Genomic DNA, 113122 nt, shown 5'->3' with positions numbered 1-113122 from the left:
GACAAGCGGTTCTACAAGATCCGCATGAAGATCCTCAACTCCGTGAACAACTCCCTTACGGACACGGTCACCGAGCTACAGGCCAAGGGCAAGGTCGACAAGGACGTCAACCCCGCCGCGATGGCCGGCTCTCTCGTCGCGATGCTCGCGGCGGTGGCCTCGCACCAGAGGGGCTTCCAGACCTGGGGTGTGAAACAGGCCGAACTGAAGCCGAACCTGGCCCTGTTGGTCCACCTGGGCGTGACCGGCAAGAAGCCGACGAAATAGCCGACGCGTCCCCTTACTCCAGGTTCCGCAGGCCCTGCCGGGCCCAAGTCCTGTCACGCAGGCGGTGGTTCACTCCGGTTCCGACCGGTGGACCACCGCCTGTCGCGCATCTCCGGTCGTGGGTACGGGGGTTCAGCGCCGTACGATCCGGAAGATCCGTATCTCCCGCTCGACCCGCGCCTGATAGGTCGCGTACGGCGGCCAGAACGCGAGCAGTGCCTTCCAGGCGGCGGCGCGTTCCTCACCGGCCAGCAGTTGGGCCCTGACCGGGATGTCCTCCCCTTTCCAGCTGACCTCGGCGTCGGGGTGGGCGAGGAGGTTGGCGGTCCAGGCGGGGTGGCCGGTACGGCCGAAGTTGGACCCGATGAGCAGCCAGCTCTCGCCTCCGTCGGCTTCCGGCATGCAGGCGAGCGGGGTGCGTCGGGGCAGGCCGCTCTTCGCCCCGCGCACGGTGAGCACGACGCCGGGCAGCAGCTGGGCGCTGAGCAGCACCTTGCCCCTGGTCAGGCGGTGGACGGCTCGGTCGAGGGCGGGGACGACGTGCGGGGCGATCCGAGCGAAGGCGGGGGCCGAGGAGATCCTCTGGACCGCCTTCACGACTCTTGCCGCTGTCACTGGCATCAGACCGCCACCTCTCCCGCGTCGGACTCGTCGAAGAGCCGTGCGGCTTCTGCCGCGTGCGCGCGGAGTCGGTGCGTCGGGCCGAACAGCAGCTCGTCGCCTGCGGCGCGCTTGAAGTACAGCTGGGCCTCGTGTTCCCAGGTGAAGCCGATGCCGCCGTGGAGTTGGATGCCCTCGGCGGCGGCGGTGCGGAGGGAGTCGATCGCCTGGGCGAGAGCGAGGGCGCCTACTCGCTCCCCCTCGCGGGCGGTTGCCCAGGCGGCGTAATAGGCGGCTGAGCGGGCTGCCTGGACCTGGACGTAGACGTCGGCGAGGCGGTGCTTCACGGCTTGGAAGGAGCCGATCGCTCGCCCGAACTGCTCGCGCTTCAGGGCGTGTTCGACAGTCAGTTCCAGGATGCGGGCGGCTGCGCCGACTGCCTCTGCGGCGAGGACTGCGGCCGCCGTGTCTCCGACTCGGGCGAATGGCTCCGCCGGATGGGCAGTTCTTTTCCCGCGGGCCGGTGGGGGCTGGTCGCGCAGTTCCCCGCGCCCCTGAAGGGGCGCGTCTGCGTGGGCGCTCGGAGAGCCGGGGACGTCGGCCTCCTCCCCCAGCAACTCTGCTGCTACGTCCCGTAGTTCAAGGCGCCCTCGTGGCCTGGTGGGGTCCAGGGAGGTCTGGCGGGTGCGGACCAGGCCAGGGGCGTTGCCTTGGGCCAGGAAGAGGAGGGTTCGGGAGCGGGCGTAGCCGCCTGTGTGGGCCGGGATCAGGAGGAGGTCGGCGCTGTGGGCGTCCAGGACCTGGGTCACCTGGCCGTACAGGCGCCAGCCGTCCGGGCGTTGGGTTGCCTGGACGCCGCCCGCACGGCCGCCGCCCGCCCAGTCTCCGCGCGGCTCGCCGGTCAGGGAGAGGACCGTGGACAGGGCGGTGCCGGGGATCGCGAGGGCTGCGGTCAGGGTGCCGGAGGCCATGCGCGGGAGGAGGTCGGCGCGTTGGGCCTCGGTGCCCAGGGCGGTGATCAGGGGCGCTGTCAGTACGGCGGTCGCGAGGAGGGGAGAAGGGGCCAGGGCGCGACCCAACTCCTCCGCCGCCAAGGCCAGTTCCGTCGTCGTGGTGCCGTCGACGCCGCCGTGGGTCTCGGGCAGGGCCAGGCCGGGCAGGCCCAGGTGCTCGGCCAGGGCGGTCCACAGGGCGGGGTCGTACCCGGCCGGGGTGTCTACGGCGGCCCGTACGTCACCGGGTGAGCAGCGCTTGCGGAGCAGCTCGCGGAGGGTACGGCGGATGTGGTCCTGCTCGGGGGTGAAACGGGCGTCCATGACCAGTCCCCCTGGTTCGTTCTCCCGCATGCTTCCTGATGTCTGACGGTCCGTCATATTAGGGCGGACGCCCTCTGCCGCACAGAGCCAGAGCTGATATACCGTCAGATTCATGGTGACTCGATGGTGAGCCGGAAGGTCGCGATCGTCGGGGTGGCCCTGTCGGACTGCGGCCGGGTGGACGACGTAACCCCGTACGCACTGCACGCACAGGCGGCCCGGCGGGCGCTGGCGGACTCGGGGCTCGGCCGGGAGGTGGTGGACGGTTTCGCGTCCGCCGGGCTCGGCACGCTGGCCCCCGCCGAGGTCGCCGAATACCTTGGCCTGCGCCCCACTTGGGTGGATTCCACTTCCGTCGGCGGTTCGACCTGGGAGGTCATGGCGGCGCACGCGGCGGACGCGATAGCCGCCGGTCACGCCAACGCCGTGCTGCTGGTGTACGGGTCGACGGCCCGCGCGGATGTGAAAGCCGGCCGACGGACGGGGAACCTCTCCTTCGGTGCGCGCGGGCCCTTGCAGTTCGAGGTCCCGTACGGCCACACGCTGATCGCCAAGTACGCGATGGCCGCCCGCCGCCATATGCACCAATACGGCACGACCATCGAGCAGTTGGCGTCGGTCGCGGTCCAGGCGAGGGCCAACGCGGCGCTGAACCCGGAGGCGATGTTCCGGACGCCGATCACGGTCGACGAGGTGCTCGACGGCCCGATGATCGCGGACCCCTTCACCAAGCTGCACTGCTGTCTGCGCTCCGACGGGGGCGCGGCGGTGCTGCTGGTGGCGGAGGAGTATGTGCGGGACTGCCGTACGCGGCCGGTGTGGGTCCTCGGCACCGGCGAGCACGTCTCGCACGTCAGCATGTCGGAGTGGGACGACTTCACGGTGTCCCCGGCTGCGGTGAGCGGGCGGATCGCCTTCGAGCGGGCGGGAGTTGGGCCCGAGGAGATGGACTTCGCGGAGATCTATGACGCGTTCACCTATATGACGCTGGTGACGCTGGAGGATCTCGGGTTCTGCGGGAAGGGCGAGGGCGGCCCGTTCGTCGAGGCCGCGAAGGGGCGGCTGAAGGTGGCGGGCGGTGAGCTGCCGGTCAACACGGACGGGGGCGGACTGTCGGCCCAACACCCGGGAATGCGGGGGCTGTTCCTGCTCGTGGAGGCCGTACGCCAGTTGCGGGGGGACGTGGGCGAGACGCGGCAAGTACGCGCCGGGGACGGACAGTTGCCGCGCCTCGCGGTGGCGTCCGGGACGGGCGGATGGTTCTGCTCGTCGGGGACGGTGGTGCTGGCAGCCGACTAGTCGGCTGCCGCCTGTCAGACGAACGCGCGCCAGTCCGCGTGGAGTCGGTCGGAGAGGCGGATGGTGATGAACTCGTCGTTGTCCGCCTTGCCCGCCGTACGGCCGGACGAGAAGGGGAAGTTGTTGTCGTTCAGGACGGCGAGGGTGCGGTCGTCGAGCAGGACGACGTCCTCGATCGTCTGGAACGGGAAGGTGAACGTCTCGTCGAAGCCGCCGAGCTTCTTCGGGTTCGCGATGTCCATCAGGTCGGCGACGAGCGTCTTGTCCATCAGGCCGTCGCCGTTGCGGTCCCGGTTGTCGGCGAGGTAGATCCGCTTGAACTTGGCGGTGGCGCCCTGGCCGCCGTCCCGCTCGATGATCAGGAAGCGGTGCTGGTCGACGGCGATGGCGTCGCCGATCGCGTTGGCCGGCGATTCCAGGCGGTAGGTCCAGTGCGTGCCGGTGTACTCCCGCTTCCGCAGATCGAACTCGTTGAGGCGCAGGTCACCGGGGGTGTCGCCGGTGACGGTGCCTTCGAGGAGCGGGTAGAGGTGCCGTCCGTCGACACCCCGGACCATGCCCTCGAAGCCCTTGCTGCCGCCGAGGGTGGGCGTCTCGCCGTTCAGGTAGGGGTTCTCGGGGGCCTTGACGCCCGCCAGCGAGACGGGCGCGTCGAGCAGTCGCCCCTTCTTGTCGAAGTGCAGCAGGAACGGCCCGAACTCGTCGCCGAGCCAGTACGTGCCGTCGTACGCCTTCACGATCGACTCGACGTCGAAGTCGGCGCCGGTGAGGATCCGGTCGGCGCGGGTGAGGGCGAACGGGACGCGGTGGTACGGGTCGCTGAGGTTGAAGCCGCCGAGGACGGTGACCTTCCCGGTGCGGGTGTCCGGCTTGACGTGGTGGACGCGCAGCAGGAAGTCGGCGCTGTTCGCCTTTCCGCCGTAGCCGTTGTCGGACAGCACGTCGTACGTGCCGTCGTGCCGGTTGACGATGCCGCTGAAGCCCTGGACGGGCTGGGCCGCGAAGGGGGCGGCGATGCCGTTGAACGGGCCCGCGCCGATGGCGGACCCGGACGGCTCGCTGTTCGGGACGAAGGTCTCGGCGGGGAGGGAGGCGAAGCCGGTGAGGGTGGCCTGGCCGTACGTCGCGGGCGTTCTCGCGCCCTCGGCGGAGGCGGGCGCCGCGAGCCCGGCGGTCAGCGCGGCGGCGCTGAGCATGATCAGAAGTCGTCTCATGGCCCGCACGGTAGGGACACCTGATGACGCGCGGCCCAACGGCAAGCGACGTTCCGGCCAGCTACGCGCTCAGGGGCGCAGTTCGGGGATCTCGTCCGTCGCCAGGACATCGGCGACGCGCCACAGCCCGATCCAGCTCTTCGGGGCGACCGACTCGTCGAGCAGTACGGCGTTGACCTGCGGGTCGGGGTCGTCGCAGGCGTCGGCGACGACGGTGACCCTGAGGCCGGTGTCGACCGCCCACCTGGTCGTGGACAGCACGGTCCCGGAGGTGGCGACACCCGCGACGACGATCCGCCCGACCCCGGCGGCATCCAGCCGTTCACGGAGATCGGTGGTGGCGAAGGCGCTGAAGCTGGTCTTGGTCAGCACGGTCTCGCCCTCGGCGGGGGCCAGAAGCGGGTGGATCTGCTCCTGCATGCCCTGCGGGACGACGTAGAAGACGGGCAGTCCGGCCGTACGGGCGGCGGCGAGGGCGCGTGCGGCGCGCTCGGCGACGGAGGGGTCGTGACTGAAGTTGTCGACGATGTACGTGACGTAGTCGAGGGCGAGGAACGCGGTGCCGGTGGCGGGGGTGGCCATGGGGTTCTCCTTGCTGGCGGGAACGGGGCTAAAATCGGAGAGCACGCCCCGGTTAGCTGCCCACACCGTACCGGAGACCTCGCCCCGCTTAAAGGGCGTACGAGAATTCACGACGAGGGAGACCCGTAGATGCCGCCAGAGAACCGGCCCCTGCGTGCCGACGCCCGCCGCAACCGGGACCGGCTGCTGGAGGTGGCACGGGAGGCGTTCGCGGCCGAGGGGCTCTCGGTCTCACTGGACGAGATCGCGCGCCGGGCGGGCGTAGGGCCGGGCACGCTGTACCGCCACTTCCCCACGAAGGAGGGCCTGTTCGAGGCGGTGGTCCATGAGCGGCTCGACCCGCTCCTCGCCGAGGCCAAGGCCCTGCGCGACGCGGACGACCCGGGCGCGGCACTCTTCACGGTCCTGGACCGGCTGGTGACGGACGCGGTGACGAAGGCGGATCTGATCGACGCGATCGCCCACGCGGGCGCCGAGGTCCAGGCAACGGTCGACGCGACCTCAGCCGACCTCCACCGCACACTCGGCCACCTGCTGACCCGAGCCCAGTCGGCAGGCACGATCCGCACCGACATCACCATCACGGACCTGATGGCCCTCGTTTCGGGCATCCTGCTGGCCCTACGCCACCGGGCGAACGCGGGCGCGAACCCGAGACTGGCACTGGCGGTCCTGTGCGACGGACTACGGGCGGGGGCGTGACCGGGTCCGACGACGGTGGCGGGGGTTCACCAGTGCTCTTGATGGGGCCGCAGGCCCCCACAGGGGCGCGGGGAACTGCGCGACCAGCCACAACGCCGCCGCGGCCGGCCCCCGACAGAAGACCTACGAACAGGCCCCGCACAGCCCCCGGTAAGTCACCTCAACCTGAGACACGGTGAAGCCGAAGCGTTCCTCCGCCGGCAGGTCCGCCAAGGGATTCCCCGTGGGATGGACGTCCCGGATCATCCCGCAGTTGGAGCAGATCAGATGCTGATGAGGATGGTGCGCGTTCGGGTCGTACCGCTTCGCCCGCCCATCCGTGGCCACCTCTATGACCTCCCCCAGGGACACCAATTCCCCCAGGGTGTTGTAGACGGTCGCCCGAGAAATCTCGGGCAACCGCTGAGCCGCACGCGCGTGCACCTCGTCAGCCGTCAGATGGACGTGCTCGCCGTCGAGGACCTCCGCAACGACACGCCGCTGGGAAGTCATCCGCCAGCCGCGTCCACGCAGTCGCTCCAGCAGGTCGCTCATATCGTTCACCTATTCAGGTTCGGTGGAATACACGGATTTTACCAGTGGACGTCCGGGTTCCGATAGGATATGGATTTGTCACACTTCTTGACTTGGACCTTGTCCATTGTAGGATCGCTTACGGCGATGGCCAAGGGAGCCAAGGGACAGGAAGAGACTCCAGTGCGGCACCAGTGCGGCAGGAGACAGCAGCGACGTGACGGCGTGTGTGACCTCCTCCACGTGCCCGACCGTCCCCCCACCCCCCAGTTCCTGAGCACGCAGTTCGTCAGCACCACCGAGATCTGCCCCGTCCGGAAGGATTCCCATGTCTGAGAACCATGACGCGATCGTCACCGACGCGAAAACCGAGGGCACGGGTGGCTGCCCGGTCGCGCACACCCGCGCCCCGCACCCGACCCAGGGCGGCGGCAACCGCCAGTGGTGGCCCGAGTCGCTCAACCTGAAGATCCTCGCGAAGAACCCGGCCGTCTCGAACCCGCTGGGCGAGGAGTTCGACTACGCCGCCGCCTTCCAGACCCTCGACCTCCCCGCCGTGAAGCAGGACATCGCGGCGGTGCTGACGGACTCCAAGGACTGGTGGCCGGCCGACTTCGGGCACTACGGCCCGTTCATGATCCGGATGGCCTGGCACAGCGCGGGCACCTACCGCATCAGCGACGGCCGCGGTGGCGGCGGCGCCGGTCAGCAGCGCTTCGCCCCCCTGAACAGCTGGCCGGACAACGGCAACCTCGACAAGGCCCGCCGTCTGCTGTGGCCGGTCAAGAAGAAGTACGGCCAGAACCTCTCCTGGGCCGACCTCATGATCCTCGCGGGCAACGTGGCCCTGGAGTCGATGGGCTTCGAGACCTTCGGCTTCGGCGGCGGCCGCGCGGACGTCTGGGAGCCCGACGAGGACGTGTACTGGGGTCCCGAGAAGGTCTGGCTCGACGACGAGCGCTACACCGGCGACCGTGAGCTGGAGGAGCCCCTCGGCGCCGTCCAGATGGGCCTCATCTACGTCAACCCCGAGGGCCCCAACGGCAACCCGGACCCGCTCGCCGCGGCCCGCGACATCCGCGAGACGTTCCGCCGTATGGCGATGAACGACGAGGAGACCGTCGCCCTCATCGCCGGTGGCCACACCTTCGGCAAGACCCACGGCGCGGGCCCGGCGGACGCCGTCGGCCCCGACCCCGAGGCCGCGCCGATCGAGCAGCAGGGCTTCGGCTGGAAGAGCACGTACGCCTCCGGCAAGGCCGGCGACGCGATCACCAGTGGCCTGGAGGTCACCTGGACCGCCACGCCGACCCAGTGGAGCAACGGGTTCTTCAAGAACCTCTTCGAGTACGAGTACGAGCTGACGCAGAGCCCGGCCGGAGCCAACCAGTGGGTGGCGAAGAACGCCGAGGCGATCATCCCCGATGCGCACGACGCGTCGAAGTCGAAGCTCCCGACGATGCTCACGACCGACCTGTCGCTGCGCTTCGACCCGGCGTACGCGGAGATCTCCCGTCGCTTCTACGAGAACCCGGACCAGTTCGCGGACGCCTTCGCCCGCGCCTGGTTCAAGCTGACCCACCGTGACCTGGGCCCGGTCGTCCGCTACCTCGGCCCCGAGGTCCCGTCCGAGACGCTGCTCTGGCAGGACCCGCTGCCCGAGGTCACGCACGAGCTGGTCGACGCCGCCGACATCTCCGCCCTCAAGGCGCAGATCCTCGCCACCGGCCTCACGGTCTCCCAGCTGGTCTCCGTCACCTGGGCCGCCACGTCCTCCTTCCGCGGCAGCGACAAGCGCGGCGGCGCCAACGGTGCCCGGATCCGCCTCCAGCCGCAGGCCGGCTGGGAGGTCAACCAGCCGGACGAGCTCGCCACGGTGCTGCGCGCCCTGGAAGGTGTCCAGGAGGCCTTCAACGCCGGCCAGTCCGGCGGCAAGCAGATCTCGATCGCCGACGTGATCGTCCTCGCGGGTGCCGCGGGCGTCGAGAAGGCGGCCAAGGACGCCGGCTTCGACATCGAGGTCCCCTTCACGCCGGGCCGCGCGGACGCGACGCAGGAGCAGACGGACGTCGAGTCCTTCGCCGCTCTGGAGCCGACCGCCGACGGGTTCCGCAACTACCTCGGCAAGGGCAACCGCCTACCCGCCGAGTACCTGCTGCTCGACAAGGCCAACCTGCTCAACCTGAGCGCCCCCGAGCTGACCGTCCTCGTCGGCGGCCTGCGCGTCCTCGGCGCGAACTACCAGGGCTCCTCCCACGGTGTCTTCACCGACACCCCCGGCAAGCTGACGAACGACTTCTTCGTCAACCTGCTGGAGCTGGGCACCGAGTGGACGGCCACGTCCGAGGACCAGAACACCTTCGAGGGCCGCGACGAGTCCGGCCAGGTCAAGTGGACCGGCACCCGTGCCGACCTGGTCTTCGGCTCCAACTCGGAGCTGCGCGCGGTCGCGGAGGTCTACGGCAGCGACGACGCCAAGGAGAAGTTCGTCAAGGACTTCGTCAAGGCGTGGGTCAAGGTCTCGAACGCGGACCGCTTCGACCTCGTCTGATCCACAGCACAGCCGAGTACTGACGTCCGGGTCGGCCCTCACGGGTCGGCCCGGACGTTTTTCGTGAATAGCCGATACTCGTCCCCATGTCACCGCGCCCGGAACCGGATCTTCCCGACCTCCACGACCTCCACGAGCTGCTCAGAACCCTGCGAGTGTGGTCCCCCGAGGTCACGACCCTGCCCGACTTCGACCCGTCGACGGCCCCCGCCGAACCCCTCCCCCTCTTCACCACCTGGTTCGCGGAGGCGGTGGCGGCCGGTCAGCCGGAGCCGCACACCATGTCCCTGGCGACATCGGACGCGGACGGCCTGCCCGACGTACGGACCGTGATGCTGCACGGCGCGGACGCCGACGGCTGGTCCTTCGCCTCGCACTCCGGGAGCGCCAAGGGCCGACAGCTGGCGGCACGCCCGTACGCGGCGCTCCACTTCTACTGGCCGACGCTGGGCCGCCAGATCCGGCTGCGGGGGCCCGTGGAGTCCGCCCCCTCCTCCGAAGCCCAGGCCGACCTGCACGCCCGCTCGACGGGAGCACTGGCCGCCGCGCTGACCGGCCGCCAGAGTGAAGTGCTGGGCTCGCTGGCCGAGTTGGCGAGTGTGTCGCAGGCCGCCTGGGAACGGGCACAGCGCGAACCGGACGCCCCCTCCCCGACCTGGACCCTGTACCGACTGCGCCCGGACGAGGCCGAGTTCTTCCAGGGCGAGGCCCAGCGACGGCACGTACGGCTCAAGTACCGCCGTACGGAGGCGAATTCGAAGACGGGTTGGCTCAGGGAGCTGCTGTGGCCGTAGGCAGGGCGGCTTCCGGGTCCTGGGCGATGCGCCCGTGCAGATGCACATCCCGGAACACGTCCTGCCGCCCCTCCTCGAACATCGCGCCCCGCAGGGTCCCCTCGTACCGGAATCCGCAGTGTTCGGCGACGCGGCAGGAGGCGTCGTGGCCGAGGGCGTGGCCGAGTTCCAGGCGGTTGAGGCCGAGGGTGTCGAAGGCCCAGCGGGTGCCGAGGGCGAGGGCACGGGTGGCGACGCGCCTGCCGCGGGCCTCGGGGAGGACCCAGTAGCCGACGCGGGCGAGGCGGATGAAGGGGTCGATGTCGTTGACGCCCAGGTGGCCGAGTATCGCGCCGCTGACGGCGTCCGTGACACAGAAGGACACCCGGGTGCCGTCGGCCGCGGTCCCGGAACGGGTGCCGAGGGAGTCCCGGGCGCTGTCGAGGTCGGTGACCGGCTTCATGGGGGTGTTCCAGCGCCTGAAGTCCGGGTCGGTCAGCCCGCGCAGCCACGCGTCGACGTCGGGGTCGGAGTCCGCGCGCCACTGCCGCAGCCGCAGTCCGTGACCGAGCAGTTCGGGAAACTCGGGGATGGAGCGGGTGAGGGACCACTCATGGATATGGGCCATCACCCTATTGAAGCCGCACGGCTGTACGACTCCCACCCCGGGGACGGAACACGGGCACCCCCTCCCGAAAAGCGACCTCCAGCCCCATCCCGACCCGCAACTCACCTCCGGTGGCGTCCACCACCTCGGTCATCATGCGGGGCCCCTCGTCGAGATCGACGACGGCGGCGACGTACGGCGTCCGCTCCCCGAAGGGCGGCAGATCATTGCGATGGACGACGGACCAGGTGTAGAGCGTGGCCAGCCCACTCGCACCCTCCCACCCCACGTCCTCGCTCCAGCAGAACGGGCAGAACTCCCGGGGGTAGTGATGCGCCCGCCCACACCCACCACACCGCCGCACGAGCAGCCGCCCGTCGGCAGCCGCGTCCCAGTAGATGCGCGTGAAGGCGTCGACGTCGGGGATGTCGTATCGGTCCGTGCTCGTGCCCACTGCGGCCCCCTGTACAACTGCCTTGATCTGACGGTACGTCAGGTCAAGTATGACGTCACCGCACTCACACAACCAGGCCCCCTACGCCACTCGACCCACCCACTCCTCCCGCAGTCGTGATCAATCCGCAACCAATTCCGAGCTTGACCGAGACCCAACAAGTGATCAGGTGAATACGCTCAGGCACATGACCGACTCCTCGACAGCGCCTTCGACCTCGACTTCTACGCCTCCCGTGTACGTCATCGGCGGCGGGCCCGGTGGTCTCGCCGTCGCGTACGCGCTGCGGGCCCAGGGGGTGCGGGCCGTGGTGCTGGAGCGGGGGGAGCGGGTCGGGACGTCCTGGCGGCGGCACTACGACCGGCTGCATCTGCACACCACCCGGCGGCTGTCCTCGCTGCCGGGCCTGCCGATGCCGCGTTCCTTCGGGCGATGGGTGTCGCGGGACGACGTCGTGCGCTACCTGGACAAGTACGCCGAGTACCACGAGCTGGAGGTCGTCACCGGCGTCGAGGTGTCCCGGGTCGAGCGGACCGCCGACGGCACCGGCTGGCTGCTGCACGCCACCGGCGGGCGCGAGCTGACCGGCAGCGCGGTCGTCATCGCCACCGGGACCAACCACACACCCCGGATTCCCGACTGGCCCGGGCGCGACGCCTACCGCGGCGAACTGCTGCACGCCGCCCAGTACCGCAACCCCGCGCCCTACGCCGGCCGCGACATCCTCGTCGTCGGCATCGGCAACACCGGCGCCGAGATCGCCGTCGACCTGATCGAGGGCGGGGCCTCCCGGGTGCGGCTGTCGGTCCGTACGGCTCCGCACATCGTGCGGCGGTCCACGGCCGGCTGGGCGGCCCAGTTCACGGGCATCCTCGTACGACGGCTGCCGGTACGCCTCGTAGACAAGCTCGCCGGCCCGATGGCCAAGGTGAGCGTCCCCGACCTGTCCGCCCACGGCCTGCCCCGCCCGGACACCGGCCTGTACTCGCGCGTCACCGCCGGCTCGATCCCGGTCCAGGACGTCGGCCTCATCGACGCCGTGCGCAAGGGGCGGGTCCAGATCGTCGCCGCGGTGGAGGGCTTCGAGGACGGCAAGGTCGTCCTCGCCGACGGCGAGCACCTCGAACCGGACGCCGTCATCGCCGCCACCGGTTACCTCCGCGGCCTGGAAGGCCTCGTCGGCCACCTCGACGTACTCGACACCCGCGGCAAGCCGGTCGTCCACGGCCCGCACTCCCCGAAGAACGCGCCAGGGCTCTTCTTCACCGGCTACACCAACCCCATCAGCGGCATGTTCCGGGAAATGGCGATCGACGCGGCACGCATCGCGAAGGCGGTGGCACGGCAGGCCGCCGTACGCGGCTGACCGAGCCCGGCCGCCCGCCTCACCGCCGGGGCCTTTCCACAGCTTCTGTGTGCACAGCGGTTCCTGACACAGTGTCAGTTCAGTAACCTGACACTGCGTCAGTTAATTGGCTGTCACACAGGAGCGGGCGGACCGATGCTTGGATCAACCCACGGCACCCTCACCACCGACTCCCGCCGGGCCCGGGTCATCGCCTGCGGCGAGCAGCCCTCGCCGGTCGTGCACGGCAGGCCCGCCGATGTCGACGATCTCGACGTCGGCGGCCGGCCGCTGTACGCCGGCGTGCCCGATCTCGACCGCTTCTTCCGGCCCGAGTCCCTGGCGGTGGTCGGTGCCTCGGACGCCGAGGGGCGGCCGAACACCGGTATCACCCGACAGTTGCTGGCGTGGGCCGAGCGGGTCGGTGCCCGGCTGCACCCGGTGCACCCGACCCGCGAGGCCGTCTTCGGCATACCCTGCTTCCCTTCCGTCGCCGACCTGCCCGAGCAGGTCGATCTCGCCGTGCTCCTGGTCGCCGATCCCCTTCCCGTGGTCGAGCAACTCGCCGAGGCCAAGGTGAAGTTCGCCGTCGCCTTCGCCTCGGGGTTCGCGGAGACGGGCGAGGCGGGCGCGGAGGCACAGGCCCGGCTGACAGCCGCCGTACGCCGCTCCGGTCTCCGGCTCCTCGGTCCGAACACCAACCTCAACGCCTTCGAGCACTTCCGCGAGGACCTCGACGGCCCGGCGATCGCCCTGATCACCCAGTCCGGCCACCAGGGCCGCCCCGTCTTCGCCCTCCAGGAACTCGGCATCCGCCTCTCGCACTGGGCCCCCACCGGCAACGAGGCCGATCTGGAGACCGCCGACTTCATCTCGTACTTCTCCGAACAGCCCGAGGTGGGCGCCATCGCCTGCTACGTCGAGGGCCTGAAGGACGGCCGCTCCTTTCTCCTGGCCGCCGACCGGGCCGCCCGGCGCGGAGTCCCGGTCGTCGCCGTCAAGGTGGGCCGCACCGAGACCGGCGCCCGCACCGCCGCCTCCCACACCGGCAAACTGACCGGCGCCGACACGGTGGTGGACGCGGCGATGCGGCAGTACGGAGTGATCCGCGTCGACGGACTCGACCAACTCCAGGACACGTCAGCCCTGTTGGCCCGCGCCCGCCGCCCGCTCGCCGACGGGGTCGCCGTCTATTCGATCTCTGGCGGCACGGGCGCGCACTTCGCGGACCTGGCGACCGAGGCGGGGCTGCACCTCCCGCAGCTGTCCACCGCCAAGCAGGCCGAACTCCACGAGTGGATACCCGACTACCTGAACGTGGCCAACCCCGTCGACAGCGGCGGGCATCCGGTCGGCGACTGGCGCGGCCGGAAGATCATCGACGCGATCCTCGCCGACCCCGAGGTGGGGGTCCTGGTCTGTCCGATCACCGGCCCCTTCCCCCCGATGAGCGACAAGCTCGCGCGCGACCTCGTGGAGGCGGCCGAGCAGACGGACAAGCTGGTGTGCGTGATCTGGGGGTCGCCGGTCGGCACGGAGTCGGCGTACCGCGAGACCCTGCTCGGCTCCTCCCGCGTGGCCACCTTCCGCACCTTCGCGAACTGTGTGACGGCGGTCCGGGCCCACCTCGACCACGCCCGCTTCACCGCCTCCTACCGCTCCCCCTTCGACGAGGCCCCGCGCACCCCGTCCCCGAGTTTCCGCAAGGCGCGGGCGCTGATGCGACCGGGCGAGACACTGAGCGAACACGCGGCCAAACTGCTCCTGCGCGCGTACGGAATCCGCGTACCGCGCGAGCAGTTGGTGACCAGCGCGGCGGCGGCCGTCCGGGCGGCGGGGCTGGTGGGCTACCCGGTGGTGATGAAGGCGTCGGGCGGCCAGATCGCCCACAAGACGGAACTCGGCCTGGTGAAGATCGGGCTGACCTCGGCCAGCCAGGTCCGCGACGCCTACCGCGAGCTGACCGACATCGCCCGCTACGAGGACGTGGCCCTGGACGGCGTACTCGTGTGCCAGATGGTCGAGCGGGGCGTCGAGATGGTCGTCGGCGTCACGCACGACGACCTGTTCGGCCCGACGGTGACGGTAGGACTCGGCGGTGTCCTCGTCGAGGTCCTGCGGGACACCGCCGTACGCGTGCCGCCCTTCGGCGAGGAGCAGGCGCGGGACATGCTGACCGAGCTGCGCGGGCGGGCCCTGCTGGACGGGGTCCGGGGGCGCCCCCCGGCCGACCTGGACGCGCTCGTCGAGGTCGTGATGCGGGTGCAGCGCATGGCCCTGGAACTCGGGGACGAGCTGGCGGAGCTGGACATCAACCCGCTGATGGTGCTGCCCAGGGGGCAGGGCGCGGTGGCGCTGGACGCGCTCGCGGTGTGCGGCCCGGGACCGGACGGGGACTCCGACCAGCCACTGCCCTAGCCACCGTAGAAAACGGAGCAGCACCCCCATGACTTCCTCCCCCGAAAAATCCGTTGAGCCCGTTGAGTCATTGGTACTGCACGCCACTGACAATCAGGTCTCGTGGATCACCCTCAACCGCCCCGAAACCCTCAACGCCATCACCCCTGACCAGCGAGAACGCCTGATCCAACTTTTCTCGGACGCCTCCGCCGACCCCACCGTACGAGCGGTCGTCCTCACGGGCACGGGCAGGGGTTTCTGCACGGGCGCGGACCTGCGAGGCGGGGGTCAGTCCACCGGCGAACGGATCGCAGGTGACGTGGCCCGGGTCATCCGCCAGGGCGCCCAGCGCCTGATCTCGGCGGTCCTGGACTGCGAGAAGCCGGTGATCGCGGCGGTGAACGGCACGGCGGCCGGCCTGGGCGCCCACCTGGCGCTCGCCTGCGACTTGGTTCTAGCCACCGAACAGGCCCGTTTCATAGAGGTGTTCGTACGCCGGGCCCTGGTCCCCGACGGCGGCGGCGCATACCTCCTCCCCCGCCTGATCGGCCCCCAGCGTGCGAAGGAGCTGATGTTCTTCGGCGACGCGCTGACCGCCCCGGACGCGGAACGTCTGGGCCTGGTCAACCGGGTCGTACCGGCGGAGGACCTCCACAAGACGGCCCGCGAATGGGCGGAACGCCTGGCCACGGGCCCGACCCGCACCCTCGCCCTCACCAAGCAGCTGATCAACGCCTCCCTCGACAGCGACCGCACGTCGGCCTTCGCCGCCGAGGCCACCGCCCAGGAGATCAACATGACGACGGCGGACGCGACGGAAGGCGTCGCAAGCTTCGTGGAACGCCGAACCCCTCGCTACAACGGCAGCTGACTCCCCTACAGGGCTTCACTTCTGACGATCCGTCAGTTCCAATGGAACGTATGTTGGGACAAGCGGGAATGGCGGCGGCTGCCGTCCGTTATCTCAGATCGGCCGGCGCACCCACGGTCGCGGCCCCCGTCGAAGCGCTGCCCCGGCCGAACTTACGGGCCGTCGGCGACGACGAGCGGGCGCCGGTCGCACCGGCCGAATTCCGGCGCGTACTGGGCAACTTCGCGACCGGCGTCACCGTCATCACCGCCCCGCCCGCCGAAGGCGAGACCGCCCCCGCCGGCTTCGCCTGCCAGTCCTTCGCCGCCCTCTCCCTCGACCCGCCCCTCGTCGTCTTCATGGTCGGCCGTACGTCGAGGACGTGGCCGCTGATCGCCCGCGCGGGCGTCTTCTGCGTCAACGTACTGGGCGCCGGGCAGGGCGAGTTGTGCCGCGGTTTCGCGCGGAGCGGCACGGACAAGTTCGCGGGCGTCGACCACGAGCCGACGCCCGTCTCCGGCTCCCCCCGCCTCGCGGGCGCCGCCGCCTGGGTCGACTGCACGATCCAGGCGGTGCATACGGGCGGCGATCACTTGATCGTCGTGGGGCGAGTGGAGTCGCTGGGGACGGGCGACGACGAGGACCCCCCGCTGCTGTTCCATCGCGGGCGGTTCACCCGACTCGAGGACGACCAGGACGCCCTCAGGCAGCCGCCAACCTCCACAGCGACGTGACTCCCGCGGCGCTGGCCGCGCGCAGGGGGTCGGTGCGGTTCCGCGCCCGGGTATGACACGGTCGGGTACCGATCCGGTCGACCATTCCGTGGGCAGGAAAACCCGGTCGCGGTCGATCAAGGACCCTGGAACCATTTCGCCATGAGCACGGAACCCGTCGACCAAGCGCGACGTCTCGCCCAGGGGCTCTTCCCCGATGCGCTCGCCGTGATCCTCGCCGGGTCGACGGCTGCCGGGCGGGCCACTCCCCGCAGTGACTTGGACATAGCGGTCCTCGTCGAGGACGGTGGCGAGACCTGTCGGGAGACGATTCGGTTCGAGGGACGTGTCGTGGAGCTCTTCGTCCACACCCGTGCCGGTCTCATGGAGCTCTTCGCGGCGGACGTCGCCGCACGTCGTGCGGTCCTGATGAGCATGTACGCCGCCGGGATCGTCCTGGTCGACACGAATGGTGAGGCCGAGCGTGCGCGTGCCCTGGCCGAAGCGAACCTCCGAAAGGGGCCGCCGGCACTGGAACCGGGGACGGTCGAGACGAAGCGGTACGGGCTGACGGACGCCCTGGACGATCTCGCTGACGCGGGAGACCGCATCGAGCGGCTGGCAGTGGCCGGGTTCGTTCTCGACACAGCGGCCGACCTGCTCTGCGACCACCACCACGCCTGGATCGGTCGCGGGAAGTGGTTGCCGCGACGCCTTCTGGAGGCAGACGCGGAGCGTGGGGCCGCCCTGCTGGAAGGGCACCTGCACCTGTGCGAGTCGGGAGACCCCGAGCGCCTGATCGACGCGGCCATGGAGATCCTCGACCTGGTCGGCGGGCCTCTCCGAGAGGGCTACCGCCGGACCTGGCATGGCGTCATTGAATCGGTTGCCGCTGCTCCCGGGCGTTGACGGGGTGTCACGGTCCCCCGCCGCCGGAATCCCTCAGGCCAAGGCCCCCACCACCCCGCCCACCGGCCGCCGCCGTATAACCAACGCCATCAACGCCGCAGCCGCACACAACGCCCCCGACGCATACCAGACAACGTCGTACGACCCGAAGACATCCCGCGCCATGCCACCCAGGAAGGCCACAAACGCCGCCCCCACCTGATGCGAAGCGAGCACCCAGCCGAAGACGATCGCGCTGTCGTCGCCGTAGTGCTCGCGGCACAGGGCGATCGTGGGCGGGACCGTGGCGACCCAGTCGAGGCCGTAGAAGACGATGAAGAAGATCATCGGCGGGTGGATCGAGGGTGCCAGCAGCATCGGGAGGAAGAGGAGCGAGACCCCTCGCAGCGCGTAGTACACCGCCAGCAGTCGACGCGGTTCGTAGCGGTCGGTGAACCAGCCGGAGGCTATCGTGCCGACCACGTCGAAGACCCCGATGACCGCCAGGAGCGAGGCGGCTGCCGTTATCGGCATGCCGTGGTCGTGGGCCGCCGGTACGAAGTGGGTCTGGATCAGGCCGTTCGTCGAGGCTCCGCAGATCGCGAAGGTGCCTGCCAGGAGCCAGAACGGGCCCGTGCGCATCGCCGAGAAGAGAACCTTCACCGTGCGGCGCGCCGCGCCTTGTACGGGGGCCGGCTTCGGTACGAACTCCCGCGCCCCGTACGGCTTCAGGCCCACGTCCGCCGGGTGGTCGCGCAGCAGCAGCCAGACGAAGGGGATGACCGTCAGGGCGGCCAGGGACACCGTGACCGCCGCCGGGCGCCAGTCGTACGTCTCGATGATCCACGACAGCAGCGGCAGGAAGATCAGCTGGCCCGAGGCAGAGGCGGCCGTGAGGATGCCCGTCACCAGGCCCCGGCGCTCCGTGAACCAGCGGTTGGTGACCGTCGCCGCGAAGGCCAGCGCCATCGAACCGCTGCCCAGGCCCACCAACAGGCCCCAGCACAGCATCAGTTGCCAGGCCGCCGTCATCCACACGGTCAGGCCCGAGCCCAGCGCGATGACCGCGAGGGCCACCGCCACGACCCGCCGGATGCCGAACCTGTCCATCAGCGCGGCGGCGAACGGCGCCGTCAGCCCGTACAGCGCCAGGTTGATGGAGACGGCGGCGCCGATCGTGCCGCGCGACCAGTCGAACTCGTCGTGCAACGGGTCGATGAGCAGGCCGGGCAGGGAACGGAAGGCGGCGGCACCGATGATCGTCACGAACGCCACGGCGGCGACGAACCACGCCCGGTGGATGCGGGGGCGAGGCCCCAGGCCCGGCTTCCGGAGATCACTGGCGGCAGCAGCGGTACCGGAGGCATCAGCAGTACCGGCGGCGTCGGATGTCTCTGTCGTCGTCACGCCGTCAAGCTTCCGACCTGCGAACTCCCCGAACGAGTGGCCGGAGAGACAGCATTCGCTAGGATCGGGCCATGGCCATCACCCCCACCCGTCCTCAAGCCTCCACCCGCCCACAAGGGCACGCGGACTTCCGCCCCCACCGCGTCGTAGTCCTCGCCCTCGACGGTCTGCTCCCCTTCGAGCTGGGCATCCCGCACCGCATCTTCGGCCGCCCCAAGGACGCCCGGGGCCGGCATCTGTACGAGGTCGTGACCTGCTCGATCCGCCCGCCGGGCCCGGTCGAGACCGACGCCGACTTCGCCATCCAGGTCGCCCACGGCCCGGAGGCCCTGGCCACCGCCGACACGGTGATCGTCCCGGCGTCATACCAGCTCGGCCCGGTCTTCGAGGAGGGCGTGCTGACCGACGAACTGGCCGCCGCCGTCGCCCACATCCGGCCCGGCACCCGGCTCGCCTCCATCTGCACCGGCGTGTACGTCCTCGCCGCCGCCGGACATCTCGACGGCCGCCCGGCCACCACGCACTGGGCCGACGCCGAGCACTTCCAGCGGACCTTCCCGAAGGTCGAGGTCGACGCGGACGTCCTGTTCATCGACGACGGCGACGTGCTGACCTCTGCCGGTGTCGCGGCGGGGCTCGACCTGTGCCTGCACATGGTGCGCCGCGACCACGGCGCCGCCGTCGCCAACGAGGTGGCCCGCCGTACGGTCGTACCGCCGCACCGGGACGGCGGGCAGGCCCAGTACATCCAACGCCCGGTACCGGCACCCCAGTTGGCGACCACGACCGGCGCCCGCGCCTGGGCCCTGGGCCGGCTCCACGAACCGCTCCAGCTGCGCGACATGGCCGAGCAGGAGTCGATGTCGGTACGGACGTTCACGCGCCGGTTCCGTGAGGAGGTCGGCGTCAGCCCCGGCCAGTGGCTCACCCAGCAGCGCGTGGAACGGGCCCGGCATCTCCTGGAGTCCACCGACCTGTCCGTCGACCAGGTGGCCCGGGACGCGGGCTTCGGCACGGCCCAGTCGATGCGGCAGCACCTACAGGCGATCCTCGGCGTCACGCCGACCGCGTATCGCCGTACCTTCCGGTCCGGGGGTACCTTCCCGTCCGGGGGCGTGGGGGCGGGCGGGAGCGACCGGATCGGCGCCATGCGCTGAGCCCGGCGCCGAGTCCCGCGCCGAACGGTCACCAGAACGTATCTCGCCCCACCATCCGACCCCCGTCAGCACCAGCGTCAGGGCCACGCCGGCCAGGACGGCCGTGGACGGTGCCGTCACCTGGAGCAGGGCGCCCGCGAGCGAACCCGCCGCCGCGTAACCCGCGCTGGCGGCCGCGTACATGACCGAGTAGCCCGCGGCCAGCGCACTGGCCGGAAGCACCTCGCGCAGGGACAGATTGCGGGTGACCAGCGCGCCCGACTGGAGCATGCCGCCCACGGCCAGCGCTACGGCGATCCCGGCCGTGTCCGGTATCAGCGCGGCGGCGGTCACACAGACCGACATGCCGCCGATCAGCACCACGCTTCGGGTCCGCAGCCGTCCCGGCCAGGCCCGGACGCCGTAGAGGAAGGCGCCCAGTCCCGCGCCCACCGCCAGTCCGGTCAGGATCGGGCCGGACCAGCCGACGCCGATGCCGCGCTGTTCGAGCAGCGCGGGCAGGACGAGTTCGGCCAGGCCGAGCAGGGTGAGCCCGGCCGCACCCGTGACGTACACCGGCCAGGCGGCGACCAGCAGCCCGAGCAGCGAAGGGCCCCTCCTCCCCGTCCCCTCCGTCCGGTGCTCGTCGGGTACCGCCCAGCCCGCCGGAAGCAGCCACAGGCCCACGATCGACGACGCCATCAGCGCGGCGGCGAGGAGCAGCGGGACGCGCGGCGCCACGCCCAGCGCGAGGCCGGTGACGGCGGCCGGGGAGACGGCCCATATACCGGAGTTCAGCATGGACTCGGTGGACAGTGCCTGCGTCACGGCACGCGCCGGGACCAGGGTCGTGAGCATCGCGCGCAGCCCGCCGGCGACCGCGGCCGGAGCCCCACCGGCCAGGAACGCGAACGCGGCGAGGGTCACGGGATGCGCCCCCGGCAGCACTCCGAGCCCCACGAATCCGGCGGTCCCGGCCGCGAGTGCCGCAGCCAGCTGAGGACGGGCCCGGTCGGGACGCAGCCGCAGGCCGACGACCGGAGCGCCGATCATCTCCCCGATCACGAACGCGGCGGCGAGCGCGGCGCCCAGGGCATAGCCACCCGGGCGTTCGCGCACCAGGAACACCAGGGCCAGCGGAGCCATGGCCACCGGCACCCGAGCACCCACGGAGGTGCAGGCCCAGATCAGGACCTGCTTCGAGGCGACGTCGCGATAGCTCATGGGCCGAAGGTAGAGGTCGGCACCGACAACGCCCCAGGGGTTTTCCGGCACCTGTGGACAACTCCTGGCATGCCCCACTCAAAGAGCGCTAGAAGGCACCCCTCGCCCCTCAGAACGTCAGCACCCCCCGAGCCACCCGCCCCGCCTCCGCGTCCCCCACCGCCTTCTCGAAGTCCTCGACCGGATACGTCTCGGTCACCAACTCGTCGAGCAGCAGCCGCCCTTCGCGGTACAGCTCGGCGTACAGCGCGATGTCCCGCTGGGGCCGCGAGGACCCGTACCGGCAGCCCAGGATCGACTTGTCCAGGTACATCGACGAGACGAGGAAGGACGCCTCGGCGGTGGCGGGCGGTACGCCGAGCAGCACCGCCTGACCGTGCCGGTCGAGCAGGTCGATGGCCTGCCGTACGAGTTCCACGCGCCCCACGCACTCGAACACATGGTCGGCACCCGGCGGCAGAACCTCCCGTACCCCCTCCGTGGACGTCAGGAAGTGGGTCGCGCCGAACCGCCGGGCCACCTCCTCCTTGGCCGGGTTCGCGTCCACAGCGACGATCCGCAGGGCCCCCGCGATCCGCGCCCCCTGAAGGACGTTCAGCCCGACCCCACCCGTACCGATCACCACCACACTGTCCCCGCGGTCCACCTTGGCCCGGTTGAGCACGGCACCCACCCCGGTCAGCACCCCACACCCGATGAGCGCGGCGGAGGACATGGGGATGTCCTTCGGGATGCGCACCGCCTGCACGGCCTTCACCACCGTCCGTTCCGCGAAGACCGAGTTGGACGCGAACTGGAACACCGGTCGCCCGCCCCGAGTGAACGGCCGCCCGGGGCGCCCGATCGCCTGCCGGCACATGGTCGGCCGCCCCCGGTCGCACTCCGCGCACGCACCGCAGTTGGCGAGCGTCGACAGGGCCACGTGGTCCCCGGGTACGACATGCGTGACACCGTCCCCGACGGCCTCCACCACCCCCGCGCCCTCGTGCCCGAGCACGACAGGAACAGGAAAGGGAATGGTCCCGTCGACGACGGAGAGGTCACTGTGACACAGCCCCGCGGCCGAGATGGCGACCAGCACCTCCCCCGCCCCCGGCTCCCGCACCTCCAGATCGTCGACGACCTGGACCTGCTTCCCGTCGAACAACACCCCGCGCATCAGCCAACCCCCTTGATTCCCTTGGCTTCCCTGGACTCCCTGGGCAGACCGAGCACGCGCTCGGCGATGATCGTGCGCTGGATCTGGTCGGAGCCGCCGTAGATGGTGTCGGCCCGGGAGAACATGAACAGGTGCTGCGCGGCGTCGAGTTCGTAGGGCGCCTCGGCCGACCACTCCACCGGCCCCACCCCCGCGGCCGCCCCCCGCACCAGCATCGCCAGCTCCCCCAGCCGCTGATGCCACCCGCCCCACAGCAGCTTGGCCACGCTCGCCGCGCCGCCGACATCCGCCGAACCCCCCAACGTCCGCAGGGCGTTCCACCGCATCACCCGCAACTCGGCCCACTGCCGCACGAGTCGCTCCCGTACGACGGGATCCGCCACCGCGCCGCTGTCGACGGCCGCCCGCACCACCCGCCCCAACTCCCCGGCGAACCCGATCTGTTGGGCCAACGTCGACACGCCACGCTCGAACCCGAGCAGACTCATCGCGACGCCCCAGCCGCCCCCCTCACCGCCGACGACATGCTCCGCCCGCGCATGCGCCCCGTCGAAGAAGACCTCGTTGAACTCACTGGTCCCGGTCATCTGCCGAATGGGACGGACCTCGATCCGCCCGGGCTGGTCCATGGGTACGAGCAGAAACGAGAGCCCGTGATGCCGCCTCGACCCCGCCTCCGTACGAGCGAGTACGAAGCACCAATCGGCCTCGTGGGCAAGGGAGGTCCAGATCTTCTGACCGCTGATCCGATACGTCCCGTCAGACGCACGCTCAGCCTTGGTACTCACCCCGGCAAGGTCGGACCCCGCCCCGGGCTCGCTGTACCCCTGACACCACAACTCCTCACCGGCGGCAACCGGCGGCAGAAACCGCGCCCGCTGCTCCTCGCTCCCATGCGCGAGCAACGTAGGCGCAAGCAGATTCTCCCCAATATGCCCGGACCGCACAGGCGCCCCAGACCGTGCATACTCCTCAGCCCAGACAACCTGCTGAGTCAGACAGAGACTGCGATTCCCGTACCCCTCCTCCCCCCAGGAGAGCCCGATCCACCCAGCTTTCCCCAACACCCGCTCCCAGGCCCGCCGATCACCGGCCCCCTCAACATGCGCACAGAGCCACCCCCGAGCTTCCCGACGGAACTCCTCATCAACGGCACTGAATCCAAACTCCACGAGGCTCCCCTCCAAACGCCGGACGCCGACACCCACCCAGGGGCGCGGGGAACTGCGCGATCAGCCACAACGCACCCGCACCCGCCAAACCACACGCACCCCCGAGCTACTGGGCGTTGGGCCGAGCCCCTTCCCGCGCGGCCCGCTCCATCTCCTCCAACCGCACAAGCATCGGCATCGGATCCACCCCCACAGACCCAGGCAAGAACTCCGCAACCTTCTCCGGCGTCCACCCACCAGAGGCATACACGGAACGCAACTCCCGCGGCTGCGCCCAAACCGCGATCTTCGGCCCCGCAACCGTGTACACCTGCCCAGTAATCCCCTGCTCCGCCGCACGATCGGACAGCAGATAAACCACCAACGCCGCCACATCCTCCGGCTCCCCGATCTCCGCCAACTCCATGGGGACATTCGCCGACATCCGCGTACGAGCAACAGGCGCAACCGCGTTCGCACTCACCCCGTACTTGTGCAAGCCAAGCGCAGCGCTCCGCACCAGCGAGATGATCCCGCCCTTCGCCGCGCTGTAGTTGGCCTGCGAAACCGACCCCTGATGGTTCCCACTGGTGAACCCGATCAGCGTCCCCGCCCGCTGCTTCCGCATCACCGCCGACGCCGCCCGGAACACCGTGAACGTGCCCTTCAGATGCGTGGCGACGACCGGATCCCACTCCTCCTCGGACATGTTGAACAGCATCCGCTCGCGCAGGATCCCGGCGACGCAGACCACACCGTCCAGTCGCCCGTACGACGAGACCGCCACGTCGACGACCCGCTGGCCGCCCGCCATCGTCGAGACATCGTCGGCCACCGCGACCGCCTCCCCGCCCGCCGCCTCGATCTCCTTGACGACGCCCTCGGCGATCTCGCTGGTCGGGGACGCGCCGTCCATCGACACCCCGTAGTCGTTGACGACGACCCGCGCACCCTCGGCCGCCGCACCCAACGCCACCGCCCGGCCGATTCCCCGCCCCGCGCCGGTCACGGCGATCACCTTGCCTGCCAAGAAGTTCCCCATGCCGGCCCCTTCCCGCGGTTTCTGACGGACCGTTAGATTTTATGGCCCGTCAGACATCCGGAGGCAAGCCCCGGGAGCGACCGGACTCCAGGAAGGAACCGGACTCATGTCATTGCCGGCCGAGTTCCACGCCATCGCCAAACGCGTGAACAACTGGGGGCGTTGGGGGGACGCCGACGAGATCGGCACCCTCAACCTCATCACCGACCAGGTCGTCCGCGAGGCCGCCGCCACCGTCCGCACGGGCCGACGCGTCCCGCTCGCCCTCCCCCTCCAGCAGGACGGCGTCCAGACCGGGGCGATTCCGGGCCGGCTGAACCCCGTACACGCGATGATCCAGATCAACCAGGAGCTGTTCGGGCCGCCGGGCTCCGGAACCGTCGCGACCAGCGACGACATCGTGACCCTGGGGCTCCAGGCGGGCACCCACTGGGACGCCCTGGCCCATGCCTCCCACTCCGGGAAGCTCTACAACGGGCGCCCGGCGAGCAGCATCACGGCCCATTCCGGCGCCGAGTTCGCCGGCGCCGACAAGGCACGGCACGTCGTCTCGCGCGGGGTGCTGCTGGACGTGGCCCGCGCGCGGGGCGTCGACCGGCTCGACGGGGGGCACGCGGTCACCCCGGAGGACCTGGAGGCGGCGGAGGAACTCGCCGGAACACGCGTACGAGCCGGTGACATCGTGCTCGTACGGACCGGGCAGATGCAGGTGTACCTGGCCGGGGACAAGCACGGGTACACGTACCCCTCGCCCGGGCTGTCGATCCGTACGCCGGAGTGGTTCCACGCACGGGACGTCGCGGCGGTCGCGAACGACACGCTGACCTTTGAGATATTTCCGCCGGAGTCGGAGGATCTCTGGATGCCCGTACACGCGCTCGACCTGGTGGAGATGGGGATGCCACAGGGCCAGAACTGGAATCTCGAAAAGTTGTCCACAGCCTGTGGACAAGAGAACCGCTATGAGTTCCTGCTGTCGGCGACCCCGGAACCCTTCACGGGCGCCACGGGCAGCCCCGTCGCGCCCGTGGCGATCCTCTAGCCCCCGCCGGCCGGCCGGCGGCGCGCCACTGCCCACCCCCAAGTACGGCATCGCGCGCCGCCACCCGCCTTCGGCGTTCCCACCCCACCCCCCTTGACCCTGAGGAGGCCGACGCCGAACCGCGATCCGCACTCGCCGAGGGCCCCCGTCACCGAAACCCTCGCCGTCCCCTCACGGCGAATCGCGCTGAACACAAGCGTGTTCAAGTGGTCACGTCACGTCAACACCCGTTCGGGGATTTATCGCTTACGCCCTTTTTGCGACAACCGCGCACAGGGGCACACCCCGGCGCACCGCACCACACCCGGCCGGAAAACCGGGCATTTCTGCACCCGTGCCCCGCCGAGCGCCGCATCAACAGGCCACAGACGCAGACGTCACACGGCTTCGTACGCCGCCATGCCCCCGTACGTGGAAGCAGTGACCGAAGTCGAAGCCGAAGCCCTGGTCGCGGCCGTGGCGGATGCCGTGGCCGAAGCCGTGGCCGCCACCGCGCTCCCACTCCCGCCTCCGTACGGCGCCGGAGGGGCCGGACATCGGTCCAGCTCGCACCAGATGCGCTTGCCGACACCCTCGGGACTCCACCCCCAGCGGTCGGCGAGCCCGTCGACCAGCTCCAGGCCGCGCCCGTTGGTCTCGTCGCCCTCGGCGTGCCGGGGCGCGGGCGGACAGGGGCTCAGGTCGGCGACCTCCAGCCGGACGAACCCGCCGGCCACCACCCCCTGCGCACCCGAGACGCTCTGCGCACCGGAGACACCCGGCGCGCCCTGGAACGACAGCCGCAGCACCGCCGGACACCCGGTGTGCACCACCGCGTTGGTGACCAGCTCGGAGACAAGGAGGATCAGCGTCTCGGCCAGCGGCTCGTCGTCCGCGACCCCGGACCCGGCAAGCCGTGACCGCGCCCATCTCCGGGCCCGCCCCACCTCCGCGGGGTCGGGCCGGATCTCCAGCTGCACTTGAAGCACCTGCACCGCTCACACCATCCGAACCGGCGGACACATCGCCCCGCGCCGCACGAGGGCCACGATCGTAGCCATTTTCTGCATGCCCAGAACAACGGTTGGGCCAACGGCCAGATCAGGGATCACGGAACGTGAGTCCCTTACGAGAAAGCATGGTTGACGTACAGTCACCCCAACAAGCGCTTCGGGCATATTCCAACGCGAAGGAGTACGCCTGCGGCATACTGTGCGACGCTCGTCACGGGAAGTCGAACAGGCGGGTACGAACCTCCGACCCGCCCCGCGAGCGGCGCGCACTGCCGGATCCGGGGCCGCCCCAGGGGCAACACCGTGCTGGCTCGACCTCGGAACCGCTCGCATCCCACAGAAGGTACCGGAGCGAACACACGACTCCGGGCCGTGACGAGTCCCGCGAAGGACACAACCCGGTATCGACGCTCAGTAACTACCGCACATTTTCATCACACTTCCATCACGCCACGATCCATGACATGAATCCGGCCACCGTCGACCGATCCCAGCTCCGGCCCGGGTTCCAGGTCCCGTCACGACACCTCGGCCAGTAACTCAGCGGCGAGCAACTCTTCACACTCCGTCACCGAACCGGGTCGCCGGGCCCGTACCCACGCCCGTTTCAGATACAGATGAACGTCCGATTCCCAGGTGAAGCCCATCCCTCCGTGTACCTGAAGGCAGTCGCGGGCCCCGCGTACGGCGGCTTCGTCGGCCAGCAGCCGGGCCGCCGCGATGTCCGCCGGGTCGACGGTGACGGCGGCCGCGTAGACCGCCGCCCGCGCCACCTCGACCCGCACCAGCATCCCGGCGCACAGATGCTGCACCGCCTGGAAGGCCCCGATCGGCCGCCCGAACTGCTCACGGGTCCGAGCATGTCGCACGGCCAGCTCGCACACCCGGGCGGCGGTACCGAGTTGCTCGGCGGCGGTGAGGAGAGAGGTCAGGAGTACGTCCGTACAGCCGCCCTCCGACGGGGAGTCCGGGTCGGCGGCGACCCGGTGCAGCGGCGTGAGCGGATCCACCGACCGCACGGGTACCGCCCCTCCGGCGTCCCCTTGTACGACGTCGGCCGCCGCCAGCCACTCCACCACCCCGCCCCCGTCGACGCCGGTCACCACCGTCTCCCCCGTCGCCGCGCCCGGCACGACGCCCGCCGCGAGATGGGTGGCGATCAGCGGCCCGGGCAGCAGTACGCGCCCCGCCTCCTCGAACACCAACACCGCCTCGGGCAGCCCGAGTCCGACCCCGCCCGCCGCCTCGGGCAACCGCAGCGAGAAGAACCCGACCGCCCCCAACTCCCGCCACAACTCCCGGTCGAGGTCAGGTGCAACCTCCCCCTCCATGGCCGCCCGGAGCCGCTCGCGCCCGAAGCGCCCCGACAGCAGCCCTCGTACGCCCTCCCGCAACGCCCGCTGGTCTTCGGTGAGTTGGAACCGCATGTGCGAGGTCACCGCCCTTTCGGCAGCCCGAGAACGCGTTCGGCAAGGATGTTGTGCTGGATCTGGGAGGTGCCGGCGGCGATGGTGTACGAGAGGGAGGACAACCGGTCGAGCACCCAGGGCCGTTCGAGATCCAGCGCCGACCAGTCCCCCAGGACCTCCGCCGCCGCCTCGTACAACTCCTGCCGGGCGTGCGAGTACCGCAGCTTGAACACCGACCCGCCGACCCCCGGCACCCCCTCGCTCGCCTCGCTGACGTTCCACTGCGTCAGCCGCCACAGCGCCCGGAACTCGGCGTTCAGCCGCCCGAGCCGCCGCCGCAGTACGGGGTCGTCCCAGCGCCCGTTCTCCCGTGCCGCCAGGGCGAGTTCACCCAGCACGCGACGGCAGGCGACCACTTCCCCCACGAACGCCGTACCGCGCTCGAAGGACAGCGTCACCATGGTCACGCGCCAGCCGTCGTTCTCCTCGCCGACCCGGTTGGCGACGGGCACCCGGACCTCGTCGAGGAAGACCTCGGCGAACTCGTCCGTCCCGGCGAGCGTGCGCAGCGGCCGTACGGTGATGCCCGGCGCGTCCATGGGCATGGCGAGCCAGGTGATCCCGCGGTGCTTCGGCGCGTCGGGGTCGGTCCGCACCAACAGCTCGCACCAGTCGGCGACTTCGGCGTGCGAGGTCCAGATCTTGGAGCCGCTCACCACGTACTCGTCGCCGTCGCGCCAAGCACGTGTGCGCAGCGCCGCGAGGTCCGAACCGGCGTCCGGCTCGCTGAACCCCTGGCACCAGACCTCCTCGCCGCGCAGCACGGCAGGCAGCCAGCGCGCCTTCTGCTCCTCGCTCCCCTCGGCGGCGACGGTCGGCCCGGCGTGCAGCAACCCGACGAAGTTGGCGCCCACATAGGGCGCGCCGGCCTTCTCGGTCTCCTCCAGGAAGATCATCCGTACGGCGGGGTCGGCGCCCCAGTGGACCTCGCCGTACCCGGCGTCGTACAGCGTCCGCTGCCAGCCGAGGTCGTACGCGCGCCGCCCGGGCCAGTCGTCGGGCGAGGGCTTCGCGGGGAGGGAGGGGAGCGCCTTGGCCAGCCACTCTCTCAACCGCGCCCGGAATTCCGCCTCTTGGGGAGTGTCGGAGAGGTCCACTACTTGTCCAGGTCGAGGCCGAGCATCCGGATGGCGTTGCCGCGCATCAGCTTGTAGACGGTCTTGTCGTCGAGGCCCTTCACATGGTCGAGGGCAACTTCCTTGGTGTGCGGGAACGTCGAGTCGACGTGCGGGTAGTCGGTCTCGAAGGTGGCGTTGTCCCGGCCGACGACGTCGATCGAGGCGACGCCGTGCTTGTCGCGGAAGAAGCAGCAGAAGATCTGCCGGTAGTAGTACGTCGACGGGGGTTCGGGGATGAGGTCCCGGACCCCGCCCCACGCGCGGTGCTCCTCCCACACGTCGTCGGCGCGCTCCAGGGCGTACGGGATCCAGCCCATCTGCCCTTCGCTGTACGCGAGTTTGAGCGCCGGGAACTTCACCAGCACACCGCTGAACAGGAAGTCCATCATCGACGCCATCGCGTTGTTGAAGCTCAGCGATGCCTGTACGGCGGGCGGGGCGTCCGGAGAGGCGGCGGGCATCTGGCTGCTGCTGCCGATGTGCATGTTGACGACCGTCCCGGTCTCCTCGCACACCGCGAAGAAGGGGTCCCAGTAGCCGGAGTGGATCGACGGCAGCCCGAGGTAGGTCGGGATCTCGGAGAACGTCACCGCCCGCACCCCGCGTTCGGCGTTGCGCCGGATCTCCGCGACCGCCAACTCGACGTCCCACAGCGGGATCAGGCACAACGGGATGAGCCGGCCGCCGCTGTCGCCGCACCACTCCTCGACCATCCAGTCGTTGTAGGCGCGCACGCAGGCGAGCGCGACCTCCTTGTCCTCGGCCTCGGCGAAGGTCTGCCCGCAGAAGCGGGGGAAGGTGGGGAAGCAGAGGGAGCCCTCGACGTGGTTGAGGTCCATGTCCGCCAGGCGGGCCTTCGGGTCCCAGCAGCCGCGTCGCATCTGCTCGCGCGTGATGCCGTCGAGGGTCATCTCGTCCCGGGAGAAGCCGACGGCCGCGATGATCCGCTTGTACGGGAAGAGCAGCCCCTCGTACTCCCACCAGTCGGTGATCTGGCCCTCGGGGTCGGTGGTGAACCTGTACTTGCCGCCCACGTAGGCGAGTTCACCGATTCCGGCGGTGAAGGGCTTCGGTCCCTTGTCGCGGTACTTGGCCGGCAGCCAGGTCTCGAAGAGGTGCGCGGGTTCGATCACGTGGTCGTCGACGCTGATGATGCGGGGCAGTTCGGTCATGGGTCCCCTCCGCCTGGCCGATGGGTGACTGTCTTGATCAGGTAACCGTCTTGATTATCTGACGGACCGTCAGTTCTATGCACCCCTAGAAGGTTAGTCCCGCGCCTATGGACCGACAAGGCGTGAAGCCCTACGCTCCCGGGCACGATCTGACTGTCCGTCAGCCACAGGGGGCACCCGTGAACGTCGACACCGGCACCGCGCACGCCCTGGGTTCGGCCCGCACCCTCTGGAGCCTCCTGGCCCGGCGTGCCGCCCTCACCCCGCACCGCCCGGTACTCCTCCAGGACGACCGCGTCCTGACCTTCGGGCAGCTCCACAACCGCGCCGAGCGGGTGGCGGCCGGGCTGTACGACATGGGCGTACGCCCCGGCACGGTCGTCGCCTGGCAACTGCCCACCCGCCTGGAGACGGCGATCCTGTCCTTCGCACTGGCCCGCCTGGGCGCCGTGCAGTCGCCGGTCATCCCCTTCTACCGGGACCGCGAAGTCGGCTTCGCGCTACGGGAGTCGAAGGCGGAGTTCTTCGCGGTACCGGGCGTGTGGCGGGGCTTCGACTACGGCGCGATGGCACGCCGACTGGGCGCCAAGGGCGTCTTCGAGGCGTACGACAGCCTCCCGGACGGCGACCCGCGCGGACTGACCGTCTTCCCGCCCGCCGACGGCACCTCCGTCCGCTGGATCTACTGGACCTCGGGCACGACCTCCGACCCCAAGGGCGTGCTCCACACGGACCGTTCACTCATCGCGGGCGGCTCGTGCCTCGCGCACGCACTGCGGCTCACGGCGTCCGACGTCGGCTCGATGGCCTTCCCGTACGCCCATATCGCGGGCCCCGACTACACGGTGATGCTGCTCCTGTACGGGTTCCCGGCCGTGATGTTCGAGCAGTTCGCCCTGCCGGACGCACTGGAGGGGTACCGCAGGCACGGGGTGACGGTGGCCGGCGGGTCCACGGCGTTCTACTCCATGTTCCTGGCCGAGCAGCGCAAGCAGCCCGGGGTTCCGGTGATCCCGTCCCTGCGGCTGCTCGCGGGCGGCGGGGCGCCGAAGCCGCCGGAGGTCTACCACTCCGTCGTACGCGAGATGGGCGTGCAGCTCACGCACGGGTACGGGATGACCGAGGTGCCGATGATCACCATGGGGGCGCCGGACGACACGGTCGAGAACCTGGCGACGACGGAGGGGCGTCCGCCGGAGGGGATGGAGATACGGGTGGTGGACGGGGAGGTGCGGCTGCGCGGGGAGGCCGTGTGCCAGGGGTACCTGGACCCCGCGCAGACCGCCGAGGCGTTCGACGCGGACGGTTTTCTGCGCACCGGTGACCTCGGATTCCTCACCGGGAGCGGGCACTTGGTCCTCACCGGGCGACTCAAGGACGTCATCATCCGCAAGGGCGAGAACATCTCGGCGAAGGAGATCGAGGATCTGCTGCACACGCATCCGGGGGTGGGTGACGTGGCGGTGATCGGCCTGCCGGACGCGGAGCGCGGGGAGTTGGTGTGCGCGGTCGTCGAACAGGCGGAACAGGCGGCGGAGGATGGGGAGTTGACGCTGGCCGCGCTGACCTCGTATCTGCGGTCGGAAGGGCTGTCCGTGCACAAGCTGCCGGAGCGGCTGGAGGTGGTGGACGCCCTTCCGCGCAACGAGACCCTGCGGAAGGTGCTCAAGTACAAGCTGCGTGAACGCTACGCGGAGCCCTCGTCGGCGCCCGTGTCCGAGTCGGGGACGGTGAAGTAGCGGGCGAACGCGTCGACGATCTCCGTCTCGGCGATCCGGCCGTCCGCGTCGGTGTCTAGGGTCGCTGCGGCCGTCGCGGCGATGTCCTCGGGCACGCCGAGCGCCCTGAGGACACGCACGGCGTCCCCGACGGTGGCCGCGCCGTCGCCGTCCAGGTCCGCGACGGCGAGGGCCGCGTGCAGGAAGGGGCGGGCGATCTCGGCGAACCGGCCGGGGTTGTCGCGCAGCCGCTTCACGGCGCCGTTCACGAACTCGTCGCGGGTGATCCGCTGGTCGCCGTCCCGGTCCGCTATCCCCGCCATGCCCTGCCAGAACGCCTCGGCACCGCCGTAGAGGGCCTGGCCCTTGTCGGACCGGGCGGGGGTGGCGAACTCGGCGAGCAGCGCCTTGGCCGCCACGTTGAAGTCCGCCCGGTCGATGTAGCCGTTGCCGTCCTGGTCGAAGGTGGCGAACCGGGCTGCGATCTTCCGCCCGTACTCGGAACTGACCATGTCTGTCGGGCCTGCCTTACGTCTGCGTTCTGCGGCTGCGTCCTGCAGTCGCGTCGAGAGTTTTTCCCGCACGGAGCGTACGACGCGCAGGTGACGTCCGGGACACGAAAACGACGCCTGTGCCAAGACTGGGGGAATTCCGCGACAACGGCGTCACGCGCGCGTGGGGCGCACGGGGGCAGGCCACGCGCGCGTGGGTCACATGTGCGTGGAGCCAGGTCACGCGTGCGTGGGTCACCTGTGTGTGGAGCCCGGTCACACGTGGGTGGGCGCGGAGAGCGGGGCCGCCGTCTCGTCGGCGGCCGTGGCGAGGTCCGCGTAGACGTCGAAGAGCCGGCGGACGCCCAGGGCGCCGAGGACCCGGTTGACGTGGTGGGCGTGGGCGCTGTCCGCGATGCCCTGCGCGGGCAGGATCAGGCGCAGTCGCCCCTGGCAGGACCGCAGCAGCCGACGGGTGGCGATGAGAACACCGACCCCGCTGGAGTCGCAGAAGACGACCTCGGAGAGGTCGAGGACGATACGGCGGCGGCCGTCGGCCACCGCCGCGTGCACCCGCTGGCGCAGCTCCGGCGAGGTGACCAGGTCCATCTCTCCGGACACCTGAAGCACGGTCCAGCCGCCGCGCTCGCCGTCGGTCACTTTGAACGCCACCATCACGCCTCTCGTTCAACTCGTCCGACTCGTCCGACTTCGTGCGACAGATTTGTGCGACAGAAACGGAAGCCTTTCCTACGCTTCCTGTCGACGCGGCTGCCCAGCAGCCGTGCCACCAAACACCGCACATCTACTCGGCCAAGATCGCAAGAGACTTGCAAGCGGTTTGCAAGGGGCTTGTTTCGGTCACGCACGATCCTGTTCGATCGAAAGAGGCGCTTATTACGTCAACGTCGGTCGATCTCCGTCGGTTCTCTACCATCCAGAGCTCCTCGGAGGGCGCACAATGCCGCAAAGCGGAGTGGGCTGTCGGAGGGGCCGACTACATTCGAGGAGAGGGTGGGCAACCGCCGGACCTGGACAGTGTTTGGGGGGTGAGGGGACCGCATGGCGAAGAGGGACACACCGCCCCGCTGGGACCGCAAGATGCAGCAGCGGCTCGCGCGCGGGGAGGCCGCCGCACTCGGTGAGCTGTACGACCGGTTCGCCTCGCTCGTGCACGGCCTCGCCCACCGTGTCCTGGCCGACGAACAGGCCGCCGACTGCATCACCCGCGAGGTCTTCGCCCACGTCTGGCAGCACCCCGACTCCTACGACCCCAAGCAGGGCCCCCTGCGTTCCTGGGTGGCCACCCTGACCCACCGCCTCGCGGTGCAGCGCCTGCGCCAGACGGAGACGGCCGCGCTGACCGACCCGGACTCCCCGGAGGCAGCAGGCGCCACCGGCTCGACGGGTTCCCTGGAGGAACTGGAACGCCGGGTCCGCCGGGCCTCCGTCGCCGCCCGCGCCGACTACATCGTCACGTCCATGCCGGCCCCGCTGCGCGCCGCCCTGGAGCTGGCGTACTTCGACCGCCGCGACTACCGCCAGACCGCCGTCGACCTGGGCGTCACGGAGGCCGAGGCCCGCCGCCGCCTCCGCCTGGGCCTCCAACTCCTGTCCACGGCCCACGACACCGGCACACCGGGGGCACCCCCCGAATACGGGGGTGCGGTGTGAGCCGCGCGGGTCACGAGGACGGGGACCGGGAGGGGTACGAGGGGCAGGGCCCCCAGGGCCCCGGCGGCGAGGACGGAAACGGCAGGGCGCCGGGCGCGGGCACCGGCCCGCCCCGCATACCGACGCCGCGTTCCTCGGTGGAGGACACAGGCCACCCCCTGCCTGTCGCACCCCCAGGACCCCCCGTACCTCTGATCCTGGAACACGACGTACTGAGGTCGCTGCTGGGGGCGTGGGCGCTGGCGGCGTGCGCGCCGGAGGAGACGTTGGCGGTGGAGGACCACCTCGGAGAGTGCGGAGCGTGCGCGGACGAGGCGAGGCGCCTGCGCGAGGCGGTCGAACTGCTGCAACGCCCGGAACCCCTCGACCTGGACCCGACCCTGCGCACCCGGGTCCTGGAGGGCTGCCTGGACCGACGCCCGCCACGCATCCCGGTCCCGGAGTGGGCGACTCCGTACGACGCGGAGACCGCCCGCCTGGACGCCCTGCTCCAGGACTTCGGCGACGCGGAGTGGCACGCGCCCGTGCGCCTGCGCTGGTTCGAGGGCGACGAGCAGACGACGCGCCGGACGACGGTCGCCGGTGTCATCGCGCATCTGCTGAGCGTGGACGGCCTGGTGGCGGTGGCACTGGGCCTGGACGACCCGGTGACCGGCAAGCAGGACGGGCCGGTCACCCCGACTCCGGCGGGCCGTACGGAGGCGTACTGGCGGGCGTCGTACTTCCCACCGACCCGTTCGGTACGGATGCCATGGCGGGAGCAGAGCCACGGAATCGTCCGGACGGTCTCCTTCGCGGGCGGCGGCGCGGGAAAGCTGCCGGTGCCGTACGGCGACTTCGAACTGCCGTTGCACGAGGCGATGCTGGACCGCGCCTTCGAGTGCTGGGTGCACGCGGGCGACATCGCGGAAGCGGTGGACTACCCCTACGACCCGCCGGCCCCCCGCCACCTCCACGGCATGATCGACCTGGCGGCACGCATGCTCCCGGAGGCCCTGGCGGCCCGCCGCCAGGCAGGCCTGGCGACCCCGAGCCGAACGACCCGCCACCTGGTACCGGCGGGCGAACCCGGCCGAAGCCTCCGCCTGGAGATCGAGGGCTCCGGCGGCGGCGAATGGCTGATCCCCCTGGACTCCCCGGCCGCCCTCCCCTCGGCGGCCCACGAGGTGGCCCATGTGGCCCTGGACGGCGTGGAGTTCTGCCAACTGGCAGCGGGCCACGTGTCCCCGGAGGAAGCGGCGGCGGGCCAGGACGGCGACAGGGAGGCGATCAGGGATGTGCTGTTCGCGGCGGCTTCGCTGAGCCGGATGTAGGCACGCCGGTGAGGTTCTCGTGGTGGTCACAGAGGGCGACGACAGAACGGGCGAGCCGCTTGACGCGCTCGAACTCGCCGCTCAGACCCGCACGTTCGATCTCGACGAGCCGACGCCGAGCCTCGCCGACCCCGGCCAGCGCCACGTTCGCCGACACGTCATCGCCGGACAGACACCCGGCGAGCTGCTCGACGCCAGGGATCAGCCGCCACAGGTCGCGGTGGAAGGCGTGCCCGGACTGCTGCACGGTCTCGTACCGCGGCAACTCCGTTTCGCCGAGAAACCGGACCGCCGCATCGCGCATCGCCACGGTCTGTTCGGGGTCAAGGATTTCGACCGGCCGCTTCACTGTCATACCGCCGAGCCCCCGTGCCGAAGCGCGTGCGCCAACCGCAGGGCCACGTCCGCGCGTACGCGCCCGAGTTCCACGAGGCCGAGGGCGGGCGAGGCCGCGTCGACACCAAGAGACGGGAGGACGATGCCGACCTGGTCGAGCGCCGCTCTCAGGGACTCCATGGCTGTGAAGGGATCGATGTCTTGCGAGCCGAGTGCTTTCACCATGAACAGGACGGTAGGGAAGCGGAGTTGACACACACCATGCGATGTTCTCGAATGTTCTCCGAACCTGGCCGAATGTTCTCACCTGGTCTCACTCAAAGGAGTGCACTCTGTAGATCGGCACAGCACACCTGGTGAAGCTGGTGGTGACAGCATCCACACCAAGAGGAGGCGGCCATGGCACGACGACTGCGCTTCAACGGCACGGACAGCAAGAACGGCGGATGCCCAGCCATTCACGAGGATCTCGGCTCCGGGCAGATCATCGTCCAGGGCGAGCCGCTCACCGACCCCGATGACCTCGCCCAGCTCCAGCACTTCGGCCCCACGGACACGGCGGTTGTCGTACCGCGGGAACTCCTCGTCAACCACGGCCCCAAGGAGATCGACCGAGTGGCCAAGCTGATCGACCTGGCCGAGTTCCGGCAGCTCTTCGAGACGTTCGAGCACACGGCCTGGCGCCTGGAGACCCGCCGGGGCTACGCATCGGACCGTGAGGATCCCACGTACGCCGAATTCGTCGAGACCGGCGGCATCACCCTCGACTACGACGACGAATGGTCACGCAACATCCGGACCCAGACCGAGGCCGGCAAGACCATCGGCCGCGTACGGATCGTCGACCAGCAGCCGACCACCGGCCAGCTCTTCCTGCTCACCGACGCACCGCGCAACGCGGCGGCCGGGGAGGATATGCGGTACCTATGGCGCAGTGATGCCGAAGCGCAGCGGCTTCCCGCCGAAGATTTCTGGATCTTCGACAGCCGATTGGTCGCCCTGCTCAACTTCGACGACGATGACGTCCTCCACGACGTGGAGGTGATCACGGAGCCTGCGGAGGTGCTCCGGTACTGCCAGGTCCGCGATGCCGCAAGGCATCACGCCGTGCCGCACAACCAGTTCGCGGCGCGGCTCGGCGCGAACGGATAGCGAGCGAGGCCGGTGAGCACAGACTTTCAGCAGGCCCGGGAAACCCTCGGAGTGCGCCTCCGGGAACTACGGCTCTCGGCACCTGGAGGTCGGCTCACCGGCACCGACCTCGCTCAGCGGCTCGGCTGGCCACACTCCAAGATCTACAAACTGGAGAACGGCCGACAGACCGCGACCTCCGAAGACCTGCGCGCCTGGGCCGAAGGGGTGGGCCAACCCAACGCCTTCGCCGAACTGGACGCGCGTCTCAAGGGCTTCGAGTCCCACATCCGCTCCTGGCGCCGCCAACTGGCCGCCGGACACCGTCCCGTACAGGACAGCTGGAACATCGAGGTCGAACGGTCGAGGACCATCCACGCCTGGGAGGAGGCCGTCATCCCCGGCCTGCTCCAGACAGCCGACTACGCACGCCACATGTTCCTGCGCTACTCGGACCTCCTGGGCTCGACGCGGGACACCGACGCGGCTGTCCGCGCGCGGATGAAGCGCCAGGAGTGGCTGTACGAGGGCGGCGGACGCAGGTTCCACGCCCTGGTGTGGGAAGCGGCTCTCCACGCCCTGATCTGCCCTCCGCCCGTCCTCGCCGCCCAACTCGACCGTCTCACGGGCCTGATCGGCATGGACACTGTCGAGCTGGGGATCATCCCGCTGAACGCCTCCCTCAAGATCCCCACGGCGAACGGCTTCTGGATCCTGGACGACAGACTCGTGATCGCCGAGGACTGGCACGCGGAACTGTGGCTGGACGACACCGACTCGGTCGCGACGTACCTGCGGGTCTGGAACACGCTGCGGGAGTCCGCGGTGTACGGGGCCGACGCCCACAACGTCATCAACCGGGCTCGGCGCGCACTGAACCTGCCTTGACGGCATCGTGGGCGCGGGGGGCACGGGCAGGCGTAAGGCCCCCTCTGCGACAGGTGTTGCGCAGAGGGGGCGGGCCTGATCCGGCGCTACTGGATGATCTCCAGGACGTCGAGGACGAGCAGAACGACAGACCCGGACATGGTCATGAGGGCGAGTGTCCGCCCGTACGACTTCAGCCGCACCTGCACCGACTCCCTTGTTGCACAGGGGCATTGGCGTTCATACACGCACTCCCGCCGCCAAGCCCGGCGTCGGACGATGACATGGACAGGTGCACACCAGATAGCGCAGCCCGGGAACGCCACTGTCACGAGGTTCGGCGTCCGGGCATTGCTCGTGGGTGCCGATGGTGCAACGCCCGGACACATACGGGGACTCCGGCGTCGGGGCAGCCCCACGGGCAGTGCTCATTCGGGCACTCCGTTCTCGGCGTTCGACTCGAACCGGAGAGGGCGGACGTCCCACATGCCGCCCCGTGCGTCCCGGTGATGCCCCTTGTGCCCCTCGTCCCGTACGTATGCCCCGGCTTCACTGAATGTCATAGCCCGGTAGAAGATCAGGGCTCGGACCCTCCCGCACCTGACGCCAGCCGTAAGTCCGGTCATCGGGACCTCACCCCGTCCAGCACGGAGTGAATGTCGCGGGTGTCGAAGCTGATGCGGAAGTCGGCGGCCAACACCGCGACGGCACGACGCCGCAACCGCACGGCTCGTTCGCGCGCCGTCCAATGGGGCCGCACGCTCGCGGTACGGGGCCTTGCGGAGGACCGAACGTAGATGTGCTCGGGCAAGTACGGCCGCGACAGTGCCGACGATGCTCCGTCGAGGGGCGCGCGGTCGGTGCTGTACGGAGAACGCGGGGTAACCAGACGCGCGACAAGGCGTCCTTGTTCCTTCACGTTCCCGCTGCTCATGACGGTTCGGCGTGGTTCAAGCGCCGCCTTGCGGCGCCTACCGGTGGCAGGCAGGGCCAAACACAGAACCAGCAGCGCTACTGGACACAAGGCCCGGTGCAGTGCGGCCGCGATACGGTTGCGCACGTCGTCAACCTCCAGAGGGTTGGTGGCCGTGCCCCGGGGTGTTCGCGCACCGCCGGGGTCTCTGTTTCGTTGCGCTCCCACAGTAGTGTGTGACGTACCTAGATGCATCACGATGTAGCTAGAGCTAATAATGTGGACACATGTACGACTGCCTAATGTCGAGTCATGAGTCTTGATCCGGAGTCTGGACGCCCTCTCTACGCACAGCTCGCAGACGTACTCGAAGCGAGGATCACGAGCGGTGAGTACGCACCCGACCGCATGATCCCCACGCCGGCACGGCTGGCCGAGGAGTACGGCATCGCACAGATGACCGCACGCCGCACGATGCGGGAGCTTCGGGAACGGGGGTTGATCTACACGGTCCCGGGCAAGGGGTCGTATGTGCTGCCCGCTGACTCGAAGAGCGGAGGGGAGGAAAGGGGTGAACGGGGCGGGGAGTAGCGGCAACGCTTTGACTCCCGCGTCCCGTAGTGGGCGTGATCAGCGCTCGCGCCAGGCTCTGTCACGAGCGCAGGTCACTCAGTCCGCAGATCTGGAATCGGCGTCGCTCCGCAGCCGATTGGAGGTCGGGTACGGAACAGACCGTCAGCCCAAGAGCACGATGACGCCCCTGACCACCATCGCCAGCACGGTGATCCCGAAGGCGACCGCCAAAAGGAATTCGAAGATTCCCGAGGTCTCGGTGATGCGCACCTCGTCCGTCGGCGCCCCCTCGCTGGTCTCGTCCTGGCCTGCCGCCGCCAGACGACGGCCCTCTTCCAGTATCTCGATCACCCTGCGGTGGCGGCCGAACGACGGCCAGCGACTGAACGCCTCGATGCGCACCCGTGAGCCGTTCCCCAGTTCCAGAGAGAGCTCGCCCGACCGGGGTTCCCAGTCGACGCCCGACACCATCCGCCAGGGGATCCGATACCGGTCGTACACATTGTGGATCACCAGGGTGGTGGCACTCACGGACACGGACGGCAGCATTTGAAGGCGTGCCGCCCAGATGAGCACCCACCACAGAGCGACGATTAGCAGGATCCCCGACACACTGGTTTCGGACTTCGGCCCCGTGGCAGCCGCGACGACCCCCGTCACGGGGATCGTCGCGGCAAGGAGACTGCCCATGACCCGACGGTCCCACCAGGGGGTGATGCGTTCCAGGTCCTTCGTCATTCCCTGCGTTCTCCCACGAGTTGAAGCTCATCACGGAAACCCGTGCATCAGTTCAAGAGTGCGGCGGCGCCCTTGACCACCAGCGCCACCAGGGTGACCCCGAAGACGAGCGTCATGACGATTTCGGTGATTCCCGAGGCCTCGGTGATGCGTACGTCATCCGCCGGCGCCCTGGCGCCGGTCTCACCCTGGTCTGTCGCCGCCAGACGACGACCTTCTTCCAGCGTCTCTATCACCTTCCGGTGACGGCCGAACGACGGCCAACGACTGAACGCCTCGACGCGCACCCGCTGACCGTTCGACAGGTCGAGAGAGAGCACGCCTTCCCGTGGTTCCCAGTCGATGCCCGTCAACAGCTGCCAGGGGATCTCGTAGGTGCGGTAGAGGTTACGGACCACCAGGGCGGAGGCGCTCACGGACGCGGACGGCACCATCTGCACGCGCGCGATCCAGATCATCAGGCACAGCAGGCTGACGATCAACGATACGTGCCACACGCTCAATTCGGACATCGCCCGGATGCCCGCGACGGCCGCCGACGTGACGGCCACGACACCGAGGCCTGCCAACACCTTGCGGTCCCACCAAGGGGTGATGCATTCCAGGTTCTTCGTCATTTCCTACAGTCTCCGCGAGTTGATCTCCTACTCCAGCCTTCTGCTCCCCCGCAGAAGCCTCGACGCCGCCGCCGATCCGCCACCGGAGGCCACAGCGGCCGGAACCGGCGAGGATGCCAGGATTGGGGTATCGGCCATTCCTGGTGCGGGCTCGTCGCCAGATGGCCGAAGCCCGCGGTGGCGGCAAGCACGTCGCGGAAACCGTGCATCAGTTCAGGAGCACGATGACGCCCCTGACCACCAACGCCAGCAGGATGATCCCGAAGGCGAGCCCCAGGACGAATTCGGTGATTCCCGAGGTCTCGGTGATGCCCACCTCGTCCACCGGCGAGCCCGCACCGGTCCCACCCCCGCCTGCCACCGCCAGACGACGGCCCTCTTCCAGTATCTCGATCACCTTCCGGTGGCGGCCGAACGACGGCCAACGACTGAACGCCTCGACCCGCACCCGCGAGCCGCTCGCCAGTTCCAGAGAAAGCTCGCCTGACCGGGGTTCCCAATCGATGCCCGACACCATCCGCCAGGGGATCCGATACCGGTCGTACACATTGTGGATCACCAGGGTGGTGGCACTCACGGACACGGACGGCAACAGGTGAATGCGTGCTGCCCAGATGAACACCAACCACAGAGCGACGACCACCAAGATCCCCGACACACTCGCTTCACGCATCGACCCGGCGGCGGTCGCAGCGATCCCCGTCACGGGGAGGACCGCGACGAGGAGACCGCCCATGACCCGACGGTCCCACCAGGGGGTGATGCGCTCCAGGTTCTTCGTCATTCCCTCATTCTCTCCTGCCGGTCGTTATCCTCGCGGGGACCTCAGGCGCCCGCGAGGAGAACGACCGGGCCCCTATGCGTCAGCCGCCGAACAGGCCGCTGACACCTCGCCAAGCGCTGCGTGCGCCGCTCGCGAACGCTCGCCCGGCCCGGCCGATACCGCTGCCGATCGTGGTGACGGCCTGCATGGCTTCGCCGCTGCGCGCCATCGGAATGAATCCGGCAGCGGTGGAGAGGAGAGCGTTACCGCAGCCCATACTGAACGTGTCGGCGATGCATGCGTCGAGTGCCAGAACCCCGCCGATGAGGACCGCTGCCAGACCCAGTATGCCCGCCGCGGGTGCGGCACCGACGACGAGGCACACTATGCCTGCGATGGTCGCGAGGTTGCCGACCGTGGACAGCACCTCGGCTGAGTCGTCGCTCAAGAAGGCATGGTCGTCCGCCTCTTCCTCCTCGATCTTGACGTTCTCGGCCTTGCTCATGCAGTCCTTCGCGCTACCACCCTGCAAGCACGCGTTGAAGAACGAGATCTGGGCCTTGGCCTGGTCGTCGGTCGCCGTTCTGAGCCACGTCTTGTACTGCGGTTCGGTGAGCCACCGCGTGCCCTGGTAGTTGAGGTCCTCGGTCATCCAGTCGTAGACGATCTTGGGCAGCTTCTTCGTCTTCGCCTTCCCGTTCGCGATCGATCCGTCGCCCACCTGGTTGCCCTTGGTGTGGTCCACCGTGCGGGTCTTCGGGTCGTAGCCCACATCCTGCTGCGTCTTCTTGTCGCAGTACTGAAGGTCGTACTGGCAGGAGTTGGGACGGGAGCCGATCTCGGTTCCGGCCGGGTCGGAGAAGGTGGCGGGGTTCTGGCCCGCGTAGCTGTAGCCGTTCAGGCTCTGTGGGATCTCTGCCTGGAGCACCGGGTCGACGCTGAGGAACTGGCCGATGACCGGGTCGTATTCACGTGCTCCTAGGTGGGTCAGACCTGTTCCGCTGTCGGTCGTCATGCCGAGGAAGCCCTTGTCGTCGGGCCAGGTTCCCGTGCCGCCGCTGCGGCTTTCGCCGAATACTGTGGTGTAGCGCTTGGTGAGGGTCTGCGTCGCGTCAGCTGTGATGGCCACGCTGTTCGTGCCCTGTTGATCCCCGGCGAGCCAGCACAGTTGCGCCGTACCGCTCTGGGTACTGCGCATCGCGACCGTGCTCTCGCCGATGCCGTAGTACCGGTCGGCCCACTTCTTGCCCGCCTTGAGGTGGACCTCGGTGGAGCCGAGGTACAGCACCGACTCCCCGGCCGCGTCGCGACGGATCAGCAGGTTTCCGTCCGCCCCGTAGACGTAGTCCGTGGTGCGCGGGGTGCCGCTCGGGTCCTCGGTCACCTTGGCCAGTCGGCCCTCGTCGTCCCAGGCGAGGGACTGCGTGGCCGAGCCGTCGGGCCGCTTGGTGGTGTTGCCGGCCGCGTCGTAGGCGTAGGTCGCGGTGGCGCCGGTGCAGGAACCGCTGGTGGTGGTCAGCAGGGTGTGCGGCTGGGTGGAGCCACCCTTGTAGCAGTAGTTGACCGTGGTGTCGGTGCCGTCGGTACGGTGCTTCTTCTCGGTCGCGCGCTGCCCGCCGTCGGTGTACGTGTAACTCGTCCAGTACGGGGCCGCGCCGGCCAGGGCCGCGGTGGTGGGCGTGGCGGAGCAGTCACCACCGGCGGGCGTCCAGACATCTGTGACTCGCTGGTAGCCGTCGTAGTCCAGGCACTGGTGGTCGGCCGCGCCGGTGCCGCCGAGGGTGGTGGTGTCGGAGATCTTGGTGACGTTGCCGGCCGTGTCGTACGAGTAGAAAAGGTTCAACGCGTCGTACGCGTGGGCCTGACCGCGCACCTCGGTGCGCAGCAGTCGTCCGGTGCCGTCCTCGTAGTCGTGGACGACGTCGACCTTCATCACCCCGGTGGCCTCCGAGACACCGAGGCGCTGGGTGGAGACCTGGGACAGGTCGGTGTACGTGGTGCCCAGCACGATGCCCTGGCCGCCGGCGGTGAGGGTGGTCGCGAGTCCCCGGTCGTTGTAGCCGTACTCGACCTTCTCCGCGGCGAGGCCGCCGGCCGCCGGTTGGTTGGTGTACTGCAGGGTGCCGTCGACGTTGTAGTAGCTGGAGAAGTCGAGCGTGTTCGAGGCCAGCGCCCCGGAGGTGACCAGGCCGTCGCCCTCGGGCAGCGTCAGCCGGGTGCCGGTGGCGTGGTACTGCTTGTCGTACGCGGTGACGCTCTGGGTGTACGCGGACCCGGTGGTGGTGGCGCCGCCCACGTACCGGGTGGAGGACGCCGGCTGGCCCTTGCCTCCGGTGACCGTGTCGTACTCGGAGTGGGTCAGCTTGTTGGCGTCCGTCTTCTGTGCGGTGAGTACCGAGGCGCTGGTGAGGTCCGCGTTCACGGCGGACTTCCAGGTGTCGGTGACACGGCCGAGCACGTCGTAGGCGGAGATCACGGCGCGGCCGGTGGCGTCCTTCGTCCAGGACACCTGGTCGAGCGCCGTGTAGCCGGTGACCGTGGTGCCCTTGTCCGGGTCGTTCGCCGCGATCTGACGGCCGTACAGGTCGTAGGTGTAGGACCAGGCTGCGCCGTCCGGGCCGGTGATCGTCTTGTTCTTCCCATCGGGCGTGAACGTGAACCGGGTGCCGGTGTGGGCCGCTCCGGCGGCGCCGCCGAACTCGGTGTCGGTGGGCGAAGTGCCCGCGTACTGGCGTTCCTCGACCGTGCGTCCCAGGGCGTCGGTGATGGTGCGCTTGGCGGAGCCGCCCGGGATGCCGGTCGTGGCGGTGGAGTCACCCGTGTAACTGTTGGTGGTCTGCCACTGCTGCACGCCGCCGGTGAGAAACGTGGTGGTGACGGGCCGGCCAGCCGCGTCGTAGCCGGTCTTCGTCAGGCGGGGTGCCTCGCCGTACTCGGCCTGCATGTACGTCCCCGACGGCGCGGCGGCGTCGTAGACGTCCGCGTAGGTCTCGTCAGCCAGTCCCCGACTGTCGTAGCGAGTGTCGGTGAGGATGCGTCCGCTGGTCGCTCCGGGCGTCTGGGTCTGGATGGTGCGGAGCATCGAGTCGTAGATCTTGTAGTTGGTGGCGTAGGTGTCGCCGTCCGCCTTGAGGGTGCCGGTCGACGTCCATGAGGGGGCGTCGTTGGTAACGGAGTAGCGGAAGACGTAACTGGCGCTCTGTTTGCCCGAGTTGCTGCGGTTGGGCAGCCACACGGAGGTGGTCCGGCCGAGCGCGTCGTAGGCGGACTCGGTGAGGTTGTTGTTGACGTCGTAGGTCTTGGTCGTCAGACCGCGCGTCGGGTCGAAGAAGATGTACGACTTCTGCGACTTGGCGTCGGTGGTCTGGGTGCGGGTCAGCGGTCCGGTCGTCGTCGGGGTGTAGGCGACGGTGGTGGCGTTGCCGCCCGCGTCGGTGGTGGTCAGGGAGCGGCCGAGCGCGTCGTAGGTGGTACGGCCGGTCGTCTGCCAGGACGCCGGGTTGCGCTCACCGCCGGTCGCGGTCGCGGGGTAGCCGCTGGGGCGGCCAGTCCAGGTTGCTTCGCCCTTGGTGGGTGTCTGGCCGACGCTCCACACGGTGGTCGTGGCGTTGTCGTAGAAGGTGGCCGAGTCGGACAGGACATCGCCCGCAGTGGCCGTCGTCGCCGGAAGAGACAGGTCGGTCTCCGCGACCGAGCAGGCCCGGCCCACGACCCGGGTCCGGGAGACCATGGAGTTGATGCCCAGGCTGTCGTTGCGGGCGTACCAGGTGCGGGTACAGGTCTCGTCGCCCGACTTCGCGGTGTCACCGGTGTCGTCGACCTTGGACACCATGCCGTAGTCGTCGTAGGTGCTGGCCGTGGAGCGACTGCGCCAGCTGCCAGAAGCCGTCAGGTAGGTGGACGTGGTGGACTTGTCGATGCCGACGTAGTAGCTCTCGGTGTCGGCGTACGACTTGTGTTGGGTGGCGGTCCGCTTCGCCCAGGGGTTGTTGACGGCCACGGTGATCGGTGTGGTGCCGTTGTAGGTGATCTGCTGGCGCAGGAGACCCGCGTACTGGTCGTTGTCCTTCTGCGCCGGCACGCTCAAGCCGGACACGGCAACACCGGAAACGCTTGCCGAGCGGCGGGTGTCCAGGTCGAGCGCGCCGTCGCTGCCCAGGAGCCGGTCCCCGTCCATGCCCTGGAGATAGACCGAGGTCACCTTGGACAGGTTGCCGCCGGTGCCCTTGGAGGAGGTGACGGTGCCGTAGCCGCGCCAGATGGACCAGGTCCGTTCCTCGGCCGGAGCCAGCGGCGAGTCGTTGTAGTGCCAGGCTGGGTCGGCGTAGGTGTAGCTGTTGACCACGTTCTCGTTGTGACCGGCCGGGTCGCTCGTGACGACGGCGAGCACCCGGTACTTGTGGAACCAGTCGACCGAGGCTTCTGATGCGCCGTTGATGTGCCAGTACTGGGGGTAGCAGGGCTTGGCGTTGTCGTCCTCGGCGGTGGGCATGTTGCTGCCGCGCGCGCACTCCGGGTCGGAGAACGTCACGTCGGTGATCGCGCCCGTCTCCGACGTGACCGTGCGGATGCGGGGCTTGGAGAGCGGCAGGATGTCGTCCGTCGCGTCCACCCGGTTGGGCCGCATGCTGTAGGTGAAGGTGATCGGGGGCAGGGCGAGGTCGGTCCCGGCCTCTCCGGTGCGCGTGATGCTCTTGAGCGTCAGCGTCTGGTCCGAGGTGTCACCGATGTCCCCGCCGTCGAGGTACTGCTGAGTCAGCGCCCAGGAGTCGACGGGGGTGAAGGCGCTGGTGCCCGCCGACCACGCGAAGGTGTTGACGCCGGTCAGCCGCTTGCGGGTGAAGAACGCCGGGCTGGTCGCGAGACAGTCCGCGCCGGAGGCGCAGATCGTGTCGAAGGGGACGTCCGGCCAGTTCTGCGAGGTGGAGTCCTTCAGCTCCGAACAGTCCGCGGCCGTGCAGCGCTCCGCGTACGTGAACTCGACCTTGGCGGAGGTGACCCCGGAGAACAGCGCGGCGGCCCGCTGCCCGTAGAGGATCTTGGTGAGGTAGCCGCCGCGGACGTAGTCGGTGGTCCCGGTGCTCGCGCCGTTCTTGCCGTAGTAGTTGGACTCCTTCGTGTACCAGTACGACATGGCGTTGTCGTGCAGGTCCTCGACGTAGTCGAGGTTCCATCGCCAGGCCTGAGTGACCGCACGGCCGGCGAAGGCGCTCCCCTGGTCGTAGCCGGGCTCGCCCGAGTCGTCGCCGAAGACCGGGGTGGTCCACACCGAGTTGGTGCGCTCGGTATCGGCGCCCGTCAGCTTGTTCAGGCCGAACACGTAGCGAGCACCGTCGCCCGTGGTGACGGTCCAGTACTCGCCGTTGTTGTCGCCGTTGTCGGCTCCGGTCGACAGGGTGACCGTGGAGGCGTCGTCGTTCTTGAGCCGCCACGCGCCGGTCGTGTCGTCCTTGACCAGTTCGGTCGCCTGGCCGTTGAGTACCAGGCTGGCGTTGTCGTACTTCCAGCACAGGTCGTTCTTGTCGGTCTGCCCGTCTTCGTCGCAGGACCCGTAGGAACGCTCGACGTAGGAGTTCGCGGACAGGTCGAAGCCCTCACCGGCCTGGCTGGTCTGGTTGTTCGTGGCCGCCGTCTGCCCGTCCACGGTGGCCGAGTTGTAACTCAGGGTCAGCGGCGGAGCGGCTCCCGGGGCCGGCGGGACATCCATCGGATACGACCAGCTGAACGCGCCCGAGGAGGCGCCTGCCTCCCAGGTCGCCGACGGGGACAACTGCGTCGCCTCGAAGGTGCCCGCGCCGGACGCGGATTCGCCGGACGCGGTCGCGGCCAGGGCCAGCACGGTCGGCGCCGCGTTTGCCAGTGCGACCGTGCCGGTCACGGACTGCCCGTCGATGTCGTTGCGGGACGCCACGGGTGTCGTCCTGCGGCACTCGGTCTTCTCCGGGGTGGTCAGGGCGCACTGCGGCAGGCTCACCAGGCCCAGCCGCCCCGACCAGCCGCCGCCGTACGCGGAGGCGAACCGGCCGTAGTCGACACTGACCTGGGCGGAGCCGCCCTGCTCTGCGCGCACGCTGAGCAGAACGCCCTTGATGCCCAGGCCGGTTGCCGCCTCGTGGCCGAGCACTTGCACGGAGGCGGTGCCCGACGCGGCCTTCTTCGCCGTCTTCGGCGCGGTCAGCGCTACGGGCAGTTCGCCGACGGATGTAGTGGCGTCGGCCGACCGGCCGATACCCAGGGTGTGGTTGGCCGGGCCGGGCCAGTCGACCCTCTGCTCGGCGCGGGCCCGCTGGGCCTGACGGTCGTTGGCCTTGCGCTGATTGGCGACCCGCTCGCGCTCGGCCTTGGCACCGGGTGTCGTCACCGCCTCGGGTTCGCTGGTGTCCCGTTGCCACAGCGCCGAGAGCGGCTTGGGTCTCTCGGCCGCCTGTGCGACGGTCAGCCCACCGCCGGTGAGGCTCAGGGCAACCCCGAGCGCCACCCCGGGTATGGCCCGTACCTGCCAACGGCACAGCCGTGACCTTCGTTTCCCGAACATTGAGAGATGACCCCCGTGAGAAGTGTGAGAGGGACCGCGTGAGACTGGAGCACGGAAAGCGTGGCGGTGTGGTGGCCGGCCCGGGCGTCATCCCGGGCCGGCCACCGGAGATCAGCCGATCATCGTGTCGACCTGATCGCCGTCCGCGGCGGCGCCGACCCAGATCCGGATGTCGTTGACCCTGCCGGGCAGGTAGTGACCCCAGGCCCCGGCGACGTACCCCTTGCCGACGGCAAGTTCGCCCGTGCCGGCCTGCGCCGTGTACACGGTCTCCACGTCGTTGCGCGTGGAGTCCAGGTAGAGACGGATGGTGCCGTCCTGCGCGTCGTACACCCCGGTCAGGCGGACCGCGCCGGTGACCGCGGCGCTGTCGGAAGTGACCGCGTCGAAGCTGCCGTCGCTGTTCAGACGGCCGAACTTCCAGTACCCGGCCGGGTCCTCGTGCAGGTTCCCGTCGTCGTCGAACCAGGTCTCGGTACCGGTCTGCTGGTACCAGAGACCCCAGGCCGAGCCGTCGGCGGTGCGCTGGCCGAGGACCTGGCCGACGTAGCCGGTTGCCTTGGTACTCAGAGCGGTCCGGTCGAGTTCGATCTCGGTTGTCACGGTGAAGGAACCAGTGTCGTCGACGACCGGTCCGGTCACGGTGGCCGCGTCGTTCGTGCCGTCAAGGACGATCGACTCACCGTCCAGCGCGGCGCCCCCGGACAGGGCGAGCGAACGGCCGTATCCGGTCAGGGTGTCGGTCAGTGCATTGCCGTTCCAGGCAGCCATGAGTTCGGTGGCGGTGCCGGTGCCGGTGGAATCCAGCAGCTTGGCCTCCTTGGCCACGTCCGACGGCTGCAGGGCCTCCTGGAAGACCGCAGCCTCGTCGATGCGGCCCTTCCAGTACTGCGTGTACGCGCCGTACTCATAGCTGGCCCGGCCGACCTGCAAGGCACTGTCGGGGGTCTGGATCTCTCCGCCGGCCGGCACGGCCACGGGGGCGCCCTGAACGCGGCCGTTGACGTACAGCTGGATGGTCGCGGCGTCGGCGTCGTAGACGGCAGCGAGGTGGGTCCACACCTTCAGGGGCACGCCCACGGCGGTCGAGTTCTTGGTGACGAAGTGCCGTCCCGTGTTGTCGGTCCAGTTGAAGCGGAACACCCACTGCTTGACGCCAGCCGAGTAGTAGAGGACAAAGCCCGAACTGTCGGTGCCTGTCTGCGACATGACGCCCCGGTAGACGCTGTCGTCCGTGAGGTTCGCCCAGGCGGAGACGGTGTACGAGGACTGCGTGTTGACCGCCGGTCCCGCAGTCGCGGCGTAGCCCGTCTGCCTCGTGGTGTCGGAGTTGTCGTTCAGCACCAGGGAACGGTCCTCCGAGCCGCGGCGGCCGAGCGCTGACCATCCCGCGCCGGTGTTGTAGAGGGTGGCCGGGTGCCGTGCTCCGTCAGTCGTCGCGGAGTCGGACGCGGTGGTCTCGCCGGAGTTGACCGGGCTGTCGTTGAAGTGCCACCTGGCCGAGGCGCCCTGGCTCTCGGCGACGTTGAACCGAATCGCGGTCGCCTCGCCCGACTGCCCCGTCCCGACGCTGTCCACCGCCCGCACGTACAGCACCTGGACGCCTGACAGCGCGGGCTTCACTGAACGCGTCACCGAACTCGTCCCCGACACCTTGGTCCACTTGGTGTCGGTGGCGAGTTTGTACTCGAACGCCACAATGTTGTTGTCAGCCGTGTTCTTGGTGAAGACGAACTGCCCGGCCTTCCCCGGCCCGCCGGTCGCGGCACCGCAGCCGTCACCCTCGTCCGGGCACACCTCGTACAGCGCGCCCGTCGGAGCAGTGATCGTGGGCGCCTTCGGCCGCGTCGAGTCGATCGTGAAGTAGCACCAGCCCTTGGTCTTCACAGTGCTGTTGCTCTCGATGTGGTTCGCACCGCTGTTGTAGTAGGAGCGCGAGAACACCGCCATCCTGTACGGGGTGTTCTGCTTCAAGGTGATCGGGGAATCCTCCGTAACCTTGGTTCCGTCAACGACGTAGCCGGGGGCGGGCGGCCGGACCGGCTCGGTCACCGCGTCCGGGCCCCAGGTTCCGTCGGACTGCTTCTCCTGCACATAGAAGTGGGCCCGCAGGTGCGCGTCGTACTCACCGCCCGATGCCGTCTGCACCACTCCGCCGAACTTCGGCTTCGGGTTCGACAGCCAGGCCGGGTCTGCCGAGTTCGTCTCGCACGAGGTGCCCACGGTCGGGCTCGTGGGCACACCCGGTAGTCCCACATAGGTGACATCGAGCACCGCGTCGTCGTCGAACCGCTTCCAGCCGTTGGGGTCGGACTCGTTGTACGCCTTCAACATCAAGGTCAACCGGGAGAAGCCGCCTTCCGCGAAGACCTTCACCGTGTGAGTGAGGTTCTCGTAGCTCTGGTCCGGGTCGTCCTTGAACTCGATCGGTGCATCCGGCTGGCTCGGTGTGCACGCCTCACCGCGACCGGCCGAGACCGTACGGTCGCCCAGGATGTCCCAGTTGCTGGTCGGACCGGGCCAATTCGTCGCCGACGAGATGTTCGGTGTCCGGACGAGCTGCACGGTCGTCTTCTCGCAGGACATCGAGAATCGCTCGGTCACCCGGAACGTGGCGCCCAGCACCCGCTTGCCGCGCAGCGCGGTCGGCGCGAACTCGAAATACATCCGCTGTCTGTAACCCGAGCCGCAGTAGTAGCCGATGCCGCCCGTCACGTACGTACCGCAGTAGCCGACGCCCTCACCGTCGTCACCGCCGGAGAAGTTGTAGAAGGTGTCGCCGTCCGACGACAGCAGCGTCCGCTCCGACCCGCCCCAGGAAACATCCGGGTCGATGTAGAGCGGGTACACGGTGTCCGCGCCGGTCAGCAGTTCGGCGTCCGGCACGACTGTGATCGAGTCGTTGTCCGCAGTGACCGGCAGGACGGCGGAAGCATCCCCGTCGCTGGGGCCTTCGGCCGGATCAGGAGTGAAATCACCGTCGTGAACAGGAGCGTCGTTCGCCGCGCCGGTCGAGTCCGAAGCGGTGAGCGACATCGTGGTAGTCCCGGATTCCGCCGCGTCACCGGCAGAGTCCCACTGACGCGCGGCAGGGGTACGGAACACCGCGTTGCCGTTCTCGTCAACTGCGTTGAGGCCCCCACCGACGCCGCCGCGCAGCGTCAGCCCTTGGGCCTCAACAGGAAAGTCCAGTTTCTCCAGCTCATCACTGGCCGCCGCTTCGGCCGTCTTGACCACCAGCACCTGGCGGTAGCCCTCAGTGGTCGCCGTCATCCTCAGATCCACCCCGGGCAGCACATCCGCGTACACCGCCGACGCACCGTCCAGCACCGGCTCGGGCAGTTCCCCCGGCCAGCCCACCTTCAACGACCGCTCTCCCTCGGCCACCGTCACCAGATCGGCACCGGCGCCTCCGGCGGAGAACGACACCTCCGCCACGGCCGCCTTCGGACCGATCGAGCCGTCGGCCCGCCGCTCCAGCGTCGCGTCCGGCTCGGCCCACGAGCCATCCGACTGTTCGACTCGCACCGGAACCGCGGACTGGCTCAGCGAAAAGGTCACGCCGTCCGGATTCGCGAACGTCGTCGCATACTCGGTGCGCTTCCCGAGGATTTCCACCCGCTCACCGGTATCGGCCGCCTCCTCGGCAGCTGCCCTGGCCTCCGAGGTGGCTTCTTCGGAGCCGATATCTGTGGAAGCCCCCGAGGACGAGTTCGCACTCGCCGCAGGAGCAACAGCAAAAGCGGCCGGCGCGGAGAGACCCGCGAGCACGGCCGCTGTCACAACAAGAGCAAACGACTTACGCATACGTCTTGCACGTACGCCGACGTGACGAAACGCCGCCTCCGACCCCACAACGCCCCCGCTTCACAAAACTGGACAGCAATTCACCGGCGATGCGTAACTTGACCACATATGGCCGGACTTGCAGCTTGTAGTGGATGCGTCAGATCACAACACGTGCCACCAGGGACACACAAGGCAAATAATAAGCCAAATACGATCAGGTGTTCGATTATTGAGGGCTGCCAGATCACCCCGTCGAACAACCCGGGCACCTCAGACCTGGTCACTCGAACCGGCAGTGGTTCCCATGCGTCGCCTCGACGCATCTGACGTCGAACTTCCTTTAGAAACCTGGGCAGTTGGATCACCAGGTACCGAGATCAGAAGCGCCCGGCGCCACACAGAGCGGTTTCGACGGGACTGGCCGGAAACCACTCACGCCCTGCGCGAACACCACCGTCCACCACCTGTCCAGAGGACACCGGGTCGCCTGGCCGGAACGCCCCCTCACACGTCGTACCCGTGGCCCCGAGACCGCTCCACCCCAGATATCACCGCCGCTCGCCGCCACGCGCTACCCGCGCGGCACAAGGCAGCCGCCGAGAGGATGCCGACTTTGACGGACAAGGGCTATCGGTACGGGCGTCGGTATCCGGGTCCCCGTCCGACGCCCCACGGACAAGTCCGAGCCAGCCCTGCACGCCGACACCCGCGCAACGAACTCCCTGATCAGAACCGTCCGCGCCCCGGGCGAACGCACCACCACCGAACTCGAACACCCCTGGCGCCCCCTGCACCACGTCACCCTCAGCCCGACGCGCACCGGCGCCATCACCCGCACCGCCCACGCCCTCAACAGACACGGGACGTGATCCTCGCTCAGAAGACGTCACCAACTGGCCCGTTCTTCCTACGGCCCGGCAGGTAAACCGGCTAACGCACCACCCGATGGCGGAGATACACAACCTTCGAGTTGAAGGTGCGGGTCTCGACCAGTTCGAGGTCCACCCTGCGCTCGTTCCGGGGAAAGAACGGAATGCCGCCGCCGATCAGGACCGGGTAGACGATGGTCCGGTACTCGTCGATCAGGCCTGCCGCGGACGCCTCTGCGGCGAGCGTCGCCCCGCCGATCGCGATCTCGCCCTCCCCCGGCTCGGCACGCAACCGCTCGATCTCCTCCGTGAGGCCGCCCGAGAGCAGGCGGGCGTTGCCCTGCACCTCCGACAGCGTGGTGGAGAACACCACCTTCGGGAGCGGGTTCCAGAGCGCGGCCCACTCCAGCTCGGCGTCGTCGAGCGAGCCGTTCTGGTCGGCGGTCTCCCAGTACAGCATCGTCTCGTACAGCCGTCGTCCCATCAGGTGGACGTCGACGTCTCGGATCTCGTCGATCCAGAAGCGGAAGACCTCCGGGGCGGGCACCGTCCAGTCGATGCCGCCATCCGGGTCGACGATGTAGCCGTCAAGGGAAACGCTCATCGAATAGGTCACGCTGCGCATCAGAAGTCCTCCTCGGTCAACGGGTTCGACAGTACGGCCGACTGTCGTTGACACAACCTCACCGGGCCGGATGCAGGGCAGGCCGGTAGACCAGCTCCTGGATGTGGCCGTCGAGCGTCCTGCTCTCGATCAGTTCGAGGTCGAAGTCGGCCGCGCCCTGGAAGATCGGGTCCAGCCCGGTCCGGCCGGTGATCACCGGGAACAGCGTCACCTGGACGCGGTCGACCAGACCTGCGGCCATCAGCGCCCGGTTCATCGACAGGCTGCCGTGCGAGCGCAACGGCACCTCGGATTCTTTCTTGAGCCGGGCTACGACGTCCACGGCGTCCCCCCTCACGACGGTCGCGTCCGGCCAGTCGAGGGGGGCTTGCAGCGTGGTCGACACCACCGTCGCCGGGAGGTTCACCATCCGGGTGACCCATGGATCACGTACCTCGGAATCCTCGGTGCTTGCCGCCAGCATCCCCGCGAACGCCCGGTACGTGTTGGCCCCGAAGACCATCCGCTGCTCCTCGCCGTACAGGGCGAGGCGGTGGTCGAGCAGCTCGGGGCCCTGCTTGCCCCAGTAGCCGGTCCAGTCGCCGCCGGCGGCGCCGAAGCCGTCGAGGCTGGAAAACACGTCGAAGGTGTAGGTCACGGTCACGATGCTCTCCTCAAGCGCGGTCGATCGCCTGTCGGAGATACAGACCGGCGGCCACGGCGGAACTCATCGCTCGCCGTCAGGCGAGTCTGATGCCGGCGATCACCGGAAGGTGGTCGCTGCCCGTGGCCGGCAGGGTGCGTACGTCGGTTACCGTCGCCGTACGCGCCAGTACGTGGTCGATCCGGGAGACGGGGAACCCCTCGGGCCAGCTGAACGCGAAACGTCCCTCCGACGACTTCGTCCGCGACGTGACCGGGTCCAGTCCGCGGTCGTCCAGCGTTCCGTTGAAGTCACCCATCAGGATCACCTCGTCCGTCGTCTCCGCGGCCAGCGCCTTGCCCAGCAGTCCCGCGCTCTCGTCCCGGTTGTCGGAGGCGAAGCCCGTCGGCCCTATGCGGACCGAGGGCAGGTGAGCCACGTATACGGCGATCTCGCCCCAAGGCGTGCGTGCGGCGGCCCGCAGTCCGCGGTCCCAGCCCTCCCCGATCCCCTTCGGCCTGATGTCCAGCAGCCGTACGTCCGTCAGCGGGTACTTCGACCAGAGGCCGACCGTGCCTTCGACCGCGTGGTGGGGGTAGGCGGGGGCCAGGGTCCTCTCGTAGAGCGGCAGCGCTGAGGGGGTCAGTTCCTCCAGCGCGATCAGTTCTGGGCCGGCCTCCATCAGCGCCTTCGCCGTGCCCGCCGGGTCGGGGTTCTCGTCGCTGACGTTGTGCTGGATCGCCGTGATGTCACCCTCCTCACCGGCCCGGGGGAAGAGCAGCCCGCCGAAGAGGTACGTCCAGACGGTCACCGGGAGCAGCAGCGCCACCAGTGCCGTGGCCGAGCGGCGCAGCAGGGCCAGGAGCAGCAGTACGGGGACCGTCAGGCCCAGCCAGGGGAGGAACGCCTCCAGCAGGCTGCCCAGGTTGCCGGGGGTGTTGGGCACGGCCCCGTGGAACGTCAGCAGGGCGGCGGTCAGTACGGCCAGCGACGCGAGCACCCGCCCCCGCGTCCAGGACGACCGCCCCTTGGCGTCCTGGCCCCACCGCAACCACGGCGACCACCGCAGCCACCCCAACCGTCGCACCCGCTTACGCGAACACCACCGTCCGCCGCCCGTTGAGGAGGATTCGTCGCTCCGCATGCCACTTCACCGCCCGTGCCAGCGCCTGGCACTCCACATCGCGGCCGATGGCCACCAGTTGGTCGGGCGTGACGTCGTGGGCGACCCGCTCGACCTCCTGCTCGATGATCGGGCCCTCGTCCAGGTCGGCGGTGACGTAGTGGGCCGTCGCGCCGATCAGCTTCACGCCTCGCGCGTGTGCCTGGTGGTACGGCTTCGCGCCCTTGAAGCTCGGGAGGAAGGAGTGGTGGATGTTGATGATCCGGCCGTTCAGGGCCTTGCACAGGTCGTCCGACAGGACCTGCATGTAGCGGGCCAGGACCACCAGCTCCACGTTCTCCGTGCGTACGAGGTCCAGCAGCCGCGCCTCCGCCTCCGCCTTTGTGTCCTTTGTCACCGGGATGTGGACGAAGGGGACGTCGTACGAGGCGACCAGTTCGGCGAAGTCCGTGTGGTTGGAGACGACCGCCGCGATGTCCACCGGCAGCGCGCCGATACGGGCGCGGAAGAGGAGGTCGTTCAGGCAGTGGCCGAACTTGCTGACCATCAGGACGACCCGCATACGGTCCTCGGCCCGGTGGATCTGCCACTCCATGTGGAAGGCGTCGCCGATCGCCGCGAAGCTCGCCCGCAACTTCTCCACCGTCACCGGCGCCTCACCCGAGAAGTGGACGCGCATGAAGAACAGTCCCGTGTCCCGGTCGCCGAACTGCTGGCTGTCCTCGATGTTGCAGCCGGTCATGAAGAGATAGCTCGACACGGCGTGCACGATGCCCTGCTTGTCGGGGCAGGAGAGGGTGAGGACGTACTGCTCCGCGGACTTCGTTCCGGGCTTCTCGGCGGGGGCCGTTGCCTGGCTGGACTGCTCGTTCATGCCGGACAGGGTCCCATATCCGCCCCGAACGGCCGACTCCCGTCCGCCACGCGGAACAGCCCGACGGAACGGCCCGTCGGAACCATCGACCCCTACGCCGAACGCGTCAGTATCCGCAGTACCTCCAGCGTGCGCGGCGGGGTGTCCGGTTCCTCGCCGTCGCTCGCCGCCAGCCGTACGTGGGCGTCCCGGGCCGCCCGGACCGCCTCCGGCCAGCCGGCGTGGTCGAGGTAGGCGGAGACGGGGGCGTCCGGGCCGACCTGGTGCATGATCCGCAGGACGCGGAGCACGGCGGTGTCGACGAGGGCGGCCTCCTGGGAGTCCCGGAAGATCGTGCCGACGTATTTCTCGGCGGACCAGCTGTCCAGCCAGGTGTCCTCGACCAGGCGGTACACGGCGTCGGTGACGTCCCCGTATCCGTCGACGCCGGCGAGCCAGACGTCTCGCTGGAACACCGGGTCGGAGAGCATGTGCAGCGCGGAGCGCACATTGCTGCGCCAGCGCCACCACGGCATGTCGTTGAGTGGCATGCCGCCCATGGTGGAGGAGCGACGGCCGCGACGGGAAGAGTCTTCCGAACCTTGCACGGTCACCGATCGTACGTTCCCTGTGAAAATGAGAACAACGGCCCCCGTAATTCACCTCGGCGTCACCGGATATTGACCAAGGGTCACACCCGGGTTGGCTGTGTGACGGAATCGTGCATGACCATGACCGGCAGGCGACGCACCCGCAGCACCTTCCGTACCACCCTCCGCGCCCCCTTCAGACTGAGCGCACTGGCCGTGTGCGCGGCCCTGGCCGCCGGGTGCGGGGTCATCCCGGGCACCTCGGACGCGTCGGGGGGCGGCGACATCACCGTGATGACCTGGGCGCCACAGGACACCAACGCGACCAACAAGCCCGGCATGCCGGCCATGGCGCAGGCGTACGCCCGCTGGATCAACTCCAACGGCGGTCTGAACGGGCGCAAGCTCAAGATCCTGACCTGCAACGACCGCAACGACCGGGTGACGGCCGTGAAGTGCGCCCGGCGGGCCGTCGACGAGGACGTCGTCGCGGTCGTCGGCTCCTACAGCCAGTTCGGCGACGACTTCCTGGGCCCGCTGGCCTCCGCCGGCATCCCGTTCATAGGCGGCTACGGCGTCACCAACGACGAGTTCACCAACCCGATGTCCTACCCGGTCAACGGCGGCTCGCCCGCCCTCCTGGCCGGCCTCGGCAAGGAACTCGCCACCGTCTGCGGTCCCGTCGCCCTGATACGCCCCGACAGCATCGCCGGCGACCAGCTGCCCCAGCTCCTCGACTCCGGTCTGAAGGCCGGCGGACACGCCGAGGCCCTGGACCAGCTGGCCCCCGAGGACGCCACCGAGTACGGCACCCAGGCGAAGCGCGCCCTCGAACGTACGACGGACACGGAGACGGAGACCGAGGCCGGGACCGGGTCGGAGACCGAGAAGAAGGGGTGTGTGGTGCCGGCGCTCGGGGACCGGACCAACACCTTCATGGACTCCTTCCGGCGCGACCGCGAGGACTATCCGGACGTACGCACCGCCAACGTCCTCGGCAGCGTCGACCAGACCGTGATCAACGCGAACGGCGGCAAGTCCGGCCCGTACGAGGACTCGTACATCACCGGCTGGTACCCGGTGGCCAGTGACGCCCGCTGGGACGACATGAAGAAGGTCATCAACGAAGAGGCGTTCGACGACGACCGCATCGACCCGCAGGACGCGGGTGTGCAGACCACCTGGATCGCGTACACCGTTCTGAAGGCGGTCGTCGAGTCACTGGACGGCGAGGTCTCCTCGACCACCGTCCGGCGGGCCCTCGACGACGGCCTCCAGGTCAGCACCGGGGGCCTCACCCCGACGCTGCGCTGGCGCTTCGAGGACCTGCTGTCGGTGGTCGGCTTTCCGCGCCTGGTCAACGCGCAGGTGACGCTCCAGGTCGTCCGCGACGGCCGGCTCGTCGCCGCCCGCAAGGGCTTCATCAACACGACGAAGCTGCTGGAGAACGCGGCGGACGGCTGACCCGCAGCGGACACTCAGAGCTGGGTGGACTGGCGTTCCGTCAGGCCGTACGACTTGGCGATCGCGTTCCACAGCTCGGCCGCCTGGGCCTTCTGCGTGGTGGCGATCCCGCTCTGCTTGTTGCCGTTCTGGGTCTGGCTCGTCGTACGGGCCTGGCCCTTCTTGCAGCCGTTCTTGCGGGCCACCTGGTCGGCCCAGGCCGCGTAGTGGTTGTCGGCCGACTGGGACGCCTGCCACGCCTTGGTGAGGGACTCGGTCAGCGCGGCGTGGTTCGGGAGCTTGTCGACGGGGAGCGACGACAGCCGGGTGACCAGTTCGCCGCGCTGCTGGGCGGCGTCGCGCAGATCCGTGGCCGCCTGGCCGAGGTTGTCGCAGGACTTGACGTCCGCCACGGCCTTGATCACCGCGTCCCGACTGTTGTTGCTGGTGGCGAGCAGTTTGTCCAGCTCGACGGCCTGCGCCTTCGCCGGATCGGCGGCCGGTGACCCGGACTCCTCCGGTGCGGCCGAGGTCGCCGCGACGGTCTTGTTGCCCGCGTCGTCGTCGCTGCCCCCGCCCCCGCCGCTCAGCAGGGCACCGGCCCCGACCCCGAGCACGGCGATCCCGATCCCCAGGGCCGCGATGACGGGCACCCGCGAACGTCTGCCCCCACCTCGCCCATCGTGCCGGTCGTCCAGGTCGTGGGGCGCGTGGGGCGCGGCGTTCGGGAAGCCGTACGAGGGCTGCTGGGCGTAGGCCGGGGGGCCGGGCTGCTGGGGCTGGACGCGGGGCAGCTGCTGGGTGGCACCGGCCGGTGCGTCGGCGGCCGGGCCGCCGCGGAAGAGGTTGTCGAAGGCGGAGGGCGGCTGCCGGTCGTCGGGGGCGCCGTACGGCCCTGCGGGCACCGGCGGGATGTACTGCGTGGCCTGGGCGTCCGGATGGGCGGGGGCCGCCTGCGGCACCCGGCCCAGGAACGTGGTCGCCTCGGCGTTCGTCTCGGGCGGCAGCGCGCCGGGTCCCACGGGCGGCAGGAACTGCGTCGCCGCCTCGTTGGCGTGCGCGGGGGCGTGCGCCGCGACGGGCGGGAGGTACTGGGTGGCCTGGTCGACGACCGGGCCGGGGGTGCCGGGAACGGGCGGTATGTACTGCGTCGCGCCCTCGTCGGCGGGCGGCAGCGGAGCACCGGGCGCGGCGGCGTACGGGACCGCCGCACCGCCCTCGGGGGGCAGCGGGGCGCCGCCGTACGGCCCGTACGCGCCAGGGTGCTGGCCCTGGCCGTACGGCTGCTCCTGGTGCTGCGGCATGGGGGTGCCCCCGGTCGCGGGCGGGAGCGGCGCGGACCCGGCGCCCTGTGGGGCGTGCGGTACGGGGAGGGGGGCGCCCGGGGTCGGCTGGGCGCCGTAGCCGGGCTGCTGGGACCAATCCCCGGTCGCCCTCGGGTCGTTGTTCCACGCCGGTGCCGACGGGGCCTGCTGCTCGGGCTGTTGCTGCGGCGACTGAGGCTGGGACTGGGGCTGGAACTGTCCCTGGGCGCCCCACTGTTGGTGCGGCTGGGCGTCGGGCGTCGCCGGCCAGCCCTCGGCCGCCGGAGCCTGGGCCTGGCCCTGCGCCTGGCCTTGGGCCTGGGGCTGCCCCTGGTGCCGACCCTGAGAGTGGACCTGGTTCTGTCCCTGAGGCTGACCCTCGTACGGACCCTGGTGCCGGCCCTGAGACTGCCCTTCGTACGGGCCCTGGGACTGCCCCTGGTGCTGGTTCATGTCCGGGCCCCACGGCTGGCCCCAGGCCTGGCCGCCGGTCGGGGTCGGCGGGGGCGGGGGCGGTGCCTGCGCGGGGACCGGTCGGCCGGCGCTTCCCCCCGTCATGCCCGGCAGCAGCGGTTCGCCGCCGTCGGAGGGCAGCACGATGCCTTCGCGCGCCACGCGCTGCGAGGGCTCCTCGCCCTGTCCACTCTGCGTCACCGGGACTCCTACTGATGGGGGACCTTCGGAATCGTCGGTTAACGCTACCGGGTCCCCGGAATCCCCTTTCACGCAGCACAGGACCAGACCACTGCCCCACCAGCGACTCGGCCTCCGGCTGTGTCTCCCGTCACGCTCCCGTCACGCCGCCGCCCGCAGTTCCATCCGCGCCCCGAACTCCCGGACCACGGGTTCGTCGCGGTACGGCTCCAGGCGCAGATGCAGGTCCTCCAGATACTCGGCGCCCCGGTTGGAGCGCAGGGTGCCCAGGAGTTCCACCGCGCGCAGACCCGTGTGGCAGGCCTCCTCGACCTCGCGCTGCTGGACCTGTGCCGAGGCCAGCAGCACCAGGCCGATGGCCCGCCGCCGCGCCCGCGTCTCGGGGTGCCCGTCCAGCGACTCCTGCGCGCACCGCGCCGCCGCCTCGGCCTGGCCGAGGTCCCGGTGGCAGTGCGCCAACTCGTCGGCCAGATACGCCTGGTCGAAGTGCGCGATCCACGCCGGGTCGTCCCCGGACTCCGGATCGGCCGCCTCCAGGGCGTTCACCGCGCGGCCCGACGCCAGCTGGGCCGCCCGCGCGTCGCCCATCAACGCGTGCCCGCGGGCCTCCGCCGCGTAGAACATGGCCTCCGCGCGCGGGGTGACCCTCCCACGCGCCCCCTCCTGCGCCGCCCGCGCCAACTGCGCGATCTCCCGCGGGTTTCCGAGCTGCGCGGCGAGATGGCTCATGGACGCGGCGAGTACGTACCCGCCGTACCCTCTGTCCCCGGCCGCCTGGGCGAGGCGGAGCGCCTGGATGTAGTAGCGCTGGGCGAGACCGGGCTGGCCGGTGTCGACGGCCATGTACCCGGCGAGTTCGGTCAACCGTGCGACGGCGGCGAAGAGATCACGACCGACCGCCTCCCGGTACGAGCCCGCCAGCAGCCCGGAGACGACGCTGTTGAGGTAGTGCACGACGACCGGACGCACATGCCCGCTGCCGTACTGGTGGTCGAGATCCGTGAGCGCCTGGGTCATCGCGCGCACCGCCGCCACGTCCGACGGCCCCACGCGCGGCCCCGCCTGGCGGGCCACCTGGGAGTCCGGGGACGAGATCAGCCAGTCGCGGCTGGGCTCCACTAGCGCGGACGCGGCGACGGACGAACCGGAGAGGAAGTCCCGCCGGCCCACGTCACTGCGCCACAGCTCACACACCTGCTCGATGGCGCCGAGGACGGTCGGGGAGAACTGGAGCCCGACACCCGAGGCGAGGTTCTTGCCGTTGGCCATGCCGATCTCGTCGATCGTGACCGTACGGCCCAGTTTGCGGCCGAGGGCCTCGGCGATGATCGCGGGCGCCCGTCCCCTCGGCTGCTGTCCGCGCAGCCAGCGCGCCACGGACGTCTTGTCGTAGCGCAGATCGTGGCCGTGCTCCGCACCGCACATGTTGACCCGGCGGGCCAGCCCGGCGTTCGAGCAGCCCGCTTCCTGGATGAGCGCCTGCAACCGTTCGTTCGGCTGCCGCGCGACGAGAGGCCTTGCGGCCATGGCGTACCCCCTGTGGCTGCGGTGCCCTGCCCACGCACCGAGTTGACGTGTCTTCCGTGCCCGGAACTCCTGCCGTGCGCGTCCTGGAAGCGGACGAGTACGGCGAAAAGATCCGGCCTTGAAGATCAGTGCCCCGCAGGCATGCCGAAAATGCGAGGCTTGTGAGGATTGCCGGGGTAAAGGCGGATGCCCAGCCCCTCACGTGCCTACCCAGCCCCGCCGCGGATCCTCCCGCGCGCCCCCGCACATGCATCCATGCGCCCCAGATGCGGAATCGATGCTCCTCCCCCGCGCATGTGACATGCGTAACTCATGATTCCCACTAGAGTTGAGTTCATCGTGGAAGAGACCATCGCGGGCCCTGATGCTGCCCAAATCCCCAAGCAACGCGGCGAATCCCTCTTGGAAACCGCCGTCCGGTACGCCGAAGAGCGCCACTGGGACGTGTTTCCCGGTACGTGGCTGGAAGCAGTCGACGGGGTGCAGCGCTGCTCCTGCGGCGACGCCGCGTGCGCGCTGCCCGGCGCACACCCGACACGGCCCGACTGGATCACGCAGGCCACGGGCAGTGCGACCGTCGCGCGCCGGCTGTGGACCGAGCAGCCGACGGCGTCGATCCTGCTGCCTACCGGCCATACGTTCGATGCGATCGATGTGCCCGAGACCGCGGGGTTCCTCGCGCTCGCGCGCATGGAGCGGATGGAACTGACGCTGGGGCCGGTGACGTTGACGCCGGATCGGCGGATGCGGTTCTTCGTTCTTCCGGGGGCGTCTGTGAAGGTGCCTGATCTGGTGCGGAAGTTGGGGTGGGCGCCGGCCTCTCTCGACCTGGTCGCGCTGGGGGAGGGGGCGTATGTGGCCGCTCCGCCCACTCGGTACGGGTCTCGGGGGGCTGTGCAGTGGGCCTGCCGGCCTACGCCTGCGAATCGGTGGCTGCCGGATGCGGAGGAGTTGATCTCGCCGCTCGCTTACGCTTGCGGGCGGGATCGGTAACTTCGCGGTTCGGGGTGCCTGGTTGCGGTTGTGTGGCGACTACCGGCCGGTGGGGGCTGGTCGCGCAGTTCCCCGCGCCCCTAAAAGCCTCCATCGCACCGTAAAAACCATATGGTGACCGCATGGTCGATGGTGCTGCCGTGCGCGTGCAGGGGCTCTGGAAGCGGTTTGGGCAGCAGGTTGCTGTTGCCGGGATCGATCTGGAGTTGCCCGCGGGGAAGTTCGTGGGGCTTGTCGGGCCCAATGGGGCCGGGAAGACCACGACTCTCTCCATGGTGACCGGGCTGCTGCGGCCCGATCAGGGCACCGTGGAGGTCGTGGGGCACGACGTGTGGCGGGACCCCGTCGAGGTGAAGGCGCGGATCGGGGTGCTGCCCGAGGGGCTTCGGCTCTTCGAGCGGCTGTCCGGGCGTGAACTCCTCGCCTACTCGGGGCGGTTGCGCGGGCTGCCCGGTGCCGAGGTCGACAAGCGGGCCGCCCAGCTGCTCGACGTCCTCGACCTGGCCGGCGCCCAGCACAAGCTCGTCGTCGACTACTCGACCGGCATGCGCAAGAAGATCGGCCTCGCCGCCGCTCTCCTCCACAATCCCGAAGTCCTGTTCCTCGACGAGCCGTTCGAGGGCGTGGACCCGGTGTCGGCGCAGATCATCCGGGGCGTGCTGGAGCGGTACACGGCCTCCGGCGCCACCGTCGTCTTCTCCTCCCATGTGATGGAGCTGGTCGAGTCGCTGTGCGACTGGGTCGCGGTGATGGCGGCGGGGCGCATCCGGGCGCACGGGTCGCTGGCCGAGGTACGCGGTGACTCTCCCTCCCTCCAGCACGCGTTCCTCGAACTCGTCGGCGCGGGCGGGCGCGACCACGGGTCCCACCTCGACTGGCTGGGCGGCGGCGCCCGATGAGTGCGGCCACTTCGCTCACACCTGTTGTCGTACGGCTGAAGCTGTCGCTGTTGCGCAACGGGCTGCGGCAGTCGGCCGGGCGGCGGGCCGCCTACATCTCGTCCCTCGTCGTCGTGCTGCTGCTCGCCGCGCTCCAGTTCCTCGGGCTCGTCGCCCTGCGCGGCGAGGCGCACGCCGCGTCCGTCACCGTCCTCCTGCTCGCGGTGATGGCGCTGGGCTGGGCCGTCATGCCGCTGTTCTTCCCCAGCGGCGACGAGACCCTCGACCCGACCCGGCTGGTGATGCTCCCGCTGCGCCCCCGGCCGCTGGTCCGGGCGCTGCTCGCGGCCTCGCTCGTCGGGATAGGGCCGCTGTTCACGCTGTCGCTGCTCGTCGGGTCGGTGATCGCCGTGGCGCGCGGCGGGGCGGCGTTCGTCGTGTCGGTCGTCGCCGTGCCGCTCGCGCTGCTCGTCTGCGTGGCGCTCGCACGGGCCGTCGCCGCCGCCAACATCCGGCTGCTCAGCAGCCGCAAGGGCCGCGATCTCGCCGTACTGAGCGGGCTGGTCATCGCGATCGGGGCGCAGGTCGTCAACTTCGGTGCGCAGCAGCTCAATTCGGCCGGGTTCGGGCAACTCGACCCGGCCGCCGAGGTGTTGGCGTGGGTGCCGCCCGCCTCGGTGATCGGGGCTGTGGACTCGGCGAGCGAGGGGTCGTACGGAGTCGCGGTCGCCCAACTCCTACTCAGTGCAGGCGCGTTGGTGTTGCTGTTGGGGGCCTGGTCGCGGACCCTCACCCGGCTGATGGTCTCCCCCGACGGGTCCACCCTCCAGGCCGCCGAGCCGTCCGGTACGCGGGAGCGGGGCTCCGGCGGGCTGGGGCGGCTGCTGCCGGGCGGGCGTACCGGGACCGTCATGGAGCGGAGTCTGCGGTACGCGTGGCGCGACCCCAAGACCAAGGCCGCGTGGGTGACTTCGCTGGCGATCGGGCTGATCGTGCCGGTGTTCAACGCGTTGCAGGGCACCGGGTCGATCTACTTCGCCTGCTTCGCGGCCGGGATGCTCGGCATCCAGATGTACAACCAGTTCGGCCAGGACACCTCCGCCTTCTGGATGGTCGCGATGACGATCTCGTCCACCCGGGACGCGTACGTCGAACTTCGCGGCCGGGCACTGGCGTTGCTGCTGATCAGCCTGCCGTACGCGACCCTCGTGGTCGTGCTCACCACCGCGCTGCTCGACGACTGGGCCACGCTGCCGGAGGCGCTCGGGCTGTCCCTCGCGCTGCTCGGGGCGATGCTGGCGGCCGGGGCCTGGTCGTCGGCCCGGTTCCCCTACTCCATCCCGCAGGAGGGGTACAAGAACGTGGCCCCCGGGCAGTCCGGGCTCGCCACGGTCGCCATCTTCGGCGGCATGATCGGAGCCTCCCTGCTGTGCGCCCCGGTCATCGCCCTCACCATCTGGCTGAACGCCGACTCGGGCGGCGACCGCTGGACCTGGCTGCTCCTGCCGGTCGGCGCCGGCTACGGCGCCCTGCTCACCCTCCTCGGCCTGCGGCTCGCCGCCCCACGCACGGCCGGACGCCTCCCGGAGATCCTGGCAGCGGTCAGCAGAGGCTGAACTTGCCTACGGCATAGGGGGTTTGGGACGCCGTTCGAGGGGAGGGAAGGGGATGACGGAAAAGCGCACCATAGGGGCGCGAGGAACTGCGCGACCAGCCACGACGGGCGCCGCAGACGAACAACGACCGACACAGCCCCGCCCAACCAGCGGAGCGCGAGAGCAGGGGGGAGCCTGCGCATGGCCAAATGGTTCGGCAGATCCAAGTCCAGGGGCAACGACAAGGCCGGGGACGCGGCGGAGTCCGAGCACCTCGAACCCCTCGGTGTCTCCGACGACCTGCGGCTGGCGTACGGCCGTACCGGCGACCCGAAGCTGCTGCGCGGCTCGATGCAGGCCGCCGAACTGGCCGTGGAGGTCTACCCGGTCACCGACGTCCGCCACGCCGCCGCCCTCTCCTCCCTGTGCATGCTGCACCGGCTGAGCTGGGAACGCGACCACGGCACCGCCGATCTGGTCAAGGCCATCGACTACGGCCGCCAGGCCGTCGACAAGTCCCCGCCCGGCGACCCGGAACTCTCCCGGCACATGTCCTCCCTGGCCACCGCCCTCCAGGAGGCCTACGACAGGACGGAGGACGAGGAGTCCATCGACGAGGCCATCGCCCTGTACCGCGGCTGCCTGGACCTCATGCCGAAGGGCGGCAGCGCCGCGCAGGTCGAGCAGCGCGTCGGCCAGGTGTCGAACCTCGCCAACTCCCTGCTCCGCAAAGGGCGTAAGAGCCGGGACGGCGACACCCTGGACGAGGCCGTCCAACACGCCCGCGCCGCCCTGCGCGACACCCCGGACGACCATCCGATGCACGCGGTGCGTCTCGTCAACCTAGGCGGAGTCCTCCTCGGGCTCGTCCAGACCGGCCATCCGGAACACATCGCCGAGGCCGAGGACATGTACACGCAGGGCCTGCGCGAACTCCCGGCCGGCCACCCCGCGCACGACGGCGTGCGGCAGACGCTCGCCATGATCCTGGGGCTGCGCGTCCAGTTCGGGATCTGACAGTGCCGGATCAGCCTTCCCTGGTCGAACTGACGCTGCTCGTCGAGGACTTCGCCGGGCCGGACCACTGGCGGTGGGTGCTGGTGGCGCCGGACGGCGAGGTCCTCGCCCGGCACGAGGTCCGCCTGGACCCGACCGGCCCCCTGTACGAGGCCTTCCTCGACCTGCCCGGACATCTGCGTCGGCACGCGCCCCCGGACGTACGGGCCGCGCGGGAACGGGAGATCGTCCGGGAGGTCGGTGCGTGGATCGGCGCCGAGGTCCTCGGGCCGGTCGCGCCCGCGCTGCTCGCGGCGGCCCCGGCGGTGGTACGGGTCGTCGTGCCGACGGACGTACCGGGCGCGCGGCGCCTGATGTCCGTACCCCTGGAGCTGGCGCACGCGGACGGGCGGCCACTGGCAGTCCAGGACGTGACCCTCGTGACGCAGTGGGGTGCGGGGCGCGCGGCTGAGGAGCGTGACGGCGGTCCGGTGCGGGTGCTGGCGCTGTTCAGTCTGCCCGAGGGCAGTCGGGCGCTGAACCTGCGGCGCGAACGGCTGGCGCTGACACGGCTGTTCACGGAGGCGGCGGACGCCGGGCGCGCGGTGGAGGTGCACACGCTTCAGTACGGGGTGACGCGCGAGCGGCTGCGTGCCGTACTGGCGCGGCCGGCCGGCTGGGACCTCGTGCATGTCTCCGGCCACGGCAGCCCCGGCGAACTCCTCCTGGAGACCGACGCCGGGCGCCCCGACCGGGTCCGTGCGCCCGAACTCGTCGACCTCCTCGCCGCCGCCCGGGACGTCTCCCTCGTCACCCTGTCGGCGTGCTGGTCGGCGGCGGCCCCGGAGCCGGTCGAGGCTTCCGGCGGCTCCGGGGAACCCGTCGTCGGGACTGTCGCCGGGGACCTGGTCGAGCGGCTCGGGTGCGCGGTGCTGGCCATGCGGTACCCGGTGGAGGACGGCTTCGCGACCGCCCTCGCCGAGCGTCTCTACCGTCAACTGGTCGTCGAGGGACGGGTGTTGCCCCGGGCGCTGGCGGAGGTGCTGGGTGAGCTGTCGGGGGAGGCGGACGGGGTACCCGGCTCCGCGCTCCGGGCGGCGACTCCGGCGCTGTTCGGGGCGCGGGCGGTGGGGCTGAGGCTGGGTGCGCCTACGGGGTCGGCGGAGCCGGCGGCGACAGGGCTGGCTCCGGGTGCGCCGACGGGGCCGGCGCCGGGTGCGCCGATGGGGCCGACTCCGGGTGCGCCGACCGGTGGCGCGGATGGCTCCGGCCGGGATGTCTCCAGCCCCGGCGCCTCCGGTCAGGACCCGCCGGGCCAGGACTCCCCCCGCCAAAGTGCCTCCGGTCAGAATTTCCCCGGCCGGGATGTCTCCGCCACCCAACTCCCGCCCGTGCCCGAGCACTTCGTCGGCCGCGTCGCCCTCCTCTCCCGCGCCGGGGCCGCACTGGCCCCCCGCAGCGGGCTCGGCGGAGTGTTGCTGCACGGTATGCCCGGGGCCGGAAAGACCGCGTGTGCACAGGAGTTGGTCGCGACGCACGCGCACGCCTTCGAGCGGACCGTCTGGTTCACGGCACCCCAGGAGCAGGACCACGACCAGTACGAGGAGGCGGTGCTCGCCTCCTTCGCGCTGGCCCTGGAACAGGCGGTGCCCGGACTGCGCTGTCTGCATCTCCTGGAGACGGCCGACGGGTCGGCGGCGGAGTTCGTGGCCGCCGTCTCCTCGCGGCTGGAGCGGGAGCGCGTACTGCTGGTCATCGACGGCATCGACACCCTGCTGACCCCCGACAGGGCCTGGCGGGACGGGCGTTGGGGAGATCTGGTCGGTGCGCTGACCGGGCAGGCCGGGGCCGGGAGGCTGATTCTGTGCGGGCGGGTGCGGCCGGTCGGGCTGGGGCCGCTCGTACGGACCGAACCGGTCGACCTGCTGACCCCCGACGAGGCCCTGCTGCTCGCCCGCGAACTCCCCCACCTGGCCCGCCTGATCGACGGACAGCTCCCCGGCACGACACCCTCGGCCGCCCGCCGACTCGCCACCGGCCTCCTCGAACTGGCCGGTGGCCACCCGAAGTTGCTGGAGCTGGCCGACGCCCAGGCGGCCGATCCGGCACGCCTGGAACGGCTGCTGGCCGCCGGAAACCGGGCGGCGGAGGCATCCGGCGACGACGAGCATCTGCGCGTACTGCGTGCCTGGTCCGACGGTGTCGCCGCCGAACTCGCCCCCGCCGACCGGGACTTGTTCCACGTCCTGTGCTGCCTCGACGAGAACGACCGCAACCAGGTGGCCGTGGACCACAACTGGCCCGACCTGCGCGCTCAACTGGGCCATCCGGACACACCGGTTGACGCGGCCCTGCGGACCCTGGTGGCCCACGGGCTGCTCACGCCACGCCCCGGACAGTCGTACGAGATCCAGGCCGCCGTAGCCGCCGAGGGGCGGGCGCGGGCCGGTGCGCGGGTCCGGGAGCTGGTCGACACACGGTTGTCGGGATACTGGCTGCGGGTGTTCGAGATGGCGTGGACCCGCGAGGGCACCGACGCCGAGGGCGCCCAGCTGGCCGGGCCACTGCTGACGCTCGCCGCGCTGTCCGCAGCGCCCTATCTGATCCGGCTGCGGCAGGAGTCGTCCGCCGCGACGCTGCTGGAGGCCGTGCTGCGCCGGGACACCTCGGCCCCGACGAGGGCCCGCGTGCTGCCCCTGCTGCGCAGGATCGCGACCCGCGCCGCGTCCGCGCCGGGCACCGGGGTCGTACCGCCGACGGACGCGCTCGCGCGGATACTCGGCGAGATCGACCCGGCCGCCGCCGAACGCCACGAACGAGCCGCCCTGGCCTCTGCGTTGGCCCGCGGCGACCACTCCGCCGCCGCCTCCGCGACCAGCGGCCTGGTCGACCTCTGCGTACGCACCGGACGCCTGACCGAGGCACTCGCCCTCGCCGAACAGGGCGCCGAACACGCCCGGTTGGCCGGCCTGGGCACCTGGACGACCCTCCTGTACGAGGTCCAGCGGCTGCACGTCCTGTCGCAGACCGACCGGGCGGGCGAGGCCCTCGCCGAGGCCGACGCACTGCACCGGCGGATGCGTGACGTGCCCCGAACACGCGGACCCCGGGAGGGAGTCGACTGGTGGGAGGTCTGGGAGGAGCTGTGCGACACCGGGCAGCGCGCCGCGACCGAGGCCGGGGAGTGGCGGCGGGCACTGGAGTACGCCGACGACCTGAGCGCCTCCAAGCGGGCGCGCGGCGCACCGGTCACCGACCTCGCGGCGGCCCGGCAGCCCGCGTACATGCCGTTGCTGCGCCTGGGCCGTACGGAGGACGCGCTGCGGCTGCTGGAGGAGTGCCGGCAGGTCTTCGAGGACGCCGGGGACGTTCTCTCCCTGGGTGAGGTGTTCGGGGCGCTCGCCAATGTGGCGGACGTGCGCGGACACGGCGAGGTGGCGATCGCGCGGGAGCGGGACAGTCTGCGGTACGCGTACCGGGCGGGCGTTCCGCCGGTCGTCGCCGTCGGGCACGCCAACCTGGGCACGTATCTGCACGGCCACGCGCGGGACGCGGCGGGCGCGGTCGCCCACCATCTCGCGGCGGCGCTGCTCGCCACGCTCAGCGGGGGCGGCCGGACGATGAACGCGGCGCAGTCCCTCGCGGCCGACCTCCAGGAGTTCGGGGCGGATGGCGTGGCTCAACTGCCCTCTGGGGTCGAGGAGTTGTGCGCGCGGGTGGCCGAGGTGCCCGGGGTGGCCCTGGACCGGCTGCTGGCCGGTCTGGACCCCGGTCTCGTCCGGGCCCGGGAGGCGCTCGACGCGCTGGTGCGGGAGGCGAAGGAGGGGGTGACGGGGGCCGATCGGCTCGGCTCTGTGCAGGCGGCGGCCTGGGGCATGCTCTGGGAGCCGGTGCTCGCGGCGCTGGTGGCCGCCGAGCGGCGCAACACGGCGGCGAAGGTGAAGCTGCGCCAGCACCTCGCCCAACTCGCCGCGATGAACGCCATGTTCGAGCCGCTGGCCGACGTACTGGGCCGGATCCAGGGCGGTGAACGCGGCCCCGGTGTGCTCTTCGGCCTGGGGCCCCTCGACGCCCCGGTGGCACGGCGCGCCCTCGACGCGCTGGCCGGCCGGGTGACCGTACCCGTCGAACTGTGGACGGTGATGTATCTCGGCATCGCCCTCGGCAGCTTCGTCTCCACAGCCCTCGGCGTGGCAGGCACCGACGAGGTGACCCGCGAGAACCTGGACGGATTCGCCGCGGATCCGCTGCTGGCGCCGATGGCCGCGATCCTGGAACAGATCCTGGCCGGCGAACGCGACCCCCGGCTGGCCACCGGCCTGCAACAGCCCACCCAGCGGGCGGCGGTCGCGGCGGTGCTGCACTACCTCAACGACGCGGAGGGGGCGTCCCGTTGACCCGCCGTCGGGGTGCTGTGGCCTGGGATACTGCGCGTATGGCGGACGCCCCGAAGATCAACGACGTACGGCTCGGCGACAACGGCGTGCTGGAGTTCTACGACGGCACGGCGTGGGTCGTGTACCCGGACGTGCCGGACGACGACGGGCCGCCCCAGGCCCTCACCAAGGACTCCCCCGTGGACGAGGACCGTCCGAGGTGACCACCGAGCCGCCCCCGTCCTCCCCCTCGTCGGACCCGGGTATGGTCACCCCCTTCGACGCCCTCCCCTCCCCCCTCGACGCCGTGCCCGAACTGCGGGCCGCCGCACGGTGGATGATCGCCTCGTTCGGCGTCGTGGGGGCCGCGCTCGTCGGCGGGGGCCCGCTGGTGGCCGTCGGGAAGGTGCACGGGCTCGGCGAGGCACTGGTCGCGGGCGGCGCGCTGCTCGTCGCGCTCACCGGGGTGTGCCTCGCCGTCTGGCAGGTCAGCCGGGTGCTCGTACCGCCGATCACCACCGCCGCCACCCTCGACACCCCGGCGGCACGCGGCCTGCGCGAGCTGATCGACGCCTCCCCGGCCGACTTCTTCGGCTCCGCCGCCACCGGCGTGGACGACCTCCTGCGCCACCGGGCCGTAGCCGTGAACATCCACCGCGCCCTCACCGCCGAGACCGACCCCGCCCGCCGGGAACACCTGCGCCGCCACCTGACCCGCGCAAAGACCAACATCACCCGCACGGACCCCTTCGTACGCTGGCTCCTCGCCATGACCCACGTCTGGCAGATCCGCGTGACCTTCCAGGAGGCCCGCCGCTGGTGCGTACTGGCGGTGGCCTTGGTCGCGACGGGGGCGGTGGCGTTCCTGACGGTCACGGGCGGGGGCAGCTGAGCCCGCCCCGACGGGCGGGGGGCAGCTGAGCCTGTTCGTGGGTGGCGGTGGCTGATCCCGTCCCAACGGGCGGCAGTGGCTGAGCCCGTTTGTGGGTGGCGCGAAGCGCCCTCACAAGGGGCGCGGGGAACTGCGCGACCAGCCCCCACCGGCCCGCGGGCAAAGAACCGCCCACCCAGCAAACCCCTAGCGAGTCAGCACGCCGTCCAAGAACGGCTCAATAGCCGCGCGCCACGCATCAGGCTGGTCATAGTGCACGATATGCCCCGCATCAGCCACCTCCGCATACTCCCCCCGAGGCAGCACACGAACCATCTCCTGCGCCTCCGCCCGCCCCAACTCCCCATCCAGCCCCCGCACCACAAGCGCCGGACACTGAACCTGCGTCAACTCCTCCCAGTGCGCGTCGAACACCCACGTCTCCCGGGACTTGAGCATCTGCTCCGGCTCGAAGACAGGACGCCAGCCGTCGGCGGACTCCTGCATCACCTCGGCGTAGAACTCCCCACGCGACGGAGTCGGCCGCTCCACCCAGGGATCGTCCTCGCCGAACCACTTGCGTACGTCGGCGAGCGTCGCGAAGGGCACCGGCCACGCCTTGAACCAGTCCTCCCACTCACGCTGGGAGGCCCCGCCGAGCGCCGAGGCCCGCATGTCGCAGATGACCAGGGCCCGCACCAGGTCGGGACGTTTCGCGGCGAGCTGCCAGGCCGTCAGGGCGCCCATGGCGTGGCCGATGAGGACGACCGGGCCGAGTCCGAGCTGCTCGATCGCCGCCTCGGCGTCCTCGACGTACGCCTCGCGGGTGTAGATGTCACCGGGCGGCCGGTCGCTCTGGCCGTGGCCGCGCTGGTCGAGCGCGACGGCCCGATGCCGCTCGCCCAGCCAGCGGGCGGCGGACGCCCAGTGCGAGGCACGGCCCATGAGCCCGTGCAGTAACAGCACTCCGGGTGCCCGGTCGGGCTCGCCGGTCTTGGGAGGGTCGGCGAACTCCCATGCGGCAAGGCGCACACCGCCCGCTCCGGTCACGTCGATACGCCGCGCCACAGTTCCTGGCACCCCCCTAGCTATCGAAGTTTCCTCTGCCTGGTTCCTCTACCGCCACAGATTATCGAATGGCTATTCGAAAATGCGGTCTCCGGCCGCAACACCCCTCGATCGAGTGACCACGCTCCAGGAATGATCCGCGCGGCCGAGGGGAGATCTTCTGCGGGAGGCGGACCGCTCGGGGAAAGCGGTCCGTAGGGGATGACCCTGGGAGCTCGGGGCTCCGGGTCAGCACAGGGGAGGACAGGCCCCGGCGCCACTTGGCGCCGGGGCCCTCTTCACGTCCGCGGCACATCCTCACGCTCCCCCTCCCCCGCCGGGCGGCACCGCTGCCGCGCCCGGCCAAGAGCCCTCAAGTCATATGCCTCTCGCGACAGCGTGGCACGCGAAGCGTCCGAGCGCTGCGATTCCGCACACTGAATCTTGGATTGGCGCCCCGGAGCGGCACGGACCCCGGGACGCGGCAAGTTCCCCCTCGGTCACAGCGGTTGCGATCACAGAAGTTGCTCGCGGGAGCGACGGCGCCCCGGATCAGCGCTTCGCCACGAACACGTGCGAGGCGACCTCCGCCTCCAGCTCGGCCGCCTCGCCGCCACTGCCGACCAGCACACCGCCGGCCGCCTCCGTCACGCTCACCACCGAACCGGGCTGCACACCCGCCCGGCGCAGCGTGTACATCAGCTGCGCGTCCGTCTGGATGGGCTCGCCGATCCGGCGTACGACGACCGTCTTGCCGTCGACGCCCGGGTCGAGGTCGGCCAGCGAGACCATGCCCTCGTCCAGGAACGGGTCCGCGCCGTCCTTCTCGCCCAGCTCCTCCAGGCCCGGGATCGGGTTGCCGTACGGCGACTCGGTGGGGTGGCGCAGCAGTTCGAGGACGCGGCGCTCCACGGCCTCGCTCATCACGTGCTCCCAGCGACACGCCTCCGCGTGGACCTGCTCCCACTCCAGGCCGATCACATCGACGAGCAGGCACTCCGCGAGGCGGTGCTTGCGCATGACGCGGGTGGCGAGGCGGCGGCCCTCGTCCGTCAGCTCCAGATGCCGGTCGCTGGCGACCGCGACCAGACCGTCGCGCTCCATCCGGGCCACGGTCTGGCTGACCGTCGGGCCGCTCTGGTCCAGCCGCTCGGCGATCCGGGCGCGCATGGGGACCACACCTTCCTCCTCCAGCTCAAGGATGGTGCGGAGATACATCTCCGTCGTATCGATCAGTCCGGACATTCGTGCCCCTTGATGAGATGTGCCGGAGGCTCGACGGCTCCGGCGCGTGCGCTGGCCCTGGCTTCAATTCTGACGCATACCACTGACAACCGTGCCGTCGCGGTGAAACCACACGGTTACGGATCCCCGTGGCCGGGTAGACAGTGCGTTTCACCGAGGGTACGGGGGCGGCGGCGACAACGGCGGACGGCCGTGTTGACAGGGCAGTGGTCCAGACCTCACGGTGATCGGCGACACGGACCGCCAGACGACCGTCAGGCCGATCTCCCGAAGGGTTCCCCGATGAGCGACAGCGAGTTGGCCGGACAGTTCCTCGACGCCGCGATCGGCCTGCTGAAGCGGGTGCGCGACGAGGAGGCGGAGGCCGTGACGGCCGCCGGCACGCTCATCGCCGACACCGTGGCCGCCGGGGGCCGCCTGTTCGCCTTCGGCGCCGGGCACTCCTCGCTCGCCGCGCAGGACGTCGTCTACCGCGCGGGCGGCCTCGCCCTGATGAACCTGCTGGCGGTGCCCGGTGTCGTCGGCGTCGACGTCATGCCGGCCACCCTGGGCTCCGCCCTGGAGCGCGTCGAGGGCCTGGCCACGACCGTCCTGGACACCTCACCGCTGCGCGAGGGCGACGTACTCGTGATCATCTCCCTCTCCGGCCGCAACACCCTCCCGGTGGAAATGGCGCTGCACGCGCGTGCCCTCGGCGTGCGGGTCATCGGCGTGACCTCGGTGGCGTACGCGACGGAGACGACGCCCCGCAACGCCTCGGGCACGTTCCTCAAGGACCACTGCGACGTCGTACTGGACTCGAAGATCGCCCCCGGCGACGCCGTACTCACCCTCGACAGCGTCCCGGCGCCCTTCGCGCCCGCGTCCACGGTGGTCACGTCGGCGGTGCTCCAGTCGGTCATGGCGACGGCGGCGGGCATCCTGGCCGACCGGGGCATCGAGCCCCCGCTGCTGCGCTCGGGCAACGTGGACGGCGGCCACGACTGGAACGCCCGCATCCTGAAGCAGTACGGCGACCGGATCTTCTACGAGCGCTGAGCCGAGCCACTGGTCATGCAGCGCTGAACCGAGCCCCTGGTCAGGTGTTGAGGCCGGCCAGATCCAGGGCCGCCGCTATCCGTACGGCCACGTCCTCCGCGTACACGGCGTCCGTACGTTCGAACTGGGTCCGTCCGCCGCCGCGCAGGAACGTCACGACGCCCAGGGTGCGGCCCCGGCTGCGCAGTACCGCGCACAGTGCGTGGACCGTGTCCGGCGGCCAGCGGCGCTGTACGGCCCACGCGCGGGCCTGCTCGACGCCGTACGACCCGGCGCTCGCCCGCACCGACCCGGCCCGCTCCACGCACTGCACGGCCGGGTGCGAGTCGCCGTAACGCAGCGGCAGTCCGGCGTGGCCGGCGAGGACGCTGGGCCCGGGGGCCCCGGACGGCGTCGCGGCGGCGCGGACCAGCCGTACGGGCCCCTCGCCGTCACCCGACGAGCCGTCGGCCGCCGTACCGCCGATGACGGCGATCCGGTCGATGAGCGCGTGGTCGGCGAAGCCGGCGAGAGAGAAGTCCAGGTGGACGGTCGCGGCCTCGGCGGGGTCCTCGCACTCGGCGGCGGCCCGCGCGGCGCGGTGCAGCTGGTTCGTACGGAACCGCAGCTGGGCCGCCTCCTGCTCGGTCGTCTTGGCCTCGGTGATGTCCTGGAACAGCCAGCCCACCCCGAGCGGAACCGGTTCTTCGGTGAGCGGCGAGGCCAGCCGCAGGAACCCGCTCCGCCAGCAGCGCCGCTTCTCACCCTCGGGCGTCCGTACGGTCACCCACATCTCGGCGGGCGCGGGCGGCGCGCCCTCGGCGAGGACATGCGTCAGCGCGCTCTCCAGCTCCTCGACGCCCTGCGCGAGCAGCTCGCCGAGGGGCCGTCCGAGTACGGCCGTACGCCCGATGCCGAGCGCGCGAGCGGCGTGCGAGTTGACGACGGCGGGCCGCAGATCGGCGTCGACGAGCACGACCCCCCAACTGGCGTCCTCGAAGAGAGCCTCACTCAACGCGATGGACCGCTCAAGATCTATCTGCGCGTGCACCTCGCTGAAGGCGCAGTACAGCCCGGCGGGCTTGCCGTCGGGCCCGCGCACGGCGGCGGACTGCGTACGCACGAGCACCCGCCCCCCGTCTTTGGTCAGCAGCGCGAACTCGTGCACCTGACGCCCAGGGGCGTGCATCGCGGACAGCAGTCGCCCCTCGATGTCCTCGGCGTCGGCGCTGCGCACGGCCCATCCGGCGAACCCGTGCCGCCCGACGGCCTCCTCCGCGGTCCAGCCGAGAATCCGCTCGGCCTCCCGGTTCCAGTGGGTGACGACGCCGTCGGCGTCGAAGGCGCACAGGGCGGCGTCCATGCCGTCGAGAAGGGCGGCGAGCAGGTCGGAGCCACCACCGTCGGAACCCACCGGGCCGTCCGAACCCACCGGGCTGTCCGGGCCGGCCCTCTCGGGCTCGTCCGGCCCCAGCTCGTCGGTGGTCCCACTACGCCGGGAAGCACTCACCTGGACCCCCTGCAGGCTGCGTCCGCACGTACTGCGCGACGGTTCGCTCACTCACCATCATTCAACTCGAACGTGACGCAGCACACATCACGTTCCCCCAAGATTGAAGGAAATCGTTGTACGGCGGAAATTCGCCGTAGTTCGCCGTAGTCCGGGAACAAGCCCCTCTTGCCCCTCCTGCCCCCGGACCAAACCGACCGTCCGGAATGCCCACGCATTCAGGCCCCCGTGCCGGACAGCCGCAGATCGACCCAGAGGTCGCTCTCCCCGTCCAGCACATACCGCTCGACCTCCACGAACCCGCGCTTGAGCGCGAAGGAGAGCCCGTCGTGGTTGGCGGCGAGTACGACGGTCTCGATCGCCCCGGCCCCGAGCTCTCGCGCGAGCGCGAGCCCGCGCACGTACATCTCCGTCCCGAACCCGCACCGCCGAAAACCGGGCAGCACGCGCGCGATGACGGTGGAGACGGCCGGATCACTGTCCAGGGCGGGCGGCCGAACGGTGGAACACCCCACCAGGGTGTCGTCGAGATACGCGACTTCCAGCCGATTGCGCCCACTGCGCACCCGCACCTCGTCGAGGGACAGGGCGGCGGGCGGAACGATCAGGTTATGGACGTACTGCCAGTCGCGGAGAGCAGTCTCGTCGGCGTCATCAACGGGGACGATACGAAGATCAGACACGACGCCAGAAAATCGCACACCCGGGCGACCGTCAACGGGATTCGGGCACCATCGCGGTAGCGTGCCGATCATGGCGGACTGGGACATACGACCGGCGTCGGCATCGGACATCGAGCCGATAGCGGAACTGCGGGCGGTGGTGATGCGGCCGGATCTGGAACGACTCGGCCGGTACGACGACCACCGCGTCCGGCAGCGCTTCCGGGACGGGTTCGACGCGGCTCACACCTGGGTGATCGAGGTGACCGGCGAGTTCGCGGGCTGCGTGGCCCTGCGCCCGGCCGAGGACGCCCACTGGCTGGAGCACTTCTATCTGGACCCACGCTTCCAGGGCACGGGCATCGGCTCGGGTGTGGTGCGCGAGCTGCTGGAGCGCTGCGACGGCGAGGGTGCCCTGGTCCGGTTGAACGTGCTCCAGGGGAGCCCGGCTCGACGGCTGTATGAGCGGTACGGGTTCGTGGTGGAGGGTGAGGACGCGGTGGATGTGTTCATGGGGCGCGAGCGGACATGACGGGCGATGAGGACGGCTCACGCGTGATCAGACGCGAGGCGGCGGTGCGTATCGTCGAGGAGGAGCTGGAACACGAGCGTCAGAGGTGGTCGGCGCTGGGCGTGGATCCGGTACGCGTGGTGGTGACGGGTGTCAAGGAGCATGAGCTGGTGTGGCTCGTCTCCTCCCAGTCCGAGGAGTACGTACGCACCGGGGATTCCAGCGCGATGCTGGTCGGCAGCGGCCCGTACCTCGTCGACCGCGTCGACGGAGGGCTGCACGTGATCGGGTCCGCCGCCATGGCGGCCGGGGAGTGGGAGACGGACTACCGCATCCGCATCCGAGGCCTGACCGTCCGTACAGCCGTGGACGACCTGCACGACGAACTACGCGAACTCGCCGCCGCACGCGGGCGCGTGCACGCGGTACGCGCCCTGCGGCGGAGGCTGCCGGTGCTGTCCCCGGCGCGGGCCCTCACGTACGTGACCGGATTGCTGGACGACGATCTGCCGGCCGACCTGGAGGCCCTAGCCGTCGAGCAACTCGTCGTCCCCATCAACCCGGTGCTCGGCGTGAAGACCATCCGCCCGGGCAAGCCCCTCAGTCGATGACCGCGGTGGCCTCGATCTCGACCAGGTGGTCGGGGATGTCGAGTGCCGCCACGCCGATCATCGTGACCGGCGGGACCGCAGTGACGCCCAGCCTCTTTGCCGCCCGGGAGACGCCCTCCAGGAGCGTGGGCATCTTGTCGGGGGTCCAGTCGACGACGTAGAACTTCAGCTTCGCCACGTCGTCGAACGAGGCGCCGGCCTCGGCCAGGGCGGTGCCGACGTTGACGTAGCACTGCTCGACCTGCGCGGCGAGGTCGCCCTCGCCGACGGTGACGCCGTCGGCGTCCCAGGAGACCTGCCCGGAGACGAAGACCAGCTTCGATCCGGTCGCGACGGACACCTGCCGGTAGACGTCGATCTTGGGCAGTCCTTCGGGGTTCAGCAGGGTGATGGCCATGTGCCTGTCCGCCTTCCTACTTCCTTGGCTCTCTTGTGGTTACTCAGGAACCATAGGAGAGTGAACGCTGACATGGAAGAACGCACTTTTCAGTGACTGGGGAACCAGATGGTGACCAAACAGTTCAGCGGCTCCCCCGAGGACGCGGACCTGCGGCGCGCGGACTCGCTGGCCCGCGAGATCTTCTCCGACGTCGCCAACAAATGGGCCTTGCTGATCATCGAGACCCTCGGCGAACGCACCCTGCGCTTCAGCGAGTTGCGGAACGAGGTCGAGGGCGTCAGCCACAAGATGCTCACCCAGAACCTGCGGATGCTGGAGCGCAACGGCCTGGCGGAGCGGAAGGTGTACCCGACTGTGCCGCCTCGGGTCGAGTACACGCTTACGGAGGCGGGGCAGGGGTTGCGGGCCACGGTTGATGGGATGTGTGACTGGACGCATCAGTATCTGGGGCATATCGAGGGGGCTCGGCGGCGGTTCGACGTCTGACGTGGGGCATTCTCGCTCGGCGTCAGTCCATGACCTGCGGTTTCCCATGAACCTGAATTTCTGCGTCTCGGCTCATGTTGATGGATCGGCAGCAGATGGGAGTGTGCTCACAGGCGGCCTGGCCACTGAAGTGGCATCCGAGGACGCAAGGTGCCGCTGAAGGTCGACGTGCCGGAATTGGTAGACCGATCCGGCTTGCCGTAGCACTCCGCGGTGCCTGTGGGCATCGTCGAGGAACGCCATCAAGTTCCAGGGGATCCTCCACCGCAGGACAAGGTAGAGGCGGATCAGGGTGAACCGCCCCCAAGCGGTTCGGTTCAGTGCGAGCGCCAGACCGATGGCGATTCCCACCCAGAATCCGATTCCGCTCGCGACTGAGAGTGCGTAGCTGGTCAGGTCGAGGGTTTCATCGGCTGCGGCATGGCCCAGCATGATTCCAGGGGCAAGTAGAAGACCTCCGCCAAGCACAGGAGCCAGGAGGAACTGCGCACAACTGCGCCTGTCTTCACGGAACACATCCTTGGGCGATACGGCCGTGCGGGCGTCAACAGGAATCGCCGTTAGTCCCATGATGATGATGGAGATGGACAAGGCCACAACGGCCCAGGAGACGCCTGCCGGGTGGCCGAAGCCCAGTGTGACGAGCAGGCCGGTGGTGAGTGCACACAGCAGACTCACGATGAGGGTGCGCGAGTTGAAGGACAAGCGCAGGCGCCGGGCAGGAGCGAAGCGGCTCCTCAGCCGCGCGACACCATCGACGAGGAAGCAGAGCGCGACGAGGAACCCGACGGTCAGAAAGTCGAAAGGCCCGGCCAAAAACACCCATGGAATTTCTCCCCAATAGTAAACGTGATAACCAACAGAAGAGGGAACAAGTGTTTCCGCAAGGAATTCAGGAAAGGCTCCAAAACCACTGAACCAAGGAATCAGGAACCCTTCAGAGAGCCACGTGTAATCTTCGCCGAACAAATTGTACGACAGTAAATCGCTGGTGATGTAGCCCGCAAACGACAGCACGAGCACTAACAGACTGACGGTAGATGCAGTCAGCATCGTGAGGGCTGGGGCGGGGAGGGCGTACCGCAGCTCCCACCACGCAATGTCGACCCGCCCGTGCCGTCGGTTCTCCAAGTGTTGAGCGAGCTTACGCAGGATGTGTTCAGCTCGGGCAGGCGTCCAGGGACAGGGACGAAGGGAGTGCGTGCGGTAAGCCGCAGGCACAAATGCATTCAACAGATGGGTGCGCAGGGCTGTTTCGTCGGGGAAGCACTCCTCGTTGCAAAGTTCGGCGGGATCGGGCAGACGAGGACCGGCTTCGCCAGGGCGCGGGTTGTAGATGGTGCGGGCCAGGAACAGCGCCAGCGGCGTGACGAGAACCGTTGCGAGCGGCGATCGTTGGGCCAATTGCTCCAGGACCGGGTTCCATCGGTCAGCGGCCGGGGTGCCTTCGCCGCCGGCGTCTCGACGCAGATAGGCGGCAACGATGTCCCGCGTGAGTGGCTCCAGGACGATGCCCGCAGCGCCATTGAGGCGCTGGGGGACACCGGTGTCCGGGCTCAGCGCCTGACCGTACTCGACACTTCGCGAAGAGAGAACCACGGGACGGCCGGGAGGAAGGGCTGCGTTGATGGCGGTAAGCGCGACACTACGTTTGGAGGGCTCGATCTCGTCGAGCCCATCCAGGATCGGGAAGATCATTCGGTTGTCCAGCAGAGCCTGGGCTGAATTCTGCCGCCCCTGTTCACTGGTGTGCTGACGCAGGGCGGGGTAATCAGTCGTGAGCCGGTCCGCCATCCAGGACTCCAGGCCCTGGGCGGGGTTCCACGACGCGATCGGGAAGATGACCGGAACGGGGTCCCCTGAGGTGCGGCGGTCGAGCAGGCCGAGCAGGAGGACAACGAGCAACATGGTCTTACCGGCCCCGGGTTCGCCCAGAACCAGCAGGCGGCGGCCAGGGGCTCGACGAGTAAGGACATCGGTGATCTCGGAATCGGCGCCGGCGAGGTCGTCGGGGCACGAGGCCCACTGGGTCTCCCGGCCATGGCGGGTAGCCATCTGGAGGAGCAGCGGCCAAGGCTCTACCAGGTTCTGGTCGGCAGGGCGCCAGGAAACGGGCAGCGGGTAGGGGTCGTTCAGCCGCCGAAGTTGGGCTTCGGCTTCCCATTGGCCGCGTACAGCCAGCGCCAGTCTGTCCGCGACGCCACCAATCGCCGTCTCGCCCGCATGCTCACGCCGGTCAGCCCGGTAACTGAGCCAGGAGACCGCGAGCGAGCCCACCCCGACGATCAGCCCCAGAGCGCTCAGGCCGAGACTGAACACTCCGGTTATCGCACCGAGGTCGAGATCTTCGTTCCGCGCCTCGCGTGCTGTCCACCACACGCCAGCCGAACCAGCACACGCCGACACCAGACCAACAGCCAAGAGCAACTGCTGAACCCATGAAGTCCCCCTACGCATGCACCGAATCCTGCCCGACGAGCAGAGCGGAAAGGAGCGTCAGTTCGCTATCCACCCAAAAGGGTGGCAGGCAGAGAGATCACACATGCCACACCACTTCATTGACGTCCATCACCGCTCGATGTCACCTAGTACGAACTTCACCAGCAATTCTGTGTCCCGAAGATCCGCAAGCACCGCTTCGGCCCCGGTATCGCGCAGTGCGGCTTCGTCGCTGCGCCCCGACGCGACGGCGATGACCCGTACGCCGTTGGCGTGAGCGCCTTCCACATCGGCCGGTGTGTCGCCGATCAGCACGGCCTCCGAGGGGCTCGCGTCGGCGCGCTGGAGGGAGAGGCGGACCAGTTCGCTGCGGGTGTCGTCGTCCTCGCCGTAGGCGCCCAGGTCCCATAGGACGTGCCGGTCGAGCCCGAACACCCAGAGCTTGATCTCAGCGACCGGGCGGACGTTTCCGGACACCACCGTTTGGCGTACGTCGGCGGAGTTCAGCGCATTGAGGGCGGCGGCTGCGCCAGGCAGGGCATGGCCTCGTTCCCGTAGATCGGCGGCCCGGCGCAGGTGCTCCTCGGTCAGGGCATCGGCGAAGCGCTCGAAGTCCGCGCGGCCCGTGGTGAGTCCGTGCAGTTTCGCGGTCTCGCGGAAGATCACGGGTTCGGTGATTCCGTCGATCCTCGCCTGCTCGCGCAAGGGCTGTCCGGTGGTCTTCTGGAAGGCTGCGGCCGACAGTTCGCGGCCTACTCCGCGGGTGTCGATCAGGGTGTGGTCGATGTCCCACAGGACCAGTCGCGCCATGTTGGCTCCTCAACTCCCCGTCCGTCGCCGGGTAGCACGCTGAACAACCGCACCCCGCCGCCCACTTCGCGCGGGCTTCAGGCGGACGACGGGGCTTGGCCGCATTCCCGGCGCGTAGTCAGCCGAGCGGAACCTTCGCGAACGACTCCCACTCGTACATCTTGTTGTCCCGATTGATCACGATCAGTTCCGCCGCAGAGATACGTGCTGTGGCGGGTGGGATGTCAAGCCCGGCGAGGACTTGGGCGATCGGTTCGGCGGAGCCGTCGCTGTTGCTGTAGGCAACAGACACATGTGGTGTGAAGCCTTCGGCCTTCTCCGGGACATCGCCCAGGACGTCACCGATCGCCTCCCGGATCGCGTTCCGCACGGCGCGGACCGGGCCATCAGGCTTGACGTGCAGAAGAACCGCCTCGGGGTCGAGTACAGCCGGCCCGATCCGGAGGTCGAAGGCGCGGACGGCGGCCAGACGATCGTGAGCCGCATCGGCGATGGCCTGCGTGTCCTCTTCCTTGCCCTCGCCCACGAAGCCGATGCCCTGCATGGTCAGGTGCAGCCATCGGTCGGGGATGGGGGTGAGGACGTCTCCGAGCGGAGCAAGAGCCGACCGGTACTCGGCAGCAAGCCGGTGCACGTCCGCCTCGCCCTCGAAGGTGAGGTGCCAGGTGTAGAAGCGGCGGCCCACGCTCCAACCGGGCCGCCACCACCAATGGTTCCGCATGGTCTCGGTTCGAGAGGTCATGCCCGAGATGAAATCAGGAGGCGGCTTCTCCTGACGAGAGCACAAGATGCCGTGGAGCGGAGTCCAGGCAGAACTCTTCGATGGCTGCGCGCAGGCCAACGGATGCTGTGCCGCTCGTATGTGGGCAACCGGCGTCTACGGGCAACTCGCTCAGACGCCGGGTGACGGGCGCAAGGCGGTGGTCGGGTGGGAGCGCGAGCACCGGTGCGAGTGCTTCGAACGCGCCCTCGGCTTCGCCTGTGCCCAGGTGCGCCGCTGCCTTGCTGATGTGGATCTGCGCCTCGGTGCCGTAAGCACGTACGGGCTGCGTGGCCAGGAGGGTGAGGGCATTGTCCGCCGCGCGGAGGGCGTCGGCCGGGCGCCCGACACGGAGGTGGACCGCCGCGGCGTAGTTCTCCTGGCGTGCGGGCGGGCAGGCGAAGATGCCACCGATGTCGTCTTCACCGGTCACGGATCCGCGGGTGTCGGCGGTGTGAGCCAGTCCTCCCAGAGCCTCGCTCTCAGCGCCGAGCTGTGACCAGGCATCAGCTTCCTGGCAGGCGAGCAGCACGGCGACCGTGCCCGAAGAGCGGTACGCCATCCCGCGCCGGGCATAGGCGATGGCGTCCCGTACGCGCCCGTCCCAGAACGCGACTTTGGAGCGGGTGGACAGCACCCAGGCGCGCAGGTCGTTGTGCCCGGCCAGCTCGGCGCAGAGCCACGCCGCGCGGCCTTGCGTGTCCGCGTCCCTGAGCTGCCCGAGGTCGGACGACATCCATGCAAGCAGCCCGCACAGGTAGCCGGCCGCCGCGTAGAGGTCGGCGGACTGGCGCGGGTATTGGTGGCCTTCGAGGAGAGCGAAGACACGGTCGCGCAGGACCCGTGTACGCGTGAAGAGAGGCAGCGGGTCGGAAGTGAGGTAGTCGGAAGCCAGCGTCCGGGTGTCGGCCATGAGCTGTTCCAGCGCGATGTCCCCGACGTTGGATGCCTCTGCCCATTGCGCCCAGGTCACGGACTCGTCTGCGGCGAGGCGCACCAGGTCGCTGCGGCTCGGCTCCGTCTGCTCGCCCGATGCTCTAGGTACTGGCGGCGTCGGCTCGGGGGCGGGGGAAAGGACCGCGCCGCTCAGCAGACGCAGGTCCCTATCGGACAGGGCCCGCCGGTCGTCCAGATCGAGCAGGTTCTCCACACGGCAGGCGAAGGCGTCAGCCATGGCGAGGAGGACGGCGGGGGTGGGTCGACGGGCAGACGGGCCCGGCCACTTCTCCCACTTGGCGACGAGCGACGCGTCGGCGGCCACGGCCTCGCCGGGGCGGCGGCTGCTGATCTGAGTAATGCGATCCGCCGCCTCCTGGAGGGTCCAGCCGTAGGCATGCCTCCACGCCTCACGAGGGCGCATGCGAAAGCGGATGCGCATTTCAATGGCGACGTCCGCGACCGTGCATCCGGCGCCGGTCATGTCATGGCGGAGGGCGTCCCGGTCAGCCTTGGAACCGGGCTTGGGACGAGCGGTCATGGGCGGGCTCCCTGCGCGGCGTTGTGAACTCACGGTATCCGCGCAGTCACCCAAGGGGATGACGACTGCCGAGAATTCGCGAGGCCGGAGGCCCAACTCGCCACCCAAGAAAGGGTGTTGTAGCAGGTCAAGGCTGTTTCGCCTGTCCAGAAAAGTTGGACACTGCCGCCCGTGACGTTGAGCCCTTCTCTTGGAACGGTAGTGGGACGAGAAACGGCCACGCCGGGCAACGGTTCCCCATGAGGCCCCGGCGACCGCTGACACGGTCCCGAGGCGTGGCCGACTGCGAAGGAGTCGACAGTGAACCTTGTACCACGGCTGATCCAACGGGTGAGAGCGCTCCTGTTCGGGCCGTCTGAATCCCGCTGCCCCACCCCTCGTGCAGACTGGGAAGACGGCTCCAGCATGAACGTGCGCGGTCCGTCGCCGGAGATGTGGGGCGCCATCCTCATCCATGCCCGCCGTCGCAGAGCCAAGCGCCGAGGGTCTGTGCAGGCACATCTCCAGGGCATCGGGCCGGGCACAGCCGCTCCCGTGCACGCCTACGCCTTTCCACCGAACGGACAGGCGCGAGCGCTGGCCGTGTCGGCACAGGAGGCCCGGTGACCATGACCGCGTACACGCCGAACCTGGGTGACGTCGTCGAGGACACCGGCACCAGGAAAATCGGCAAGATCATGGGCTTCGCAGGGCCGTACGTCCAACTGCGGCCGATCGGCGGCGGCCGGGAATGGGACGCGCGGCCGGACGACCTCCGGCCCGTCACCGGCGCCCAGGCCCTGCGCTCTGCCTTCGCGGTGGCCAACGCACGCTCACGGGGAGAGCACCTGTGACCGCGAACACTTCCCTCCCCGTCGATACCGAGACCATGCGCGCCAGCGCATACCGCCTGCTCGCGCCCGACGCCGCGGTGCCCTCCGTACAGGAACTGGAGACGCTGACGCTCACGCTGAAAGGGCATCTTGCGCTCGTCATCCCCGAAGTGGAGCGGGCAGCGACGGGACGGGACGATGACTACGACCTCGCCCGCGTGTGCGCCTGGACGGCCGTCTCCGAGAGCCGCAGGAAGCTGAGCCTCGAGCCGCGCCCCGGCCTGAGTTCACACATCGCGTACGCGCGCCGTCTCTCCCGCTCCCTGAACGCCCTGTGCGACCACTACGAGACCCTGTGTTGTGCCCATCTGGAGGCCGGTCAGTGAGCGCATCAAGAAACGCCCCAACGTCTCGGAAAATCAGTTGATGGGCGGTCGGTCGCTTCCTAGGGTGTGGCTTACACACGAAGGGAGGTGGTCGGGCAAATGAGTCAAACCCGGACGCGTGAGGTGGCTGCGGGCTAGCGGCCTGCCACCACATTCAGTGCGGTGCCGGACCAGCGTGGGCGATTGACACGCAGCCGGCCCAAACCAACGCAGTCACCCGACCCGCGAGCTCGCCGGTACGTCCGGCCGGCCCTTCCTTCGGAGGGACCGAGTTCGCGGGTCGCCTGCTTTCCGGCCTCTGGACCTGGGGGCTCCCCCTGGTGTGGCAGAGGATGGTGCCCCATGCACGCTGCTCGATACGGCCCCGAACCCCGTCGCGTGCCGCCGGGCGCGTACCCCGAGTGGGACCGGGCTCTCGCCCTTCTCAACCGGGACCTGGCGGTGACCCTTCCCGAGCAGGAGCCCCTGCAGCTGCTGGCCCTTCCCCCCGACGACGCGGACGAGCCGGAGCACGTCTACGTCGCTCTGGCCAATGGCGAGTCGCACGGCAACTACCTGTACCCGGAGTCGGCGGACGACCCTGCCGCTGCGCTGGCGATCGTCGCCGATGCCGCGCAGGAGACCGTCATCGAGCGTCTGTGGCAGGTCTGGCCCCTGTGCGTCGAGCACAGCCTGGGCATGCATCCGAGGGACGTGGATGGGCAGCTGTCCTGGTGGTGCGCGGGAGAACGGCTGCGTCGCGGCCCGGCCCATGTCCGAGCGGCCGTGGGCGCGCTCGACACCCTCGTCCGCCCGCGTCGCCCCAATCGCAAGCGCAGGCGGGCGAACCCTCATGGAGGACAAGCTCCAGGTCAGGCGTGAGCTTTCAGGGTTCCCCTGGCCAGCTCGTACGCCGGAAGCATCGCCTCGTGTTCCTCGGTGTCCAGGCCTCCGAGGTGTACGACCACCGGGCCGCTCGGGGTCGTGACCGCGAAGGCTCGTTCCTTCTTCGGGGTCTCCTCGAACTCGTCCGCGTAGACGTACTCCACCTCTGCGCCTGTGAGGCCGTTCGCCTTGAACTCGCTGTACCTCGCCTTGCTCGCGCCCTCCTCGGCGATCACGAAGGCCTCCAGGGCGGTGCGGGCGTTGTTGTTGCCCGGGGTGCCGGTCCAGACGCGCAGGAAGCCGATGTTGCCGGCCGGCTTGGCGTCCACCTCGCAGGCGAGGGTGACCAGGCCCTGGCTCAGGGGCGCGTCGACGGCCTCCGCGGTCCACTTCTCGGCGATGTCGAACGTGACGGGGAGTTCGCAGGCCGAGCCTGCGGCTCCTAGGCTGCCTCCGCTCTTGGTGGTGGCTCCGTTCGTCGGTGTCGCCGAAGCCTTCGCTTCCGGCTTCGCGTCGTCGTCCGGTGATTCGGTACAGCCCGCCAGTACGCCTACCAGCAGCGCCGCCTGGATCAGTCCGCGCCGCCTGTTCCCCGCCCCGACCAGCATGTGCCGTGTCTCCCCTCGCCTGGGCGGACACATTATCGGAGCGGGTCACGGTCCCCTCCTTCAGAGGGACTGAGTTCGCGGTCGTCGCCTGCGTCAGCTGCGGTCCGTGGCTCGTGGGTGCCCCGTCCCCGCGAAGGTGATCCAGCAGGTCTCGCGGGCGGTGTCCAGGAGATACCAGACGCGTCCGCCGCCGGTCACCTCGATCTGCCACTGCTCGCAGGTCTGTCCGCGGTGGGTGCCGTGGGCCAGACTGCCCTTGAGGCGGTGGTGGCGAGGTGTCCCGGTGGCCGGCCTGGGGTCTGTACGCATGATGAGCCAGGCACGGTAGGTGTTCTCCTGCGCCTGCTGGGCGAGGTTCTCCCAGCCCTTGGCCGAGGCGGCGTCCGCGAAGCGGACCTCCCAGTGGCCCTCCGGTGCCGGGGGCGCGGCGCGGTCTCCGCGGCCCGTGCTCACTTGGCCTCCCGGGGGTCCGGGACGGGACCGTAGTCGTCGCCGTGGTCCCCGGTCAGTGCGGCCAGGAGGACCGGGTCGGAGTAGACCTCCGCCGTGTGCTGCCAGGCGATGAGCAGCTGCGCGACGGACGCGTTGTTGCCGACGGAGTCGGCGGCCCGCATGGTGTCGACCAGTTCGACGGCGAAGGCGTGGACGTCGGTCTCGGGCAGGAAACGCACCCAGGGGAACGCGTCCGGCAGTATGTCGAGGAGCAGTTCCGTGCTGCCGGGCTCCCGGCGCGCCATCGCGGCCAGTATCCGGGTGGCGGCCGACACCACGGTCTGGTCCTGCTCGGCACGTACCGCCGTGGTGAGGACCAGGTCCTCCCCGTCCCTGCGGTGCAGCAGCAGCCGTGGCGAGTCCTTGAGCCGGGCGAGCGTCTGCTTGTTCTTGTTCACCAGCTCAGAGAAGTTCACTGACATTGCCGCGTTGTCGGTCGCCATGACTTTGAAAGTACTTCGAAATTCATGGCCCCGCCATCACCCGGAAGAGGGAATTGCCCTCTTCCGGATAGCCGGGCGGGCGGGCAGGCGGATGGGTGGCCTCAGCGGACGATGTCCCCGTACCCCTCGATCTCCCGCGGATCCCGTGTCCCCGGGCCGATGTAGCGGGCCGACGGGCGTACGAGCCTGCCGGTGCGCTTCTGTTCCAGGATGTGGGCCGACCAGCCGGCCGTGCGGGCGCACGTGAACATGGACGTGAACATGTGGGCCGGGACTTCCGCGAAGTCCAGGACGATCGCCGCCCAGAACTCGACGTTCGTCGCCAGGACCCGGTCCGGGCGGCGGGCGTGCAGCTCCGCCAGGGCCGCCTTCTCCAGGGCCTCCGCGATCTCGAAGCGCGGGGCGCCCAGCTCGCGGGCCGTACGGCGGAGCACGCGCGCGCGTGGGTCCTCGGCACGGTAGACGCGGTGGCCGAAGCCCATCAGGCGTTCACCCTTGTCCAGGGCCTGTTTCACGTACGCATCCGCGTCGCCCGTTCGTTCGATTTCTTCGATCATGCCCAGCACTCGGGACGGGGCTCCTCCGTGCAGCGGGCCGCTCATCGCTCCCACCGCTCCCGAGAGCGCCGCCGCCACGTCCGCGCCCGTCGACGCGATCACCCTCGCGGTGAATGTCGATGCGTTCATGCCATGTTCGGCCGCGCTCGTCCAGTACGCGTCCACCGCGGCCACGTGCTTCGGGTCCGGTTCTCCGCGCCAGCGGATCATGAAGCGCTCGACGACCGACTGCGCCTTGTCGATCTCGCGCTGCGGGACCATCGCGTTGCCCTGACCTCGCGCCGACTGGGCGACGTAGGAGAGAGCCATGACCGCGGCTCGCGCCAGGTCGTCGCGGGCCGTCTGCTCGTCGATGTCGAGCAGCGGGCGCAGGCCCCAGACCGGGGCCAGCATCGCCAGCGCCGACTGCACGTCCACCCGGATGTCGCCCGAGTGGACCGGGATCGGGAACGGTTCCGCCGGCGGCAGGCCCGGGTTGAAGGCGCCGTCGACCAGCAGGCCCCAGACGTTGCCGAAGGAGACATGGCCGACCAGGTCCTCGATGTCGACGCCCCGGTACCGGAGTGCGCCGCCCTCCTTGTCCGGTTCGGCGATCTCCGTCTCGAACGCGACTACTCCCTCAAGTCCGGGTACGAAGTCGGACATCAGGCGGCTCCTCTTGATGTGTGCGACAGGTTTGCGTGCGACGTGCGACATCTGCGCTCGATTTTGCGGCAGCTGTTCCGAAAGGTGTACGGCCGTGTGGCCAGAGTGCGCGATTGTTTGCACGATATCCCCGAGTGCCACCTTTGGGGAGCCCTCGCGGCACTCAGTGCCATGTGTGGTCGCTCAATGCCGCTCAGTGATGTCGCCGATACGGCAGGATGACCATGTGACCGATCGCCATGATCCCCGGGACGCCGCCCCTCTCGATCCCGCCGCCATGCGCAAGCAGTACCGCGCCGACGGCCTCTCCGAGACCGAGCTGGCCGGCGGGCCCATGGAGCAGTTCGCGCGCTGGTTCCGGCAGGCCGCCGCGGATGCCGGGCTCCTGGAACCCAACGCCATGGTCGTCTCCACGGCCGACGCCGACGGGCGGCCCACCTCCCGTACCGTGCTGCTGAAGCAGTACGACGATCAGGGCTTCGTCTTCTTCACCAACTACGGCTCCCGCAAGGGGCGCGACCTGGCGGCCAATCCGTACGTCTCGCTGCTCTTTTCCTGGCTGCCTCTTGCCCGCCAGGTCGTCGTGACCGGCGTCGCGCGTCGCACCGGGCGGGACGAGACGGCCGCCTACTTCCGTACCCGGCCGCACGGCTCCCAGCTCGGCGCCTGGGCCAGCGAGCAGTCCTCGGTGATCCTCTCCCGGGACGAACTCGACTCCTCGTACGCCGAGTTGGCCGCCCGCTATCCGGAGGGCGAGCAGGTGCCCGTACCGCCGAACTGGGGCGGCTACCGGGTCGCCCCGGAGACCGTGGAGTTCTGGCAGGGGCGCGAGAACCGGCTCCACGACCGGCTGCGGTACGTCGCCGAGGCCGACGGGGGCTGGCGCGTCGAGCGCCTCAGTCCCTGATCAGCGACAACGAACAAGGTCAGTCCAGGGACGCGTCCAGCAGCTTCGCCCACTGGGCCACCACCCGGTCCCGCCGGCCCCCGTCGTCCGTGAGCAGGTTCGCCAGGCCCAGGCCCCGGGACATGTCCAGCAGGCCCTGGACCGTCTCCCGTACGCCCGGCCGGGACTCGTCCGCCCGCAGCAGGTCGACCGCGATGCGGTGTGTCTCGCGGCCGACCCGGGCCTCCAACTCCGTGACGCGCGGGCGTAGTTGCTCCTCGTTCGAGGCGGCCACCCAGAGGTGGAGGGCGGCGCGGAAGAGGGGGCCGGTGTAGAGGTCGACCAGGGCCGCGACCACCGCGCGGCGGTCGGCGGCGCCCTCGGGGAAGAGGGCGCGCAGGGCGGTGGAGCGTTCCTCGGCGACGTACTCGACGGCAGCCGTGAACAGGTCCTCGCGGGTACGGAAGTGGTGCTGGGCGGCGCCCCGGGAGACACCGGCGCGTTCGGCGACGACCGACACCGTGGAGCCCGCCCAGCCGTGTTCGGCGAGGCAGGAGACGGCGGCTTCGAGGAGGCGCTGGCGGGTGGCGCGGCTGCGGTCCTGTTTGGGGGCACGTTGTGTCCGGGGGGCGCGCTCGGTCGCTACAACTTCCATACCGGGTCCCGTCGTTCGAGGAAGGCGGTCATCCCCTCGCGGGCCTCGGCGGAGGCGAACAGCCGTGCCGACAGGGCGGTCAGCTCGGCGGTGTCCCGGTCGAAGATCTCCAGCACCTTAGCCGTGAGCAGCCGTTTGGTCTCCGCCAGGGCACCCGGTGCCGAGCGTCGCAGCCCGTCGAGGATCGGTTCAAGGGCCGTGTCCACGTCCTCGGCCGCCTCCGTGAGCAGGCCACTGCGAGCAGCCTCTACGGCGTCGAAGCGGTCGCCGGTGAGGTAGTGGCGGGCGGCGGCGCGCGGGTCGAGGCGGGGCAGGAGGGGCATGGAGATGACGGCGGGCGCGACTCCGATCCGTACCTCCGTGAAGGCGAAAGAGGCTTCCGGGCCGGCGATCGCCAGGTCGCACGCGCCCAGGAGGCCGAGGCCGCCCGCCCGTACATGGCCGGTCACCCGGGCGATCACCGGTTTCGGCAGCTCCAGCAGCTGCCGGAGCAGACCGACGAAGGCCGCCGGGTCGGGCGGCTGCTTCAGGTCCGCGCCCGCGCAGAACGTGCTCCCGGTGTGGGTGAGGACGACCGCGCGTACGGCCGGATCCTTGCCGCAGTCCGTGAGGGCGTCCGCCAGGTCCCGTACGAGGTACGCGGACAGGGCGTTGCGGGTCGCGGGCGCGTCCAGGGTGAGCGTGGCGATGCCCCGCGCGCGCGTGTCGACGACCAGGGTCATGTCTTCTCCCTGAGCTGCCTGCGAAGGATCTTGCCCGAGGCCGCTCTCGGTACGCCCTCGATGAAGGTGACCTGGCGGACGCGTTTGTACGGGGCGACGCGCTCGGCGACGTACATCATCACCTCTCCCTCGGAGAGGTCGGGCGCGGACGGCTGGCGGACGACGTACGCGTGCGGGACCTCGTTGTTGTCGGCGTTGTAGACGCCGATGACGGCCGCGTCGGCGATGCCGGGGTGGGTGAGGAGGAGGGCTTCGAGTTCGGCGGGGGCGACCTGGAAGCCCTTGTACTTGATGAGTTCCTTGACGCGGTCGACGACGAACAGCCAGCCGTCGGCGTCGACGCGGCCCACGTCGCCGGTGTGCAGCCAGCCGTCGTCGTCGATCATCGCGGCCGTCGCGTCGGGGTTGCCGAGGTAGCCCTTCATCACCTGGGGGCCGCGGATGACGATCTCGCCGGCCTCGTCGGCGTCGGCGTCCCGGTCGGGGTCGTCGAGGGACAGGATCCGCATCTCGGTGCTCGGGAGGAGCCTGCCGACCGTGCCGGGCGGGGCGGTGCTCATGTCGTCGAGGGGGACGATGTGCGTGCCCGGGGAGAGTTCCGTCATGCCGTACGCCTGGCCGACGGGCGGCAGGCCGAGCCGCGCGGAACAGGCGGCGGCGAGGGCCGCGTCCAGGGGTGCGGCGGAGCTGAGGACGTACTCCAGGGACGACAGGTCGTACTGCTCGACCGCCGGGTGCTTGGCGAGGGCCAGGACGATCGGCGGGGCCACGAACAGGCCGGTGATGCGGTGTTTCTCGATCGCGGCGAGGAACGTGTCGAGGTCGAAGCGCGGCAGGACGACCACGGCGGCGCCCCGCTTCAGGGGCATGTTCATGAGGGCGGTGAGGCCGTAGATGTGGAAGAACGGGAGCACGGCCAGGATGCGGTCGCCGGGTCCCATGCGAATGGTCGGCGTGAGCTGGGCGAGGTTCGTGGCGATCGAGCGGTGCGTGAGCATGACGCCCTTGGGGATGCCGGTCGTCCCGGAGGAGTACGGGAGGACCGCCACGTCCTCGACCGGGTCGACGTCGGTTTCCGGTTCGGGCGCGGTCGAGGCAAGCATGTCGATGAGGGAGCGGTGTCCGGGCGGTGCGGTGTCGCAGACGAAGATCTCCCGTACGCCGCCCGCCCGTTCGGCCGCCGCCCGCGCGGTCTCCAGGAGCGGGGAGACGGTGACGATCCAGTCGGCGGCCGAGTCGCGCAACTGCTTGGCGAACTCGTCGGCGGTGGCGAGCGGATGCACGGTCGTGACGGCGGCACCCGCGCGCGTGGCGGCGTAGAAGGCGGTCGGGAAGGCGATCGTGTTCGGGCTGTGCAGGGCGAGGACATCGCCCTTGCGGACGCCCGCCTCGGCGAGTCCGGCGGCCATCCGCCGGTGGAAACGGTCGAGTTGGTCGTACGTGAGGGTGGTGCCATCGACGCCGTCGACAAGGGCGGGTGCGTCGCCGAACTCAGCGGCCCGGCCCAACACCGCTTCGTGGATGGGGAGTTCGACGGGGTCGACGTCTGCGTACTCGCTGCGGAACATGGTTGGTTCCTCCTCGCCTGTACGGCTGCACGGCTCTCAGTACGACTTGGGCAGGCCCAGGGTCTGATGTGAGACGTAGTTGAGAATCATCTCCCGGCTCACTGGAGCAATACGAGCCACGCGGGCGACAGTTATCAACGAGGCGAGCCCGAATTCCCGGGTGAGGCCGTTGCCGCCGAGGGTGTGCACGGCCTGGTCGACCGCTTTGACGCAGGCCTCGCCCGCCGCGTACTTGGCCATGTTGGCCGCCTCGCCCGCGCCGACGTCGTCGCCCGCGTCGTAGAGGGCTGCCGCCTTCTGCATCATCAGGCGGGCCAGTTCGAGTTCGATGTGCGCCTGGGCGAGGGGGTGCGCGACGGCCTGGTGGGCGCCGATCGGTTCCTTCCAGACGGTGCGCTCTTTGGCGTACCGGACGGCCGCGTCGAGCGCGTACCGTCCGATGCCGATGGCGAACGCGGCGGTCATGATGCGCTCCGGGTTGAGCCCGGCGAAGAGCTGGAGGAGGCCGGCGTCCTCGTCCCCGACGAGCGCGTCGGCGGGCAGCCGTACGTCGTCGAGGGTCAACTCGAACTGTTTCTCCGGGGATTCGAGGTCCATGTCGATCTGGCGCCGGGTGAAGCCTTCGGCGTCTCGCGGGACGATGAAGAGGCAGGGCTTGAGGCGGCCGGTGCGGGAGTCTTCCGTGCGGCCGACTATCAGGACCGCGTCGGCTATGTCGACGCCCGAGATGAAGACCTTGCGGCCGGTCAGGAGCCAGTCGCCGGTGTCCGGGTCTCGGCGGGCCGTGGTGGTGATGCGGTGGCTGTTGGAGCCGGCGTCGGGTTCGGTGATGCCGAAGGCCATCGTGCGGGTGCCTTCGGCGATTCCGGGGAGCCAGGTCTGTTTTTGGGGTTCTGTGCCGAAGCGGGCGATTACTGTGCCGCAGATGGCTGGGGAGACGATGAGCATGAGGAGGGGGCAGCCTGCGGCTCCCAACTCCTCCAGGACTATGGAGAGTTCGGCTATGCCGCCTCCGCCGCCTCCGTAGGCCTCGGGGAGGTTGGCGCCTAGGTAGCCGAGCTTGGCTGCGTCTTGCCAGAGTTCGGTGGGGTGGCGGTTTTCTTGGGTGACTGTTGTTAGGTATTCGCGGCCGTAGCGGGTGCCCAGGGCGGCTACTGCGGTGCGGAGGGCCTTGTGTTCTTCGGATTCGATCGCGGTCATGAAGGGTCCTAAGGGGGAGGGGGGTTCTGTTGTGTGGTGGGTGCGGGTGCGTTGTGGCTGGTCGCGCAGTTCCCCGCGCCCCTAGCGGGCGCGGCTTCGCCGGCGCCCGCTAAGAGACCACCGCCAGCGGCGTGCCGACCTCCACCTGTTGCCCGGTGACTACGTGAAGTGCTGTGAGCGTGCCGGTTGTTGGGGCTGTGATCTTGTGTTCCATCTTCATTGCCTCCAGCCAGAGGAGGGGTTCTCCGGCCTTTACTTCCGTTCCTGCGGTCAGGCCCTCTGCCACCCTGATCACCGTGCCTGGCATCGGGGCCAGTAGGGAGCCGGGGGCGTGTTGGGGGGCCGGGTCGGGGAAGCGGGGTAGGGGGGTGAGGGTTGTGGTGTTGACGTGGATCTGGTCGGCGTACCTTGTGACCTCGAACTTCCGTCGTACGCCTGCCACTTCGAGGACTACGAGACTCGCGTCCGCGTGTATGACCTGTACGCCGTCCGCCGTCAGTCCCTCTCGGGTGTGGTGGTAGGTCACCTCGAACTCCTCGCCCGTTGCCGTCGCGTACCGCTTCCGCTGCGGTTGGGCGGGGACGTTGCGCCAGCCGCCGAAGCGGGAGCGGCCGTGGGCGTCGGAGAGGGCTGCCGCCAAGGGGGCGTGGGGGTCGGGGGTCGGTTCGGTCAGGTGAGTCAAGTGGCGGTCGTAGAAGGCCGTGTTCATGGTGGCCGTCGTGAACTCGGTGTGGCGGAGGGATCGGACCAGGAGGTCGCGGTTGGTGATCGGGCCGTGGATCGTCGTCCGTTCCAGGGCGCCCGCGAGCCTGCGGATCGCCTCCGCGCGCGTGGGGGCGTGTACGACGGCCTTGGCGAGCATCGGGTCGTAGTGGACGGGGATCGTGTCGCCGTCGGCGTAGCCGGTGTCGAGACGTACACCTTCCTCCTGTACGGCCAGGCGGTGCAGGGTGCCGGTCTGTGGTGTCCAGTTCTGGGCCGGGTTCTCGGCGTACAGGCGGGCCTCTATCGCGTGGCCACGTGCGTGTGGGGGATCGGCGGCGAGGGGGACGCCTTCCGCGACGCTTATCTGGAGAGCCACCAGGTCGATGCCGAACACCGCCTCCGTGACCGGGTGTTCGACCTGGAGGCGGGTGTTCATCTCCAGGAAGTGGGCCTTGCCGGTCCCTTCCTCCACCAGGAACTCGACCGTTCCCGCGCCCGTGTAGTCCACAGAGCGAGCCGCTCGTACGGCCAACTCGTGGAGTTCGTGCGTGAGTTCCTCCGGGATGCCCGGCGCCGGGGACTCCTCGATGACCTTCTGGTGGCGACGCTGGAGGGAACAGTCGCGGGTGCCGAGCGCCCACACCGTGCCGTGGGTGTCCGCCAGGATCTGGACCTCGATGTGCCGGCCTCCTTCGACGTACGGCTCGACGAAGACCTCGCCGTCGCCGAAGGCGCTCTGGGCCTCGGCTCGGGCCGCCTCCAACTCCCCTGGCAGGTCGGCCAGTTCGCGTACTACGCGCATGCCTCGCCCGCCGCCTCCCGCCGCCGCCTTCACCAGCACCGGCAGGTCGGTCTCCGTGACGTCCGTCAGCGGCTTCAGCCCCATCAGCTGCTTCGCGCGCGTCTTGGACGCCATCGCCTCGATCGCGGCCGGCGGCGGGCCGATCCAGACGAGCCCCGCGTCGAGTACGGCCTGTGCGAAGCCGGCGTTCTCGGACAGGAAGCCGTATCCGGGGTGCACGGCGTCCGCGCCCGCCGCCAGCGCCGCCTCCACGATCAGGTCGCCGCGCAGATACGTGTCCGCGGGGGCCGCCCCCGGCAGCCGTACCGCCGCGTCGGCCACGCGCGCATGAAGGGCGTTCTCGTCGGCGTCCGAGTGCACGGCGACCGTGCGAATGCCCAGCTCACGACAGGTGCGGAAGATACGGCAGGCGATCTCGCCCCGGTTGGCGACCAGTACAGAGGTGATCACTTTTCGTTCCTCACATTCGGAAGACGCCGAAGCCACCGCGGGCGCCCTCGTAGGGGGCGGTGTGGATCGCGGAGAGGCACAGGCCGAGGACGGTGCGGGTGTCGCGCGGGTCGATGACGCCGTCGTCGTACAGCCGCCCGGAGAGGAACATGGGGAGCGATTCGGACTCGATCTGCTGCTCCACCATGGCCCGGAGAGCCGCGTCGCCCTCCTCGTCGTACGGCAGTCCCTTGGCGGCGGCCGACTGCCGGGCCACGATCGAGAGCACGCCCGCCAGTTGCTGCGGGCCCATCACCGCCGACTTGGCGCTGGGCCAGGCGAAGAGGAAGCGGGGGTCGTAGGCGCGGCCGCACATGCCGTAGTGGCCGGCGCCGTACGAGGCACCCATGAGGACCGAGAGGTGCGGGACACGGGAGTTGGAGACCGCGTTGATCATCATCGCGCCGTGCTTGATGATGCCGCCCTGCTCGTACTCCTTGCCGACCATGTAGCCGGTGGTGTTGTGGAGGAAGAGGAGGGGGATGTCGCGCTGGTTGGCCAACTGGATGAACTGGGCCGCCTTTTGGGACTCCTCGCTGAAGAGGACGCCCTGGGCGTTGGCGAGGATGCCGACCGGGTAGCCGTGCAGCGCCGCCCAGCCGGTGACGAGGCTGGTCCCGTACAGGGGCTTGAACTCGTCGAAGTCGGAGGCGTCGACGATACGGGCGATGACCTCGCGGGGGTCGAAGGGCGTGCGGAGGTCACCGGGGACGATCCCCAACAACTCCTCCGGGTCGTACTTGGGGGGCTCCGCCGGAGCCGGATCGGCGTACGCCTTGCGGTGGTTGAGGCGGGCCACGACGCGGCGGGCCTGGCGCAGGGCGTCGTGCTCGTCGAGGGCGAAGTAGTCCGCGAGGCCCGACACGCGCGCGTGCATCTCGGCGCCGCCGAGCGACTCGTCGTCGCTCTCCTCGCCGGTTGCCATCTTGACGAGGGGCGGCCCGCCGAGGAACACCTTGGCGCGTTCCTTGACCATGATCACGTGGTCGGACATGCCGGGGATGTACGCCCCGCCGGCCGTGGAGTTGCCGAACACGACCGCGACCGTGGGGATTCCGACGGCGGAGAGCCGGGTGAGGTCGCGGAAGACGGCCCCGCCGGGGATGAAGATCTCCTTCTGGGACGGGAGATCCGCGCCGCCGGACTCGACGAGGCTGATGCAGGGCAGCCGGTTGGCGAGCGCGATGTCGTTGGCGCGCAGGGCCTTCTTCAGGCTCCAGGGATTGCTGGCGCCGCCGCGCACGGTCGGGTCGTTGGCCGTGATCAGGCACTCCACGCCCTCGACGACCCCGATACCGGTGACGAGCGACGCCCCGACCGCGTACTCGCTCCCCCAGGCCGCGAGCGGCGACAGCTCCAGGAAGGGGGTGTCGGGGTCGAGGAGCAGCTCGATGCGTTCGCGGGCGAGCAACTTGCCGCGCTTGCGGTGCCGTTCGACGTACTTGGGCCCGCCCCCGGCCACCGCCTTCGCGTGCTCGGCGTCCAGGTCGGCGAGCTTGGCGAGCATGGAGTCGCGGTGCGAGGTGTGGTCGGCGGTGGCCGGGTCGAGCGCCGAGTTCAGGACCGTCACAGGAGGGCCTCCGGTATGTCTACGTGCCGGGAGCGCAGCCATTCGCCGAGCGCCTTGGCCTGCGGATCGAAGCGGTGCTGCGCGGCGACGCCCTCGCCGAGGATGCCCTCGACGGTGAAGTTGAGGGCGCGGAGGTGCGGGAGGGTGTGTCGTACGACGGTCAAGTCGGCTGTCTCCGGGAGCAGTTCGCGGAAGAGGGTGGTGGTGAGGGCGTGGGCCAGCCAGCGCCATGCCTCGTCCGTGCGTGCCCAGACACCGACGTTGGCGTTGCCGCCCTTGTCGCCGCTGCGGGCGCCGGCGAGCAGGCCGAGGGGGGCACGGCGGGTCGGGCCGGGGGGCAGCGGGTCCGGCAGGGGCGGTTCCGGCAGGTCCCGCAGTACGAGGGTGTCCTGCGGTGGGGGTACGGGGATACGGCGGCCGTCGGGCAGGACGGCCAGGTGGTCGACCTCGTCCTGGGGGACACGATCGGCCTCGAAGACGCCGTACGGGGAGCCCTTGCCGGGTGGGGCCAGGACATGGAAGCCGGGGTAGCTGGCGAGGGCGAGTTCGACGGCGGCACCGCTCAATGCCCGTCCGACTACGGCCTGTTCGGGGTCGCGTACGACGAGCCGGAGCAGGGCGCTCGCGGTCTCCTCGGTGTCGGCGTCGGGGCGGTCGGTCCGCACCAGCTCCCAACGCACCTCACGCGGTGGCGACTTGGCGAGGGCGTCGGCCATCTGCTCGCGCACCAGGGCCGCCTTGGCCTCGATGTCGAGTCCGGTGAGGACGAAGGCGACCTCGTTGCGGAAACCGCCGAGCCGGTTGAGGCCGACCTTGAGGGTGGGTGGCGGCACCTCCCCTCGGACGCCGGTGATCCGCACCCGGTCGGGTCCGTCCTGGGCGAGGCGTACGGTGTCCAGCCGGGCGGTGACGTCGGGTCCGGCGTACCGGGCGCCCTGGGTCTCGTACAGCAGTTGCGCGGTGACCGTGCCGACGTCGACGAAGCCGCCCGTGCCGGGGTGTTTGGTGATCACGCTGCTGCCGTCGGCGTGGAGTTCGGCGAGCGGGAAGCCCGGTCGGCGCACGTCCCCGGCCCCGAAGAACGCGTAGTTGCCGCCCGTGGCCTGCGTACCGCACTCCAGCACATGCCCGGCGACCACGGCACCCGCGAGCCGGTCGTGGTCCTCCGGCCCCCAGCCGAAGTGGGCGGCGGCGGGCCCGGCGACCAGGGCCGCGTCGGTGACCCGGCCGGTGACGACGACGTCCGCGCCCTCGCGCAGACAGGCGGCTATGCCGAAGGCGCCCAAGTAGGCGTGTGCGGCAAGGCTGTTGGGGTGTCGGGCGGTGAGGTCGTCGCCCTCGACGTGGGCGACGCGGGCGGGGATGCCGAGCCGGTCCGCCAACTTCCTTACGGCGTCCGCGAGTCCGGCCGGGTTGAGGCCGCCCGCGTTGGCGACGATCCGTACCCCGCGCTCATGGGCGAGCCCGAGGCACTCCTCCAACTGCCGTAGGAAGGTGCGGGCGTACCCGGCCGACGGGTCCTTGAGACGGTCGCGGCCGAGGATGAGCATGGTCAGCTCGGCGAGGTAGTCGCCGGTGAGGACGTCGAGTTGGCCGCCGGTGAGCATCTCGCGCATGGCGTCGAACCGGTCGCCGTAGAAGCCGGAGGCGTTGCCTATCCGGAGGGGGACTGTCACCGCGTACTCCCCTTCGGTGCACGGCCGTTGCCCGACGGACCCGCGAAGGCCTGGGCGATGTCGAGCCACTGGTCGGCGTCGGAGCCTTCGGCATGGAGGTCGAGGTCGGTGCGGTGGGCGCGTTGGGTGACGAGGAGGCAGAAGTCGAGTGCGGGGCCGGTGACCCGGCCGGCCGCCTGCTTCGCGTCCTCGGGACCGTACGTCCACAACTCCCCTGCCGGGCCGACGAGTTCGATGCTGAACTCGTCGAACGGCGGGGTCAGCCCATGCACGCCGAACGCGAAGTCGCGGGTGCGGACACCGAGTCGGACGATGTGCCGGAGGCGGGCGGTGGCGACGATCCGGGGCACGCCCAGGGCGTCGGCAACGTCCAGGCCGTGGGCCCAGGTCTCCATCAGGCGGGCGGTCGCCATGGAGGCGGTGGACATCGGAGGCCCGTACCAGGGGAACCGCGCCCCGTCGGGTGCCGCGCGCAGGGCGTCCGCGAGGGCCTCACGTCCGGCCCGCCAGTCCGCGAGCAGCTGCGCGGGCGGCTTCCCGGCCCCCTCTTCGGCGCCGTTGTCCACGAAGTCCCCGGGCAGGATCAGCGCCTTCTCCACCTCCTGGTCGAAGGCGGCCCGGTCGGTCAGGGCCAGCACGGAGGAGTGGTCGGTCCAGGCGAGGTGCGCGATCTGGTGGGCGACGGTCCAGCCGGGGGCGGGGGTGTCGAGGGCCCACTGTTCGCTGCCCAACTCGGCGACCAGTCGGTCGAGTTGGGCGCCTTCCTCACACAGATCGTCGATCACGGCCGACGGGTCGGACACGGGCGCTTCCTTTCGGGCACGACGGCGTGCCGGGCGTTGCGGCGTGGTGCGGTCCGTGCCCGCAGCATGGCAGCGACACCAGAAACAAGCAAGCGTGCTTGCATGAGAGTGGCGTACTGTCGCGCGGGGCACAGTGATCGCATGACCGCGCCTGATCCTGAGTTCCTGCCCGGACTCGAGTTGTCACGGATCTTCTATACGGAGGCCGTGCGGCCGATTCTCGATCGGGAACACCCGGGGCTCGCGTACGCCGCCGCCCGGGTCGGTACCGGGTCCGAGGTGCTGGGCTTCGACAGCCCGAGGTCGGCGGATCACGAGTGGGGGCCACGGCTGGATCTCTTCCTCCCGGCGGACGCCGTCGCCGCTCACGGAGCTGGATTGCGCCGGCTCCTGAGCGAGCAGCTGCCCAAGCGAGTACGGGGCTGGCCGACGCACTTCCGGCCGGGCACCCCGGAAGACCCGGTGGGTGTCATGGAGTTGACCGAGGGGCCGGTGAACCACCGGGTCTCCGTGAGCGATGTCGACGGATGGCTGGACTCGCAACTGGGCTTTGGCGCGGGGGCCTTGGGGCTGACAACCACCGACTGGCTCGCCCTGCCCCAGCAGAAGCTCGCCGAGGTGACCGGCGGTGCCGTCTTCCACGACGGGCTCGGAACGCTCACGGCCGCACGGCGGCAACTGGCGTGGTACCCGTATCAGGTGTGGCGGTACCTGCTGGCCTGCCAGTGGCAGCGCGTGTCCCAGGAGGAGGCGTTCGTCGGGCGCTGCGCGGAGGTCGGTGACGAACTCGGCTCGGCCGTGGTGGCGGGCCGGCTCGTGCGGGACCTGATGCGGCTGTGTCTGCTGCTGGGCCGGCGGTATGCGCCGTACGGGAAATGGCTGGGAAGTGCCTTCGGTCAACTGCCGGTGGCGGAGCGGCTGTTGCCCTCTCTCCAAGGAGCGGTGACGGCGGCGGAGTACTCGTCCCGGGAACGGCATCTGTGCGACGCGTACGAGATCGTGGGCGCGCTGCAGAACCGTACGGGCCTCGCGGAGCCGGTGGACCCGACGCGACGGCCGTACCACAGCCGGCCGTTCCAGGTGCTGCACGCGGAGCGGTTCGCAAGGGCGCTCGCGCGGACGATCACCGATCCCGAGCTGCGGGCGATGCCCCTGACCGGAAGCGTGGACCAGTGGGCGGACAACACCGACTTCCTTGTCCGGCACCAGGAAATTGAGGTGCGGCGCCGCTGACCCCCGCAGTACGGTCCGCCGGTGACTTCCTCAGACGCCGGAACCACCGCAGGCCCAGCCGAAGACGACCACGAGGACGGCTACTTCGGCGCATCAGTAGCCGCGAAGTACGACGACCCCGCCGACGACATGTTCACCCCCGCCACCGTCGAGCCGACCGCCGAATTCCTGGCCGGGCTGGCCGAGTTGACCGGGCCGGCCGGTGAAGGGCGGGCCCTCGAACTCGGGATCGGGACCGGGCGTATCGCGTTGCCGTTGGCGCGGCGCGGGGTCGAGGTGCACGGGATCGACATGTCCCGGGCGATGGTCGCGCGGATGCGGGCCAAGCCGGGCGGGGACGCGATCGGGGTGACGTACGGGGACTTCTCGGCGACGCGGGCCGGGACGACCGACGGGGAGTTCTCCGTCGCGTACCTCGTCTACAACACGATCATGAATCTGACCTCGCAGGAGGCGCAGGTCGCGTGTTTCCGCAATGTCGCGGCGCAGTTGGCGCCCGGCGGGACCTTCGTCATCGAGGTCAACGTGCCCAAGTTGCGGAGCCTGCCGCCCGGGCAGAACATCGTGCCGTACCACGCGAGCCCGACGCGCTGGGCCTTCGACGTGTACGACGTCGCCACCCAGAACACCAGCTCGAACTACGTGCGGGTGGTGGACGGTCGCGGGTCCTACCGGTCCATTCCGTTCCGGTATGTCTGGCCGTCCGAGCTGGATCTGATGGCCCAGTTGGCCGGGATGCGACTGCGTGAGCGGTGGCAGGGGTGGACGCGGGAGCCGTTCACGCACGAGAGCACGAAGCACGTGTCGGTGTGGGAGAAGCCGGCCGCCATCGGCTGAGGTCGCGGGCGCGGGTCACGTGCCGGAGTTCGCCTCCGTCGGCGACCGCTCCGACGTCCGGGGCGGCGCGGCGAAGGGTCGGCGAGTAGGCCCGCCGGGATCCCCAACTCGTCCAGCCGACCTCGCAGTTGCGCCTCCTGTTCCCGTGTGACCGCCGGCCACAGCGAGGTCCCCGGGTCGTTGGCGCAGAAGACCTGCCGGTCTCCCCGCAGCGCCTCCGCGTTGATGGTGTACGGCGCCAGGTCACACCAGCAGCTCGAACTGCTCGTCGTCCCTGACGTCGACGCCGATGGCCATCCCGGGGTCGTCGCCGTACGCGTCCAGGTGAGCCGTGTCGATGCCGGAGCGCAACGCCCGTAGGGCCTCTCGGTGGACGAGGGCGATGTCCGCGTGGCTCAGGCCTGCCACCAGCACGAGTTCACGTACCGGTTCGTGTGGCGCCCCGGCCCCGGTCTCGGCCGGGAATGGGCTCACGCCTCCAGGGCGAGGGCCGAGTTCATCGACGAACAGGACAGCCGCAGGAGTCCGGGGAGTTCGCCCGGGGCGCAGTCGGGGAGCCATTCGTCCAGGGTGCAGCGCCAGGTGGCCACGAAGAACTCGATGAGGAGCCGTAGTTCGAGGCGGTTCTGGCCGTCGAACCGGCGGGCGATCTCTGCTTGGACCTCGGCGCAGTGGCGCAGCGCGTAGCCGTCGAGAGCCGGTGAGTCGGCGACCATCCGGAGGGTGAGAGGGAAGCGCCGGTACCAGTCCTCGTCCATGCGCTCCAGGGTGGCCAGCATGGCGTGGAGCAGGACGTCGGCCAGCGGCCCGGACCTCTCCGTACCGCCGTCGTCCAGGACCTCCAGGTAGACGGCCCAGAGCTGCTTGGCGGCGGTGAACGCCACGTCCTCCTTGGAGCGGAAGTTGCGGAAGAAGGTCCGCCGGGACACCTCCACCTGATCGAGCAGCGCGTCCAGCGGAGTGCTGTCGAACCCACGTTCGGCGAAGAGCGTGACGGCGGTGTCGGCCAGCGCCTGGCGCGTGCGCAGCTTCTTGCGTTCCCGCAGGGTGACGGGCTCTTCGGGGGCGACAGGAGCGGTCGAGGTGGTCATCGACAGCCACCTTACCAAGTGCGCCGAGATCGCGCGTATGCTCCAATAGAGCAAACGCCACACTGTGGCACTTTAAGCAACTCACGCTTCCTCGAAGGGTTTTCCCGTGCGCGCACTCGCCGTCGACCACACCTCGCCCGGACATCTGTCGCTGACGGACGTCCCCGACCCGCGGCCCGCCGCCCATGAGGCGCTCATCCGCGTCGAGGCGGTCTCGCTGAACTTCGGGGAGGTCTTCCACGGGGCGGCCGATCCGGCGATGCCGGACGGGACCGTGCTCGGCTGGGACGCGGCCGGAGTGGTCGTCCGGGCCGCCGCCGACGGCTCGGGGCCGGCCGAGGGCGAGCGGGTCGTCACCCTCGGCGAGTCCGGCTGGGCCGAGCTGCGGGCCACCCCCACCGTCCTGGTCGGCACCGCGCCGAAGGACACCGACCCCGGCGCGCTGAGCACCATCCCCGTGGCCGGGCTGAGCGCCCTGCACGTGCTGCGCCGGATGGGCTCGCTGCTCGGCCGCCGTGTGCTGGTCACCGGTGCTTCCGGCGGTGTCGGGCGGTACGCCGTCCAGCTGGCCGCCCGTGCGGGCGCGCACGTCGTCGCCGTCAGCCGGAACCCGGCCCAGGCGGACGGACTGCGGGCCCTGGGCGCCCACGAGGTCCACCCCGACCCGGCCGCCGTGAAGCAGCCCGTGTCGGCCGTGCTCGACAACGTCGGCGGACAGCAACTCGTGGACGCCTTCGCCCTGTTGTCGGCCGGCGGCACCCTCTTCAGCGTGGGCCGCTCCGCCGGGACCGACTCGGTGCTGCCGGCCGACGCCCTGGTGGGCACCGAGGGACGGCACGACCGGTCGATCCGCACGTTCTTCCTCTTCAGCGACCCGGCCGCCGACCACTCCGCGGATCTGACCTGGCTGGCCGGCGAGATCGCCGCGGGCCGTCTCGATCCGGGCATCAGCTGGCGCGGCCCCTGGACCCGCCATTCCGAGGCGGTAGGAGCCCTGCTCGACGGCCGCCTCCACGGCAAGGCCGTCCTCGATCTCCAGTAGCCCCGACCCTCACCGTCACAGCCTCGGCGGCGGCACTGTGCGAAACCACTGTCCCGTGACACGTCAATCACAGGCGGGGCTCCTAGGTTCCCGTGCCCATGACAGAGAACCGCAGGCACAAGAAATACAGGGCCCGTCGTGTCCTGGCCGCCGGCACCCTCGGGGCCTTAGCCATCGGGTCCAGCGTCGTGGCCATGGCCTCCGCGACCGGGGCGTTCACCGCGGCCGCCGCCGAATGCACGGGCTCCCTCTCCTTCACCCAGTCCGGCACCTCCGCCGCCGTCGGCGACAACCCCCGGCACGTGGTCACCGGGGACCTCGACGGTGACGGCAACGCGGATGTCGTCGCCGCCAACAACGACGGCAACTCGCTGTCCGTGCTGCTGGGCAACGGCGACGGGACCTTCGGCGCGGCCACCGAGTACGCCGTGGGCGCCCACCCGTACCAGTCGGTGATCGCCGACTTCGACGACGACGGCAACCCGGACATCGCCACCGCCGACTTCAACGGCGGCACCGTGAGTGTGTTGCTCGGGACCGGTGGAGGGGCATTCGGGACCTCCACCCAGTACACCGTCGGCGCGGGCGCCCGTTCCCTCGTCGCCGGTGATCTCGACGACGACGGCAAGCTGGATCTGGCGGTGGCCGAGGAGTCGGGCGGCGGGGTCAGTCTGCTGTTCGGCGACGGGGCCGGGGCGTTCACCGTCGATGTCGAGGCGGTGACCGTGACCCGGCCGCACGGGCTCGTCCTCACCGACTTCGACAGCGACGGCGACCTGGACATCGCCACCGCCAGCGTCGCCACCGCCGGTGGGGTCAGTGTGGCCCTCGGCAACGGCGACGGGACCTTCGGCGACGTCACGGAGTACGCCAGTGTCAACCGGCTCTACTCCATCGCCCAGGGCGACTTCGACGGGGACGGGACCGTCGATCTGGCCACCATCAGCAACGGCTCCAACACCCTGGAGGTGTACGCCGGGAACGGCGACGGCACCTTCCAGGACGCCGTGGACTACACGACGCCCGCGCTCCCCGTCGCGGTCAACTCCGCCGACCTGGACGGCGACGACGTGACGGACCTCCTCGTCTCCTCCCTCAACGGGAACTCGGTCACCGTCTTCCAGGGCACCTCGGGCGGCGCCCTGGAAGAGCTGACCGAGCTGGCCGCACCCGGCGCGTACGAGGCGGCAGCCGCCGATCTGACGTCCGACGGAACGCGGGATCTCGTCGTGGCGAGCAGCAGCGGCGACGAGGTGGACGTCTTCACCGGCGCCTGCGCCTGACCACAGTTCGCAGGCATTCACCCGCTATTCGCACGTGTTCGTACGTATTCATGGGTGGGCGAGTGGTGCCCGGCTTGGGGGCTGGGCGCCGCTCGTTCACCGTCCTCGGCTCGTGGGGCACCCCGCCGCGACCCTCAGGACCCACACACTGTCGACAGTTGAGCGCGAATTCAATGACCCAACCCTTGACTCGGCCATAGTGTCGACACTAGGAAGAAGGTCGGCACGTAAGCCAACCCCCACCAAGGAGGACCAAGTGACCGGCAGACTCTCCGGCAAGGTCGCTCTCGTCACCGGTGCGGGCGCCGGGATCGGCCAGGGGTGCGCACTGCTCTTCGCCGCACAGGGCGCGACCGTCGTCGGCTGCGACATCGACCCGGCGGCGGCCGAGCGGACCCGGAAGCTGGCCGCCGAGCGGGGGTTGGGCGTCGAGGTGCTCGCGCCGCTCGACATGACCGTCCCCGACGACGCGCGGCGGTTCGCGGACGAGGCGTACGAGCGGCACGGGCGGGTCGACGCGCTGGTCACCGCCGGTGCGATCGCCCCGCGCATGGCGTCCGCCGCCGAGATGGACTTCGACGCACAGTGGACGCCGACGATGCGTGGCGAGGTCGACGTCGTCTTTCTGCCGGTGCGGGCCGCTTGGCCGCGTCTGATGGCGTCCGGCGGTGGGTCGATCGTCAACTTCGCCTCGGTGAACGCCTTTCGGGGCAGCGGGACCTTCGGGATGGTCGCCCACTGCGCGGGCAAGTCGGCGGTGCTCGGGATGACCCGCCAGCTCGCCGTGGAGGGCGGCCCGGCGGGCATCCGGGCCAACACCATCTCCCCCGGCATGGTCCGCACCCCGGCCACCGAGTCGGCGGGCGCCCACGAGGGTGCCGCCCGTGAGGCCCTGCTCGCCCGCATTCCGCTGGGCCGGGTCGGCACCCCCGAGGACATCGCCTGGTGCGCCGTCTATCTGGCGTCCGACGAGTCGGCCTGGGTCACCGGGGGCAACTTCCCGGTGGACGGCGGGGTATTGGCGAAGTGAGACGGGCGCCGGATCTCAACCGCCGTTCAGGAGACTGTCGTTCGGACAACTGCCGTTCAGGAAGCCGCCGTTCGGACAATCACCGTTCGGACAATCGCCGCTCAGGAAACCGCCGTTCGCCAGACCCTCGTACACAAGGTCTCCGTTCAGGAAGCCGCCGCCCGGCGCCGACGCGTCGGTTTCCGGCCGCGCCCGGCGGCGTCCTGCTCCAACTGCTCCTCCACCGCCCGCAGCGCACGGACCGTCGCCCCGGCGATCAGCGCCGACGCCAGCTCCCCGTTGCGCTCCTCGCAGGCCTGGAGCAGGCGTTCCTGGTCGTCGACGCTGTAGGCGAGACGGCCCGCACGGGTCAGGCTGAGGTGACGCAGCATCAGGGTGCGCAGGGCCAGGGAGTCGAGGATCTGCTTCAGGGTGCTGTTGCCGACGATCTCGGTCATCCGCTCCTGGAGCTGCACATGGCTCCAGAAGTACGCGTCCACGTCACCGTCGTCGGCCAGTTTCCGCATCCGCCCGACCCGCAGCCGCAGTTCGGCCAGCTCCTCGTCTGTGGCACGCTCGACGAGCAACCCGGCCAGCATCGACAGGAGTTGGCGGCGTACCTGGTAGATGTCGCGGATGTCCTGGAGGGAGGGCGCGGCGACCCGGGGCCGGCGGCGCGCCTTCATCTCGACCAGGCCCTCCTGTTCGAGCACCATCAGCGCCTCGCGCACCGGCGTACGGCTGGTGTCGAACCGGCGTGACAGATCAACGCTGTTGAGGTCCTGGCCCGGCTCCAGCCGGCCCTCGATGATGCCCGACCCCACCCATTCGGCGATCTGCGCGACCAACGGCTCACGTCTGTCCCGCAGGCGCAGCAGGCGCGCGAGCACCACGACGTGCGTGTCCTCATCCTCTTCGGCAGCCATCCGGCAATTCTCCCTGACTCAGAGCGACACACAGCCAACGCACGGTGTCGACACTATCCCACTCTCCAGCCGACATATATCCCACTTCTCGGGCTTCTGTCGACAGACGCCCGATCGCCCGTCAACATCTCAGGAGGAACGATGCAGAGAGATCCCAGCCGCCGTGCCGTCGTCGGCGGTGCCGCGCTCGCAGGCCTCACCGCCATGAGTACGGGCACCGCACGCGCGGCGACAGCCGCATCCGGCCCGGCCGCGCCCTGGACCCCCGTACCCGTCCCCGAGCAGGTCGCCGTCACCGAGTACCAGGTGCCCGTCGCCGGGGGCGGCAGCCTGTGGGCCTGGGACACCGGGGGCGACGGTCAGCCCGTGGTCCTCCTCCACCCCGGGTCCGGCAGCGGCGAGAGCTGGCCCTATCAGCAACCGGTGTTCTCCGCTGCGGGCTTCCGGGTCATCGGCTACTCGCGGCGCGGCGCGTACGGCTCCGTGGCCGGCACCCGCGCCGAGTCCGACACCGCCTCCGGGGATCTGAACACCCTCGCCGACCATCTCGGCCTGGACCGCTTCCACCTCTCCGGTTCGGCGGCGGGCGGCTATGTCGCCGTCGACTACGCGCTGTCGTACGGGGACCGGCTGTACGGACTCACCGTCTCCAGCAGCAAGATGGGTGTCACGGACGCGGAGTACGCGGAGCTGGAGCAGTTGCTGCTGCCCGACCCGTGGGACGACATGCCGGTCGACTTCAAGGAGTTGGGCCCCTCGTACCGGGGCGGCGACCGGGACGGAGTGGCGGCCTGGCTGGAGATCAACGCCCGCGCCAGGACCGCCGACGCCTTCCCCCAGTCGCTCGCGCACACGACGACATGGGCCCTGCTGGAGACCCTCACCATGCCGGTCCAGCTGCTCGTCGGTGACGGCGACCTCTACAGCCCGCCGTCGCTGATGCGGCTCAACGCCCAGCACATCCAGGACGTGGAGTTCCATGTGATCCGCGAGTCGGGCCACAACCCGCACTGGGAGCAGTCCGTGCAGTGGAACCACCTGATGGTCAACTTCCTCCGCCGGTCCGGGCGTTCCCGGTAGGCACCCGCACGTCCAGGGCCACCAGGAAGCGGGACACCATGTTGTACGCGGCCACGGTGGCGGTCAGTTCGACGAGTTCCGCGTCGGTGAAGTGGTCCCGCAGGGCGTCGAACAGCTCGTCCGGGACGTGTACGTCGCGGGTCATCGCGTCGGTGTACGCGATGACCCGTGACCGGCGTACGTCGTCCAGCTCGGGCTTCTCCTCGCGCAGGGCGGCCAACTCGGCGTCCCCCAGGCCCGCTTCACGCGCGGGGCCCTCGTGCGCGGTCCATTCGTACGGGGCCCGGTTGAGGACGGCGATCCGCAGGACGACCAGCTCCCGGATGTCGGCGGGCAGCGCCATCCGCTGCCGTACGGCGCCGAGAAGACTGTTCCAGCCGTCGGCCAACTGGGGGCTGTGCAGCAGCATTTCGTCCAGGGGGCGGAGTGCGCCGCCACGGCGGGCGCGGATACGGTCGGCGATCTCGCCGACCCCTTCGGTGCCGGGGAGTCGTGCCAAGGGATAAATCTCCTGGGGACTAGAGATGGAGGGGGCGTCAGAGGGGGCGGGGCAGCGTCGCCAGCAGCCGCATCGCGTCAAGGCGTTCGACACTCCCCGGCTCTGCGGGAGTCATACCACCGCCGAAGACCATCGCCTCCGCGCCGGTGAACCGGGGCCAACTGGGCAGGGCCCCGGTCCCGTTGGGGTCGCCCGTCTCGATGAAGCGCACCCAGGTGTCCGCCATGGTTCGCGCCAGCGTGCGGTCGGCCTCGGTCCAGGGCCAGGGTCTGGCGTCCAAGTTGTCGAACGCGTACGGGAGTTCGGCGGTGTGGTGGACGCCGTATCCCGGGAGGCCGTCGCGGGGCGGTGCCAGGTCGAGGTCGGGTGGCAGTGGGGGCGTACGGGTGAAGCGGTACATCCAGGTCGGGGCGACGGTGCTGTGGGCCCGCGCCCAGTGCCAGACGGGGTACGTGAAACGGCTCTCGCCGGTGAACCGGCGTGCCGTACGGCGGACTTGGTCGCCGTCCCGCAGGGGGTACAGCTCGTCCGTGCCGGGCTCGACGGGCAGGCGGCGTACGGCGTCCAGGGTCGCGTACGCCGACCCTTCGTCGGAGTTGGTGCCGACGAGCAGCGGTACGGCGTGCTGGTGTCCGGCGGCGAAGACGTCGTCGCTCGGGACGGTCAGGGCCCGTCCGTCGACGACCGGGCCGAAGTGGCCCCTCAGGACCAGCTCGACGCCGTCGATGCGGCGGAGCGCGGCGATGTCCCGGTCCCCGAGCCCTCCGGACTCTCCGAACTCCCCCGCCCAGCGCAGCCCTTGCCGCTGTGCGGTGGCCTGGTCCGGGAGCGGGCCCTCCGCCCTGCCGATGCCCGAGGCGCTCTGGCCGATCGCGGCCCGGAAGAGGGGGCGGGCCACGGTCGAGGCCATGAGGTGGCAGATGTGTGCGGCTCCGGCGGAGTTGCCTGCGAGGGTGACGCGGTCGGGGTCGCCGCCGAAGTGGGCGATGTTCTCCCGTACCCAGGTCAGGGCCGCGACGATGTCCAGGAGGCCGTAGTTGCCGGACGCGCCGAGGTCGTCCTCGGCGGCCAGGCCGGGGTGCGCGAGGAAACCGAGGGCGCCCAGACGGTGGTTGAGGGTGACGACGACCACGCCCCGGCGGGCCAGCGAGCGGCCGTCGTGGATCTCCTGACCGCCGTGGCCGTAGCGGTTGCCGCCGCCGTGGATCCACACCATCACGGGCAGGCCGCCACCGCCCGGTTCCGGGGTCCAGACGTTGAGGTAGAGGCAGTCCTCGCTCATCACCAGGGCCCGCCGGTCGGCGAAGTTGGTGTGGAACATGATCGAGTCGCGGGGCGGCTGCGGTTGCAGGGGCGCGGGGCCGAAGTCGTACGCGGGACGGTCGCCGTCCCACGCGGCGGGCGCCGCCGGTGGCCGCCAGCGCAGCTCGCCGACGGGCGGTGCCGCGAAGGGGATGCCTCGGAAGACGGCCACCTCTCCTTCCCAGCACCCCTTCAGTCGGCCGGAGCGTGAACGGGCCTGGATTGCCGGGTCGGTCATCTGGCCGGTCACCCGGCCGTCCTCTGCTTGTGCAGGCGTCCGTCCTTCATGATCACCGCGAGCCGGTCCCGGTCCTGGAGGATGCGGATGTCGGCCAGCGGGTCGCCGTCGACGAGCACGAGGTCGGCGAGGAACCCCGCCCGGACCAGGCCGAGTTGGTCGCCGAGGCCCATCACCTCACCGCCGTACCCGGTCGCCGCGCGCAGGGCCTCGGCCGGGGTGAAGCCGAACCAGTCGACGAAGAGTTCGAGGTCACGGAGGTTGCGGCCCACCGGGTTCCAGGCGAAGCCGTAGTCGCCGCCGGGGACGACGCGGATGCCTCGCCGGACCAACTCGGGCACGACCCGGCGTACGGCCTCGGCGGTCGCCTCCACCTCCATGCCGGGTTCGGGTTCGCCGCCGGCCTCGTGGAGGTTGGCGTGGATGATGCCGGGGGTCGGGGCGACGAAGATCCGGTCCCGGGCGGCTTCGAGGAGGTCGAGGGCCTCCTCGTCGGCGAAGGTGCAGTGGTAGACGGCGCGGATGCTGTGCCGTACGGCCATTTTGATCGACTCGGCGGCGTGCGCGTGGGCGGTGAGCCAGACGCCGTGCTTCTCCGCCGTACGGGAGGCGGCGGCGACCTCCTCGTCCGTGAACTGCACGATCCGCGAGGTGCCCTGGACGACGGCGCTCTCTCCGGAGAGGGACAACTTGACGATGTCGACGCCGAGTTCGGCCATGCCTGCCACGAAGCGGGACACCGACTCCGGGTCGGAGGCGCGGCCGTCGACGCCCGGGAAGTCGTACACGCCTGGCTCGACCATGCCGGCGCTGCCCTCCCAGGAGGCGGCCTTCAGACGCGGGCCCGGCATCCAGCCCTCGGCGAACGCCTTGCGGGCCGCGATCTCCGTACCGGGCAGCCGGTTGCCGCCGGAGTACGCGCTGGTGATCCCGTGATCGAGCAGGACCCGGCCCGCGTGGGCCACCAACAGGGCCTTTTCCTCGGGCGGTTCGTCGCGGCGCCGGGACAGATGCTCGACGGTGGAGCCGAAGCCGAGGTGGGCATGGGCGTCGACGAGACCGGGGAGGAGGGTGCCTCCGCCGCCGTCGATGACCCGGGCCCCGGTGCGCAGGTCACGCGGGAGCCGGTCGGAGACCTCGGCGATGCGGTTGCCCTCGACGAGCACCTCGGCCGGGAAGGGGTCCCCTCCGGTGCCGTCGAAGATCTGGACGTCGGTGAAGAGGGTGCGGGTCATGGGGCCGTCCTCCGGAAGCGGTGCCGCATCTCCCCCACCGACCCTATGCGGCTGACCAGTTCGTCGTCCGGTGTGAGGAAACGCTGCGGCACGCGCCGGTTGCCGACGCCCGCCGGGGTGCCCGTGAAGATCAGGTCACCGGGAAGCAGGGTGCAGAACTCACTGAGGTACGACACCAGTTGCGGGACGGGGAAGATCATGTTGGCCGTGCGGTCGTACTGGACGACCTCGCCGTTCAGCTCGCAGGTCAGTTCCAGGTCGTCCCGATGCCCGGCGGCGTCGATCTCGTCGAGGCTGACGAGGGCGGGACCGACCGGACCGAAACCGGGGTGTGACTTGCCGAGCGAGAACTGGGCTGGTCTGCCCGCGAGTTGACTGATCCGCTCGGACAGGTCCTGGCCGACGGTGAGCGCCACGACCGGGTCCCAGCCCTTCTCCACGGGCACCTTGTGCGCCTCGCGGCCGATCACCGCGACCAGTTCCAGCTCCCAGTCGACGTTGCCCGGCGGCAGCTCGACGGTGGTGTTCGGGCCGGTGAGACAGGTCGGGAACTTGGTGAAGACGAGGGGAGCCGACGGTTCCTCGTAGCCCGCCTCCGCCGTGTGGGGGCGGTAGTTGAGGGCTACGGCGAAGATCTGGCGGGGGGTGGGGAGGCCGGGAGCCTGGAGGTCAGCCGGGTCATAGGGTCGGGCGCCCTTGGCGGATCTCGACCACTCGCGCAGGTCGTCCCAGTGGGCGAAGAGGTCGGGCGCGAGGTCGGCGGGGACCGGGATGGCGCCCTCTTCCGTCAACAGGACGGTACGACCGGCGAGTTGGGCGATGCGCATCGACTCAGGCTTCCCACTGTCCGGCGGGCGGCTCCTCGGTGCCGTACGCGTCCTTCCAGGACAGCACCGGGTTGCGCAGCACGCCCAGGCCCTCGATCTCGGCCTCGACGACGTCACCGGGCTTGAGGTAGTTCGCGAAGGGGTCCGGGGTGCTCGCGGCGACGCCCGCGATCGTGCCCGTGGTGATGATGTCGCCCGCGCTGTAGATCTGCGGGGAGTGGTAGGCGACCAGCTGCGGGATCGAGACGGACATCCGCGAGGTGTTGGACTTCTGGCGTACGTCGCCGTTGACCCGGAGTTCCATGTCGAGGTCGTGCGGGTCGTCGATCTCGTCCGCCGTGACGATGTAGGGGCCGATCGGGCAGAACGTGTCGATCGCCTTGGAGAAGGAGAAGACGCCGGACTCCATCTCCCGGCGCTGGATGTCGCGCGCGGTGATGTCGTTGAACACCAGATAGCCCGCGATGTGTTCGACGGCCTCCTCGACGGAGAAGAACTTGCCGGGTTTGCCTATGACGATGGCGAGTTCGAGTTCGTAGTCGAGTTCCTGGGTGAGGTTCGCGGGGTACACGATCGGCTCCTCCGGGCCGATGACCGCGTCGACGTTCTGGAAGAAGACGATGCCCTTGTTGACCGGGTGGGACCAGTCGACCCGGACCAGGTCCTCATGGTGCTCACGGAAGTTGCCGGCCGTGTGGAAGAACTTCTTCGGCACGATCGGGGCGCGCAGCTGGACATCCGCGAGCGCGAACGTCTGCCCAGTTTCCCGGACTTGGCCCTCGTGCGCGAAGAACGCACGTGTCGAGGGCACCTCCAGCTCCACGACGGTCTCCCCGTCGAGCCGCCCCACCAGTCCCTCGTCGAACGTCACCAGCTTCATCGAATCTCCGACCTCACTC

General features: G+C 70.0%; 101 protein-coding genes (1 of these 101 only partly in view). 40 read left to right on the top strand and 61 right to left on the bottom strand.

The window, feature by feature from the left end; genetic code table 11:
* Positions 1-267: the end of a TetR family transcriptional regulator gene (locus ACFYXF_RS23115; RefSeq protein WP_105972865.1), read on the top strand. The gene continues 381 nt to the left of window position 1, outside the view; the window shows 267 of its 648 coding nt (coding positions 382-648); the start codon falls outside the window, past its left edge; it ends in the stop codon at positions 265-267.
* A gap of 132 nt (positions 268-399) precedes the next feature.
* On the opposite strand, the gene ACFYXF_RS23110 is transcribed toward ACFYXF_RS23115, so the two are convergent.
* Together ACFYXF_RS23110 and ACFYXF_RS23105 are read right to left on the bottom strand one after the other, a co-directional pair.
* On the bottom strand, positions 400-888 hold the full coding sequence (locus ACFYXF_RS23110; RefSeq protein ID WP_389351852.1) for a nitroreductase family deazaflavin-dependent oxidoreductase: 489 nt from the start codon (positions 886-888) through the stop codon (positions 400-402).
* Positions 888-2183: an acyl-CoA dehydrogenase family protein gene (locus tag ACFYXF_RS23105; protein WP_389351991.1), complete on the bottom strand. Its 1296-nt coding sequence runs from the start codon at positions 2181-2183 to the stop codon at positions 888-890. Before ACFYXF_RS23105 ends, ACFYXF_RS23110 begins: the two co-directional genes overlap by 1 nt.
* 123 nt (positions 2184-2306) lie before the next feature.
* On the opposite strand from ACFYXF_RS23105, the gene ACFYXF_RS23100 reads away from it, so the two are divergent.
* Entirely contained in the window at positions 2307-3482 is a 1176-nt protein-coding gene (locus ACFYXF_RS23100) for an acetyl-CoA acetyltransferase (protein WP_389351850.1), read from the top strand.
* Between the two features lie 14 nt (positions 3483-3496).
* On the opposite strand, the gene ACFYXF_RS23095 is transcribed toward ACFYXF_RS23100, so the two are convergent.
* Together ACFYXF_RS23095 and ACFYXF_RS23090 are read right to left on the bottom strand one after the other, a co-directional pair.
* Positions 3497-4696: an esterase-like activity of phytase family protein gene (locus ACFYXF_RS23095; protein WP_389351848.1), complete on the bottom strand. Its 1200-nt coding sequence runs from the start codon at positions 4694-4696 to the stop codon at positions 3497-3499.
* 69 nt (positions 4697-4765) lie between these two features.
* Positions 4766-5278, bottom strand: a complete 513-nt coding sequence (locus tag ACFYXF_RS23090; protein ID WP_389351846.1) for a cysteine hydrolase family protein — start codon at positions 5276-5278, stop codon at positions 4766-4768.
* A 129-nt stretch (positions 5279-5407) separates the two neighbouring features.
* On the opposite strand from ACFYXF_RS23090, the gene ACFYXF_RS23085 reads away from it, so the two are divergent.
* Entirely contained in the window at positions 5408-5980 is a 573-nt protein-coding gene (locus tag ACFYXF_RS23085; RefSeq protein ID WP_389351844.1) for a TetR/AcrR family transcriptional regulator, read from the top strand.
* 123 nt (positions 5981-6103) lie between these two features.
* Here the strand turns inward: ACFYXF_RS23085 and ACFYXF_RS23080 are convergent, their stop codons facing one another.
* Positions 6104-6514, bottom strand: coding sequence for a Fur family transcriptional regulator (locus tag ACFYXF_RS23080; RefSeq protein WP_235480054.1), 411 nt, complete (start codon positions 6512-6514; stop codon positions 6104-6106).
* A 307-nt stretch (positions 6515-6821) separates the two neighbouring features.
* Here ACFYXF_RS23080 and katG point away from each other — a divergent pair, with 307 nt between their 5' ends.
* On the top strand, positions 6822-9044 hold the full coding sequence (gene katG, locus ACFYXF_RS23075) for a catalase/peroxidase HPI (RefSeq protein WP_389351842.1): 2223 nt from the start codon (positions 6822-6824) through the stop codon (positions 9042-9044).
* 86 nt (positions 9045-9130) lie between these two features.
* Positions 9131-9838 carry a pyridoxal 5'-phosphate synthase gene (locus ACFYXF_RS23070; protein ID WP_389351840.1) on the top strand — a complete coding sequence of 236 codons (708 nt, stop codon included), beginning with the start codon at positions 9131-9133 and terminating at the stop codon, positions 9836-9838.
* Here the strand turns inward: ACFYXF_RS23070 and ACFYXF_RS23065 are convergent.
* Positions 9816-10445, bottom strand: coding sequence for a GNAT family N-acetyltransferase (locus tag ACFYXF_RS23065; RefSeq protein WP_389351838.1), 630 nt, complete (start codon positions 10443-10445; stop codon positions 9816-9818). The two genes, ACFYXF_RS23070 and ACFYXF_RS23065, sit on opposite strands and share 23 nt — an antisense overlap.
* 4 nt (positions 10446-10449) lie before the next feature.
* Positions 10450-10878: a Zn-ribbon domain-containing OB-fold protein gene (locus tag ACFYXF_RS23060; protein ID WP_389351836.1), complete on the bottom strand. Its 429-nt coding sequence runs from the start codon at positions 10876-10878 to the stop codon at positions 10450-10452.
* Between the two features lie 187 nt (positions 10879-11065).
* Here ACFYXF_RS23060 and ACFYXF_RS23055 point away from each other — a divergent pair, with 187 nt between their 5' ends.
* From ACFYXF_RS23055 to ACFYXF_RS23035, 5 genes are all read left to right on the top strand, one after another.
* Positions 11066-12244, top strand: a complete 1179-nt coding sequence (locus tag ACFYXF_RS23055) for a flavin-containing monooxygenase (protein WP_389351834.1) — start codon at positions 11066-11068, stop codon at positions 12242-12244.
* A 135-nt stretch (positions 12245-12379) separates the two neighbouring features.
* Complete coding sequence (locus ACFYXF_RS23050; RefSeq protein ID WP_389351832.1) at positions 12380-14641, top strand: acetate--CoA ligase family protein; 2262 nt, start codon at positions 12380-12382, stop codon at positions 14639-14641.
* A gap of 28 nt (positions 14642-14669) precedes the next feature.
* Complete coding sequence (locus ACFYXF_RS23045; RefSeq protein WP_389351830.1) at positions 14670-15494, top strand: enoyl-CoA hydratase/isomerase family protein; 825 nt, start codon at positions 14670-14672, stop codon at positions 15492-15494.
* 50 nt (positions 15495-15544) lie between these two features.
* A complete protein-coding gene (locus tag ACFYXF_RS23040) occupies positions 15545-16207 on the top strand; it encodes a flavin reductase family protein (protein WP_389351828.1) in 663 nt (220 codons plus the stop codon).
* A gap of 141 nt (positions 16208-16348) precedes the next feature.
* Positions 16349-17095 carry a nucleotidyltransferase domain-containing protein gene (locus tag ACFYXF_RS23035; RefSeq protein ID WP_389351826.1) on the top strand — a complete coding sequence of 249 codons (747 nt, stop codon included), beginning with the start codon at positions 16349-16351 and terminating at the stop codon, positions 17093-17095.
* A gap of 33 nt (positions 17096-17128) precedes the next feature.
* On the opposite strand, the gene ACFYXF_RS23030 is transcribed toward ACFYXF_RS23035, so the two are convergent.
* Complete coding sequence (locus ACFYXF_RS23030) at positions 17129-18481, bottom strand: MFS transporter (protein WP_389351824.1); 1353 nt, start codon at positions 18479-18481, stop codon at positions 17129-17131.
* 71 nt (positions 18482-18552) lie between these two features.
* On the opposite strand from ACFYXF_RS23030, the gene ACFYXF_RS23025 reads away from it, so the two are divergent.
* The gene (locus ACFYXF_RS23025) at positions 18553-19638 is read left to right on the top strand and encodes a GlxA family transcriptional regulator (RefSeq protein ID WP_389351822.1); all 1086 of its coding nucleotides are present in this window, start codon (positions 18553-18555) and stop codon (positions 19636-19638) included.
* Here ACFYXF_RS23025 and ACFYXF_RS23020 read toward each other — a convergent pair.
* The 4 genes from ACFYXF_RS23020 to ACFYXF_RS23005 form a co-directional block, all read right to left on the bottom strand.
* Positions 19519-20841, bottom strand: a complete 1323-nt coding sequence (locus ACFYXF_RS23020; RefSeq protein ID WP_389351820.1) for an MFS transporter — start codon at positions 20839-20841, stop codon at positions 19519-19521. The two genes, ACFYXF_RS23025 and ACFYXF_RS23020, sit on opposite strands and share 120 nt — an antisense overlap.
* Positions 20842-20950: 109 nt before the next feature.
* Complete coding sequence (locus ACFYXF_RS23015) at positions 20951-22000, bottom strand: Zn-dependent alcohol dehydrogenase (protein ID WP_389351818.1); 1050 nt, start codon at positions 21998-22000, stop codon at positions 20951-20953.
* Positions 22000-23172: an acyl-CoA dehydrogenase family protein gene (locus ACFYXF_RS23010; protein WP_389351817.1), complete on the bottom strand. Its 1173-nt coding sequence runs from the start codon at positions 23170-23172 to the stop codon at positions 22000-22002. The genes ACFYXF_RS23015 and ACFYXF_RS23010 overlap by 1 nt, the downstream gene beginning before the upstream one ends.
* A 106-nt stretch (positions 23173-23278) precedes the next feature.
* The gene (locus ACFYXF_RS23005; RefSeq protein ID WP_389351815.1) at positions 23279-24193 is read right to left on the bottom strand and encodes an SDR family NAD(P)-dependent oxidoreductase; all 915 of its coding nucleotides are present in this window, start codon (positions 24191-24193) and stop codon (positions 23279-23281) included.
* 106 nt (positions 24194-24299) lie between these two features.
* Here ACFYXF_RS23005 and ACFYXF_RS23000 point away from each other — a divergent pair, with 106 nt between their 5' ends.
* Positions 24300-25235 carry a cyclase family protein gene (locus tag ACFYXF_RS23000; RefSeq protein WP_389351813.1) on the top strand — a complete coding sequence of 312 codons (936 nt, stop codon included), beginning with the start codon at positions 24300-24302 and terminating at the stop codon, positions 25233-25235.
* Between the two features lie 377 nt (positions 25236-25612).
* On the opposite strand, the gene ACFYXF_RS22995 is transcribed toward ACFYXF_RS23000, so the two are convergent.
* From ACFYXF_RS22995 to ACFYXF_RS22980, 4 genes are all read right to left on the bottom strand, one after another.
* Complete coding sequence (locus ACFYXF_RS22995) at positions 25613-26209, bottom strand: ATP-binding protein (RefSeq protein ID WP_389351811.1); 597 nt, start codon at positions 26207-26209, stop codon at positions 25613-25615.
* Positions 26210-26745: 536 nt separating this feature from the next.
* The gene (locus ACFYXF_RS22990) at positions 26746-27654 is read right to left on the bottom strand and encodes an acyl-CoA dehydrogenase family protein (protein ID WP_389351810.1); all 909 of its coding nucleotides are present in this window, start codon (positions 27652-27654) and stop codon (positions 26746-26748) included.
* A gap of 8 nt (positions 27655-27662) precedes the next feature.
* The gene (locus tag ACFYXF_RS22985) at positions 27663-28793 is read right to left on the bottom strand and encodes an acyl-CoA dehydrogenase (RefSeq protein WP_389351808.1); all 1131 of its coding nucleotides are present in this window, start codon (positions 28791-28793) and stop codon (positions 27663-27665) included.
* On the bottom strand, positions 28793-29986 hold the full coding sequence (locus tag ACFYXF_RS22980; protein ID WP_389351806.1) for an amidohydrolase family protein: 1194 nt from the start codon (positions 29984-29986) through the stop codon (positions 28793-28795). Before ACFYXF_RS22980 ends, ACFYXF_RS22985 begins: the two co-directional genes overlap by 1 nt.
* A gap of 179 nt (positions 29987-30165) precedes the next feature.
* Between ACFYXF_RS22980 and ACFYXF_RS22975 the strand changes: the two genes are divergently transcribed.
* Positions 30166-31725, top strand: coding sequence for a class I adenylate-forming enzyme family protein (locus ACFYXF_RS22975; protein ID WP_389351805.1), 1560 nt, complete (start codon positions 30166-30168; stop codon positions 31723-31725).
* On the opposite strand, the gene ACFYXF_RS22970 is transcribed toward ACFYXF_RS22975, so the two are convergent.
* Positions 31674-32216: an EF-hand domain-containing protein gene (locus ACFYXF_RS22970; protein WP_389351803.1), complete on the bottom strand. Its 543-nt coding sequence runs from the start codon at positions 32214-32216 to the stop codon at positions 31674-31676. The genes ACFYXF_RS22975 and ACFYXF_RS22970 overlap by 52 nt on opposite strands.
* A 255-nt stretch (positions 32217-32471) precedes the next feature.
* Positions 32472-32873 carry an STAS domain-containing protein gene (locus tag ACFYXF_RS22965; RefSeq protein ID WP_389351801.1) on the bottom strand — a complete coding sequence of 134 codons (402 nt, stop codon included), beginning with the start codon at positions 32871-32873 and terminating at the stop codon, positions 32472-32474.
* A gap of 384 nt (positions 32874-33257) precedes the next feature.
* On the opposite strand from ACFYXF_RS22965, the gene ACFYXF_RS22960 reads away from it, so the two are divergent.
* Together ACFYXF_RS22960 and ACFYXF_RS22955 are read left to right on the top strand one after the other, a co-directional pair.
* A complete protein-coding gene (locus ACFYXF_RS22960) occupies positions 33258-33869 on the top strand; it encodes a sigma-70 family RNA polymerase sigma factor (protein ID WP_389351799.1) in 612 nt (203 codons plus the stop codon).
* The gene (locus ACFYXF_RS22955; protein ID WP_389351797.1) at positions 33866-35182 is read left to right on the top strand and encodes an MDMPI N domain containing protein; all 1317 of its coding nucleotides are present in this window, start codon (positions 33866-33868) and stop codon (positions 35180-35182) included. The genes ACFYXF_RS22960 and ACFYXF_RS22955 overlap by 4 nt, the downstream gene beginning before the upstream one ends.
* Here the strand turns inward: ACFYXF_RS22955 and ACFYXF_RS22950 are convergent.
* Positions 35139-35537, bottom strand: coding sequence for a DUF6415 family natural product biosynthesis protein (locus ACFYXF_RS22950; RefSeq protein WP_389351795.1), 399 nt, complete (start codon positions 35535-35537; stop codon positions 35139-35141). The two genes, ACFYXF_RS22955 and ACFYXF_RS22950, sit on opposite strands and share 44 nt — an antisense overlap.
* Positions 35534-35743 carry a hypothetical protein gene (locus ACFYXF_RS22945; protein ID WP_389351793.1) on the bottom strand — a complete coding sequence of 70 codons (210 nt, stop codon included), beginning with the start codon at positions 35741-35743 and terminating at the stop codon, positions 35534-35536. The genes ACFYXF_RS22950 and ACFYXF_RS22945 overlap by 4 nt, the downstream gene beginning before the upstream one ends.
* Before the next feature lie 174 nt (positions 35744-35917).
* On the opposite strand from ACFYXF_RS22945, the gene ACFYXF_RS22940 reads away from it, so the two are divergent.
* The 3 genes from ACFYXF_RS22940 to ACFYXF_RS22930 all read left to right on the top strand — a co-directional run bounded on the left by ACFYXF_RS22940 (position 35918) and on the right by ACFYXF_RS22930 (position 39020).
* Positions 35918-36670: a DUF6879 family protein gene (locus tag ACFYXF_RS22940; RefSeq protein ID WP_389351792.1), complete on the top strand. Its 753-nt coding sequence runs from the start codon at positions 35918-35920 to the stop codon at positions 36668-36670.
* Positions 36671-36682: 12 nt separating this feature from the next.
* Entirely contained in the window at positions 36683-37537 is an 855-nt protein-coding gene (locus tag ACFYXF_RS22935) for a helix-turn-helix domain-containing protein (RefSeq protein ID WP_389351791.1), read from the top strand.
* A gap of 1204 nt (positions 37538-38741) precedes the next feature.
* The gene (locus ACFYXF_RS22930) at positions 38742-39020 is read left to right on the top strand and encodes a GntR family transcriptional regulator (protein ID WP_389351789.1); all 279 of its coding nucleotides are present in this window, start codon (positions 38742-38744) and stop codon (positions 39018-39020) included.
* A 144-nt stretch (positions 39021-39164) separates the two neighbouring features.
* On the opposite strand, the gene ACFYXF_RS22925 is transcribed toward ACFYXF_RS22930, so the two are convergent.
* From ACFYXF_RS22925 to ACFYXF_RS22880, 10 genes are all read right to left on the bottom strand, one after another.
* Positions 39165-39740, bottom strand: a complete 576-nt coding sequence (locus ACFYXF_RS22925) for a hypothetical protein (protein ID WP_389351788.1) — start codon at positions 39738-39740, stop codon at positions 39165-39167.
* Positions 39741-39787: 47 nt separating this feature from the next.
* A complete protein-coding gene (locus tag ACFYXF_RS22920) occupies positions 39788-40357 on the bottom strand; it encodes a PH domain-containing protein (protein WP_389351786.1) in 570 nt (189 codons plus the stop codon).
* A 208-nt stretch (positions 40358-40565) separates the two neighbouring features.
* Positions 40566-41093, bottom strand: coding sequence for a hypothetical protein (locus ACFYXF_RS22915; protein ID WP_389351784.1), 528 nt, complete (start codon positions 41091-41093; stop codon positions 40566-40568).
* Positions 41094-41220: 127 nt separating this feature from the next.
* Positions 41221-47598, bottom strand: coding sequence for an RHS repeat-associated core domain-containing protein (locus tag ACFYXF_RS22910; RefSeq protein WP_389351782.1), 6378 nt, complete (start codon positions 47596-47598; stop codon positions 41221-41223).
* A gap of 168 nt (positions 47599-47766) precedes the next feature.
* Positions 47767-51438, bottom strand: coding sequence for a LamG domain-containing protein (locus ACFYXF_RS22905; protein ID WP_389351780.1), 3672 nt, complete (start codon positions 51436-51438; stop codon positions 47767-47769).
* 936 nt (positions 51439-52374) lie between these two features.
* Complete coding sequence (locus ACFYXF_RS22900) at positions 52375-52938, bottom strand: dihydrofolate reductase family protein (RefSeq protein WP_389351779.1); 564 nt, start codon at positions 52936-52938, stop codon at positions 52375-52377.
* 58 nt (positions 52939-52996) lie between these two features.
* Positions 52997-53581, bottom strand: a complete 585-nt coding sequence (locus tag ACFYXF_RS22895) for a dihydrofolate reductase family protein (RefSeq protein ID WP_389351777.1) — start codon at positions 53579-53581, stop codon at positions 52997-52999.
* Positions 53582-53657: 76 nt separating this feature from the next.
* Positions 53658-54704, bottom strand: coding sequence for an endonuclease/exonuclease/phosphatase family protein (locus tag ACFYXF_RS22890; protein ID WP_389351775.1), 1047 nt, complete (start codon positions 54702-54704; stop codon positions 53658-53660).
* Positions 54652-55557, bottom strand: coding sequence for a formyltetrahydrofolate deformylase (gene purU / locus ACFYXF_RS22885; protein WP_389351774.1), 906 nt, complete (start codon positions 55555-55557; stop codon positions 54652-54654). Before purU ends, ACFYXF_RS22890 begins: the two co-directional genes overlap by 53 nt.
* A gap of 92 nt (positions 55558-55649) precedes the next feature.
* The gene (locus ACFYXF_RS22880; RefSeq protein WP_369033027.1) at positions 55650-56150 is read right to left on the bottom strand and encodes a hypothetical protein; all 501 of its coding nucleotides are present in this window, start codon (positions 56148-56150) and stop codon (positions 55650-55652) included.
* Between the two features lie 117 nt (positions 56151-56267).
* Between ACFYXF_RS22880 and ACFYXF_RS22875 the strand changes: the two genes are divergently transcribed.
* A complete protein-coding gene (locus tag ACFYXF_RS22875) occupies positions 56268-57590 on the top strand; it encodes an ABC transporter substrate-binding protein (protein WP_389351989.1) in 1323 nt (440 codons plus the stop codon).
* Between the two features lie 14 nt (positions 57591-57604).
* Here the strand turns inward: ACFYXF_RS22875 and ACFYXF_RS22870 are convergent, their stop codons facing one another.
* Positions 57605-59527, bottom strand: a complete 1923-nt coding sequence (locus ACFYXF_RS22870; protein ID WP_389351772.1) for a hypothetical protein — start codon at positions 59525-59527, stop codon at positions 57605-57607.
* Positions 59528-59668: 141 nt separating this feature from the next.
* On the bottom strand, positions 59669-61054 hold the full coding sequence (locus ACFYXF_RS22865) for a transcriptional regulator (RefSeq protein WP_389351770.1): 1386 nt from the start codon (positions 61052-61054) through the stop codon (positions 59669-59671).
* A 339-nt stretch (positions 61055-61393) separates the two neighbouring features.
* Here ACFYXF_RS22865 and ACFYXF_RS22860 point away from each other — a divergent pair, with 339 nt between their 5' ends.
* The 7 genes from ACFYXF_RS22860 to ACFYXF_RS22830 all read left to right on the top strand — a co-directional run bounded on the left by ACFYXF_RS22860 (position 61394) and on the right by ACFYXF_RS22830 (position 70784).
* Positions 61394-62047, top strand: a complete 654-nt coding sequence (locus ACFYXF_RS22860; protein ID WP_235477456.1) for a bifunctional DNA primase/polymerase — start codon at positions 61394-61396, stop codon at positions 62045-62047.
* Positions 62048-62169: 122 nt separating this feature from the next.
* Positions 62170-62946 carry an ABC transporter ATP-binding protein gene (locus tag ACFYXF_RS22855; RefSeq protein WP_389351768.1) on the top strand — a complete coding sequence of 259 codons (777 nt, stop codon included), beginning with the start codon at positions 62170-62172 and terminating at the stop codon, positions 62944-62946.
* Positions 62943-64541, top strand: coding sequence for a transporter (locus tag ACFYXF_RS22850; protein WP_389351767.1), 1599 nt, complete (start codon positions 62943-62945; stop codon positions 64539-64541). Before ACFYXF_RS22855 ends, ACFYXF_RS22850 begins: the two co-directional genes overlap by 4 nt.
* A 180-nt stretch (positions 64542-64721) precedes the next feature.
* Positions 64722-65537 carry a hypothetical protein gene (locus ACFYXF_RS22845; protein WP_389351766.1) on the top strand — a complete coding sequence of 272 codons (816 nt, stop codon included), beginning with the start codon at positions 64722-64724 and terminating at the stop codon, positions 65535-65537.
* 2 nt (positions 65538-65539) lie between these two features.
* Positions 65540-69913, top strand: coding sequence for a CHAT domain-containing protein (locus ACFYXF_RS22840; RefSeq protein ID WP_389351764.1), 4374 nt, complete (start codon positions 65540-65542; stop codon positions 69911-69913).
* 38 nt (positions 69914-69951) lie between these two features.
* Entirely contained in the window at positions 69952-70116 is a 165-nt protein-coding gene (locus tag ACFYXF_RS22835) for a hypothetical protein (RefSeq protein WP_369033036.1), read from the top strand.
* Positions 70113-70784 (top strand): hypothetical protein, encoded by a 672-nt coding sequence (locus tag ACFYXF_RS22830; RefSeq protein ID WP_389351761.1) that lies wholly within the window; start codon positions 70113-70115, stop codon positions 70782-70784. Before ACFYXF_RS22835 ends, ACFYXF_RS22830 begins: the two co-directional genes overlap by 4 nt.
* A gap of 186 nt (positions 70785-70970) precedes the next feature.
* On the opposite strand, the gene ACFYXF_RS22825 is transcribed toward ACFYXF_RS22830, so the two are convergent.
* On the bottom strand, positions 70971-71831 hold the full coding sequence (locus ACFYXF_RS22825) for an alpha/beta fold hydrolase (RefSeq protein WP_389351759.1): 861 nt from the start codon (positions 71829-71831) through the stop codon (positions 70971-70973).
* A 531-nt stretch (positions 71832-72362) separates the two neighbouring features.
* On the bottom strand, positions 72363-73055 hold the full coding sequence (locus tag ACFYXF_RS22820; protein WP_235477446.1) for a metal-dependent transcriptional regulator: 693 nt from the start codon (positions 73053-73055) through the stop codon (positions 72363-72365).
* Between the two features lie 282 nt (positions 73056-73337).
* Between ACFYXF_RS22820 and ACFYXF_RS22815 the strand changes: the two genes are divergently transcribed.
* The gene (locus tag ACFYXF_RS22815) at positions 73338-74093 is read left to right on the top strand and encodes an SIS domain-containing protein (protein ID WP_389351757.1); all 756 of its coding nucleotides are present in this window, start codon (positions 73338-73340) and stop codon (positions 74091-74093) included.
* A 40-nt stretch (positions 74094-74133) separates the two neighbouring features.
* Here the strand turns inward: ACFYXF_RS22815 and ACFYXF_RS22810 are convergent, their stop codons facing one another.
* Together ACFYXF_RS22810 and ACFYXF_RS22805 are read right to left on the bottom strand one after the other, a co-directional pair.
* A complete protein-coding gene (locus ACFYXF_RS22810; RefSeq protein WP_389351755.1) occupies positions 74134-75582 on the bottom strand; it encodes a PAS domain-containing protein in 1449 nt (482 codons plus the stop codon).
* A gap of 218 nt (positions 75583-75800) precedes the next feature.
* Entirely contained in the window at positions 75801-76265 is a 465-nt protein-coding gene (locus ACFYXF_RS22805) for a GNAT family N-acetyltransferase (RefSeq protein WP_389351753.1), read from the bottom strand.
* Between the two features lie 70 nt (positions 76266-76335).
* Between ACFYXF_RS22805 and ACFYXF_RS22800 the strand changes: the two genes are divergently transcribed.
* Complete coding sequence (locus ACFYXF_RS22800; protein WP_389351752.1) at positions 76336-76776, top strand: GNAT family N-acetyltransferase; 441 nt, start codon at positions 76336-76338, stop codon at positions 76774-76776.
* Positions 76773-77366 (top strand): YrhB domain-containing protein, encoded by a 594-nt coding sequence (locus ACFYXF_RS22795; RefSeq protein WP_389351750.1) that lies wholly within the window; start codon positions 76773-76775, stop codon positions 77364-77366. Before ACFYXF_RS22800 ends, ACFYXF_RS22795 begins: the two co-directional genes overlap by 4 nt.
* Here ACFYXF_RS22795 and ACFYXF_RS22790 read toward each other — a convergent pair.
* Positions 77356-77763 carry a RidA family protein gene (locus tag ACFYXF_RS22790; RefSeq protein ID WP_389351748.1) on the bottom strand — a complete coding sequence of 136 codons (408 nt, stop codon included), beginning with the start codon at positions 77761-77763 and terminating at the stop codon, positions 77356-77358. The two genes, ACFYXF_RS22795 and ACFYXF_RS22790, sit on opposite strands and share 11 nt — an antisense overlap.
* A 108-nt stretch (positions 77764-77871) precedes the next feature.
* Between ACFYXF_RS22790 and ACFYXF_RS22785 the strand changes: the two genes are divergently transcribed.
* Complete coding sequence (locus ACFYXF_RS22785) at positions 77872-78252, top strand: winged helix-turn-helix transcriptional regulator (RefSeq protein ID WP_389351746.1); 381 nt, start codon at positions 77872-77874, stop codon at positions 78250-78252.
* A 72-nt stretch (positions 78253-78324) separates the two neighbouring features.
* On the opposite strand, the gene ACFYXF_RS22780 is transcribed toward ACFYXF_RS22785, so the two are convergent.
* The 4 genes from ACFYXF_RS22780 to ACFYXF_RS22765 form a co-directional block, all read right to left on the bottom strand.
* Positions 78325-80673, bottom strand: a complete 2349-nt coding sequence (locus tag ACFYXF_RS22780) for an NACHT domain-containing protein (RefSeq protein ID WP_389351744.1) — start codon at positions 80671-80673, stop codon at positions 78325-78327.
* A gap of 147 nt (positions 80674-80820) precedes the next feature.
* Positions 80821-81501, bottom strand: a complete 681-nt coding sequence (locus ACFYXF_RS22775; protein WP_389351742.1) for an HAD family hydrolase — start codon at positions 81499-81501, stop codon at positions 80821-80823.
* 118 nt (positions 81502-81619) lie between these two features.
* The gene (locus ACFYXF_RS22770; RefSeq protein WP_389351741.1) at positions 81620-82243 is read right to left on the bottom strand and encodes a 2'-5' RNA ligase family protein; all 624 of its coding nucleotides are present in this window, start codon (positions 82241-82243) and stop codon (positions 81620-81622) included.
* Between the two features lie 13 nt (positions 82244-82256).
* Positions 82257-83738, bottom strand: coding sequence for an XRE family transcriptional regulator (locus tag ACFYXF_RS22765; protein WP_389351739.1), 1482 nt, complete (start codon positions 83736-83738; stop codon positions 82257-82259).
* Positions 83739-84346: 608 nt separating this feature from the next.
* Between ACFYXF_RS22765 and ACFYXF_RS22760 the strand changes: the two genes are divergently transcribed.
* The 3 genes from ACFYXF_RS22760 (at position 84347) to ACFYXF_RS22750 (ending at position 85797) form a co-directional block, all read left to right on the top strand.
* Positions 84347-84571 (top strand): hypothetical protein, encoded by a 225-nt coding sequence (locus tag ACFYXF_RS22760; protein WP_389351737.1) that lies wholly within the window; start codon positions 84347-84349, stop codon positions 84569-84571.
* A complete protein-coding gene (locus tag ACFYXF_RS22755) occupies positions 84568-84936 on the top strand; it encodes a DUF6415 family natural product biosynthesis protein (protein WP_389351735.1) in 369 nt (122 codons plus the stop codon). Before ACFYXF_RS22760 ends, ACFYXF_RS22755 begins: the two co-directional genes overlap by 4 nt.
* 342 nt (positions 84937-85278) lie before the next feature.
* A complete protein-coding gene (locus tag ACFYXF_RS22750; protein ID WP_389351733.1) occupies positions 85279-85797 on the top strand; it encodes a hypothetical protein in 519 nt (172 codons plus the stop codon).
* On the opposite strand, the gene ACFYXF_RS22745 is transcribed toward ACFYXF_RS22750, so the two are convergent.
* From ACFYXF_RS22745 to ACFYXF_RS22730, 4 genes are all read right to left on the bottom strand, one after another.
* A complete protein-coding gene (locus tag ACFYXF_RS22745) occupies positions 85788-86408 on the bottom strand; it encodes a lipoprotein (protein WP_389351731.1) in 621 nt (206 codons plus the stop codon). The two genes, ACFYXF_RS22750 and ACFYXF_RS22745, sit on opposite strands and share 10 nt — an antisense overlap.
* A gap of 93 nt (positions 86409-86501) precedes the next feature.
* Positions 86502-86861: a hypothetical protein gene (locus ACFYXF_RS22740; protein WP_389351729.1), complete on the bottom strand. Its 360-nt coding sequence runs from the start codon at positions 86859-86861 to the stop codon at positions 86502-86504.
* Positions 86858-87343 (bottom strand): hypothetical protein, encoded by a 486-nt coding sequence (locus ACFYXF_RS22735; protein WP_389351727.1) that lies wholly within the window; start codon positions 87341-87343, stop codon positions 86858-86860. The genes ACFYXF_RS22740 and ACFYXF_RS22735 overlap by 4 nt, the downstream gene beginning before the upstream one ends.
* A gap of 101 nt (positions 87344-87444) precedes the next feature.
* On the bottom strand, positions 87445-88545 hold the full coding sequence (locus ACFYXF_RS22730) for a citrate synthase 2 (protein WP_389351725.1): 1101 nt from the start codon (positions 88543-88545) through the stop codon (positions 87445-87447).
* A gap of 199 nt (positions 88546-88744) precedes the next feature.
* Between ACFYXF_RS22730 and pdxH the strand changes: the two genes are divergently transcribed.
* A complete protein-coding gene (pdxH, locus tag ACFYXF_RS22725) occupies positions 88745-89452 on the top strand; it encodes a pyridoxamine 5'-phosphate oxidase (RefSeq protein ID WP_389351987.1) in 708 nt (235 codons plus the stop codon).
* A 19-nt stretch (positions 89453-89471) separates the two neighbouring features.
* Here the strand turns inward: pdxH and ACFYXF_RS22720 are convergent, their stop codons facing one another.
* The 8 genes from ACFYXF_RS22720 to ACFYXF_RS22685 all read right to left on the bottom strand — a co-directional run bounded on the left by ACFYXF_RS22720 (position 89472) and on the right by ACFYXF_RS22685 (position 99621).
* On the bottom strand, positions 89472-90086 hold the full coding sequence (locus ACFYXF_RS22720) for a TetR/AcrR family transcriptional regulator (RefSeq protein WP_389351724.1): 615 nt from the start codon (positions 90084-90086) through the stop codon (positions 89472-89474).
* Complete coding sequence (locus ACFYXF_RS22715; protein ID WP_389351722.1) at positions 90074-90808, bottom strand: enoyl-CoA hydratase family protein; 735 nt, start codon at positions 90806-90808, stop codon at positions 90074-90076. Before ACFYXF_RS22715 ends, ACFYXF_RS22720 begins: the two co-directional genes overlap by 13 nt.
* Positions 90805-92376, bottom strand: a complete 1572-nt coding sequence (locus ACFYXF_RS22710; protein ID WP_389351721.1) for a 4-coumarate--CoA ligase family protein — start codon at positions 92374-92376, stop codon at positions 90805-90807. Before ACFYXF_RS22710 ends, ACFYXF_RS22715 begins: the two co-directional genes overlap by 4 nt.
* A gap of 36 nt (positions 92377-92412) precedes the next feature.
* Complete coding sequence (locus ACFYXF_RS22705) at positions 92413-93576, bottom strand: acyl-CoA dehydrogenase family protein (protein ID WP_389351719.1); 1164 nt, start codon at positions 93574-93576, stop codon at positions 92413-92415.
* Positions 93577-93685: 109 nt separating this feature from the next.
* The gene (locus ACFYXF_RS22700; protein ID WP_389351717.1) at positions 93686-95533 is read right to left on the bottom strand and encodes a biotin carboxylase N-terminal domain-containing protein; all 1848 of its coding nucleotides are present in this window, start codon (positions 95531-95533) and stop codon (positions 93686-93688) included.
* Between the two features lie 10 nt (positions 95534-95543).
* Positions 95544-97142, bottom strand: a complete 1599-nt coding sequence (locus tag ACFYXF_RS22695; RefSeq protein WP_389351715.1) for an acyl-CoA carboxylase subunit beta — start codon at positions 97140-97142, stop codon at positions 95544-95546.
* A complete protein-coding gene (locus ACFYXF_RS22690) occupies positions 97139-98818 on the bottom strand; it encodes an acyclic terpene utilization AtuA family protein (protein ID WP_389351713.1) in 1680 nt (559 codons plus the stop codon). The genes ACFYXF_RS22695 and ACFYXF_RS22690 overlap by 4 nt, the downstream gene beginning before the upstream one ends.
* Complete coding sequence (locus ACFYXF_RS22685; protein WP_389351712.1) at positions 98815-99621, bottom strand: TIGR03084 family metal-binding protein; 807 nt, start codon at positions 99619-99621, stop codon at positions 98815-98817. Before ACFYXF_RS22685 ends, ACFYXF_RS22690 begins: the two co-directional genes overlap by 4 nt.
* 141 nt (positions 99622-99762) lie before the next feature.
* Here ACFYXF_RS22685 and ACFYXF_RS22680 point away from each other — a divergent pair, with 141 nt between their 5' ends.
* Together ACFYXF_RS22680 and ACFYXF_RS22675 are read left to right on the top strand one after the other, a co-directional pair.
* Positions 99763-100854, top strand: coding sequence for a DUF4037 domain-containing protein (locus tag ACFYXF_RS22680; RefSeq protein WP_389351711.1), 1092 nt, complete (start codon positions 99763-99765; stop codon positions 100852-100854).
* Between the two features lie 21 nt (positions 100855-100875).
* Entirely contained in the window at positions 100876-101691 is an 816-nt protein-coding gene (locus tag ACFYXF_RS22675; protein WP_389351709.1) for a class I SAM-dependent DNA methyltransferase, read from the top strand.
* A 243-nt stretch (positions 101692-101934) separates the two neighbouring features.
* On the opposite strand, the gene ACFYXF_RS22670 is transcribed toward ACFYXF_RS22675, so the two are convergent.
* Together ACFYXF_RS22670 and ACFYXF_RS22665 are read right to left on the bottom strand one after the other, a co-directional pair.
* Positions 101935-102165: a hypothetical protein gene (locus tag ACFYXF_RS22670; protein WP_389351708.1), complete on the bottom strand. Its 231-nt coding sequence runs from the start codon at positions 102163-102165 to the stop codon at positions 101935-101937.
* A complete protein-coding gene (locus tag ACFYXF_RS22665; protein ID WP_389351706.1) occupies positions 102162-102782 on the bottom strand; it encodes a TetR/AcrR family transcriptional regulator in 621 nt (206 codons plus the stop codon). Before ACFYXF_RS22665 ends, ACFYXF_RS22670 begins: the two co-directional genes overlap by 4 nt.
* Positions 102783-102888: 106 nt before the next feature.
* Between ACFYXF_RS22665 and ACFYXF_RS22660 the strand changes: the two genes are divergently transcribed.
* The 3 genes from ACFYXF_RS22660 (at position 102889) to ACFYXF_RS22650 (ending at position 106137) form a co-directional block, all read left to right on the top strand.
* Positions 102889-103824 carry a zinc-binding dehydrogenase gene (locus ACFYXF_RS22660; protein ID WP_389351704.1) on the top strand — a complete coding sequence of 312 codons (936 nt, stop codon included), beginning with the start codon at positions 102889-102891 and terminating at the stop codon, positions 103822-103824.
* Positions 103825-104018: 194 nt separating this feature from the next.
* Positions 104019-105107, top strand: coding sequence for an FG-GAP repeat domain-containing protein (locus ACFYXF_RS22655; protein ID WP_389351703.1), 1089 nt, complete (start codon positions 104019-104021; stop codon positions 105105-105107).
* Between the two features lie 256 nt (positions 105108-105363).
* Positions 105364-106137 (top strand): SDR family NAD(P)-dependent oxidoreductase, encoded by a 774-nt coding sequence (locus tag ACFYXF_RS22650; protein ID WP_389351701.1) that lies wholly within the window; start codon positions 105364-105366, stop codon positions 106135-106137.
* 146 nt (positions 106138-106283) lie between these two features.
* On the opposite strand, the gene ACFYXF_RS22645 is transcribed toward ACFYXF_RS22650, so the two are convergent.
* Positions 106284-107042 (bottom strand): GntR family transcriptional regulator, encoded by a 759-nt coding sequence (locus tag ACFYXF_RS22645; protein WP_389351699.1) that lies wholly within the window; start codon positions 107040-107042, stop codon positions 106284-106286.
* Between the two features lie 141 nt (positions 107043-107183).
* On the opposite strand from ACFYXF_RS22645, the gene ACFYXF_RS22640 reads away from it, so the two are divergent.
* On the top strand, positions 107184-108122 hold the full coding sequence (locus ACFYXF_RS22640) for an alpha/beta fold hydrolase (protein WP_389351697.1): 939 nt from the start codon (positions 107184-107186) through the stop codon (positions 108120-108122).
* Here the strand turns inward: ACFYXF_RS22640 and ACFYXF_RS22635 are convergent.
* The 5 genes from ACFYXF_RS22635 to ACFYXF_RS22615 are packed head-to-tail and all read right to left on the bottom strand — an operon-like array spanning position 108088 to position 113103.
* Positions 108088-108621, bottom strand: coding sequence for a carboxymuconolactone decarboxylase family protein (locus tag ACFYXF_RS22635; protein ID WP_389351695.1), 534 nt, complete (start codon positions 108619-108621; stop codon positions 108088-108090). The genes ACFYXF_RS22640 and ACFYXF_RS22635 overlap by 35 nt on opposite strands.
* Before the next feature lie 37 nt (positions 108622-108658).
* Entirely contained in the window at positions 108659-110161 is a 1503-nt protein-coding gene (locus ACFYXF_RS22630) for a carboxylesterase/lipase family protein (protein ID WP_389351693.1), read from the bottom strand.
* 8 nt (positions 110162-110169) lie between these two features.
* Complete coding sequence (locus ACFYXF_RS22625; RefSeq protein WP_389351691.1) at positions 110170-111396, bottom strand: amidohydrolase family protein; 1227 nt, start codon at positions 111394-111396, stop codon at positions 110170-110172.
* The gene (locus ACFYXF_RS22620) at positions 111393-112223 is read right to left on the bottom strand and encodes a fumarylacetoacetate hydrolase family protein (RefSeq protein WP_389351689.1); all 831 of its coding nucleotides are present in this window, start codon (positions 112221-112223) and stop codon (positions 111393-111395) included. The genes ACFYXF_RS22625 and ACFYXF_RS22620 overlap by 4 nt, the downstream gene beginning before the upstream one ends.
* Positions 112224-112227: 4 nt before the next feature.
* The gene (locus ACFYXF_RS22615; RefSeq protein WP_389351687.1) at positions 112228-113103 is read right to left on the bottom strand and encodes a fumarylacetoacetate hydrolase family protein; all 876 of its coding nucleotides are present in this window, start codon (positions 113101-113103) and stop codon (positions 112228-112230) included.
* Positions 113104-113122 lie beyond the last annotated feature (19 nt).

It is taken from the genome of Streptomyces sp. NPDC002680, from assembly GCF_042889145.1.
Lineage (GTDB): Bacteria > Actinomycetota > Actinomycetes > Streptomycetales > Streptomycetaceae > Streptomyces > Streptomyces adonidis.
The sequence above is the reverse complement of the archived record's forward strand: the minus strand, read 5'-3'. Positions and strand labels throughout refer to the sequence as shown.

What these genes read in the sequence shown, in the direction of transcription:
- ACFYXF_RS23110 (WP_389351852.1), bottom strand. Translation starts at nt 888, where the DNA reads ATGCCAGTGACAGCGGCAAGAGTCGTGAAGGCGGTCCAGAGGATCTCC.
- ACFYXF_RS23105 (WP_389351991.1), bottom strand. Translation starts at nt 2,183, where the DNA reads ATGGACGCCCGTTTCACCCCCGAGCAGGACCACATCCGCCGTACCCTC.
- ACFYXF_RS23100 (WP_389351850.1), top strand. Translation starts at nt 2,307, where the DNA reads ATGGTGAGCCGGAAGGTCGCGATCGTCGGGGTGGCCCTGTCGGACTGC.
- ACFYXF_RS23095 (WP_389351848.1), bottom strand. Translation starts at nt 4,696, where the DNA reads ATGAGACGACTTCTGATCATGCTCAGCGCCGCCGCGCTGACCGCCGGG.
- ACFYXF_RS23090 (WP_389351846.1), bottom strand. Translation starts at nt 5,278, where the DNA reads ATGGCCACCCCCGCCACCGGCACCGCGTTCCTCGCCCTCGACTACGTC.
- ACFYXF_RS23085 (WP_389351844.1), top strand. Translation starts at nt 5,408, where the DNA reads ATGCCGCCAGAGAACCGGCCCCTGCGTGCCGACGCCCGCCGCAACCGG.
- ACFYXF_RS23080 (WP_235480054.1), bottom strand. Translation starts at nt 6,514, where the DNA reads ATGAGCGACCTGCTGGAGCGACTGCGTGGACGCGGCTGGCGGATGACT.
- katG (WP_389351842.1), top strand. Translation starts at nt 6,822, where the DNA reads ATGTCTGAGAACCATGACGCGATCGTCACCGACGCGAAAACCGAGGGC.
- ACFYXF_RS23070 (WP_389351840.1), top strand. Translation starts at nt 9,131, where the DNA reads ATGTCACCGCGCCCGGAACCGGATCTTCCCGACCTCCACGACCTCCAC.
- ACFYXF_RS23065 (WP_389351838.1), bottom strand. Translation starts at nt 10,445, where the DNA reads ATGGCCCATATCCATGAGTGGTCCCTCACCCGCTCCATCCCCGAGTTT.
- ACFYXF_RS23055 (WP_389351834.1), top strand. Translation starts at nt 11,066, where the DNA reads ATGACCGACTCCTCGACAGCGCCTTCGACCTCGACTTCTACGCCTCCC.
- ACFYXF_RS23050 (WP_389351832.1), top strand. Translation starts at nt 12,380, where the DNA reads ATGCTTGGATCAACCCACGGCACCCTCACCACCGACTCCCGCCGGGCC.
- ACFYXF_RS23045 (WP_389351830.1), top strand. Translation starts at nt 14,670, where the DNA reads ATGACTTCCTCCCCCGAAAAATCCGTTGAGCCCGTTGAGTCATTGGTA.
- ACFYXF_RS23040 (WP_389351828.1), top strand. Translation starts at nt 15,545, where the DNA reads ATGTTGGGACAAGCGGGAATGGCGGCGGCTGCCGTCCGTTATCTCAGA.
- ACFYXF_RS23035 (WP_389351826.1), top strand. Translation starts at nt 16,349, where the DNA reads ATGAGCACGGAACCCGTCGACCAAGCGCGACGTCTCGCCCAGGGGCTC.
- ACFYXF_RS23025 (WP_389351822.1), top strand. Translation starts at nt 18,553, where the DNA reads ATGGCCATCACCCCCACCCGTCCTCAAGCCTCCACCCGCCCACAAGGG.
- ACFYXF_RS23020 (WP_389351820.1), bottom strand. Translation starts at nt 20,841, where the DNA reads ATGAGCTATCGCGACGTCGCCTCGAAGCAGGTCCTGATCTGGGCCTGC.
- ACFYXF_RS23015 (WP_389351818.1), bottom strand. Translation starts at nt 22,000, where the DNA reads ATGCGCGGGGTGTTGTTCGACGGGAAGCAGGTCCAGGTCGTCGACGAT.
- ACFYXF_RS23005 (WP_389351815.1), bottom strand. Translation starts at nt 24,193, where the DNA reads ATGGGGAACTTCTTGGCAGGCAAGGTGATCGCCGTGACCGGCGCGGGG.
- ACFYXF_RS23000 (WP_389351813.1), top strand. Translation starts at nt 24,300, where the DNA reads ATGTCATTGCCGGCCGAGTTCCACGCCATCGCCAAACGCGTGAACAAC.
- ACFYXF_RS22990 (WP_389351810.1), bottom strand. Translation starts at nt 27,654, where the DNA reads ATGCGGTTCCAACTCACCGAAGACCAGCGGGCGTTGCGGGAGGGCGTA.
- ACFYXF_RS22980 (WP_389351806.1), bottom strand. Translation starts at nt 29,986, where the DNA reads ATGACCGAACTGCCCCGCATCATCAGCGTCGACGACCACGTGATCGAA.
- ACFYXF_RS22970 (WP_389351803.1), bottom strand. Translation starts at nt 32,216, where the DNA reads ATGGTCAGTTCCGAGTACGGGCGGAAGATCGCAGCCCGGTTCGCCACC.
- ACFYXF_RS22960 (WP_389351799.1), top strand. Translation starts at nt 33,258, where the DNA reads ATGGCGAAGAGGGACACACCGCCCCGCTGGGACCGCAAGATGCAGCAG.
- ACFYXF_RS22950 (WP_389351795.1), bottom strand. Translation starts at nt 35,537, where the DNA reads ATGACAGTGAAGCGGCCGGTCGAAATCCTTGACCCCGAACAGACCGTG.
- ACFYXF_RS22945 (WP_389351793.1), bottom strand. Translation starts at nt 35,743, where the DNA reads ATGGTGAAAGCACTCGGCTCGCAAGACATCGATCCCTTCACAGCCATG.
- ACFYXF_RS22940 (WP_389351792.1), top strand. Translation starts at nt 35,918, where the DNA reads ATGGCACGACGACTGCGCTTCAACGGCACGGACAGCAAGAACGGCGGA.
- ACFYXF_RS22930 (WP_389351789.1), top strand. Translation starts at nt 38,742, where the DNA reads ATGAGTCTTGATCCGGAGTCTGGACGCCCTCTCTACGCACAGCTCGCA.
- ACFYXF_RS22925 (WP_389351788.1), bottom strand. Translation starts at nt 39,740, where the DNA reads ATGACGAAGGACCTGGAACGCATCACCCCCTGGTGGGACCGTCGGGTC.
- ACFYXF_RS22920 (WP_389351786.1), bottom strand. Translation starts at nt 40,357, where the DNA reads ATGACGAAGAACCTGGAATGCATCACCCCTTGGTGGGACCGCAAGGTG.
- ACFYXF_RS22915 (WP_389351784.1), bottom strand. Translation starts at nt 41,093, where the DNA reads ATGGGCGGTCTCCTCGTCGCGGTCCTCCCCGTGACGGGGATCGCTGCG.
- ACFYXF_RS22900 (WP_389351779.1), bottom strand. Translation starts at nt 52,938, where the DNA reads ATGCGCAGCGTGACCTATTCGATGAGCGTTTCCCTTGACGGCTACATC.
- ACFYXF_RS22890 (WP_389351775.1), bottom strand. Translation starts at nt 54,704, where the DNA reads ATGCGGAGCGACGAATCCTCCTCAACGGGCGGCGGACGGTGGTGTTCG.
- purU (WP_389351774.1), bottom strand. Translation starts at nt 55,557, where the DNA reads ATGAACGAGCAGTCCAGCCAGGCAACGGCCCCCGCCGAGAAGCCCGGA.
- ACFYXF_RS22875 (WP_389351989.1), top strand. Translation starts at nt 56,268, where the DNA reads ATGACCGGCAGGCGACGCACCCGCAGCACCTTCCGTACCACCCTCCGC.
- ACFYXF_RS22865 (WP_389351770.1), bottom strand. Translation starts at nt 61,054, where the DNA reads ATGGCCGCAAGGCCTCTCGTCGCGCGGCAGCCGAACGAACGGTTGCAG.
- ACFYXF_RS22855 (WP_389351768.1), top strand. Translation starts at nt 62,170, where the DNA reads ATGGTCGATGGTGCTGCCGTGCGCGTGCAGGGGCTCTGGAAGCGGTTT.
- ACFYXF_RS22850 (WP_389351767.1), top strand. Translation starts at nt 62,943, where the DNA reads ATGAGTGCGGCCACTTCGCTCACACCTGTTGTCGTACGGCTGAAGCTG.
- ACFYXF_RS22845 (WP_389351766.1), top strand. Translation starts at nt 64,722, where the DNA reads ATGGCCAAATGGTTCGGCAGATCCAAGTCCAGGGGCAACGACAAGGCC.
- ACFYXF_RS22835 (WP_369033036.1), top strand. Translation starts at nt 69,952, where the DNA reads ATGGCGGACGCCCCGAAGATCAACGACGTACGGCTCGGCGACAACGGC.
- ACFYXF_RS22820 (WP_235477446.1), bottom strand. Translation starts at nt 73,055, where the DNA reads ATGTCCGGACTGATCGATACGACGGAGATGTATCTCCGCACCATCCTT.
- ACFYXF_RS22815 (WP_389351757.1), top strand. Translation starts at nt 73,338, where the DNA reads ATGAGCGACAGCGAGTTGGCCGGACAGTTCCTCGACGCCGCGATCGGC.
- ACFYXF_RS22800 (WP_389351752.1), top strand. Translation starts at nt 76,336, where the DNA reads ATGGCGGACTGGGACATACGACCGGCGTCGGCATCGGACATCGAGCCG.
- ACFYXF_RS22795 (WP_389351750.1), top strand. Translation starts at nt 76,773, where the DNA reads ATGACGGGCGATGAGGACGGCTCACGCGTGATCAGACGCGAGGCGGCG.
- ACFYXF_RS22790 (WP_389351748.1), bottom strand. Translation starts at nt 77,763, where the DNA reads ATGGCCATCACCCTGCTGAACCCCGAAGGACTGCCCAAGATCGACGTC.
- ACFYXF_RS22785 (WP_389351746.1), top strand. Translation starts at nt 77,872, where the DNA reads ATGGTGACCAAACAGTTCAGCGGCTCCCCCGAGGACGCGGACCTGCGG.
- ACFYXF_RS22775 (WP_389351742.1), bottom strand. Translation starts at nt 81,501, where the DNA reads ATGGCGCGACTGGTCCTGTGGGACATCGACCACACCCTGATCGACACC.
- ACFYXF_RS22770 (WP_389351741.1), bottom strand. Translation starts at nt 82,243, where the DNA reads ATGACCTCTCGAACCGAGACCATGCGGAACCATTGGTGGTGGCGGCCC.
- ACFYXF_RS22765 (WP_389351739.1), bottom strand. Translation starts at nt 83,738, where the DNA reads ATGACCGCTCGTCCCAAGCCCGGTTCCAAGGCTGACCGGGACGCCCTC.
- ACFYXF_RS22760 (WP_389351737.1), top strand. Translation starts at nt 84,347, where the DNA reads ATGACCGCGTACACGCCGAACCTGGGTGACGTCGTCGAGGACACCGGC.
- ACFYXF_RS22750 (WP_389351733.1), top strand. Translation starts at nt 85,279, where the DNA reads ATGCACGCTGCTCGATACGGCCCCGAACCCCGTCGCGTGCCGCCGGGC.
- ACFYXF_RS22745 (WP_389351731.1), bottom strand. Translation starts at nt 86,408, where the DNA reads ATGCTGGTCGGGGCGGGGAACAGGCGGCGCGGACTGATCCAGGCGGCG.
- ACFYXF_RS22735 (WP_389351727.1), bottom strand. Translation starts at nt 87,343, where the DNA reads ATGGCGACCGACAACGCGGCAATGTCAGTGAACTTCTCTGAGCTGGTG.
- ACFYXF_RS22730 (WP_389351725.1), bottom strand. Translation starts at nt 88,545, where the DNA reads ATGTCCGACTTCGTACCCGGACTTGAGGGAGTAGTCGCGTTCGAGACG.
- pdxH (WP_389351987.1), top strand. Translation starts at nt 88,745, where the DNA reads ATGTCGCCGATACGGCAGGATGACCATGTGACCGATCGCCATGATCCC.
- ACFYXF_RS22720 (WP_389351724.1), bottom strand. Translation starts at nt 90,086, where the DNA reads ATGGAAGTTGTAGCGACCGAGCGCGCCCCCCGGACACAACGTGCCCCC.
- ACFYXF_RS22715 (WP_389351722.1), bottom strand. Translation starts at nt 90,808, where the DNA reads ATGACCCTGGTCGTCGACACGCGCGCGCGGGGCATCGCCACGCTCACC.
- ACFYXF_RS22710 (WP_389351721.1), bottom strand. Translation starts at nt 92,376, where the DNA reads ATGTTCCGCAGCGAGTACGCAGACGTCGACCCCGTCGAACTCCCCATC.
- ACFYXF_RS22705 (WP_389351719.1), bottom strand. Translation starts at nt 93,576, where the DNA reads ATGACCGCGATCGAATCCGAAGAACACAAGGCCCTCCGCACCGCAGTA.
- ACFYXF_RS22680 (WP_389351711.1), top strand. Translation starts at nt 99,763, where the DNA reads ATGACCGCGCCTGATCCTGAGTTCCTGCCCGGACTCGAGTTGTCACGG.
- ACFYXF_RS22665 (WP_389351706.1), bottom strand. Translation starts at nt 102,782, where the DNA reads ATGACCACCTCGACCGCTCCTGTCGCCCCCGAAGAGCCCGTCACCCTG.
- ACFYXF_RS22655 (WP_389351703.1), top strand. Translation starts at nt 104,019, where the DNA reads ATGGCCTCCGCGACCGGGGCGTTCACCGCGGCCGCCGCCGAATGCACG.
- ACFYXF_RS22645 (WP_389351699.1), bottom strand. Translation starts at nt 107,042, where the DNA reads ATGGCTGCCGAAGAGGATGAGGACACGCACGTCGTGGTGCTCGCGCGC.
- ACFYXF_RS22640 (WP_389351697.1), top strand. Translation starts at nt 107,184, where the DNA reads ATGCAGAGAGATCCCAGCCGCCGTGCCGTCGTCGGCGGTGCCGCGCTC.
- ACFYXF_RS22630 (WP_389351693.1), bottom strand. Translation starts at nt 110,161, where the DNA reads ATGACCGACCCGGCAATCCAGGCCCGTTCACGCTCCGGCCGACTGAAG.
- ACFYXF_RS22625 (WP_389351691.1), bottom strand. Translation starts at nt 111,396, where the DNA reads ATGACCCGCACCCTCTTCACCGACGTCCAGATCTTCGACGGCACCGGA.
- ACFYXF_RS22620 (WP_389351689.1), bottom strand. Translation starts at nt 112,223, where the DNA reads ATGCGCATCGCCCAACTCGCCGGTCGTACCGTCCTGTTGACGGAAGAG.
- ACFYXF_RS22615 (WP_389351687.1), bottom strand. Translation starts at nt 113,103, where the DNA reads ATGAAGCTGGTGACGTTCGACGAGGGACTGGTGGGGCGGCTCGACGGG.